The sequence below is a fragment of the Rhizobium anhuiense genome, assembly GCF_003985145.1.
In the GTDB taxonomy this organism is placed as follows: Bacteria; Pseudomonadota; Alphaproteobacteria; order Rhizobiales; family Rhizobiaceae; genus Rhizobium; species Rhizobium anhuiense.
In genome coordinates, this window is the sequence record NZ_ML133538.1 from 17,424 (window position 1) to 121,383 (window position 103,960).

Here is a 103,960-nt window from a genome sequence, read left to right on the forward strand (position 1 = left end):
TGGGGGTTGTGTGTGGTTTGCGGGGGCCCCCCGCGGGGGGTGGGCGCCGCGCGGGTGGGCGCACGGCCGGGACGTCCCGGCCGCCTGCTGCCGCGATATATTATTCCGCCGCAATCCGTTCGACGCCGTTGGCCTGGACGATCTTCTCCAGCAGCGCGAGCTCGTCCGGGGTGAGATCCGTCAGAGGCGGGCGCACAGGCCCCGGATTCTGACCGAGCACCCGGAGGCCGGCCTTGATGATCGAGACGGCATATCCCTTCTTGCGGTTGCGCAAGGCGACGAAGGGGAAGAAGAAGCTCTTCAGGATCTCGTCGACGGTCGCCTGATCGCCGGTGCGCAAGGCGCCGTAAAAGCGTTGGGCCAGTGCAGGCACGAAGTTGAAGACGGCGGACGAATAGGTCGTCACGCCGGCGGCAAAATAGGCTTGGGCATAGACCTCGTGGGTCGGCATGCCGCCGACATAGACGAGACGGTCGCCGAGCAGGGTGGTGATCTCGATGACCTTGTCGACATCGCCGACGCCGTCCTTGAAGCCGATCAGGTTCGGGCATTCCTCCGCCAGGCGCGAAATGCTTTCGGCCGAAAGAATGGCGTTGTCGCGGTTATAGACGATGACGCCGATGCCGACCGACTGGCAGACCGCCTTGACGTGGGCAATCAACCCGGCCTGTTCGGCAAACATCAGATAGGGCGGCAACAGCAGCAATCCGTCCGCGCCGGCCTTCTCGGCCGCCTTTGCGATCTCGATCGCCAGCGACGTGCCGTAGCCGGTTCCCGAGATGATTGGCGTCTTGCCCGCCGACGCCTTGGCGGCCCGGACGACCTGTGGAATCTCGGCGGGATTGAGGGAGAAGAACTCACCGGTGCCGCCGGCGGCAAACAGCGCGGCCGCGTCATATCCTGCAAGCCACTCGACATGACGGCGGTACTTGGCTTCGTCGAATTTGAGTTGATCGTCGAAATGCGTCACCGGAAACGAGAGGAGACCACTGCCGACGGCCTTCTTCAATTCAATCGGGTTCATCATGAATTCCTATTCTTGACCTGTTGAAAATTGTCAGGCGCTTTCGAGCGCTTGCAGAAGTGCCGCGATATAGCCGTAGCAGAAGGCAAAGGCGGTGGCGGAGGGGTCCTTGCCGCTGACGGTCGGCACATGGTCCGGCATCAGCATGTATTTGAAGCCGACTTCCTTGTAGATCCTGACCGAGCGGACCATGTCCATGTCGCCCTCGTCCGGGAAGGTCTCCATGAACGAAAGCTTGCCGCCGCGAATGTTGCGGAAGTGAACATTGAAGATCTTGCCGCGTTGGCCGAACCAGCGAATTATGTCGTCGATTTCTTCGCCCGGATTTTCGAGCATCTCGCCGACTGAGCCCTGGCAGAAATTGAGGCCGTGATACGGGTTTTCCCGCATCAGCACGAATTTCTTCAGGCCTTCCACCGTACCCAGCACCCGCGTGACGCCGCGGTAGCCCGGCGGCGTATAGGGATCGTGCGGATGGCAGGCGAGCCTGACGCGATTGCTTTCGGCCACCGGAACGACGCGTTCGAGGAAATAGTCGATCCGCTCCCAGTTTTCGTCTTCGGAGAGAACGCCGGCAAGGCCGGGCGCGGCCTGCTGGTCCGTCTTCTCCCAGCGGAAGCTGGCGTTCAGCGAGCCGCCGCGTCCCGGTTCGTCCGGCGTGCGCGGAATGCCGATCAGGTTGAGATTATATTTGACGGCGGGAATGCCGGCCGCCGCGACATTCTCGATCATCTTGCAGACGGCGTCGATCTGCCGGTCGCGGTCAGGTCCGGCGAGCAGGATATCGGGATAGGACGCCTTCTCGATCGGCTGCGAGGGCAGGGGCAACTGGATCATGTCGAGGATCAGGCCGAAGCTCTCGACCTTGTCGCGATGCCGCTCGATGTCGGAGAGTGTCCAGCTGCTCGGCTTTCCCGGCGGGTCGGCACTGATATGCTTCACGCCCAGTTGCGCGAAGATGCGATAATCGTCGTCATCCCGCGCGGCCACCTGTGTTCCCAGATACATTTGAGTCTCTCTCGAAATTGCACAATGTCATATGACATAATATGAATTTCGGAGAGTGTCGAGCCCTATTGCTGTTCGGCGAGCATGCGGTAGCGGCGTTGGCTGGCCATCAGATGCGCGCGCATCGCCTGGCGGGCGCGTTCCGGATCCTGATCGGCGATGGCCGACAGGATTTCGACATGTTCGGCATAAACCTTTTGGAGATAGTCGCGGTCATTGGCCTCGGGCAGCGTCGGAAACTGTCCGCGAGGGATGGCCCGGGCGCCGAAATGGCGCAGCACGTCGACATAGAATCGGTTGTTGGTGGCAGCCGCAATCGCCATGTGGAAGGCGTAATCCGCCTCAACGGTCTGCTGTCCGGTTTCGATGAGTTGCGCCATTTTGCGGTTGGCATCGCGGATCGCCGCCTCCTGCTCGGCTGTGCGGCGATAGGCGGCGATTGCGGCCGCTTCACCTTCGGCGGCCATGCGAAACTCCAGCAATTCCAGGGTTTCCGGGATGCTTTTGATTTCCACCGGCGTCAGTGACAGGACCGAATGCGTCTTCGGATCCGCGACAAAGACGCCCTTGCCCTGGATCGGCTTGACAAAGCCTGCTGCCCTCAGATCGGCAATCGCCTCGCGCACCACGGTGCGGCTGACTCCGAATGTCGATTCGAGCTGTGGCTCGGTCGGCAGCTGGTCGCCGACCCGCAGCTTCCCCGTCTCGATCTGTGTCCGCAGTTGATCGATGACCTGCTGCGCCAGTCTTTGCCGACCACGGCCGAGTGTTGTCATAGTCCGTTCCCCAATCCCTCTGCATCAAGTCTCCCGCTCGGGTCTTGCAAATCATATCAGACTTCGATAAATCATAATACGACATACGGGCGACATAATATGTCTCTTATAGTAGTCTATGGAGGACTGACAATGAAGCATTTTTCTAAGGGCTTGTTCGTCGGCGCCGTGATCGGCGCCCTGACGATATCAGCACCGCAGCTATACGCCGCCACGCCGAAGGACCAGCTGGTGATCGGGACATCGCTGGCGCAGGTTCTGTCCCTCGACCCGCATCAGGCGACCGAGGGAAAAGCGGTCGAGATCATGTCGAATCTCTACGACCGGCTGGTCAACAGCACGCCGGATGGCAAGATCGTGCCGCAGCTGGCCGAGAGCTGGAAGGTCGACGACAAGGGCATCACCTTCACGCTGCGCCAAGCCAATTTCGCCACCGGCAATGCGGTAACGTCAAAAGATGTCGTCTATTCGCTGGGACGGCTCTTGAAGCTCGACCAGGCCGCCGCCGCCAACCTCAAGCGCATCGGCTATGACAAGGACAATATCGACAAGCTCGTCACGGCAGTCGACGACAAGACGGTCCGCGTCGATTTTTCCGGCCAGGTGACGGCCGAGATGCTGCTCTACCGGCTGACGACCTCGACCACCAGCGTGGTCGATAGCGTCGAAGTGCAGAAGCATGTCGCCGACAATGACTGGGGAAATGCCTGGATGCGCACGCATTCGGCCGGCTCCGGTCCGTTCACGCTCAATCGCTGGTCTCCGAACGAACTTGTTATTCTCGACGCCAACAAGGATTATGTGGCCGGCGCGCCGAAGATGAAGCGCGTCATCGTTCGGCATGTTCCGGAAAGCCAGGTCGAACGGCTGATGCTCGAACGCGGCGATATCGATATCGCCAGCGCGCTGACCGCATCCGATCTCGCGACCTTCAAGGACAAGCAGGGCTTTACGATCCAGCGGATTCCGACAGGCGGATTCTACGTGCTGTCGATGAATGCCGGCAACCAATACCTTTCCAACCCCAAGGTTCGCGAGGCCATTGCCTACGGCATCGACTATAAGGGCATCGAGAAGACGATCATGGGTCCTTACGGGCGGGCGAGAAACGTTCCCGTTCCGGAGAATTTCGAATATGCGATCGCCAATCCCGATTGGCATCTCGACGTCGAAAAGTCCAAGCAACTGTTGGCCGAAGCGGGGTTCAAGGACGGATTGTCGCTGACGCTGAAGACGATCGCGCAGACGCCGCGCATCGATCTTGCCACGGCCATCCAGGCATCGCTTGCCCAGGTCGGCATCAAGATCGATATCCAGCAGGGCAACGGCTCGGAAATCATCGCCGCCCACCGCGCCCGGGATTTCGATCTGCTGATCCCGCAGACGAGCGCCTATATGCCGAACGTGCTCGGCTCGATGGAGCAGTTCTCGTCCAATCCCGACAACTCGAAGGAAGCCAACAATGCCGGCAACTTCGTCTGGCGTTCGGCCTGGGACATTCCAGAACTGACGGCCCTGACCGCCAAGGCATCGATGGAGCCGGACCCGAAGAAGCGCGGCGAACTCTACGTGCAGATGCAGAAGATGTTCGTCGAACAGAAGCCGGCCGTGCTGCCGATGTTCGAGCGCTTCGAGCCGATCGTCCTGTCGAGCAAGGTCCAGGGATATATCGGGCATCCGACCCAGCTGACGCGTCTCGAGAACGTCACGAAGTCTGAAACCCAGTAATACTCCCGAGGCAGCCGATCATGAAGGAACTCTCCGTAGCCGAATTTGGCCGACGCCTGGCGCATTTGCTGGTCAGCCTGTTCATCCTCTTATGTGTGACCTTCGTGATCGGCCGCATCCTGCCCACCGATCCGGTCGGCGCGATCGTCGGCGAGCTCGCCGATCCCGCCGCTTATGCGGCGATGCGGGCGCGTCTCGGTCTCGATCTTCCGATCTACCAGCAGTTTTTCCTCTATCTGAACGGGTTGGCGCATGGTGATTTCGGCACCGCCGTCCTCACCGGCAATCCCGTCTCTTCGGACCTGGCCCAGGCGTTTCCGGCGACATTCGAACTGGCGACGCTGGCGGTAATCATCTCCACTTTCGTCGGCGTCCCGCTCGGACTGGTCGCCGCACTGTTTCGCGACAGCTTCATCGACAAGACGGCCCGCGTGCTTGCGCTCGTCGGTCATTCGATCCCGGTCTTCTGGTTCGGCATCGTCGGGCTCGTCATCTTCTATGCGGGCCTCAATTGGGTCGGCGGGCCGGGCAGGATCGATGTCTTCTACGAAGGCCTCGTGACGCCACAAACCGGGCTGTTGCTGGTCGACAGCCTGCTGCAGGGCGAGACGGAAATCTTCTGGAATGCACTCGGCCATATCATTCTTCCCGCCATCATCCTTGCCTATGCGGCCATGGCCTACATCACCCGCATGACACGCAGCTTCACCCTGGAACAGTTGAGCCAGGATTATGTCATCGCCGCCCGTGCCAAGGGTGTGAGCCCCTTGGGCACGATCTGGCATCACGTCCTGCCGAACATTGCCGTGCAGCTGATCACCATCCTGGCCATTTCCTATGGTGGGCTGCTCGAAGGCGCTGTTGTCACCGAGATCGTCTTCTCCTGGCCGGGCATTGGGCAGTACATGACGAACGCGCTGATGATCGGCGACATGAACGCCGTCGTCGCCGGCACCATTATCGTTGGATTCATTTTCATGCTGTTGAACTTCTTCGCCGACGTCGCTTACGCCGTGTTTGATCCCCGTATGAGGGAGGCGGCCCGATGAGCGACGTTATCCGCAGCGAGATTCAGATCCGCCCTCCCAGTGTGTCGAGCCGCATGGCGGCGTCGCTGGCGCGCGCCGGCCGCAAACTGGCCCACGAGCCGCTTGGCCTTGCGGGGTTCGTCATCCTCGGTCTTCTCTGCTTCATCGCGATCTTCGCGCCGCTTCTGGCCCCTTACGATCCGGCCATACAGGCGCTGGGCGATGCCTTGCAACCGCCGAGCCTCGCGCATCTCGCAGGAACCGACGAATTCGGTCGCGATATTCTGAGCCGCCTCATCTTCGGCACGCGCATCACCATCCAGACCGTGCTTTCCATCTCCTTGATCGTCGGGCCGATCGGCCTGTTGATCGGCGTCGTCGCCGGTTTCTTCGGCGGACGCGTCGATGCACTGCTGATGCGCGCCACCGATATCGTTCTCTCTTTCCCGTCGCTGATCCTGGCTCTGGCTTTTGCCGCGGCGCTTGGCGCCGGCTTGACCACGGCCATCATCGCGATCTCGCTGACCGCATGGCCGCCGATAGCCAGGCTTGCGCGCGCCGAGGCCCTTGTCGTCAGAAACGCCGACTATGTGATTGCCGCCCGCCTTTATGGCGCTTCGCCGATCCGCATTCTTTTTCTCTATATCGCGCCGATGTGCGTGCCCTCCGTCATCGTTCGTCTGACGCTCAACATGGCGGGCATCATCCTGACGGCGGCGTCACTCGGCTTCCTGGGCCTTGGTGCCCAGCCGCCGGCCCCCGAATGGGGTGCGATGATCTCCAGCGGCCGCAAGTTCATGCTCGATTATTGGTGGGTCGCCGTCATGCCGGGTATCGCCATCCTGCTCACCAGCCTTGCCTTCAACATCGCCGGAGATGCTCTGCGCGACATTCTGGATCCCCGCCATGCAAGATCGTGAGTTGCAGCCTGTTCTTTCGGTCAAAGGATTGAACGTCCGCTTCGGGCGAGGCGCCGTGCCCGCCGTTTCCAATGTCAGCTTCGATGTCGGCCGCGAACGCGTCGGCATCGTCGGAGAATCCGGTTCCGGCAAATCGACGACCGGTCGCGCCATCATGCGTCTTCTGCCGCCGGCCGCGGTGGTCTCGGCCGAACGCCTGGATCTTGCCGGCAGTCCATTGCTGTCAAAGACCGAGCGTCAGATGGGCGCGCTTCGCGGCAAGGATATCGCTTTGATCATGCAGGATCCGCGCTATTCGCTGAACCCGGTGCTCTCGATCGGCAAGCAGATCGCCGAAGCCGCACGCCTTCACCTCGGCCTTCACAAGAAACAGGCGTTTGAGGCGGCCCGCGCCATGCTCGAACGCGTGCGCATCAGCGATCCCGATCGGGTGATGGCGCTTTATCCCCACCAGATATCGGGCGGCATGGGCCAGCGTGTGATGATCGCCATGATGCTGCTGGCGCGGCCGAAGCTCGTCATCGCCGACGAACCGACCTCGGCTCTCGATGTCAGCGTCCGCAAGGACGTGCTGCTGCTGCTCGACGAACTGGTGCGCGAGAACAATTCCGGACTGCTCCTCATCAGCCACGACATTCGCATGGTGGCCGCCTTTTGCGAGCGCATCATCGTCATGTATGCCGGCCGGATCGTCGAAACCCTGACCAGCCTTGAGGACGCCCGCCACCCCTATACCCGCGGGCTGATAGCAGCGCTGCCCGACCCGAAGAACCCGGTTCGCCGGCTTGCTGTTCTCGACAGGGCGAAACTCGATCTGGAGACGGCGCAATGATCAATGTGCGTGACCTCGATGTCGTCTTTACTTCCGGCAAATCAAGCAACCATGTCGTCAGGGGCATCAGTTTTCAGGTCGGCCAGGGGGAGACGCTCGGCATTGTCGGTGAATCCGGCTGCGGCAAATCGACGGTGCTGCGCTGCCTCGCCGGGATGGAGTCCGGTTGGACCGGTCACATCGAGCTTGGCGGAAAACCGATCGGAAGAAAGCGCTCCCGCGAGGAGCTGAAATTCGCCCAGATGGTCTTTCAGGACCCTTACGGATCCCTACATCCGCGCCATCGCATCGGCACCGCGCTCGCCGAGCCGCTACGCGCCATGGGGCATTCCGATATCTGGTCGAAGGTCGAAAAAGCACTGGTCCAGGTCGGCCTGCCGGCGAGCTTCGCCAATCGTTTTCCGCACGAACTTTCCGGCGGCCAGAGGCAACGCGTGGCGATCGCCCGGGCGCTGATCCTGTCGCCGCCCATCCTGCTGCTCGACGAGCCGACATCGGCGCTCGACGTCTCGATCCAGGCCGAAATCCTCAACCTGCTTGCCGATCAGCGCGAGGAAAAGGAGCTGACTTATCTGCTTGTCAGCCACGACCTCGCGGTCATCGCGCATATGTGCGATCGGGTGCTGATCATGAAGAACGGCTGTTTCGTCGACGAACTCACCAAAGCCGATCTGCAGGCCGGCGTCACCCATGATGCCTATGCACGGGAACTGTTCGAGGCGAGCTTCATCGAGGCTTGATATCCTTAAACGTGGTGTGAGTTCAGCGATCCTCCGTTGCGACATGGGCGCGGTTGACCGCCGCAACACTGCCCCTTTCCACGAGATGGCAGGCGAGCTCGACGCGGCGGCGTGGCGTCGCAAGGCCGAGCATCATGTCGCGCAGCAGATCGAGCGCGGTGGCGCCGAGTTCACGCATCGGAATATGCACCGTCGAGAGCGGTGGATTGAGAAAGGCTGACTGCGGCAGGTCGTCGATGCCCATGACGGAGATGTCCTTCGGCACGGCATAACCCATCGCCTGCAAGCCGCGCACGGCGCCGTTGGCGAGACTGTCGCCCGCCGTCAGGACGGCGGTGAAGGAGAGACCTTTCTCGCGGACAAGACGGGTAATCGCCTCGGCGCCGAGGTCCGGCAGCCAGTCGTCGACTTCGAGCACCAGATCCGCGTCGGCCTTCAGCCCATGAAGCTGCAGGGCATCGCGCCATCCCTCCAGGCGCCGCTCGATCGTCCGCCGTCCCGGCCGCAGCATGAAGAGAATACGTTCATGCCCGGCCTCGATCAGCCGTTCGGCGGCGATGAAGGCGGCCGAGCGGTTGCAGGGCGTCACACTCGAAAGCCGCATATAGGGATCGTCGCTGTTGACGAGCACGACGGGCTTTCCGAGATCGGCGGCTGCCGCCAGCATGTCCTCTTCGTCGACGGTCAGGATCAGCATGCCGCCGAAACTCGGATCATCGCGCATCTCGGCGACGACGCGCGCTTCATCCCCCTTGTCGGCGATCGGGCGCATCGAAAGCTCGATGCCGAGGGCGGCCGCACGCGCATTCAACCCTTCGAGCACGTAGAGCGTAAACTGGTTGCGGACATAGTCGATCATTGCCGCACCGGAGGCGACGAGCATGACCTTCTTGCCGGCCACGCTGGCCGGCAAGGCGTAGCTGACCGCACTTGCCGTTTCCAGCACCAGCTTGCGAATGTCAGGCCTGACGCCCTTCTCACCGGCCAGCGCCCGCGACACCGTGCTGATCGACACGCCGCATTTGGCGGCGATGTCGTCGAGGCGCGTACGCCTGGCTTTTTTCGGTTCCCCTGTCATCTCATCTCCTCGCTCCTTCGCCATCATGCAAAAATCTTTCAGATTGCGCAAATGGAATGCCTATGCACAATTACCTGCGAGGAGTCCGCGGCAAGCGGCAGAGCAGGGAGGCTTTGAAGATGCGGCTTGACGGCCAGTCCATGCGTCGGCGGTTTGCCCGGCGTGGCAATGCTCGAGCGGACTGAAACATGGCCGCCGAGCAGCAATCTTATCTCCGCCGATCAACTGAGAAGCACAGTCCGATCGTCTACTGGCAGCTCGCCCAGCTGTGGCAGGAGCGCTACGATGTCGCCGACCGTCCGATGGACGGCAGAATGGATCCGTTCTTCTTCGTCACCAAGACGAAGAACTTCATCCCGCATGAATATCCCTGCCGCACCGAATTCAAGACATCCTTCTCCGGCCGGCGGCCGCAGCCGGCTGGCGAATTCGAGGCCGTCCGCTGGTGGCTTCCCTTCGCCTCTCCGCGAGTCGATCTCTCCGGCTTCTGGTTTCGCCCGACGCACATCGGCTGCTGGGCGCGCACCTTCCTCGATGCCCGCTCAGTGGGGACTGCCACGCTTCGCCTGTCGACCTGCGGCGGCGCGATCCTCTTCGTCAACGGCCGCGAGCAGGGCTTCATGGCGCCTTACCAGCGCAATCTGGAAGCCCAGCAGCTCTTCGAGATAGAGCTCAAGGCCGGCCTCAACGAGATCCGCATCTATTTCGACGATCTCGCCGAGCGCGACGCCCGGTTCTATTTTCAGCTGGATTATCTCGAAGGGCCTGAGGTCGAAACATCGGTCCCTGTTCCCATCGCCGCCGGTGATGCGGATGCGCTGGAGGAGATCCTCGAAGGCATGCGTTTCGACCGCACCGCCTATCTCGGCGAAGATGTGACGATCCTCTTTCCCGTGCCGCTGCCGGTGGCGCTGACCTGCCATGTCGAGATCGAAGGCGACTTCATGTCGACCGAGCGCTTCGACTATGATTTCGAGCTGAAAGCAGGAGCGACCAAGCTGGAGCTCGGCGCCTCGGCTGATATGCCGGCCGATTTCCGCCATTTCCGCATCACCTTCACAACAGGCGAGCTTTCGCTCGGCCGCACGCTCGGCGTCGAAATCTGTCATCCCGAGCGGCAGGGCGAGGCACCCGCCGCCCTCAACGACCGCGTCGCCGAGGCGCTGGCCGAGGTCGCCGCCCGTTCCGAGCCCGACACGGTCTGTGCTTTTGCGCGTCTGGCGCTGGGGCAGGGCGGCGAGGAAACCGAGGCGATGATCGCGGCCATGCTGCCGGTCATCGAGGATTGCCACGACTGCGCCGATTTCGTGCTGGTGCCGCTGCTCTTTGCCTATACCCGCTGGAGCGATCTGCTCTCATCCGAGCTGCGCGACAGGATCAAGCAGGCGGTCCTCAATTACCGATACTGGATGGATGAGCCCGGCAACGACGTCCAGTGGTATTTCTCGGAAAACCACGCGCTTCTCTTCCATACCGCCGCCTATCTCGGCGGCAGGCTGTTCCCCGATGCCGTCTTCGCCCGTTCCGGCCGCACCGGCGCCGAGCAGATGCAGATCGGCGAAGAACGTGTCCGCGCCTGGCTCGATCATTTCGAGCGCTGGGAAATGGCCGAGTGGAACTCCGTTCCCTATTTCCCGATCGACCTCAAGGGCCTGACGGCGCTCGCCGCCTGCGCGCCGGATGAGACGATCCGCAGCCGGGCGAGCGCCAGCATCATCCGCCTGATGGAGATCGTCGCCCGTTCGGCCCATCACGGCATGCTGACCGGCAGCCAGGGCCGCTCCTACGAACATACGCTGCGCCCCGGCCGCTCGGTCGAGCTGTCCGCCATCGCCCGCCTGCTCTGGGGGCGTGGCTGGTACGGCCGCCGTGTCCACGCTTTGCCGCAGCTTGCCGTCTGCATCCGCGACCACGGCCTGGACTTTCCGGAACGGCTTGCGGCGATCGCTTTGCATCAGGCCGACGCCGCGCAGGAATGGACCTTTTCCCAGGGCGAGAATCGTTTTGCCGCCCTCTACCACTACAAGACGCGCGACACCGCACTCGGCACCATCGCCCATTATCGCCCCGGCGCCTGGGGTTATCAGGAGACGGTGCTGCACCTACGCTTGGGCCACCGGCCGGAAGCGCAGATCTGGATCAACCATCCCGGCGAAACCATTCAGTTCGGCTATGGCCGGCCGAGCTTCTGGGGTGGTTGTGGAACACTGCCGCGCGTGCACCAGTATCGCGATCTGGCGATCCTCGATTTCGACATCCACGAGGGTCAGCCGGATTTCACTCACGCCTGGTTCCCGCTCGAGGCCTTCGACGACGCGAGGGTCGACGGCAATCTGGCGGTTGCTCGCTCCGGCAACGGGATTGCGATGCTGATCGGCAACGCGGCGCTGGTGCCGGTGAAACAAGGGCCGACGACGGATATCGAGCTGCGTCTGCCCGGCCGCAAGGGTCGCTGGATCGTCCGTCTCTCCGATATCGAGCGCGAGGCTGGCCTTGACGGCATGCAGGCGCGTTTCGCCGCGCTCTCGGCTCGCCGCGACGACGAGGGCGCATTGATCGTTATCGATCCGGATTATGGCCGGGTCGTCTTCGAAGAGGACGGCACCGTGCGTGCCGAAGGCCGTATTCTTCGCCCTGCGGACTGGTCGGTACGAGGAGAAGCGGTACATCTCAAGATACCGGGCAGGCAGCCTCGGCGCGCGGCCTCGTAGACGACGTGTCCGGCAGGTGGAGGACCGGCCGGACGCAGCAATTCATCGGTCAGAGGAGGAGAAAATGACCAGAATGAAATCGATCGGCGCGGCCTTTGCTGCGGTTCTCTTGAGTTCCGTTGCCGCACACGCCGGAGACGTGCGCATCATGTGGTATTCCGACGGCGGCGAAGGCGAGGTGATCAAGGACCTGCTCTCCCGCTTCTCGAAAGCCAACCCCGACGTCAACGTCGTCCTCGACGAGGTCTCCTACGACGTTGTCAAGGAACAGCTGCCGGTGCAGCTCGAAGCCGGGCAGGGGCCCGATATTGCCCGGGTCACCAATCTGAAGGCGCCGGCGCAGCACTGGCTCGACCTCCGACCCTACCTCACCGACGCGAAATACTGGGAGGACAATTTCGGCGCCCAGGCCGACTGGATGCGTCCGGACGGTTCGAACGCCATCACCGGCTTCATGACGCAGCTGACACTGACCGGTGGCTTCGCCAACAAGACGCTGTTCGAGCAGGCCGGCGTCGAGATCCCCGGCCCGAAGGCCACCTGGGACGATTGGGCGGCGGCGGCCAAGAAGGTCGCAGACAGCCAGAAGGTCTTCGCCATGGCGATCGACCGCTCCGGCCACCGCGTCTCCGGTCCGAACATTTCCTACGGCGCCAACTATATCGCCGCCGACGGCAAGCCGGCGCCGATCGATCAGGGCGCCAAGGACTTCCTCAGCCGCTTCGTCAAGTGGAATGAGGATGGCACCGTCAACAAGGATGTCTGGGTGAGTGCTGCCGGCACCACCTACCGTTCCGCCGCCGAGGACTTCATCAATGGTGGCCTCGCCTATCTTTATTCCGGCAGCTGGCAGGTGCCGGGCTTCGCCCAGAAGATCGGCGACAGTTTCGACTGGGTGATGGCCGGCAGCCCCTGCGGCACGGTCGCCTGCACCGGCATGCAGGGCGGTGCGGGTCTCGTCGCCGTCAAATACACCAAGAACCCGAAGGACGTCGCCAAGGTGATGGATTACCTGGCAAGTGCCGACGTGCAGAAGGAATTCGCCGAGCGCAGCCTGTTCATCCCGGCGCATAAGGGTGTTGCCGCCGGCCAGATCGACTTCAAGACCGACAATCCGCATGTGCAGGCGGCGCTGAAAGCCTTCGTCGAAGCGGCCGGCCAGACTGCCGCACCCGCCATGAAACTGCCGGGCTGGAAGTGGTCGGACGCCTATTACAGCGCCATCGTCGCCCGCATCAGCCAGGTGATCGCCGGCGAATTGAAGCTCGACGACGCCTATGCCCGCATCGACGAGGACATCAAGGCCAAGGTCGCCGGCAACTGACGGAAGAACAGATGACGGCGAAGACAGTTTCTTCAGCACCACCTGTCAAAAAAACCAGTCTGCGGCAGGCGCTCCTTGCGCCCGTCCGGCTGGCGATGGGGCTCATCGATCTTCCCATGCGCGCCTGGCAGAAGCTGACGGGGCTGAATGGCATGGCGGGCGTCTTCCTGGCGCCCAATATGCTGATTTTCACCGTCTTCGTGCTTCTGCCGCTGGTCATCAATTTCATCTATTCGACGACGAGCGGCAGCGCCATCTTCCTGCAGAACAGGACCTATGTCGGCGCTGACCAATACCGCATCCTCTTCGATTGCGGCAGCTACCTCGACCCCTCGACATGCGCGGCCGACACCTTCTGGGCGGCCGTGCGCAATACCGCCGTCTTCGTCGTCTTCCAGGTGACGGCCATGTTAATCGCGGCGCTCGCAACGGCACTGATCCTCAACCGCGAACTTTCCAATCGCAGCTTCTGGCGTGCCGTCTTCTTCTTCCCGGTGCTGCTGTCGCCGGTCGTCGTCGGCTTGATCTGGAAATGGATCCTGCAGCGTGAAGGCCTGTTGAATTTTGCGCTGAGCCCCTTCGGCTTCGAACCCTTCTCCTGGCTCAGCGATCGTTTCTGGGCCTTCTTCTTCGCTGTCTTCGTCTCGGTCTGGGCGCATATGGGCTTTTATGCGCTGATCCTCCTCGCCGGCCTGCAGGCGATCCCGCGGGATCTATACGAGGCGGCGGCGATGGATAGCGCCGGCCCGACCCGCATCTTCCGGCGCATCACCCTGCCGCTGCTGATGCCGAACCTCATTGTCGTCCTGGTCTTGGCGCTGATCCGCGCCGTGCAGATCTTCGACGAGGTCTTCGTGCTGACCGGCGGCGGGCCGGGCACCAGCACCATGTACATCACCCAATATATTTACGAGACCGGCTTTGCGAGTTCGCTGCGCAACCCGGGGCTTGCCTCCGCCGCCTCGATCCTGATGGGTATCGTGCTCGTCATCCTGACGCTGATCCAACTCGGCGTCAGCAGCCGCAACGAGAAGAAGGGAGCACGCCAATGAGCGCTGTCGGCGCCTTTCTGCTCCGCCGCCGCGGCCGAGGCTGGCACTGGACGGATGTGGTGACCTGGATCTGGCTGATATCGGGCGTCTTCCTGATGTTCGGCCCGGCCGTCTGGCTCGTCTTCTCCTCCTTCAAGACGCCGGCGGCGCTTGCCGAATTCCCGCCATCGGTCCTGCCCTATGTCACTGAACAGGCAGTGGTGCCGGGCTACGACAAGCCGTTGCCGCTCTATCAGGCGGCGATGCCGGATGGCAGCACGCGTGTGCTCGCCGAGGTCCGCCGCATCGGCATCATCGGCCAGATGGTCGATCCGAAACAGCCGGGCGAAATCGTCAAGGTGAACATCAAGGACCGCACGCCGGTGCGCAAGGTCGAATTCGCCGGCGGCAATTATACCGAACCGTTCCAGCGCTTCGATTTCTTCCTGTTCCTGCGCAACTCCGTCTTCGTCACCGTGGTCGCGACGGCGATTACGCTGCTCGTCAATTCCATGGCTGCCTTCGCCCTGTCGAAATACCAGTTCCCCGGCCGCACCGCCGTCATGCTGATGATCCTGGCGACGCTGATGGTGCCGCTCTCGGTCATCGTCGTGCCGCTCTATTCCGTCATCGGCACGTTGAACCTCTTCGACAGCCTCTGGGGCGTCATCCTGCCGACGGTCGCCACCCCGACCGGCGTGTTCCTGCTCCGGCAATACATGCTGACCATCCCGGACGAATTGATCGATGCCGCGCGCATGGACAAGGCCAGCGAATGGCAAATCTACTGGCGCATCATCCTGCCGCTGTCGGCGCCCGCACTGGCGGTGCTGGCGATCTTCTCGGTCGTCTGGCGCTGGAACGACTTCCTCTGGCCGCTGATCGTGCTCTCGCGCAAGGAACTCTATACGCTGCAGGTCGGCCTCAACGTCTATGCCGGCGAGCTCAATGTGCAATGGCACTACATCCTCGCCATGACCGTGGTTTCGATGATCCCGGTTGTGCTGATCTTCGTCTTCCTGCAGCGGTTCATCACCACAGGCATCGCCGGCTCGGGGCTGAAATAAATGAAACAGGAGAGTGCATGAGCGGACTCGAGCTCAGGAACATCGTCAAGAATTTCGGCGCCGTCGAGGTCATTCGCGATGTCTCCCTTGCCGTCAACGACGGCGAGTTCGTCGCTTTCGTTGGCCCTTCCGGTTGCGGGAAGTCGACGCTGCTGCGCCTGATCGCCGGCCTCGATAAGCCCACAGGCGGCAGCATCGCCATCGACGGCAAGGATGTTACCGGCATCAGCGCCGCCGATCGCGGCCTTGCCATGGTCTTCCAGTCCTATGCGCTCTATCCGCATATGAGCGTCAGGGAAAACCTTGCCTTCGGTCTTGAGAATACCAAGGTGGCGAAGGCCGAGATCGAAGCGCGCATCGCTGAGGCCGCGCGCATGCTGGAGATCGACCCTTTCCTGCAGCGCCGTCCGGGCCAGCTCTCCGGCGGCCAGCGCCAGCGCGTCGCGATCGGCCGCGCCATCGTCCGCCGGCCGGATGCCTTCCTGCTCGACGAGCCGCTCTCCAATCTCGATGCCGAACTCAGAGTCACCATGCGTGCCGAACTCGCGGCCCTTCACGCGCGATTGAGGGCGACGATGATCTACGTCACCCATGACCAAGTCGAGGCGATGACGCTTGCCGACCGCATCGTCGTGTTGAGAGGCGGCAGGATCGAGCAGGTGGGAACACCGCTGGAACTGTACAACAAACCGGCCAACCGCTTCGTCGCCGGCTTCATCGGTGCGCCGCACATGAATTTTCTCGAAGGCGCCATCGTCGGTCACGAGGGCATTTTCGCCGAGGTCGAAACCGTCGGCGGCCATCGTCTTTCCGTGATTGCCAAGGAGGCGCGCCCGACGGGCGAAAGGGTCAGCATCGGCATCCGACCGCAGCATATCACCTTTGCCGACGCAACTGCTGAGAGGAGGCTGGACACCCGCATCATCCTTGTCGAGGAACTCGGCTCGGAGACCGTCGTCCACGCCGACGCGGGGGGTAAGAAGCTGATTGCAGTCTTTGCCGGCCAGCAGCGAATGAAATCCGGCGACAGCCTGCCGCTGCATCTTGATCCCGAAGTTCTGCACCTCTTCGGCGAGGATGGACGGCGTCTGTCGTAAAGCGTGTCGCGCAAAAGTGTGCCCGGTTTTGCGATAACGACATGCGCGGAACAACGAGCTAAAGGAAGGGCCGCGCCGAAGCGCGAGCCGAATTTCAGATCAACAGATTTAGTGGGGATGAGGAAACGGACCGGGCGGGTAGGGAACTCGTCTGCCATTTCGTTGGCCATCGGGAGAAAGCGGAAAAATCCCGATGTTCTCCGGCACCGCCGCGTCCGCTTGGCGCGGTCCGCAACCTCGGTCCGATAACCCACATATTGGCGAAAAGGTTCCAGGAAAACAACCGCATTCCCCCATGCCGGAAGCCTCGATGCGGCGCGCCGGCTCTTTCCAAATCGACGGGTCGCACTAGCTTAAAGGGGACGTGACGAAAAGGAGAAAACCATGACCGACGCACCGAATACGGCGACCCCGGCGCGGAGAGTGTTGCGTGGCCGCCCCTACAGCATCAGCGAATTTGCCAGGAAATACCGGTTGGACGACAAGGAGGCAAAGCGCCTCTACGAGAAGTTCGGCCCATCCGCCACCGAACTCGATCTGTTGATGGCGGCAAAGCGTCGCCCGCCGGGCCTTCCGTCCAGTCTCGACGCCTGACGCCGCGCCATGAAGATCCGAACCGGAGGCTGCCTTTGCGGAGCGGTCGCCTACAGGGTGGAAGGCGAGCCGCTTCGCGTCGGCCTCTGCCACTGCGCCGATTGCCGCAAATCGAGCGGCTCCGCCTTCGTCTTCTTCGCGGTCTGGCCACGTCAGGCTTTTTCCCACAACGGCGAGATCGCCACCTTCGCCGGCCGCAGCTTCTGCGCTGCTTGCGGCAGCCGCCTTTTCTGCCTTAGGGACGATGAGGCGGACTCCGCCTGGGCTCGCTCGACACTCCGCCGACCGACCTTGCACCCGGCTATGAAGTCTGGATCAAGCGGCGTGAACACTGGCTGCATCCTTTGCCCGGCGTCGGCCAATTTGCCGAGGATGCGAACTGACGGGCGCTAAAGCGCGTCGCGATCGACATCGCTTGCCGGGCTTTAGGTCTCGGGTTGGCCGCATGTCGTGATCGCAAAACCGCGGCACACATTGCGCGACATGCGCAGCGCACCCAAAACTTGACTTTCCTTACCAATATTTCATTTCACCCATCCGCAATTCCGTGCCACTTCCGCGGCAACGCTAATCGCCGGTTCATCTGCGTTGTGATTATTTCACCGCAGAGGCCGCAAGCGGCACTGATCGAGGACAGCATGAACAAAATCGTAAGCGGCAGCGAAACCGGAGCAAAGGCAGGTGAAGCGTCCGACCTCGCAGCGATCCTTGCCGCGTCGGGACGTCAGGGCAAGCGCAGCCGCTGGCGTGGGCGCCTGCTCATTCTTCTCCTCGTCATCGCCGCCGTCGCAGGCGCCGCTTATGTCTATATGGGCAGAGGGCAGAGCGAAGTGAGCTACGCCACCCAGCCGGCAAAACGCGGCGACCTGACCGTGCTCGTCACCGCCACCGGCTCGGTGCAGCCGACCGAGCAGGTGGATATATCGAGCGAGCTTTCCGGCACTGTCCGCGATGTCAATGTCGATTACAACAGCACGGTCAAATCAGGTGAGGTGCTCGCCCTTCTCGACACCAACAAGCTCGAGGCGGATGTGAAGAGTTCGCGCGCCAAGCTCAATTCGGCCAAGGCGAACGTCGTCAAGGCCAATGCCGACATGCAATCGGCGGGCACCTCGCTCGAGCGGTTGAAGAGCCTGGTCAGGAGCAATGTCTCCACCCAGCAGAGCCTGGACGACGCCACCTACAAATATGATTCCGCCGTTGCCGCCAAACAGATCAACGAAGCCGAAGTCCTCGCCGCGGAAGCCGACCTGCAGCTTGCCGAAGTCAATCTCGCCAAGGCGAAGATCATCTCGCCGATCGACGGCGTCATCCTCACCCGCTCGGTCAATCCGGGCGCGACGGTCGCAGCCTCGCTTTCGGCGCCGATCCTTTTCACCATTGCCGGCGACCTGAAGAAGATGGAGCTGCAGGTCGATGTCGACGAAGCCGATGTCGGCCAGATCGCCGTCGGCCAGAAGGCAAAGTTCACGGTCGACGCCTATCCCGACCGGACTTTTCCCGCCGAAATCGAGCAGATCCGCTTCGCCTCCGAAGTGGTCAACAATGTCGTCACCTACAAGGCGGTGCTGTCGGTCGACAATGCCGATCTGCTGCTGCGCCCCGGCATGACGGCGACGGCCGATGTCACCGTCGAGGCCGTCAAGGACACGCTGATGGTGCCGAACGCCGCGCTGCGCTACGCTCCGGCGCAGGCGGAACGGCGCGGCCGCGGCATTTTTGGTATCTTCGGCCCGCCACGCCAGCGCAACAACAATGCCGGTTCGGCGTTGACGGGCACGCAGCGCCGTGTCTGGGTGCTGCGCAACGGCCGCCCGGTACCCGTCATCATCCAGGTCGGCTCATCCGACGGCCAGTTCACCCAGGTCGTCTCCGGCGACATCAAGCAAGACGACGCACTGGTGACCGACGCCACGACGCGTGCGAACTAGGCGGAGAGACGGATGGCAAGCCCGCCGCTCATCGAATTCAGGCAGGTCTCGAAAATCTACGGCGAGGGCGAGGCGGCGATCCGCGCGCTCGACCGCGTCGACCTGGCGATCAATGCCCATGAATTCGTCGCGATCATGGGTCCGTCAGGCTCCGGCAAGTCGACGGCGATGAATATTCTCGGCTGCCTCGACGTGCCGACATCAGGCGACTACATCTTCCAAGGCATTCCGACCAGCGGCTTCGACCGCGGCCAGCTGACGCTGCTGCGCCGCCATATGCTCGGTTTCGTCTTCCAGGGCTTCAACCTCCTGTCGCGCACCTCGGCCGTCGAAAATGTCGAACTGCCGCTGATCTATCGCGGCATGGCGGTGCGTGAGCGGCGCGAACGGGCCCGCGAAGCCCTGGCGCTGGTCGGCCTCACCGGCCGCGAACATCACAAGACACAGGAACTGTCAGGCGGCCAGCAGCAGCGCGTCGCCATCGCCCGCGCCATCGTCACCGAGCCGGCACTGCTTCTGGCCGACGAGCCCACCGGCAATCTCGATACGAAGACCAGCGTCGAGATCATGGATTTGATGACGCGGCTGAACCGCGAGCAGGGCATCACCATCGTCATGGTCACCCACGAACCTGATATTGCCGCCTATGCGCAGCGGCTGCTGCGTTTCGTCGATGGAAAGCTGGAGACCGAAGTCGAGCACCGGAGGAGGGCGGATCATGTTCTTTGAGACGCTGAAGCTGGCGCTGCGGGCCATCAGCCGCAACATGCTGCGCTCCTTCCTGACCGTGCTCGGCGTCGTCATCGGCGTTGCCGCGGTCATCGCGCTGGTGACGATCGGCAACGGCACCACCGCGCAGGTCTCGACCGAACTGTCGCGGCTCGGCACCAACATGCTGTTCGTCCGTCCCGGCCAGTTCGGTCCCGGCCGGGCGAGCTCCGAGGCCAAGCGCTTCAGCGTCAAGGACGTCGCGGCGATCCGCGACCAGATTGGCGGCCTGAGGGCTGTCGCGCCGCTCAACCAGTCGACGGCGACGGTGATTTTCGGCGGCCAGAACCATTCGACCAGCGTGTCGGGCACCACCAACGATTATTTCGTCGCCCAGGACTGGAATCTGACGCTCGGCCGCACTTTCACTCCCGCCGAGGAACGCGGCCAGTCTCGCTGCATCATCGGCGAGACGGTGCGCTCGCAGCTCTTCGGCAGCGCCGACCCCACAGGCCAGCAGATCCGCGTCGGCAAGGTCTCATGCCCGGTGATCGGCGTGCTCGCCAAACGCGGCCAGTCCGGCATGGGCAACGATCAGGACGATGTCGTGATCATGCCGGTCAAGGTATTCCAGCGGCGCATCAGCGGCAGCAGCAACGTGCCGCAGATCATCATCTCGGCGCGCGACGGCGTCTCCACGGCCAAGGTGCAGTCCGATGTCGAAAATCTCCTGCGCGAGCGCCGCAAGATCGTGCCCGGCCGCCAGGACGATTTCAACGTCAACGACATGACGCAGATCGCCGAGGCGATGACCGGCACGACGACGCTGCTGACCGGCCTGCTCGGCGCCGTCGCCGCCATCAGCCTGCTCGTCGGCGGCATCGGCATCATGAACATCATGCTGGTCTCCGTCACCGAACGCACCCGCGAGATCGGCATTCGTCTCGCAATCGGCGCACTGGAAAACCAGGTGCTCACCCAGTTCCTGGTCGAAGCCGTGGCGCTGTCGCTGTTCGGCGGCATCACCGGCATCGTGCTGGGGCTCAGCCTCGGCTTCGGCGCCGTGACGTTGCTGAAAGTGCCCTTCGTCTTCAGCCCGATGATGATCGCCGTCGCCTTCCTGTTCTCCGCGGCAATCGGCATGATCTTCGGCTATTTCCCGGCGAGAAGGGCAGCGCAGCTCAACCCCATCGAGGCGTTGCGGCACGAATAAATGCGTTGTGGGATGACGTGTCTCCACGCTAACGGAGGGTGGGGAGGCGGCAGGAGCTATTTCACGGCTCGGGCGCTGGTATCGCAACACCATTCACCGAACTTCGCAGGCTCGCTATGTTATCTATCTGTCTCTATTCTGATATATCAGTCTGACTTGCCATCGGTTTTCGAGCGTGCGAGTATGTGATATATCAGTAGGGCAACGGATTCGGGCATGCAGACTTCACAAAGCCATCTTGCCTATCTCGCGCTGGAGCATCTGATCGTGACGCTGGCGTTGAAGCCCGGCGCGCTTGTTACCGAAAAGCAGCTGATCGATATGGCGGGCCACGGGCGCACGCCGGTGCGTGAGGCGATCCAGAAGCTCGCCTGGCAGGGGCTGATCCTGGTGAAGCCGCGCGTCGGGCTGCAGGTCGCCGAGATCGCGGCTGGGGATCATCGCAATGTCATGCAGGTGCGCCGCGAGCTGGAGCCGATCGCAGCAAGCTTGGCCGCCGAACATGCGAGCGACGAACAGCGCGCGCGTCTCGTCGACTGTGCCCGCGCCATGGACGAATGCACTGTGACGGGTGATCTCGCCGGCTTTTTTGCCGCTGACAAGGCCTTCGACGAAATTCTCGAGGATGCCTGCCCAAACGGCTTCATCATGGCGGCGCTCGGCCCGGTACAGACGCATTCGCGCCGCCTCTGGTATTCCACCGCAAGCCCGGAGCGCATGGATCGCGCCATCGCGCTGCATGTCGCCGTCATCCAGGCCATCCATCGGGGCAGGCCGGACGAGGCGCGCGCCACCATGGCGACGCTGATCAATTATCTCAGCCAGGAATAGAAACGGCCCCGTTTCCGGAGCCGTTGTCAGATCGGATTGTCGGGAAAATTTTCAGCCGACGAAAGCGCGCTCGATGACGAACTCGGCGGGCTTGCTGTTGGCGCCTTCATTGAGGCCGGCCTTTTCGAGCAGTTCCTTGGTATCCTTCAGCATCGCCGAGGAGCCACAGATCATGCCGCGGTCAATCGCCGGGTCGAGCGGCGGTACGCCGAGATCGGAAAACAGCTTGCCGGAGGAGATCAGGTCGGTGATGCGGCCGCGATATTCGAAATCCTCGCGCGTGACGGTCGCATAGTGGCGCAGCTTGTCGCCGACGACTTCCTTCAGCAATTCGTCATTCTGGATTTCGTGCACGAGGTCGAAGCCGTATTTCAGCTCGGCGACATCGCGGGTCGTATGGGTGAGGATGACTTCCTCGAACTTCTCATAGGTCTCAGGATCGCGGATCAGGCTGGCGAATGGCGCAACACCCGTTCCCGTCGAGAACATGTAGAGACGACGGCCGGGCGTCAGCGCGTCGAGCACCAGCGTGCCGGTCGGCTTCTTGCGCATCAGCACCTGGTCGCCCGGCTTGATCGCCTGCAGATGCGAGGTCAGCGGGCCGTCCGGCACCTTGATCGAGAAGAATTCAAGCTCTTCGGCCCAGGCGGGGCTGGCGATCGAATAGGCGCGGAAGACCGGCTTGCCCTCGACCATCAGGCCGATCATCGCGAACTCGCCGGAACGGAAACGGAAGCCCTGCGGCCGGGTCATCGTGAAGCGGAAGAGCCGGTCGGTGTAATGCGTCACAGCGAGCACCGTCTCGGCGTAAACGCCGGCGGGGATGGACGGGGCGAAGTCTTCGGTCTTTGCAGGCGCGTTCATTGCGGTAGAGGATCCCGTTTCGTCGGATGAACTGTCGGATGCGAGGCTGATATTACATATCGGGCCGGAATTAAAGGCATTCCATTCCATGCAGCGCCCATCAGAGGAAATATGCATGTCATTGTCAGGATTCAATGGCCACTAGGGGGCAAGCAGGGGCGGGCGGGGAAAGTCGTATTTCCTGCTGGCGAAGCCCGGCAAAGGATGCATATTAGAGCGGCGCGCCGAAATGGATGCCGGTTTTCGGCAAAAACGGTGCGACAACAAAGACCTACGGCGTCGGAACCCTCAGCAACAGGTCCGGCAATGGTGGCGAAATAAAAAAGATGCTTGCCGGGGCGAGCGCGATAGGGCGGTCGGGGGAATATGAAGATTTTCAACTACAAGCGTGTTCCTTACGCGGAGATGCGCGCCTTTTCCGTCCATATCCTGACGGCATCCGGCTCCTTCCTTGCCTTTCTCGGCGTCGTTGCCGCTGCCGAGCATCGCTTCATCGACATGTTCTGGTGGCTGGGTCTCGCCCTTCTCGTCGACGGCATAGACGGGCCGATAGCCCGCAAGGTGCGCGTCAAGGAAGTGCTGCCCAACTGGTCGGGCGATACGCTCGACAATATCATCGATTACGTCACCTATGTGCTTCTGCCGGCCTTCGCGCTCTATCAGAGCGGCATGATCGGCGAGCCCTGGTCCTTCGTCGCCGCCGGCATGATCGTCGTCTCCAGCGCCATCTACTATGCCGATATGGGCATGAAGACGGATGAGTATTTCTTCTCCGGCTTCCCGGTCGTCTGGAACATGATCGTTTTCACGCTGTTCGTCATCGATGCCAGCGCGACGACCGCGCTTGCCGTCGTCATTATCTCGGTGGTGCTGACCTTCCTGCCGATCAATTTCCTGCATCCGGTCCGCGTCAAAAGGCTGCGCCCGCTCAATCTCGGCGTCTTTTTCCTGTGGTCGGCACTCGGCATTTTTTCGCTGCTGATGCATTTCGACACGCCCGAATGGGCACTCATTCTCTTTATCGTGACCGGGCTCTATCTTTACGTCATCGGCGCGGTGCTGCAATTCTTCCCCGCCCTTGGACGCGAAGCTTAGGATAGGCAGATGACCAAAACGCAGGCTGTTTCATTCTCGAGGACGGGCGGGCCCGAGGTTTTCGACTATATCGAGATCGATCTCCCGCCGCCCTCGGCGGGCGAAGTGCAGATCAAGCAGGCGGCGGTCGGCCTCAATTTCATCGACGTCTATTTCCGCAACGGCAGCTACAAGGTGCCGCATCTGCCCTTCGTCACCGGCAAGGAGGGCGCCGGCACCGTGACATCGGTCGGTCCCGGCGTCGAGGATTTCAAGGTTGGCGACCGCGTCGCCTATGCCAGCGCCGATGGCGCCTACAGCGCTGAGCGCAATATCGAAACGCGCCATCTGGTGCATGTGCCTGACGGCATTGCGCTCGAAACGGCGGCGGCGATGATGCTGAAGGGCATGACCGCCGAATATCTGTTGAACCGCACCTTCAAGGTCGGGCCGGAGACCGTCCTGCTGTTCCACGCCGCTGCCGGCGGCGTCGGCCTGATCGCCGGCCAATGGGCAAAGGCGCTCGGCGCCACCGTCATCGGCACGGCGGGCTCCGAAGACAAGATCGAGCTGGCGCTTGCCCATGGCTACGACCATGTGATCAACTATAAGAGCGACAATTTCGTCGACCGTGTCCGCGAAATCACCAGCGGCAAGGGCGTCGATGTCGTCTACGATTCGATCGGCCGTGATACTTTTCCACAGTCGCTTGACTGCCTGAAGCCGCGCGGTCTCTTTGCCTCCTTCGGCCAATCCTCCGGTCCGATCGAGAGTTTCACCCTGGCGATGCTGGCGCAGAGGGGTTCGCTCTTTGCGACGCGGCCGACGCTCTTCACCTATATCGCCGCGCGCCGGGAACTGATCGACAGCGCCAAAGCGCTATTTGATATTGTGCAAAGCAACAAAGTGCGTATCAATATCAATCAAACTTATCCGCTGCGTGAGGTTGGGCGGGCTCACGCGGATCTGGAAACAAGAAAAACAACAGGAACGACGCTGCTGATTCCATGAGATCCGAACGGACCGGTTGGCAGAAGAAATGAGGGGAACGTGTCGCCATTGAATGTGCCGGATTCCGGTGCGTTATTATCGGTCCAGAAGCTGACGAAGTTCTTCGGAAGCTTTGCCGCCTGCAATGAAATCGATCTCGATATCGCGCCGGGCGAAATTCACGCGCTTCTCGGCGAAAATGGTGCAGGCAAATCCACTCTGGTGAAGATGCTGTTCGGCGTTCTCGAGCCGACGGGCGGGCATATCCTGTGGCAGGGCCAGCCGGTTGCGATCACCTCGCCGGGCGAAGCCCGCAAGCTCGGCATCGGCATGGTCTTCCAGCATTTTTCGCTGTTCGAGGCGCTGACGGTTGCCGAAAACATCGCGCTGTCGCTCGATGACGGCATCCCGATCGACCGGATCGCCGAGGAGGCGAGGGCGCTGTCGGTCGCCTACGGCCTGCCGCTCGATCCGCATGCCCATGTCGCCGATCTCTCGGTCGGCGAGCGCCAGCGCATCGAGATCGTCCGCGCGCTGCTGCAGAACCCGAAGCTGATCATCCTCGACGAGCCGACCTCGGTGCTGACGCCGCAGGAGGCCGACAAGCTGTTCGAGACGCTGTTCAAGCTGCGTGCCGAAGGGCGTTCTGTTCTTTATATCAGCCATCGCCTGGAAGAGGTGCAGCGCATCTGCGATCGCGCCACTGTGCTGCGCCATGGCCGCGTGACCGGCGCCTGCGATCCCAGGCAGGAAACGCCGGCATCGCTCGCCCGCATGATGGTCGGCAGCGAAGTGGCGACGGTGACCCACCCGGAACGCAGCGACAAAGGCGAGGTACAGCTTGCCGTCGCCAATCTTTCCGTCTCTGCCCGCACCCCCTTCGCCATGCCGCTGCGCGATGTGTCTATGGCGGTGCGCTCGGGTGAAATTCTCGCCATTGCCGGTGTCGCCGGCAACGGCCAGAGCGAACTCTTCGATGCATTGTCCGGTGAATATCCGGTCGCCTCGGCAGAGGCGATCGTCATCCGCAAAAAGCACGTGGGCAATCAGGGCATTACCGCCCGCCGTCTTCTCGGCGCCGGCTTCGTACCGGAGGAGCGTCACGGCCATGCCGCCGTCTCCGCCATGAAACTCTCGGATAATCTCGTCCTCGCCCGCAGCCAGTCTGACCGCAAGGCGTTTCTGGGCCTGCTCGGCATCATCCGCCACGCTGCGGTGAAATCTGCCGCACGGCGCATTTCCGAGGCCATGGATGTCCGCAAGAGCGGCGATGATCCTGCCGCCGGCTCCTTATCAGGCGGCAATCTGCAGAAATTCATCGTCGGCCGCGAGCTCGACCGCCAGCCGGCGGTTCTCGTCGTCAACCAGCCGACCTGGGGCGTCGATGCCGGGGCGGCAAGCCGCATCCGCCAGGCCCTGGTCGATCTGGCACGGAGCGGTTCGGCCGTCGTCGTCATCAGCCAGGATCTCGACGAGATTTTCGAAGTGGCGACCGATATCGCCGTCATCTCCGAGGGCCGTCTTTCCCGCCCGTTCCCGGCGGGCGAACTGACGCGGGAAAAGATCGGCCTGCTGATGGGCGGCCTGCACGAGAGCAGCTCTGTACCCGAGGCGCCCCATGCGCATTGAACTTGAAAAACGCCCCGACGTCTCGAAGCTCTACGCTTTCGTCTCGCCGCTCCTGGCCCTTGTCCTGACGCTGGCCTTTGGCGCCATCATGTTCGCCATGCTCGGCAAGGACCCGGTCGAGGCCCTCGACGCCTTTTTCATCGAGCCGCTGCTCGAGGTCTGGTCGCTGCACGAATTGGCGATCAAGGCCGGTCCGCTGATCCTGATCGCCGTCGGCCTTGCCGTCTGCTACCGCTCGAACAATTGGAATATCGGCGCCGAAGGCCAGTTCACCATCGGCGCCATCACCGGTTCCTATCTGCCGATCGTCTTCTACGACTGGCATTCACCGCTGGTGCTGCCGCTGATGCTGATCCTTGGTGCATTTGGCGGTGCGCTTTTTGCCGCCATTCCGGCGCTGCTGAAGGCGCATTTCAACACCAATGAGATCCTGACATCGCTGATGCTGGTCTATATCGCCCAGCTCTTCCTCGACTGGCTGATCCGCGGCGCCTGGCGCGATCCGAAGGGCTTCAATTTTCCGGTCTCGCGTGATTTCGCACCGGAAGCGGTGCTGCCGGCGATCTGGGAAGAATCTGGCCGCGCCCATTGGGCCTTCATCTTCGCCATCATTGCGGCGATCGGCGTCTGGTTCATGCTGCGCTATACGCTGAAAGGTTTCGAGATCGTCGTGCTCGGCCAATCCGAGCGGGCAGGGCGCTTTGCCGGCTTCTCGTCGAAGAAGATGATCTGGTTCAGCTTTCTCTTTTCGGGCGCGCTGGCTGGCCTTGCCGGCATCAGCGAGGTCTCCGGCTCGATCGGCCATCTGCAGCCGGCAATCTCGCCGGGCTACGGCTTCACCGCCATCATCGTCGCCTTCCTCGGCCGCCTCAATCCGCTCGGCATCATCGCATCCGGCCTGGTGCTGGCGCTGACCTATCTCGGCGGCGAGGCAGCACAGCTTTCGCTCGGCGTTTCCGACAAGGTCACCCGCGTCTTCCAGGGGCTGCTGCTGTTCTTCGTGCTCTCCTGCGATACGCTGATCTATTACAAAATCCGCATTGTCTGGTCGCGGTTAAGGGGTGGGGCGGCATGAGCATCTTCGAAGCCATTCTGCTGACCGTCATCACCGCCTCGACGCCGCTCGTCATCGCGGCACTCGGCGAACTCGTGACCGAGCGCTCCGGCGTTCTCAATCTCGGTGTCGAGGGCATGATGATCATGGGCGCGGTTGCTGCTTTTGCCGGTGCGCAGAACTCGGGCTCGCCCTATATCGGCATTGTCTGCGGCATTGCGGCGGGTGCGCTGTTTTCTCTCCTGTTCGCCTTCCTGACGCTGACGCTGGTGGCAAATCAGGTGGCGACCGGGCTGGCGCTCACCCTACTCGGCCTCGGCGCATCCGGCATGCTCGGCGAAGCCTATGTCAGCGTGCCCGGCATCCGGCTTGGAGAGATCGTCATTCCCGTCCTGTCGGATATTCCGGTCGTCGGCCACGTTCTCTTCAGCCAGGATCTGATCTTCTACCTGTCGATCGCGCTTGTGGTTGGCGTCAGCTGGTTCCTGTTTCGCAGCCGGACCGGGTTGAAGCTCAGGGCGATCGGCGACAATCACGGTTCGGCCCATGCGCTCGGCATTCACGTCATCCGCACGCGCTACCTGGCGGTGATGTTCGGGGGCGCCTGCGCCGGTCTTGCCGGCGCGCAGCTTTCGCTGGTTTACACACCGCAATGGGCCGAGAACATGTCGGCCGGCCGCGGCTGGATCACTCTGGCGCTGGTGGTCTTCGCCTCTTGGCGGCCATGGCGGGTCTTTGCCGGCGGCTATCTCTTCGGCGCGGTCACCATCCTGCAGCTTCACGCGCAGGCCTTCGGTCTCGGCATTCCCTCGCAGTTCCTCTCGATGCTGCCCTATGCCGCGACTATTGTGGTTCTCATCATCATTTCCCATAATCGGCGTACGACGTTGATCAACACGCCCGCGTCGCTCGGAAAAGCCTTCGTACCGGAGCGATAAAGCAACAACACAAGACGGGTTTCCGGAATAACTTCAAACCAACAGGGGTCACCATGAAGAAGTTCGCATTCGCCCTTGCCGCCTCGGCTGCCGCCGTGATTGGCATCTCTTCCGCCGCTCAGGCCGCTGACAAGACGAAGATCTGCTTCGTCTATGTCGGTTCGCATACCGACGGCGGTTATTCGCAGGCCCACGATCTCGGCCGTCAGCAGGTCCAGGCCGAGTTCGGCGACAAGATCGAAACGCCTTACCTCGAAAACGTGCCGGAAGGCCCGGATGCCGAGCGCGCCATCGAGCGCCTTGCCCGTTCCGGCTGCAAGCTGATCTTCACGACGTCCTTCGGCTTCATGGATGCGACGGTCAAGGTCGCCGCCAAGTTCCCTGACGTCAAGTTCGAGCACGGCACCGGCTATAAGGCCGGCCCGAATCTGGCGACCTACAACTCGCGCTTCTACGAGGGCCGCTACATCCTCGGCCAGATCGCCGCGAAGACCTCGAAGAATCACGGGGCGGCCTACATCGCCTCCTTCCCGATTCCTGAAGTCGTGATGGGCATCAACTCCTTCGAGCAGGGCGCCAAGTCGATCGATCCGAGCTTCAAGCTGAAGGTCATCTGGGTCAATACCTGGTTCGACCCCGGCAAGGAAGCCGATGCCGCCAAGGCGATGATCGACCAGGGCGTCGACGTTTTGACCCAGCACACTGATACGACTGCGCCGATGCAGGTTGCCGAAGAGCGCGGCATTCACGCCTTCGGTCAGGCGTCGGACATGATCGCAGCCGGCCCGAAGGCACAGCTGACGGCGATCGTCGATACCTGGGGTACCTATTACTCCAAGCGCGTTCACGCGCTTCTGGACGGCACCTGGAAGTCCGAGCAGAGCTGGGATGGCCTGAAGGACGGCATCCTGAAGATGGCGCCGTACACGAACATGCCTGACGACGTGAAGAAGATGGCCGAGGAGACCGAAGCCAAAATCAAGTCCGGCGAACTGCATCCCTTCACCGGCCCGATCAACAAGCAGGACGGCACACCTTGGCTGAAGGCCGGCGAAAAGGCCGACGACGGTACGCTGCTCGGCATGAACTTCTACGTCGAAGGCGTCGACGACAAGCTGCCCGCGCAATAAGCCGCATTCAATTCGCAGTTGCGAAGGGCGCCCCCTGTGGGCGCTCTTTTTTTGCTGCAGCGCATCCCAAGATTCCGATTTACAAAAGTAATACTATATGATTTTTTGACCCTGCGCCGCGAGATGCGGCATTGGGAGGAAATCATGAAATTGAAGACTGCACTTTTGAGTGCCACGATTCTGGCTGCCTGCATGTTCGGTTCGGCTTCGGCCGCCGGCCTCACTGTCGGCTTCTCGCAGATCGGCTCGGAATCGGGCTGGCGTGCGGCTGAAACGACCGTGACCAAGGAGCAGGCCAAGAAGCGCGGCATCGATCTGAAATTTGCCGATGCGCAGCAGAAGCAGGAAAACCAGATCAAGGCTCTGCGTTCCTTCATTGCTCAGGGCGTCGATGCCATTCTCATTGCTCCGGTCGTCGAAACCGGCTGGGACGACGTTCTCAAGGAAGCCAAGGAAGCCAAGATTCCGGTCATCCTTCTCGACCGTACCATCAAGGCTCCCGACGATCTGTACCTGACGGCGGTCACCTCCGACCTGGTCCATGAAGGCAAGGTTGCAGGCGACTTCCTGGTCAAGACCGTCGGCGACAAGAAGTGCAACGTCGTCGAGCTGCAGGGCACCACCGGTTCTTCGCCGGCCATCGCCCGCAAGAAGGGCTTCGAAGAGGCTCTTGCCGGCCACGACAACCTGAAGATCGTTCGTAGCCAGACCGGTGACTTCACCCGCACCAAGGGCAAGGAAGTCATGGAAAGCTTCCTGAAGGCCGAGAACGGCGGCAAGGATATCTGCGCTCTCTACGCCCATAACGACGATATGGCGGTCGGCGCCATCCAGGCGATCAAGGAAGCCGGCCTGAAGCCCGGCAAGGATATCCTCGTCGTCTCCATCGACGCCGTGCCTGACATTTTCAAGGCCATGTCGGAAGGTGAGGCCAATGCCACGGTCGAGCTGACGCCGAATATGGCAGGTCCGGCCTTCGATGCGCTCGATGCCTACCTGAAGGACAAGAAGGCTCCGGCGAAATGGATCCAGACCGAGTCCAAGCTCTACACGCCTGCCGACGACCCGATGAAGGTCTATGAAGAGAAGAAGGGTCAGGGCTACTGATTGAACCTGGAACCGCACCGGCCCATCATGGACCGGTGCGGAACTGCCGGTGCCGGCCGGGCATCATGCCCGGTTTTGGCACAGGCGTAAGGCGCAATATCAGGAAACAGCAGCCCTCATGGTTCACAATTTCGAGAATATTCTCGCAGCCTCCGGCATATCGAAATTCTTCCCCGGCGCCGTCGCCCTGGATAAGGTGGATTTCACGCTGCGCCGTGGCGAGGTTCATGCATTGCTCGGCGAAAACGGCGCCGGCAAATCGACGCTGATCAAGTGCATCACCGGCGCCTACCATCGTGACGAAGGCAGCCTGATGCTGGACGGCCAGGAAATCAATCCGGCCAATACGCTCGCCGCCCAGAAGCTCGGCATCGGCACGGTCTACCAGGAGGTCAATCTCCTTTCCAATCTGAGCGTCGCCGAAAATCTCTTTCTCGGACGCCAGCCGAGGCGTTTCGGCATGACCGACGTCAGGGCGATGAACCGCAAGGCGCGCGATCTGCTTGCCGGCTATGGCATCGATATCGACGTCACCGCCGAACTCAGCCGTTTCTCCGTCGCCGTCCAGCAAGTGGTTGCCATCGCCCGTGCCGTTGATCTCTCAGGCAAGGTACTGATCCTCGATGAGCCGACGGCAAGCCTCGACAATCAGGAGGTGGCGCTGCTCTTCCGCATCATCGAGGACCTGAAGCAGCGTGGGCTGGGCATCGTCTTTATCACCCATTTTCTCGAGCAGGTCTATGCGATCAGCGACCGGATCACCGTGCTGCGCAACGGCAAGCTCGTCGGCACCCGTGACGCTGCCGATCTGCCGCGCCAGGGCCTGATCGCCATGATGCTCGGCCGCGAACTGGCGCATGTCGAGGAGGCGGTGAAGGAACGCAGCCACGCGGCAGGCGAAGTCCGATACCGTTTTTCAGGCTACGGCAAACGCGGCAAAGTCAAACCCTTCGACCTTGAGGTGCGGGCCGGAGAGGTGGTCGGCATTGCCGGACTGCTCGGCTCCGGCCGGACCGAAACCGCCGAACTCCTGTTCGGCATCGAACACGCCGACAGCGGCAGCGCCACGATCGACGGCCAGCCTGTGACGCTTTCGAGCCCGCGCGCCGCAATCGAAAAGGACTTTGGCTTCTGCCCCGAGGACCGCAAGACCGATGGCATCATCGGCGACCTGTCGATCAGGGAAAACATCGCGCTTGCGCTGCAGGCCCGCCGCGGCTGGACCCGGCCGCTCTCGCGCGCCGAACAGAACGCGCTCGCCGACCGCTACATCAAGGCGCTCGATATCCGCACCACCGATCGCGAAAAGCCGATTCGCCTGCTTTCCGGCGGCAATCAGCAGAAGGCGATCCTCGCCCGCTGGTTGGCGACCAATCCGAAGTTTCTGATCCTCGACGAGCCGACCCGCGGCATCGATGTCGGCGCCCATGCCGAGATCATCAAGCTGATCGAAGAGCTCTGTGCCGGCGGCATGTCGCTGATCGTGATTTCCTCGGAACTTGAAGAGCTTGTCGCCTATAGTTCACGTGTCATCGTCCTTCGCGACCGGCAGCATATCGCCGAATTGACAGGCGAACGTATCACGGCCGCCGGCATCGTCGAAGCCATTGCCGCCGCCGAACATAAGATGGAGGAGGCATGAGGTCCTCGCTGAAGGCGCTGGCCTATCGCCTGGCGCCGCAATTGATTGCGCTTGTTGTCATTCTTTTGTTGAATTTCATCACGTCGCCGCAGTTTTTTAATGTCGTGGTTCAAAATGACCGGCTGTATGGCAGCCTGATCGATGTGCTCAACCGCGGCGCGCCGGTGGCGCTGCTGGCGATCGGCATGACGCTGGTGATTGCCACCAAGGGCATCGACCTTTCCGTCGGTGCGGTCATCGCGATCTGCGGCGCTGTCGCCGCATCGTCGATTGTGTCTGGAAATTCAGTTGCTTATACCGTTATCCTAACGCTTTTTATTGGGCTTGCCTGCGGCGTCTGGAACGGTTTTCTGGTGGCTGTCCTCAACATCCAGCCGATCATTGCGACGCTGGTGCTGATGGTGGCCGGCCGCGGCATCGCCCAGCTCATCACCGAAGGCGCCATCCTGACCTTCAACGATGACGGGCTGACCTTCTTCGGCAGCGGTTCGCTGCTGCTTCTGCCGATGCCTGTCGTCACCTGGATTCTCGTCGGCCTGCTCGTCATTTTGCTTGTCCGCCGCACGGCGCTCGGCATGCTGATCGAGGCCGTCGGAATCAATCGCCGCGCCAGCACGCTCTCCGGCATTCAGACGCCGGTACTGCTGATGGCTGTCTATATGCTGAGCGGCCTCTGCGCCTCGATTGCAGGCGTCATCGTCGCCGCCGACATCAAGGGCGCCGATGCCAATAATGCCGGCCTCTGGCTGGAACTCGACGCCATCCTCGCCGTCGTCGTCGGCGGCAATTCTCTGCTCGGCGGCCGTTTCAGCATTCTCGGATCGCTGATCGGCGCGATGATCATCCAGGCGGTGAATACAGGCATCCTGTCTTCCGGCTTCCCGCCCGAATTCAACCTGATCATCAAGGCCGTCATCATTATCGTCATCCTCGTCATCCAGTCGCCGGCGGTGCAATCGCTCGCTATCTTTGCCAGCCGCCGGCAGGGCGGAAGGGAGCAGTCGAAATGAACTCCAAATACCTGCCGCTGCTTGCGACCATCGTCATCTTCGTGCTCGCCTATGCCGGCTGCACGCTGCAATATCCGAACATGCTGTCGACGCGCGTCATCGGCAATCTCCTGACCGACAATGCCTTTCTCGGCATCGCCGCCGTCGGCATGACCTTTGTCATCATCTCCGGCGGCATCGATCTGTCGATCGGTTCGGTCATCGCCTTCACCGGCGTCTTCCTTGCGGTGATCCTGCAGAACACCTCGATCCATCCGCTGCTCGCCTTCGCCCTCGTGCTCGTCATCACCACTGCCTTTGGCGGTATCATGGGCGCGATCATCCACTATCTCGACATGCCGGCCTTCATCGTTACGCTCGCCGGCATGTTCCTGGCGCGCGGCATGGCTTTCGTGCTGTCGATCGACAGCATCCCGATCGATAACGAATATTATTCGACGCTGACGAGCCTCTATTACCGTCTGCCCGGCGGCGGCCGGCTGACGCTGATCGGCGGCATCATGCTTCTGGTCTTTGCCGTCGGCATCTTCATCGCCCAGCGCACCCGCTTCGGCACCAATGTCTATGCCCTCGGCGGCGGTCCGCAGACGGCGCGGCTGATGGGCGTGCCGGTCGGCCGTACGACGATCCAGATCTACGCGCTGTCGGGTTTTCTTGCGGGTCTATCCGGAATCGTTTTTTCGCTATACACCTCTGCTGGATATTCCCTTGCAGCAGTCGGCGTCGAGCTCGATGCGATCGCGGCAGTCGTCATTGGAGGGACGCTGCTGACCGGGGGAGCGGGATTCGTGGCGGGAACCTTGATCGGTATCCTGATCCAGGGGCTCATTCAGACCTACATCACCTTCGACGGCACGCTGTCGAGCTGGTGGACCAAGATCCTGATCGGCCTCCTGCTGTTTGCATTCATTCTGATGCAGAAGGCTATCCTGTTCCTTTCCAGTCTGAACAAGAGGTATGCCTGAGGGGGAGACGGATCGCTTGCGCAACAAATTGGACGAGACACGGAAGACCGGACGCAGAACCCGGACGAGCCATGCGCAGGTGGTCGATGAGCTCGGCAAGGCGATCGTTGCCGGCACCTATCCTGTCGGCTCGATCCTGCCGGGCGATACGGAACTGGCGCAACGCTTCAAAGTGTCCCGCACCGTGTTGCGCGAGACGATGAAGACGCTCGCCGCCAAGGGCATGGTCGTCGCCAAGGCGCGGGTCGGCACACGTGTGACCGAAAAGAACCTCTGGAACATGTTCGACAGCGAGATCATCGCCTGGCACTTCGACAACGGCGTGACGGAAGAATTCCTGCTGCAGCTTTATGATATCCGCCTCGCTGTCGAACCCTTCGCCGCCAGTCTCGTCGCCGAACGGGCGAATGCCGAGGATATCGAGACGCTGCGGGGGCTGGCGCTCGATATGGCGGCAAGCGGCCATACGGCCGACAGCCTGGCGCTCGCCGACCTTCGTTTCCACCTGGCGATCGCCGAAGCCTCGCACAATCCCTTCATGCGCACCTTGGGCAGCCTCATCGAAGCGGCCCTCGTCGGCATGTTCCGGATGAGCACACCGCCAACCGAAAACGGCTTCGCCAATATCGCCGACACCCATATGCGCATCGTCGATGCCATCGTTTCCGGCGATAGCGCTGCCGCGCGCCGCGCAATGGAGGACGTCATCCTGGACGGCCGCCATCATGTGCACGAGGCCTTCGCGGCTCGCGGTTCGGAGGCTGTGACAGGGCCGATTTCGGCGGCAATTTCACCTTTGTGAAGGTTCTGCCTATCGACAGCGCCAGGCGTTTCTTCAGGCGCGCAAGGCACGCTGCGGCACTCTGAACTGCTGTGCAATTTTATCCTCAAATCGATTCCGATTTCAGGAATTATGCAGTAAGAGGCAACAAAGCCGCCTCATGGCGCGGATTCGCGGAGCACATCATGGAACGCACTTGTCTTGCCGTCATCCTTGCCGCCGGTGACAGCACGCGGATGAAATCCTCGAAATCGAAGGTGCTGCATCCCGTCGCCGGACGGCCGATGATCGCCCATGTGGTCGATGCGGTCGCCTCCGCCGGCATCTCATCCGTGGCGCTTGTCGTCGGCCGCGATGCCGAGGAGGTGGCAAAGGCTGGAAGCGTTGCCGGCGTCGGCATCCAATCCTATCTGCAGAAGGAACGCCTCGGCACGGGCCACGCGGTGCTGGCGGCGCGCGAAGCGATCGCCAAGGGTTATGACGATATCCTCGTCACCTATGGCGACGTGCCGCTCCAGACCGACGGGCCGCTAAAGGCCGCCCGCCAGGGCCTGGCCGACGGCAGCGACGTCGTCGTCATCGGCTTCCACACCGACCGCCCGACCGGCTATGGCCGCCTGCTCGTCAAGGATGGCGAACTCATCGCCATCCGCGAGGAAAAGGATGCGACCGATGCCGAGCGCACCGTCACCTGGTGCAACAGCGGGCTGATGGCGATCAACGGCCGCAAGGCGCTCGACCTTCTCTCGCGCATCGGCAATGCCAATGCCAAGGGCGAATTCTACCTGACCGATCTCGTCGAGATCGCCAGATCACTCGGCGGACGCGTCACCGCGGTCGATGCCCCCGAGATCGAGATGACCGGCTGCAACACCCGTGCCGAACTCGCCGTTATCGAGCGCTTCTGGCAGGAGCGCCGCCGCCACGAGATGATGCTTTCAGGCGTCACCATGATCGCCCCGGAAACCGTCTTTCTCGCCTACGATACCGTCATCGGCCAGGATGCGCTGATCGAGCCGAATGTTGTCTTCGGTCCCGGCGCGGTGATCGACAGCGGCGCCGTCATTCATGCCTTCTCGCATATCGAAGGCGCCCATGTCAGCCAAGGCGCGACGGTCGGCCCCTTCGCCCGGCTGCGGCCGGGTGCCGACCTCGCCCGCGGCGCCAAGGTCGGCAATTTCTGCGAGGTCAAGAACGGCCGGCTCGGTGAGGGCGCCAAGGTCAATCATCTCACCTATATCGGCGATGCCGTCATCGGCGCCGGCAGCAATATCGGCGCCGGCACGATCACCTGCAACTATGACGGCGTCAACAAGAGCGAGACGGTGATCGGCGAAAACGCTTTCATCGGGTCCAACTCGTCGCTGGTCGCGCCGGTGACGATCGGCGACGGCGCCTATGTCGGCTCCGGCAGCGTCATCACCGTCGATGTGCCGGCCGATGCGCTGGCGCTAGGACGTGCCCGGCAGGAGATCAAACCCGGCCGCGCGACCCTGTTGCGCGAACGGGCGCTCGCCATCAAGGCGGCGAAGAAAGCGAAGGGCTGACCGGCCTTGCGTAACCGGCGGAAATTGAAAGTGACCGCCGAGGTGATTGAGAAATAAGCAGGAATCGCTAGGACTGGCCTCATTGTCGAAGCCTGAAGCAATTCCAGCAAAAGTGCGCTAGCGGTTTTGCGTCCGGAATTGCGCAGACGAATGAGGATACTATATGTGCGGCATTGTGGGGATCGTCGGAAATCAGCCTGTTGCCGGGCGCCTGGTCGATGCGCTGAAGCGTCTCGAATATCGCGGCTATGATTCCGCCGGCGTCGCCACCATTCATGACGGCGTGATGGATCGCCGCCGCGCCGAGGGTAAGCTGTTCAATCTGGAAAAGCGCCTCGACACCGAACCACTGCCCGGCACCGTCGGAATCGCCCATACACGCTGGGCGACCCACGGCGTTCCCAATGAGACCAATGCCCATCCGCATTTCGTCGAGGGAGTGGCCGTTGTCCATAACGGCATCATCGAGAATTTTTCCGAGCTTCGCGACGAGTTGACGGAAGAGGGTTCGGTCTTCGAAACCCAGACCGACACGGAGGTTGTCGCTCATCTGATGGCGAAATATCTGCGCGAAGGCCTGGAGCCGCGCGCCGCCATGCTGAAGATGCTGAACCGGGTGACCGGCGCCTATGCGCTGGCCGTCATGCTGAAGGCCGATCCCGGCACGATCATGGCCGCCCGTTCCGGCCCGCCGCTTGCCGTCGGCTACGGCCGCGGCGAGATGTTCCTCGGCTCGGATGCGATCGCGCTGTCGCCCTTCACCAACGAGATCAGCTATCTCGTCGACGGCGATTGCGCCGTCCTCACCCGCGACGGCGTGTCGGTGCTCGATTTCGCCGGCAAGCCGGTCAAGCGCGCCCGCCAGATCTCGCAGGCGACCGCCTATGTCGTCGACAAGGGCAACCATCGCCATTTCATGGAAAAGGAAATCTACGAGCAGCCGGAGGTGATTTCCCACGCGCTCAGCCACTATGTCGATTTCGCCGCAAACACCATCGGCGCCAATGCCGCGGCGATCGACTTCAAGGCGACGACCGGCCTGGCGATCTCGGCTTGCGGCACTGCCTATCTCGCCGGTCTCGTCGGCAAATACTGGTTCGAGCGTTATGCCCGCCTGCCTGTTGAAATCGACGTCGCCTCCGAATTCCGCTACCGCGAAATGCCGCTGTCGCCGTCGCAGGCGGCACTCTTCATCTCGCAATCAGGCGAGACCGCCGACACACTGGCATCGCTGCGCTATTGCCGGGACAACGGGCTGAAGATCGGCGCCGTCGTCAATGTCCGCGAATCGACGATCGCGCGCGAATCCGACGCCGTCTTCCCGATCATGGCCGGCCCCGAAATCGGTGTCGCCTCCACCAAGGCCTTCACTTGCCAGCTTGCCGTGCTGGCGTCGCTGGCGATCGGCGCCGGCAAGGCGCGCGGCACGGTGACTGCGGAGGAGGAGAGGGCGCTGGTGCGCCATCTCGCCGAAATGCCGCGCATCATGAGCCGGGTGCTGAACCTGATCCAGCCGCAGATGGAAAGCCTGTCGCGCGAGCTGTCGAAGTGCAAGGACGTACTTTATCTCGGCCGCGGGACCAGCTTCCCGCTCGCCATGGAAGGCGCGCTGAAGCTCAAGGAAATCTCCTATATCCATGCCGAAGGTTATGCCGCCGGTGAGTTGAAGCATGGACCGATCGCGTTGATCGATGAGAACATGCCTGTCATCGTCATCGCCCCCTATGACCGTTTCTTCGAAAAGACCGTCTCGAACATGCAGGAGGTCGCAGCCCGCGGCGGCCGCATTATCTTCATCACGGACGAGGCCGGTGCTAGCGCCTCGAAACTGCCGACCATGGCAACGATCACCCTGCCTGTGGTCGATGAAATCATCGCGCCGATGATCTTCTCGTTGCCGATCCAGCTGCTCGCCTATCACACCGCCGTCTTCATGGGCACCGATGTCGACCAGCCGCGCAACCTGGCGAAATCCGTGACCGTGGAATAAGCCTGCAACGCCGGGATCGTCGCGCCGAAACATATTGTGCGACGTCCCGAATTCTGGCAATTTTGGTGTGCGGACAAGGGGGAAGGGCCGGCGTTCCGGCCTGTCCACGACTGAGATGGAGTTCATCAGGAAACGATGACCGACAACACCCCCAGAATGCCGGTCGCGACCCGGCTGAGGAATAATTTTCTCGCAGGGCTGATCATCTGCGCCCCGATCGCGATCACTATCTGGCTGACCTGGACATTCATCCACTGGTCGGACAGCTGGGTCAGGCCCTATATTCCTGCGCGCTGGAATCCGGAAAGTTATCTCAATTTCGCCATTCCCGGTTTCGGCCTGCTGATCGCCGTCGTGCTGATCACCGTCGTCGGCTTTCTCGGCAAGAACCTGATTGGCCAGAGTATCGTCCGCTTCGGCGAATCGATCGTCCAGCGCATGCCGCTGGTGCGCACAATCTACAGAAGCGTGAAGCAGATTTTCGAAACCGTGCTGAAGGAGCAGGCGAACTCTTTCAAGAAGGTCGGCCTCATCGAATATCCGGGTCCAGGCCTCTGGGCGCTGATCTTCATCGCCACAGACGCCAAGGGCGAAATCGCTTCGAAGTTCGATGCCATGGGCCAGGATATGGTCGCCGTCTTCCTGCCGCCGACGCCGGTGCCGACGGCGGGCTTCCTCATCTTCGTGCCGCGCGAGAAGATCGTCATGCTCGATATGTCGCCGGAAGACGCCGCCAAGTTCCTGATTTCAGGCGGGCTTGTGGCGCCCGAACACAAGCCGGCCGATCCGAAGCAGAAGCATTTGCCGCGGCCAAAGCCGGTGGCGGTTTCCAAGGCGGATTGATGCCTGTCGCCCAACGCTGCGGCGTCGCGTTTCAACCCGCTCTCAAAAACCGGATCGCCTCGTCACGGCGGAAAAGATAGAGCAGGGTGCGGATCGCCTGTCCTCTTTCACCGGTCAGCTCCGGATCGCGCTCGATCAGATAGGCGGCATCCTTGCGGGCGATCTCCAGCAGGTCGGCATGCGCCTCGAGGCTGGCGATGCGGAAACCCGGCGTGCCGGATTGTCTTGTGCCGAGCAATTCGCCTTCGCCGCGCAGCTTCAGGTCCTCCTCGGCGATGCGGAAACCGTCTTCCGTCTCGCGCATGATCGAGAGCCTGGCATGACCGGTCTCGCCGAGCGGCCCCTTATAGAGCAGAATGCAGGTCGAGGCCTCGTCGCCGCGCCCGACCCGGCCGCGCAGCTGGTGCAATTGCGCCAAGCCGAAGCGTTCGGCATGTTCGATCACCATGATCGTTGCATCCGGCACGTCGACCCCGACCTCAACGACTGTCGTGGCGACGAGCAGCCGGGTCTCGCCGTTCTTGAACGCCAACATCGCCGCATCCTTCTCCGGTCCGCTCATCCGGCCATGGATGAGGCCGATATCGGGGCCGAGCGCGGCGGTGAGCGTCGCATGCCGCTCCTCGGCCGACATCAGGTCGAGCTCTTCGGACTCCTCGACCAGCGGGCAGATCCAATAGGCCTTCTTGCCTTCGGCGATCGCGCTTTGCAGCCGCCCGACGATTTCGCCGGTTCGTTCCATCGGCACGGTGATCGTCTGGATCGGCTTGCGGCCGGCCGGTTTCTCGGTGAGCTTGGAGACGTCCATATCGCCGAAGGCGGCAAGCACCAGGGTGCGCGGGATCGGCGTCGCCGTCATGACAAGCATATGCGGTGAGATGCCCTTGGCCGTCAGCCGCAGCCGCTGATGCACGCCGAAACGGTGTTGTTCGTCGACGACGGCAAGCATCAGATTGGCGTAGGTGACGCTGTCCTGGAACAGCGCATGTGTGCCGATGACGATCTGTGCAGCACCCGAGGCGATGCGCTCCTGGATCTCCTCCCGTTCGCGTCCCTTGGTGCGCCCGGTCAGCACCTCGATGCCAAGCCCGGCGGCGGCGGCGAATTTCGAGATCGTCGCGTGGTGCTGCCGCGCCAGGATTTCGGTCGGCGCCATCAGCACGGCCTGGCCGCCGCTCTCGATCACCGCCGCCATCGCCATCAGCGCCACCAGCGTCTTGCCGGAGCCGACATCGCCCTGCAGCAGTCGCAGCATGCGCTCGTTGCCGGCCATGTCCTTCAAAACTTCGGCGATCGCCTCGTTCTGGCTTGTCGTGAGCGAGAAGGGCAAGGTTTTCAGGATCTTGCCGCTAACGGCACCTGTGGCATGCACCGGCTGGCCCGCCACCTTGCGCAGCCTCTGCCGCACCAGGCTCAGCGACAGCTGGCCGGCGAGGAACTCGTCATAGGCAAGCCGCCGCCGGGCAGGGGCCTGCGGGTCGATATCGGTGGGGTCGCGCGGCTCGTGCAGCATGTGGAAGCTGTCGCGGATCGACGGCAGGCCCTGCTTCTGTGTCAGCGAGAGATCGATCCATTCCGGCAGCTCGGGAAAGCGCGGCAGGCCGGCGTCGATGATCTTGCGCAGCGTCTTCGGCGAGAGCCCCGCCGTCAGGGGATAGATCGGCTCGACCAGCGGCAGGCTCTCCGCCTCGTCGGCCCTGACGATATAATCGGGATGCACCATCGAGGCGCGGCCGTTGAACCAGTCGATCTTGCCGCTGACCGTCACCTCGGCATCGATCGGCAGCTGCTTTTCCAGCCATGCCGCCTGTCCGCGGAAGAAGACCAGCGTCAGCTCGCCGGTTTCGTCATGCAGGAAGACGCGGTAAGGGATATTGCTTTTGCCGCGCGGCGGTACCTGGTGCCGGTCGACGCGCGCCGTGATCGTCACGATCGCCCCCTGCGGCGCGCGCGCGATTCCCGGCTGGTTGCGCCGGTCGATCAGCGAAAAGGGTGCGTGGAAGAGGAGGTCGATGACCCGGCAATCCTCCAGAGTCTCGCGCCCGAGCAGCTTCACCAGCAGCTCGGCGATCTTCGGACCGACGCCCGGAAGGCCCGAAATGGGGGAAAACAGAGGATCGAGAATGGCGGGGCGCATGCGGCCAAAATGCGATGAACAATGCGGCCTTGGCAAGGCTGACAAGCCGCTTTCCAGGGTCTATAGAGGCGCATCAACAGGAAGGTAATGCCATGACAGGTGTCACGCTCACGAGTGCCGGTCTCGACCCGCGCCGCCGCAGGATCCTTTTCCGCTGCTGGCATCGCGGCATCCGCGAGATGGATCTGGTCTTCGGCCAGTTCGCCGAAGCCGAGGTCGCCACGCTGTCGGAAGCCGAACTCGACGAGTTCGAGACGATCATGGCCGAAGAGGACAATGATCTCGTTCGCTGGATCATGGGAACATGGCCGGTGCCCGAGCGTTTCCAGACACCGATGTTTGCCCGCATCGCCGCCTATAAGCCCGATTTCGACAAGCCCCTCAGGACGCTGGAATGATCCCTGGTTTCGATGCGAAGAAGCTTGCGGCCATTGCCGAGCCGCTGACGATCGGCAATGTGCCGGCAGGTCTGGAGACGCTGCTGCTCGCCGAGCTCGCTCGAACGGGAGAGCCGGTCGCCTATGTCATGTCGGATGGCCACCGCATGGCCGATCTCGAACAGATGCTCGGTTTCGTCGCCCCCGACATTCCGGTTCTCACCCTGCCGGCCTGGGACTGTCTGCCCTATGACCGCGTCTCGCCGAGCGCCGACACGTCGGCCCGCCGGCTAGCCGCACTTGGCGGCCTGATTGCCCATCGCAAGAAGCCGCATGCCGCAATCGTGCTCGTCACCGCCAATGCCATGCTGCAGAAGGTGGCGCCGCAGGATGTCATCGAGAGCCTCAGCTTTTCGGCCCGTCCCGGCAACCAGCTGCGCATGGACGATCTCGCCGGCCGCCTGGAGCGCAACGGCTTTGAACGCGTCGCGACCGTTCGCGAGGTCGGCGAATATGCCGTGCGGGGCGGCATTCTCGATGTCTTCGTGCCGGGTTCGGAAGAGCCGGTCCGCCTGGATTTCTTCGGCGACACGCTGGAATCGATCCGCAGCTTCGATCCGGCCAGCCAGCGCACGATCGGGCAGGTGCGCTCCCTCGATCTCAATCCGATGAGCGAGGTGACGCTGACGCCGGATACGATCAGTCGCTTCCGCAAGAATTACCTTTCGGCTTTCGGCGCCACCACCCGCGACGACGCGCTCTATCTCGCCGTGTCCGAAGGCCGCCGTTACCCCGGCATGGAGCATTGGCTGCCGCTCTTCTACGAGAAGCTCGATACCGTCTTCGATTATCTCAGCGGCTTCCGTATCGTCATCGACCACACGGTGCGCGAGGCGGCGGAGGAGCGCTCCAAGCTCGTTTTCGACTATTACGATGCCCGCCTGAATTCCGGCCAGCCGGCCAAGGGCCAGGTGAACCAGGGCACGCCCTACAAGCCGGTGACGCCGGGCCAGCTCTATCTCGACAGCAAGCTTTTCGTCAAAACCCTCGACGCGCTCGGCGCAATCCGCATCAGCCCCTTCAACGAGCATGAGGGCGAGGCGAGGCGGGTCGTCAATGTCGATGCCCGCCAGGGCCAGCGTTGGGCCCGTTCGAACGCCGAGGGCGGCGGCGATGCCGAACGCATCAACATCTTCGACGTCGTCGTCAAGCATATTGCCGATCGGCGTGCCGCCGGCGCGAAAGTGCTGGTCACCGCCTGGACCGAAGGTTCGCTGGAACGCCTGCTGCAGGTGCTGAACGAACATGGCCTGGAAAAGGTCAAGCCGGTCGAGGCGCTGAAGGATGTCGGTTCGCTGGCGAGAGGCGAGGCGGCCGCGGCCGTGCTCAGCCTCGAATCCGGCTTCGAGGCCGGCGACCTCGTCGTCATCGGCGAGCAGGATATATTGGGCGACCGCATGGTGCGCCGCTCCAAACGCCGCAAACGCGCCGCCGATTTCATCTCCGAGGTTGCGGGCCTCGATGAGGGCTCGATCGTCGTCCATGCCGAACACGGCATCGGCCGCTTCGTCGGGCTGCGGACCATCGAGGCGGCCGGTGCGCCGCATGCCTGCCTCGAGTTGCAATATGCCGACGAGGCCAAGCTCTTCCTGCCGGTCGAAAACATCGACCTGCTGTCGCGCTACGGCGGCGAGGGCACCGACGCCCAGCTCGACAAGCTCGGCGGCGGCGCTTGGCAGATGCGCAAGGCCAAGCTGAAGAAGCGCCTGCTCGACATGGCCGATGCACTGATCCGCATCGCCGCCGAGCGCCTGACGCGCCACGCGCCGATGCTGACGACGCCGGACGGCCTCTACGACGAATTCGCCGCGCGCTTCCCCTATGACGAGACCGAGGACCAGGATAACGCCATCGAGGCGGTGCGCTCCGATCTCGGTGCCGGCCGGCCGATGGACCGCCTCGTCTGCGGCGACGTCGGCTTCGGCAAGACCGAAGTGGCGCTGCGCGCCGCCTTCGTCGCAGCGATGAATGGCGTCCAGGTCGCCGTCGTCGTGCCGACGACATTGCTCGCCCGCCAGCACTTCAAGACCTTTTCCGAACGTTTCCGTGGCCTGCCGGTGCGTGTCCAGCAGGCCTCGCGCCTCGTCGGGGCCAAGGAGCTGGCGCTGACCAAGAAGGAAGTCGCGGACGGCAAGACCGATATCGTCGTCGGCACCCATGCGCTGCTTGGCGCCGGCATCAAATTCGCCAATCTCGGCCTGCTCGTCATCGACGAAGAGCAGCATTTCGGCGTCAAGCACAAGGAGCGGCTGAAGGAGCTGAAGAGCGACGTGCACGTGCTGACGCTGTCTGCAACCCCGATCCCGCGCACGCTGCAGCTTGCCATGACCGGCGTGCGCGAATTGTCGCTGATCACCACGCCCCCGGTCGACCGCATGGCGGTGCGCACCTTCATCTCGCCGTTCGACAGTCTTGTCATCCGAGAGACGCTGATGCGCGAGCATTATCGCGGCGGCCAGAGCTTCTATGTCTGCCCCAGGCTTGCCGACCTCGAGGATATCAGTGCCTTCCTGCAGTCGGATGTGCCGGAGCTGAAGGTGGCGATCGCCCATGGCCAGATGCCGGCCGGCGAACTCGAAGATATCATGAACGCCTTCTATGAAGGCCGCTACGACGTGCTGTTGTCGACCACCATCGTCGAATCCGGCCTCGACGTGCCGACAGCCAACACGCTGATCGTTCACCGCGCCGATATGTTCGGCTTAGCCCAGCTCTATCAGCTGCGGGGCCGCGTCGGCCGCTCGAAGGTGCGCGCCTTTGCGCTCTTCACCCTGCCGGTCAATAAGGTGCTGACGGCAACCGCCGAGCGCCGCCTCAAGGTGCTGCAATCGCTGGATACGCTCGGCGCCGGCTTCCAGCTGGCGAGCCACGACCTAGACATCCGCGGCGCCGGCAACCTGCTTGGCGAGGAGCAGTCCGGTCATATCAAGGAGGTCGGTTTCGAGCTCTATCAGCAGATGCTGGAAGAGGCGGTCGCCGAGGTCAAGGGCGTCGACGAGATCCACGACACCGGTTGGTCGCCGCAGATCTCCGTCGGCACGACGGTGATGATCCCGGAAAATTACGTGCCGGACCTGCATCTGCGTATGGCGCTCTACCGGCGTCTCGGCGAAGTCACCGAGCTCAAGGAGATCGATGGCTTCGGCGCCGAGATGATCGACCGCTTCGGCCCGATGCCGATCGAAGTCCAGCATCTCTTGAAGATCGTCTATATCAAGTCGCTCTGCCGTACCGCCAATGTCGAAAAGCTCGATGCCGGCCCGAAAGGCGTCGTCGTGCAGTTCCGCAACAAGGAATTCCCCAATCCGGCAAACCTCGTCGGTTATATCGGCAAGCAGGGCACGATGGCGAAGATCCGCCCCGATCACAGCCTGTTCCTGACCCGCGACCTGCCGACCCCGGAAAAACGCCTGCAAGGCGCCGCGGTGATCATGACGCAACTGGCCGAGATGGCGAAGTAGGCAGAGGGAGACGAAGATGGCGACATATGGCGCGACGATCGTGTGGCAGCGGAACGGCGAGACTTTCACCGACAACCGCTACAGCCGCGCCCACTGCTGGACCTTCGACGGCGGCATTGAGGTGAGGGCGTCTTCTTCCTCGCATGTCGTCCCATTGCCCTATTCGGCCGAGGACGCGGTGGATCCGGAGGAGGCTTTCGTCGCTTCGCTCTCCAGCTGCCACATGCTCTGGTTCCTGTCGATCGCCGCCAAACAGCGCTTTTGCGTCGACAGCTACACCGATGCCGCCGAGGGCATCATGGAGAAGAATGCCGAAGGCCGTCTTGCCATGACCGTGGTGACGTTGAAACCGCATGTCGTCTTTAGCGGCGAAAAGCAGCCTTCCCTAAGTGAACTCGAAGCCCTGCATCATCGCGCCCACGACGAATGTTTCATCGCCAATTCGGTGAAAACAGAGGTGCGCTGCGTTCCGATTCTGGGCTGAGCAAAGCCAAGTCTGTTGTCGGGCTTTGCCGCCTGTTAGTTCAGCCCCGATCGCGCCTCGGCCTTCGCCTTGGCGATGTCGCGCAACGCATTGGCCAGCACGTCGGGCGTCTGCGCGCCGCTGACGGCATATTGCTGGTCGAAAATGAAGAACGGCACGCCGTTGACGCCCATTTCCTGCGCCGCTTTGATCTCGGCGACGATCAGGTCGCGATCGGCGTCGGAGGCGAGCAACGAGGCGATGACCGAGCGGTCGAGGCCGGCCTTTTCGGCGATATCGAGCAACACGGCGTGGTCGCCGACATTGCGGCCTTCCTCGAAATTCGCCTTGAACAGCGCGCCAACGACCTTGTCCTGTTTCTCGCGGCCTTCGATCATCGCCCAATGGATCAGCCGATGCGCATCGAGCGTGTTGGGGCCGATCTTGATCGCCTCGAAATCGAAGGCGATGCCGACGTCGCGGCCGTAATCGGTGAGCATTTTGTGCGCTTGCGCCACGCGCTCCTCGCCGCCGAGCTTCTCAGCCAGCGCCTTCTTCTGGTCGACACCTTCCTTGGGATAGTCGGGGTTGAGCCGGTACGGCCGCCAGTTGATATCGACGCCGATCTCGTCCTGACCTCGGCGATGGCGAGCTCCAGCCGCGCCTTGCCGAGATAGCACCAAGGGCAGACGACATCCGAGACGACGTCGATGGTGATACGCTCCATGATGATTTTCCTTATTCTCATGCGTCTCCCAAGGGAGACATTTGGCTGGCGGTTCGGCTGATTCTTACTGCACGCTCGTATCCCACCATACCGGCAGCTGATAGCCGTAGAGCGGCACGCTGTCGGGACGGCCGATGCGCTTGCTGCGCGCCACCCATTGCTGGTCGATGTGGTAGAGCGGCAGCACATAGTGGCCGGAAAGCAGCAGCCGGTCGTAGGAGCGCACCGCCGCGGTGAAATCCTCGGCCGAGCGCGCCCGAAGCAGATGGTCGATCAGCGTGTCGATATCGGGGTCGGCGACACCGGCGAAACTGTCGGTGCCTTCGCGGGTTTTGGCGGCTGAAGACCAGCGGCCGAGCTGCTCATTTCCGGGTGACAACGAAGACGTATAGGACTTGAGGATCATATCGTAGTCGAAGCTGTTCGTCCGGCTCTGATACTGCGAATCGTCGACGGTGCGGATTGAAGCGGCGATGCCGATCGTCTGCAGCGAACGCTGATAGGCGACGGCAAGCTTCTCCTGGTCGGCATTCTGCGTCATGATCTCGAAAGCGAGCTGGCGGCCGGAGGCATCGAGCATCTTGCCGCCCTGGATCGTATATCCGCCCTGTTTCAGCAGTTCGACGGCCTGCTTCAGCACATTGCGGTCGCGACCGGAGCCGTCGGTCACCGGCAGCTTGTAGGCGCCGTCGAGAATCTCCGGCGCGATTTTGTCCTTGATCGGCCCGAGCAGGGCAAGCTCGGCTGCATTGGCGGGAACCCCGAAACTCGACAGTTCGGAATTCTGCCAGAAGCTCTGCGTGCGCTTGTAGGCGCCGGAATAGAGGTTTTTGTTCGCCCATTCGAAATCGAACACCAGCGACAGGCCTTCGCGCACCTTGAGATCGGCAAAGATCGGCCGGCGCGTGTTGAACACGAAGCCGAGCATGCCGCTCGGCAGTTTCGGCGTGAATGTGTCCTTGACCACGGCCCCCGAGGTGACGGCGGGGAAATTATAGGCATTGGCCCAATGGCCGGGATTGCCGTCGGGATAGATGTCGACATCGCCCTTCTTGAAGGCCTCGAACAGCGTCGTGTCCTGCAGGAAATACTGGACGGTGATCTGGTCGTAATTGTCGGTGCCGACCTTGGCGGGAATGTCCTTGCCCCAATAATTCGGATCGCGCTCATAGGTGATGCTCTCGCCGGGCTTCACCGTCTTTACCTTGTAGGGACCGGAGCCGACCGGCGGCGTCAAGGACGAACGGTCGAAGGTTTCAGGATCGATCGCATGTTTCGGCAGCACCGGGAAAAGACCGAAGATCAGCGGCGTTTCGCGATCGGCCTTGTCGTTGAAGGTGAAGCGCACGCTGTGTTCGCCGACCTTCTCCATCTTGGCGACGACGTTGAGGCGGTTGGCGAAGGGCACGCGGCCCTTGTCGCGCATCAGTTCGAAGGTGAACATCACGTCTTCGGGCGTTACCGGCTGGCCATCGGCCCATTTCGCCTTCGGATTGAGGTTGAACTGAATGAAGCTTCTGTCGTCGTCCCATTCGACTGTCTCGGCAAGCAGCCCATAGAGCGTGAACGGCTCGTCCCTGGAGCGCTGCATCAGCGATTCGTAGACGAGATTGCCATATTCCGGATCCCACATGCCGCGCGCCGTCGTGCGCATGCTCTTCAGGATGAAGGGGTTGAGGCTGTCGAAGGTGCCGACGACGCCATAGGTGATCTTGCCGCCTTTTTTTACGTCGGGATTGACGTAAGGGAAGTGTTTGTAGTCCGCCGGCAAAGCCGGCTCACCGTGCATCGCGATGCCGTGCAGCGGCTCGGCGGCGACAGCGCCGCACAGCAGCGAGAGGACGAGGGGGACGATAATCCGGAGCATTCGGCAATCCTTGATCCGTGAAAAACGGGGCATGATTCACGCGGGAGATTATCATGGGGTCGAGTGATTCCAACACGCAGCGGCGTTTTCTTTGACGTGGCTGCGAAATTGCCTCTCAAATTGCCAAAGAAATGCTGGATATCTTGAACGCTGCGATGTAACAGGTGAACCCGAAGTTTCGGGGTCATGCATTTGCCTTATTTTTTTAAGAGGTGGAGTGCCGAACGACCCGATGGTTGGGGCGGCAAAGACGCTGCCCCGAACGGATATCAGGAGACGGAATTCGTTATGATGTTCAAGTCTGAAAAGAAAATGCGGGCAGCACTGTCCGTTCTGGCAGTGATGTTCGGCGCCGCTTCGGCTCCGGTCTCCTCCTTTGCCCAGGATGCGGCCGCACCGGCGCCTGCCGATGCGCAGGCCTCCGGTGCGCCGAAGCTCGGCTGGTACAAGACCTGCAGCAAGCAGGAAGACAACGACATCTGTGTTGTCCAGAACCTGATCCTCGCCAATGGCGGCCAGCTCGTCACGGCCGTCGGCCTGATCTCGGTTTCCGGCAAGATCAACCGCAAGCTCCTGCAGGTTTCGGTTCCCACCGCACGCCTGATTCCTCCGGGCATCATCATGCAGATCGACGGCGGCAAGGGCCAGAAGCTCGACTACGCTGTCTGCCTGCCGGATAAGTGCACCGCCGAAATCCCGCTGACCGACGCGATGATCGCCAGCCTCAAGAAGGGCAGCGACGTGATCTTCACCTCGATCAACTTCCGCCGCGCCCCGAACCCGATCAAGATTTCGCTTGAAGGCTTCACCGGCGCTTATGACGGCGAACCCGTTTCGGAATCCAAGCTCGCTGAAAGTCAGCGCAGCCTGCAGGACAGCATGCAGAAGAAGGCCGAGGAAGCTCGCAAGAAGCTGGAAGACGCCCAGAAGGCAGCCAAGGCGCAGTAATCCTGCCATCATCTTTGAACAGAAACCCGGCTTCGCGCCGGGTTTTTTGTTGCGCCACGAAAAAGGCCTCGCCGGGAGTGTGCGAGGCCTTGTTTCCTGCGGTCGGTCAGCCTGATTTAGTGGGCGAAGCTCATCTTGGGTTTGAACTGCCCTGACGGGGCCTGATCGAAAATCTGGTAGATCTGTGGGTTGCGAAGCGGCGCGCCGCTTTCGTCATTCATCAGGTTCTGCTCGGAGACATAAGCGACATATTCGCTTTCATCATTTTCGGCGAGCAGGTGATAAAAGGGTTGGTCCCTGCTCGGGCGCACCTCGGCCGGAATGGAATTCCACCATTCCTCCGTATTCGCGAACTCCGGATCAACGTCGAAGATGACGCCGCGAAACGGAAAAACCTTGTGCCGAACCACTTCGCCAATGCTGAACTTTGCTACTCTTTCTTTCATGGTACGACTTCCTTTCATCACCGAATTTGGTGATTGGTGTCGCGCAAATCAAGATTTGTGCGCGAGTTCGTCACATGAACGTCATATCCTCCTACTGCATAATTCCTTAAATCGGAAAGGATTTAGGGACAAAATTATGCAGCACTCCAAGTGCTACAGCGTCTTTTGCGCGTCTCATAGCCGCGCGGCGCTGTGGTGGCGTCCATGACCTGGGAGGTGAAAGCCCCGGCGAACCGGGACTTTCGGTCTTCGCAGCCGATCAGGCTGAATAGTACATGTCGTATTCGACCGGATGCGGCGTCATTTCGAAACGCATCACCTCGGCCATCTTCAGCTCGATGAAGGCATCGATCTGGTCGTCGTCGAAAACGCCGCCGGCTGTCAGGAACTTGCGGTCCTTGTCGAGGCTTTCGAGCGCTTCGCGCAGTGAGCCGCAGACAGTCGGAATCTTCTTCAATTCCTTCGGCGGCAGGTCGTAGAGATCCTTGTCCATGGCCTTGCCGGGATGGATCTTGTTCTTGATGCCGTCGAGGCCGGCCATCAGCATAGCGGCGAAGGCGAGATAGGGGTTGGCGGTCGGATCGGGGAAACGGACTTCGACGCGCTTGGCCTTCGGGTTGGAGCCGAACGGAATGCGGCAGGAGGCCGAGCGGTTGCGGGCCGAATAGGCGAGCAGCACCGGTGCTTCGTAACCCGGGACGAGACGCTTGTAGGAGTTCGTCGACGGGTTGGTGAAAGCGTTGATCGCCTTGGCATGCTTGATGATGCCACCGATGTAGAACAGGCAGCTCTCGGAGAGGCCTGCATATTCGTCGCCGGCAAAGGTCGGCTTGCCACCCTTCCAGATCGACTGGTGCACGTGCATGCCCGAGCCGTTGTCGCCGAAGATCGGCTTCGGCATGAAGGTCGCCGTCTTGCCGTAGGCATTGGCCACCTGATGCACGACATATTTGTAGATCTGCATCTTGTCGGCGTTGCGCACCAGCGTATCGAACTTGATGCCGAGTTCGTGCTGGGCGGCAGCGACTTCATGGTGATGCTTTTCGACGACGACGCCCATCTCGGAGAGCACCGTCAGCATTTCCGAACGCATGTCCTGGGCGCTGTCGACCGGAGGAACCGGGAAATAGCCGCCCTTGACGCGCGGGCGATGGCCGAGGTTGCCGGTTTCGTAATCGGTGTCGTCGTTCGACGGCAGTTCGGTCGAATCGAGCTTGAAGCCGGTATTGTAGGGATCGGCCTTGTACTTGACGTCGTCGAAGACGAAGAACTCGGCTTCCGGGCCGACGAAGATCGTGTCGCCGATGCCGGATGCCTTGAGGTAGGCTTCGGCCTTCTTGGCGGTGCCGCGCGGATCGCGGTTATAGGCCTCGCCGGAAACCGGATCGAGGATATCGCACATGATGACCATGGTCGACTGAGCGAAGAACGGGTCCATATGCACCGTCTCGGTATCGGGCATCAGCACCATGTCGGACTCGTTGATGGCCTTCCAGCCGCCGATCGAGGAGCCGTCGAACATCACGCCGTCGGCGAACATGTCCTCATCGACGCAGACGACGTCCATCGTCACATGCTGCAGCTTGCCCTTCGGGTCGGTGAAACGCAGATCGACGAACTTGACGTCGTTTTCCTTGATCTGCTTCAGAATTTCGCTTGCGGTCGCCATTAATTAGTTTCCTCCGATTTGCGATGACGGTGTAGGTCGGCGGTGACGGTAACGGACTTTGCGCAATTGGCAAAGTGGTCAGATGGCATCGATGCCGGTCTCGCCGGTACGGATGCGGATAACCTCTTCGACGTTGGAGACGAAGATCTTTCCGTCGCCGATGCGGCCGGTCTGCGCCGCCTTGCGGATCGCGTCGATGACGGCCTCCGCGTTCTCGTCGGCCAGCACGACCTCGACTTTTACCTTCGGCAGGAAATCGACGACGTATTCGGCTCCGCGGTAGAGTTCCGTGTGGCCCTTCTGACGGCCGAAACCCTTGGCTTCCGTGACTGTGATACCCTGCAGGCCGACTTCCTGAAGGGCTTCCTTCACTTCGTCCAGCTTGAAAGGCTTAATGATCGCTTCGATCTTTTTCATGAGAAAATGTCTCTCCGCTTCTCCCGTTATGGCAGGAATTTTCCCGCTCGCCGGATATGATGCAGATATCGTGCCAGTTTGAAATCCATCTTATCGAAAAAAGGCGTCGATTTTGTCGAAACAGCCGCGTTTGCGGGGAATTTCATGTCGTTTTGGTGACGGAACAGGTGGAAAAACATTGTCTCTGATCAAAAACACATCCGAAACCGAAAAAGTCAGGTATTTTCGCAACTGCGAATACACGGATCTGAAAGATTAAAATATATGCAAATGCCTAAAATGAGTCCTTCACTTTGATGTTTCAGGCGGTTGTTTTTTAGGCGTTTTTCGATTGAATAGGATGATGAGTAAAGATCTGTCCCAGCTCCTCCTGACGCCTGCCGAAATGGCTGCCGTCGATGCCGCTGCTGCCGCATCCGGCATCGATTCCTTCGGCCTGATGGAGAAGGCGGGTGCCGCGGTTGCAGCTGCCGCGCTGCGACGTCATCCCGACGCTTTTCGTTTCGTCGTGCTTTGCGGTCCCGGCAACAATGGCGGCGACGCCTATGTCGCGGCACGACATCTGCAGCAAAGCGGAGCGGCGGTGGCGCTGTTCCATCTGGGTGATCCCGCGAAGCTGAAGGGCGATGCCGCCCGTGCCCGAGCCGGCTGCGCGCTTAAGGGACTGGAACTCGGCATCTACCAACCCGAAACCGGCGATGTCGTTATCGACGGTCTGTTTGGGGCGGGGCTCGGCCGCGAGGTCCCGGTCGAAGTGCGCGCGCTGATCGGACGCGTCACCGCGGCCGGTCGTCCGGTGCTCGCCATCGATCTGCCCTCCGGCCTCGATGGCCGCACCGGCAAGGTGCTGGGGGCTGCCTTCCAGGCCTGCAGCACCGTCACCTTCATGACGCGTAAGCCCGGCCATCTGCTGATGCCGGGCCGGGAGCTTTGTAATGAATTGGAGGTTTTCGATATCGGCATTCCCGCCCGCATCATCCGCGCTGAGGCTGCCGGTCTTATCGCCGAGAACACGCCCGATGCCTGGAAGGGTCTGCTGCCGGCCGAGCAGCTGGAAACCCACAAATACAAGCGCGGTCATCTGGTCGTGTTCTCGGGCGAGGCGGACAAGACGGGTGCTGCGCGCATGTCGGCGACCGCGGGCCTGAAGGCCGGCGCCGGCCTGGTCACGATCGCCGCTCCCCGCGCGGCGATCTCCGCCAATGCGGCGCATCTCACCGCCGTCATGCTGCATGCCATCGACGACGAGGTCGACCTCGGCGGCTGGCTCACCGACAAGCGGCTGCAGACTTTCGTTCTCGGCCCCGGGTTTGGCATCGGCGCCAGGGCGCGCGGCTTCGTCTCCGCTCTTGCCGATCGCCATCTGGTGCTCGATGCCGACGGCATCTCCTCGTTCAAGGACGATCCGCAACAATTGTTTGATCTTTTCCGCGGTGAGCCGCGTCTGGTGCTGACGCCGCACGAGGGTGAATTCGCGCGGCTCTTTCCCGATATCGGCAGCGATGATGCGCTCGGCAAGGTGGACAAGGCTGTCGCTGCTGCCCGCCGCGCCAATGCAGCGATCGTTTACAAGGGGGCCGATACTGTCATCGCCGCGCCGGATGGACGTGCGCTCATCAATACCAATGCCCCGGTCTGGCTTGCCACCGCCGGTTCCGGCGATGTGCTCGCCGGCATCATCGGCGGATTGCTCGCCCAGGGCTTGCCGACCTTCGAGGCCGCGGCGGCCGGCGTCTGGCTGCATGGCGAGGCCGGCCAACGCGCCGGCAAGGGGTTGACGGCGGAGGAGCTTGCCACCCACGTCTTGCCGCTTTAGCCCGCCCGATGCTTCAGCTTCGGGCCGCCGGTGCTTTGAGCCCCGGGCCAAGTCTCACCAAGCTTATTTCGCCAGCGCTTGCTGCAGGGCGATCGCTCCGTGTGGCGCATTGACCTTACCCTCATGGATCATGAAGGCGAAGACGTCGCGCGGCTCGGTCTTCACTTTGCGATCGGCATCGATCAGCGGCAGGTCATCGGGGATCTTGCCTTCGGCCCAGGTCTCCAGTCGCTTTGCCCAGGCCTTCAGCTCCTTGTCCGGATAGCAGGTGGCAATATCGTCCGATCCCTTCTGCAGCCTGGCATAGACGAAATCCGCCGTGACGTCGGCGATCATCGGATATTCGAAATGTTCGGCACAAACAGGCGCCACCCCATATTTCGCCAGCAGGCCCACGAATTCCGGCACCTTGAAGGAATCGTGCCGCACCTCGACCACGTGGCGCAGCGCCAGCCCGTCCTGTTTTGCCGGCAGCAGCTTCAGGAAGGCCTCGAAATCTTCCGGATCGAACTTCTTCGTCGGCGCAAATTGCCAGAGCAGCGGCCCAAGATGATCGCCGAGTTCGCTGATACCCGATGTCAGGAACCGCTCCATCGATTCACCGGCTTCGGCAAGCACCCGCCGATTGGTGACGAAACGCGTCGCCTTCAGCGAAAAGATGAAGCCATCGGGCACGTCTGCCGCCCATTTGGCGAAGACTGCAGGCTTCTGGGTGCTGTAATAGGTGCCGTTGACCTCGATGACCTTCAGCTGGCGGCTGGCATAATTCAACTCGTCTTTCTGTTTCAGGTCATCAGGAAAGAAATGCCCGCGCCAGGGCTCGAAGGTCCAGCCGCCGATGCCGGTGCGGATAGTGCCGGATTTCGTCATGTCGTCCTCCCCGTTGGCAGCCGCTCAGGCCGCATCGATTTCTTTCGTCATGTCGACGAGCGTCCATCCTGGCCGATAAGGGCTCGGCCGACGACCCGTTTCCTGAAAACCGAAGGCGCGATAGAGCGCGATGTTCCGCTCCATCCGCGCATTCGTGTAGAGCCGGATTTCCGGCACTGCCCATTCCCGCGCCTTGCCCTCCAGCCAGCGCAGCATCGCCAACCCGTGCCCGCCGCCCTGAAAGGCCGGCGAGACCGCGATGCTGAACAGCATGAGGTGATCGGAATGCTGCTCGACCACCACCAGGCCGGCCGTTTCGTCGCCGACCTCGCGCAGCCAGACCTCGCCGCGTTCGATGCGCGGCGCGTAATCCTCCGTCACCGGGATCGGCGCAGCGCCGAAGAGTTCGGTATAGGGCCGATAGGCGGCAGCTGTCAGCGTCGCGATCATTTCCAGATCATCGGGCGACGCTGGCCTCATCGTCATTCCGCCGCAACCGCCTTCTTCGCCGGCCGCCGTTCCAGCAATTCCTTCAGGAAGTGTCCGGTATAGGAGCGCTTTTCCTTGACGATCGCTTCCGGCGTGCCGGTCGCGACGATCTCGCCGCCGCCATCGCCGCCTTCGGGGCCGAAATCGAGCACCCAGTCGGCGGTCTTGATGACTTCGAGATTGTGCTCGATCACCACCACCGAATTGCCCTGGTTGACCAGTTCGTGCAGCATTTCGAGCAGCTTGGCCACGTCGTGGAAATGCAGGCCGGTCGTCGGCTCGTCGAGAATGTAGAGCGTGCGTCCCGTCGAGCGTTTCGACAGTTCCTTGGCAAGCTTGACGCGCTGCGCTTCGCCGCCCGAGAGCGTATTGGCCTGCTGGCCGACCTTGATGTAACCGAGGCCGACATCCTTCAGCGATTGCAGCTTGTCGCGCACGGCGGGCACCGCCGCGAAGAAATCGACGCCTTCCTCCACCGTCATGTCGAGCACGTCGGCGATCGACTTGTGCTTGAAGGTGACGTCGAGCGTCTCTCTGTTGTAACGCTTGCCATGGCAGACATCGCAGGTGACGTAGACATCGGGCAGGAAGTGCATCTCGATCTTGATGACGCCGTCGCCCTGGCAGGCCTCGCAGCGTCCGCCCTTGACGTTGAAGGAGAAGCGGCCCGGCTGGTAGCCGCGGGCCTTTGCCTCCGGCAGGCCGGCGAACCAGTCGCGGATCGGCGTGAAGGCGCCGGTATAGGTCGCCGGGTTCGAGCGCGGCGTGCGGCCGATCGGCGACTGGTCGATGTCGATCACCTTGTCGATATGCTCGAAACCGTCGATGCGGTCGTGATCGGCCGGGTTTTCACGTGCGCCCATGACGCGGCGCGCTGCCGACTTATAGAGCGTTTCGATCAGGAAGGTGGACTTGCCGCCGCCGGAAACACCGGTCACCGCCGTGAACACCCCGAGCGGGATCGATGCCGTGACGTTCTTCAGATTGTTGCCGCGCGCGCCGACCACCTTGATCTCGCGGCCCTTTTTCGGCTTGCGGCGTTCATCGGGAACGGGAACGCCGAGTTCGCCCGAGAGATATTTGCCGGTCAGCGAGTTCGGACTGTCCATGATGTCCTGCGGTGTGCCATGGGCGATGACCTGGCCGCCGTGAATGCCGGCAGCCGGGCCGATGTCGACCACGTCGTCGGCCGTCAGGATCGCATCCTCGTCATGTTCGACGACGATGACGGTGTTGCCGATGTCGCGCAGGTGCTTCAGCGTGTCGAGCAGCCGGGCATTGTCTCGCTGATGCAGGCCGATCGACGGCTCGTCGAGCACGTAGAGCACGCCTGTCAGCCCTGAGCCGATCTGCGAGGCAAGCCGGATGCGTTGGCTCTCGCCGCCCGACAGCGTGCCGGAATTGCGCGACAGGCTCAGATATTCCAGGCCGACATCGTTGAGGAAGCGCAGCCGGTCGCGGATTTCCTTGAGGATGCGCACGGCGATCTCGTTCTGCTTGGCATTGAAGCTTGCCGGCAGCGCCTCGAACCAGTCGCGGGCGACGCGGATCGACATCCCGGTCACTTCGCCGATATGCAGCGTGTCGATCTTCACCGCCAAGGCCTCAGGCTTCAGGCGGAATCCGTTGCAGGAAGGGCATGGGGCGGCCGACATGAAGCGCTCGATATCCTCGCGCGCCCAGGCGGAATCGGTCTCCTTCCAGCGGCGCTCGAGATTGGTGATGATGCCCTCGAAATTCTTCTGCGTCGTGTAGGAACGGGCGCCATCGGCATAATGGAATTCGATCTTGTCGTTGGTGCCGTTGAGGATAACGTCCTTGGCCTCGTCGGAAAGCTCGTTCCAGCGGGTGCCGAGCTTGAAGCCGTAATGTTTGCCGAGCGCTTCCAGCGTCTGATTGTAATAGGGCGAGGTCGACTTCGCCCAGGGCGCGATCGCCCCGTCGCGCAGCGTCCGTTCGGGTTCGGGCACGATCAGGTCCGGATCGATTTTCTGCTGGGCGCCGAGGCCGTCGCAGGTCGGGCAGGCGCCGAAGGGATTGTTGAAGGAAAACAGCCGCGGCTCGATCTCGGGAATGGTGAAGCCCGAGACAGGGCAGGCGAACTTCTCCGAAAACAGCACGCGTTCATGCGTCTCGTTCAGCGACTTGTTGGCCGAGCCGCCGGCCGACGTCTCTTCCGGCGGCAGCGGCTTGTCGGCGAATTCGGCGACCGCCAGCCCGTCGGCAAGCTTCAGGCAGGTCTCCAGGCTGTCCGCCAGACGCGCCGAGACATCCGAGCGCACGACGATGCGGTCGACCACCACGTCGATGTCATGCTTGTATTTCTTGTCGAGCACCGGCGCCTCGGCGATCTCGTAGAACTGGCCGTCGACCTTGACGCGCTGGAAGCCCTTCTTCATCAGCTCGGCCAGTTCCTTCTTGTATTCGCCCTTGCGTCCGCGCACGAGCGGCGCAAGAATATAAAGACGGGTGCCCTCGCCGAAATCGAGGATGCGGTCGACCATCTGGCTGACGGTCTGGCTCTCGATCGGCAGACCGGTCGCCGGCGAATAGGGAACGCCGACGCGGGCAAAGAGCAGGCGCATATAGTCGTAGATCTCGGTGACGGTGCCGACCGTCGAGCGCGGATTGCGCGAGGTGGTCTTCTGCTCGATCGAGATCGCCGGCGACAGCCCGTCGATCTGGTCGACGTCGGGCTTCTGCATCATTTCGAGGAACTGCCGGGCATAGGCCGACAGGCTCTCGACATAACGCCGCTGGCCTTCGGCGTAGATCGTGTCGAAGGCGAGCGAGGATTTGCCGGACCCTGAAAGCCCGGTCATGACGATTAGCTTGTTACGCGGCAGATCGAGATCGATGCTCTTGAGATTATGCTCGCGCGCGCCGCGGATGGAGATCGTCTTCAGTTCGCTCATCGTCTCTGCTTTGGTTTTCTGGATAACAGCCCTTATTTAGTGATGCCGACGGGCGAGTCGAGGCTGAATATCCGGGAAGGCTCAAGGTTTTCGATTCTGTTGACAGGATCATACGGATAAACTAGAACAAATAAAGAACAAAATTCCTGATGAATGCATGCGGCTTTCTGATGGATAAACATGTGGATTAAATGCCGCCCATGCGCATCGGCGGTCCGTGATGGTTTAAGGTGCGCCGATCGATTAAACGCCGCCGGGCAGGGCGGCAGGCAGGGTGAGAAGTATGGCTGGTAGCGTGAATAAGGTAATTCTGGTTGGAAACGTGGGTGCAGACCCCGAAATCCGCCGCACTCAGGATGGCCGGCCGATCGCCAATCTTCGTATCGCGACCTCGGAGACCTGGCGCGACCGCAATTCCGGCGAGCGCCGTGAAAAGACCGAATGGCACACTGTCGTCGTCTTCAACGAAGGCCTCTGCAAGGTTGTCGAACAATATGTGAAGAAGGGCGCCAAGCTCTATATCGAAGGCCAGCTGCAGACCCGCAAGTGGCAGGACCAGCAGGGCCAGGACCGCTACAGCACCGAAGTGGTGCTACAGGGCTTCAGTTCGACGCTGACGATGCTCGACGGCCGCGGCGATGGCGGCGGTGCCAGCTCCGGCTTCGGCGGCGGCCGCGGCGGCAGCGGCGGCAACGATTATGGCGACGACTACGGCGCGCCGGCTCCCTCTTCATCCCCGAGCCGCGGCGGCGCTGGCGGCGGCAATTTCTCGCGGGATCTCGACGACGACATCCCGTTCTGATCGCGAGCCTTCCTGGGCTAGTGAAAGACCTGAGAGCATGATGCCTTTGACGGCGTCATGCTCTTTTTCTTTGATTTCTAGCCCTTCTCAGTGCGGCGTCGCGCTGATCAGATTGAGCGCCGATTTCGCGCCATCGACGACGAATTGGGCGGCGAGGGCGGCGAGGATGACGCCGAGAAGCCGTGTCAGGATCGCCCGGCCGGTGACGCCGAGGAAACGGTCCAGCCGTTCGGCGACGAGCAGCATGAGGAAGGTCAGCAGCAGATTGGCAGCAAGAACGCCGATCAGTTGCGCTTTTCCGACGGAGGTGGCGAGCGTTCCAGCAAGCAGGATCGTCGCCGAGATCGCGCCCGGGCCGGCAATCAGCGGCAAGGCGAGGGGAAAGACGGCGATATTTTCGATGTGATCCTTGGTGATTGCCACCTCGGTGGCCTTCTCCTTGCGGTCCTGGCGCTTCTCGAACACCATCTCGAAGGCGATCCAGAACAAGAGCAGCCCGCCGGCGATGCGGAAGGCGCCGATCGAAATCCCCAGCACGCTGAGCACGCCGGCGCCAAACAGCGCGAAGACGGCGAGAATGATGAAGGCGATGGTCGAGCCACGCAGCGCTACCTGTGTGCGCTCACTGCGGCTCATGCCTGTCGTCAGGCCCAGAAAGATCGGTGCGAGACCGGGCGGATCGATGGTGACGAGCAGCGTCGTGAAGGCGTTGATCAATTGGTCGGCGCTTGCCATCGTCTCTCCGGAACCCCATATAGTCACTTGGTTTTTATGATTGTGAAGCGGGGATTCCGATTTGGCAAATTTCCCGCGGCGGCCGGGGGCGGATTTGTCCGGTCCGGCCGCGCAACTTATATGTTTTACCCTCTTTAAGCCGCAAAAGCCTGTTCAAAACGCGCTGTGAAAATTGGCGTGGGAACAGGCTTTCCGCTATAAATCTTCAAGTGATTCTAGAAGAGATCGTGATCTGTTTTGACTGAGCAAACACCCCCCGGCGGCGGGAAGCTCCCGCCAGGCATCGAGCCCATCTCCATCATGGAGGAAATGCAGCGGTCGTATCTCGATTACGCCATGAGCGTCATCGTCAGCCGCGCGCTGCCCGACGTGCGCGACGGCCTGAAGCCCGTGCACCGGCGCATCCTCTACGGCATGTCCGAGCTCGGCATCGACTGGAACAAGAAATACGTCAAATGCGCCCGCGTCACCGGTGACGTGATGGGTAAATACCATCCGCACGGCAATACTGCGATCTATGATGCGCTCGCCCGCATGGCGCAGCCCTGGTCGCTGCGTCTGCCGCTGATCGACGGCCAGGGCAATTTCGGCTCGGTCGATGGCGATCCGCCGGCGGCTGAACGTTACACCGAATGCCGCCTCGAAAAGGCTGCCCATTCGCTGCTCGACGATCTCGACAAGGAAACCGTCGACTTCCGCGACAACTACGACGGCACGCTCTCCGAGCCGGTCGTGGTGCCCGCCAAGTTTCCGAACCTGCTCGTTAACGGCGCCGGTGGCATCGCTGTCGGCATGGCGACGAACATCCCGCCGCACAATCTCTCTGAAGTCATCGACGGCTGCATTGCGTTGATCGACGACCCGGCAATCGAGCTGCCGGAACTGATGCAGATCATCCCTGGCCCCGACTTCCCGACGGGTGCGAAGATCCTCGGCCGTGCCGGCATCCGCTCGGCTTACGAGACCGGCCGCGGCTCCGTCATCATGCGCGGCGTCGCCGCCATCGAGCCGATGCGCGGCGACCGCGAGCAGATCATCATCACCGAGATTCCCTATCAGGTGAACAAGGCGACGATGATCGAGAAGATGGCCGAATTGGTGCGCGACAAGCGCATCGAAGGCATCTCCGATCTGCGCGACGAATCCGACCGCCAGGGTTATCGCGTCGTCGTCGAGCTGAAGCGCGACGCCAATGCCGAGGTCATCCTCAACCAGCTCTATCGTTACACGCCGCTGCAGACGTCCTTCGGCTGCAACATGGTGGCGCTGAACGGCGGCAAGCCCGAGCAGCTGACGCTGCTCGATATGCTGCGCGCTTTCGTCTCCTTCCGCGAAGAAGTCGTTAGCCGGAGAACGAAATTTCTGCTGCGCAAGGCGCGCGACCGCGCCCATGTGTTGGTCGGTCTCGCCATTGCCGTCGCCAATATCGACGAGGTCATCCGCGTCATCCGCCAGGCGCCCGATCCGCAGTCGGCCCGCGAAGAGCTGATGACCCGCCGCTGGCCGGCGGCAGATGTCGAAAGCCTGATCCGTCTGATCGACGATCCACGCCATCGCATCAACGACGACCTGACCTACAATCTCTCCGAGGAACAGGCCCGCGCCATCCTCGAACTGCGCCTTGCCCGCCTGACGGCCCTCGGCCGCGACGAAATCGGCGACGAACTCAACAAGATCGGCGACGAAATCAAGGATTACCTCGATATTCTTTCTTCGCGCGTCCGCATTCAGACCATCGTCAAGGATGAACTCACCGCCGTCCGCGACGAGTTCGGCACGCCGCGCCGCACCGAGATCGTAGATGGCGGCCTCGAAATGGACGACGAGGATCTGATCGCCCGCGAAGACATGGTCGTCACCGTCTCGCATCTCGGTTACATCAAGCGCGTGCCCCTGACCACCTACCGCGCCCAGCGCCGCGGCGGCAAGGGCCGCTCCGGCATGACCACCCGCGACGAGGATTTCGTTAGCCGGCTATTCGTAGTCAATACCCATACGCCGGTCCTGTTCTTCTCTTCGCGGGGCATCGTCTACAAGGAAAAGGTCTGGCGCCTGCCGATCGGCACGCCGACCTCGCGCGGCAAGGCGCTGATCAACATGCTGCCGCTCGCACCCGGCGAGCGCATCACCACCATCCTGCCCTTGCCCGAGGACGAGACGAGCTGGGACAATCTCGACGTCATGTTCTCGACGACGCGCGGCACGGTTCGCCGCAACAAGCTGTCGGACTTCGTCCAGGTCAACCGCAACGGCAAGATCGCCATGAAGCTCGAGGAGGAGGGCGACGAAATCCTCTCCGTCGAGACCTGCACGGATCAGGATGACGTGCTGCTGACGACGGCGCTCGGTCAGTGCATCCGCTTCTCCGTCGACGACGTCCGCGTCTTTGCCGGCCGCAACTCGATCGGTGTGCGCGGCATCAATCTCGGCGATGGCGACCGCATCATCTCGATGACCATCGTCGGTCATGTCGATGCCGAGCCGTGGGAGCGTGCTGCCTATCTCAAGCGTTCCGCCACCGAGCGTCGGGCGACGGGCGTGGATGAAGAGGATATTGCGCTGGTTGGCGAAGAAGTCACCGAAGAGGGGCAGCTTTCCGACGAGCGTTATGAAGAGCTGAAGGCACGCGAGCAGTTCGTGTTGACGGTCTCGGAAAAAGGCTTCGGCAAGCGTTCGTCCTCCTACGATTTCCGCATCTCCGGCCGCGGCGGCAAGGGCATCCGCGCCACCGACACGTCGAAAACCGGCGAGATCGGCGAACAGGTCGCGGCCTTCCCTGTTGATGACGGCGACCAGATCATGCTGGTCTCCGATCGTGGCCAACTGATCCGCGTGCCGGTCGGCGGCATCCGCATCGCCAGCCGCGCCACCAAGGGCGTCACCATCTTCTCCACCGCCAAGGACGAGAAGGTTGTTTCGGTCGAGCGCATCAGCGAGCCGGAGGAAGACGAGACGGAAGAGGCTGTCGAGGTCGCCGAAGGCGCCCCTGCGACCGATGAAGGCGCCACCGATCAAGGCCCGGTTGCCGATGGCGATCCGGCCGCGCCTGCCGGGGAATGATCACATGAAGGGGGCGGCTTCGAGCCGCCCTTTTCTTTTCAAGCCGCCCATTTTTTCTCAAGCCCGGGGATGGCTCAGATCACACCCAAAGAAAAAGCCGGATGCTGGGTGCATCCGGCTTTGAATGGCCCCGGCGACGGAAGGGTGCCGCTCGAGGGTGGGAAGTGGGTGGTCAGAGAGGAAGGTCAGAATGCTCTATGTTTTTCGTTCAGAGCTTTCACCTCTTCGCCTTCACGCCGAAGCGCTGAGATCGTCGAGGCCACGGACACGATGAACATCACGCTGATGAGGGCGGTGAGCACTGTCAAGATCGTGAACATAGGCATTCCTTTCCTGGGGAGTTGCGTTCTCGCCCCTCAGTACTGGCCCAGCACGGCCGTCCGGGCCGAAGCATAGGGACCATAAACCTTGGACGTATCGACCTTCTGATCATAGAGAGCGACAGTTGCGGTCAGCATGCCCGTGACCATTACCATCCAGAGCAGGTTAATCATCGTAATCTTACCGGGCATCTTTAGTCCTTCCTGCCGCGCTGATCGCATCTATGGGGTCGGTTGAATGAACGCATCCGTTTGAAAATGGTTCCGCGGATGTTGAGGGGTGTTTACCAATGGCGATCTGAAGCCTCCTTGAATGTCTCGTTCATCTGGCGTTCAGATTCGAAGCCCGTTTTCGCGCAGCCGGCCTTGGGCGCGCACGATCGCCGCATGTTCGGCAAGCTCCGGCCGTACCCAGCTCACCTCATATCGATCGGCGAAATAGCCATAGGCCATCTCGGCGGCGAGGGAGGAAACGACGGCAAGTGCAACAAGCACGATCAGCATGGACTTGGTCTTTCAGGAAGCGCCGGATGCCGGAATGGCATCGGCTGAATTTGATGATCCGAGTAAAGCAGATCCTGTCTGAAACGGCCTTGAACGGACCATTCATCCGCCGTTCAACCGCCTGCCAATTCAAAATGATAGAACGTCCTTGGCGTGTCCGGATGGACGCGCGGCACTCTCGCCGGACCTGCCCAAATCACTTGCGGCAGAGCGGCATCCGTGACAAAAGGCGTCAAATCAACGGTCTGGTCACATGACGACAGCTTTCTATCCGGGGTCTTTCGACCCGATCACCAATGGGCATGTGGATGTTCTGGTCCAGGCGCTGAACGTCGCCGAAAAGGTGATCGTCGCGATCGGCATCCATCCCGGCAAGGCGCCGCTCTTCTCCTTCGAAGAGAGAGCCGAGCTGATCCGCCGTTCGCTGGCTGAAGCGCTGCCCGGCAAGACCGGTGACATCACCGTCGTCGCCTTCGACAATCTGGTCGTCGATGCCGCCCGCACCCATGGCGCAACACTGTTGATCCGCGGTCTTCGCGACGGCACCGACCTTGATTACGAAATGCAGATGGCCGGAATGAACCGGACGATGGCGCCCGATATCCAGACCATCTTTTTGCCGGCGGGCACGGCCTCGCGGCCCATAACCGCCACATTGGTCCGCCAGATCGCCGCCATGGGCGGCGATGTCAGCGCTTTCGTGCCGGCCGCCGTCTTGCAAGCCCTCACATCCAAGCGCCCAAACTAGTAAGAACAAAGACTAGCAAGCGCAAAGACCAGGCGGAACCCGCCGCAATGGAGCTCATATGAAACTCTTTTATCTCGCATTTGCCGGCGTGCTTTATCTCGCCTCCTTCGCCGGCGATGCCTTCGCCCAGTCGGCCGATCACTATCTCACCATCCAGCTGACGAACGGCCCCGTCGTCATTCAGTTGATGCCTGAGGTGGCGCCGAAGCATGTCGCCCAGATCGAAGCACTGACAAAGAAGGGCGAATACGACAACGTCGCTTTCCACCGCGTCATCGACGGTTTCATGGCTCAGACCGGCGACGTCAAATACGGCAATATGGAAAAGGGCTTCGATGCGAGCCTCGCCGGCACCGGCTCTTCCGATCTGCCTGACATTCCGGCCGAATTCTCCAAGACCCCGTTCGTGCGCGGCACGGTCGGCATGGCCCGTTCGCAGGATCCGAATTCCGCCAATTCGCAGTTCTTCATTATGTTCGCCGACGGCTCCTTCCTGAACGGCCAGTACACCGTCGTCGGCAAGGTCGTTTCCGGCATGGAGAACGTCGATAAGATCAAGCGCGGTGAAGGCCAGAACGGCGAAGTCAAAAGTCCCGACCGGATGATCAAGGTCACCCTGGGCAAGAAGTAAGTTACGAGAGAAACAAGAGGAGAAGGCAATGGCCGAGATCAAGGATCCCGAAAACACCATCATTCTGGAAACCACCAAGGGCAAGGTTGTCATTCAGCTTTTGCCGCAGGTCGCCCCGGAACATGTCGCCCGCATTAAGGAACTCGCCCGCGAGAAGGCCTATGACGGCGTCGTCTTTCACCGCGTCATCCAGGATTTCATGGCCCAGACGGGCGATGTCGAATTCGGCAAGAAGGGCTCGGAAACCTTCAATCCCAGCCGCGCCGGCATGGGCGGCTCCTCCAAGCCGGATCTGAAGGCAGAATTCTCGGCAACCACCCATACGCGCGGCACCTGCTCGATGGCCCGTTCGCAGAACCCGAACTCGGCCAACTCTCAGTTCTTCATCTGCTTTACCGACGCGCCGTGGCTGAACAAGCAGTATTCCGTCTGGGGCCAGGTCATCGAGGGCATGGACAACGTCGACAAGATCAAGCGCGGCGAGCCGGTTTCCGATCCGGACTCGATCGTCTCCATGCGGGTTGCCGCCGACGTCTGATTGTGATTTCTGCTGAAACCCGCCCTTGCGCGAAAGCGTGGGGCGGGTTTCGCTTTGCCTGAAAGTGCCCTGATGCGCGTAGACCTTTTCGACTTCGACCTGCCCGATGAACGCATCGCGTTGCGGCCCGCCGAGCCGCGCGACAGCGCGCGGCTGCTCGTCGTCGATCCGAATGCGGAAAATATCCGGGATTATCGCGTCGGCGATCTGCCGTCCTTCCTGCAGGCAGGCGATGCGCTCGTCTTTAACGACACCAAGGTCATTCCGGCCCAGCTTGAAGGCATTCGCCATCGCGAGGGTGCGGGCGGCCAGCAGGTATCGGCGACGCTGCACATGCGTATCGGCGCCAACAAATGGAAGGCCTTCGCCAAGCCCGGCAAGCGCATCAAGGAGGGCGACCGCATCGCCTTCGGCCATAGCGGCGAAAGCTGCATGATCGGCTCGCTCGACGCCACCGTCGAGGAAAAGGGCGAGGCAGGCGAAGTGACACTGGCCTTCGATCTCTCCGGCCCCGCACTGGACGAAGCGATTGCCAGCGTCGGTCACATTCCTCTGCCGCCCTATATCGCCGCCAAGCGGCCGGAGGATGAACGCGACCGCGCCGACTATCAGACCATCTATGCGCGGGAGGAGGGCGCTGTCGCAGCCCCCACGGCCGGCCTGCATTTTACACCCGCTTTGTTCGAGGCGCTCGACAAGGCCGGTATCGAACGCCATTTCGTGACGCTGCATGTCGGCGCCGGCACTTTTCTGCCCGTCAAGGCCGATGATACCGCCGATCACAAAATGCATCTCGAAAGCGGCTATGTCGGCGCCGAAACCGCCGCCCGGCTGAACGCCGTCAAGCAAAGAGGGGGACGCATCATTTGCGTCGGCACCACCTCACTGCGGCTGATCGAGAGCGCGACGCAAGATAGTGGCGAAATCCGCGCCTGGAGCGGCGCCACCGGCATTTTCATCACGCCGGGTTACCGCTTCAAGGCCGTCGATATGCTGATGACCAATTTCCACCTGCCGCGCTCGACACTCTTCATGCTGGTCTCGGCCTTTTCAGGCCTCGACACCATGCGCGCCGCCTATGACCACGCCATCCAGACGGGCTACCGCTTCTATTCCTATGGCGATGCCAGCCTTCTCTTCCGGAAAGATTAGATGACCGACCACTTCCAATTCACGCTTGACAAAACCGATGCCGGCGCCCGCCTCGGCAAGATCTCCATGCCGCGCGGCGAAATCCGCACGCCGGCCTTCATGCCGGTCGGCACCGTCGGCACGGTTAAAGCCATGTATCTCGATCAGGTGCGCGAGACCGGCGCCGACATCATCCTCGGCAATACCTATCACCTGATGCTGCGCCCGACGGCCGAGCGTGTCGCCCGCCTTGGCGGCCTGCATAAGCTCATTCGCTGGGAACATCCGATCCTGACGGACTCCGGCGGTTTCCAGGTCATGTCGCTGTCCGGCCTGCGCAAGCTCGACGAACAGGGCGTCACCTTCAAGTCGCATGTAGACGGCAGCCTGCACCATATGTCGCCGGAGCGCTCCATCGAAATCCAGGGGCTGCTCGGCTCCGACATCCAGATGCAGCTTGACGAATGTGTGGCGCTGCCGGCCGAGCCGAAGGAGATCGAGCGCGCCATGGAGATGTCGCTGCGCTGGGCCGAACGCTGCAGGGTGGCCTTCGGCGAGCAACCTGGCAAGGCGATGTTCGGCATCGTTCAAGGCGGCGACATCCCGGCGCTGCGTATCCGTTCGGCCGAGGCATTGAGCCAACTCGACCTCAAGGGCTATGCCATCGGCGGCCTCGCTGTCGGCGAGCCGCAGGATGTCATGCTGCAGATGCTGGAAACGACGCTGCCGGTCCTTCCTCTGGAAAAGCCGCGTTACCTCATGGGTGTCGGCACGCCGGATGATATTCTGAAATCGGTTGCGCGCGGCATCGACATGTTCGACTGCGTCATGCCCACTCGCTCCGGCCGCCATGGCCTGGCCTTTACCCGCCGCGGCAAGGTCAACATCCGCAATGCCCGCCATGCCGAGGATATGCGCCCGCTCGACGAACAGTCGAATTGTCCGGCCTCACGCGATTATTCGCGTGCCTATCTGCACCATCTCGTCCGCTCCAACGAGGCGCTCGGCGGCATGCTGCTCTCCTGGAACAATCTCGCCTATTACCAGGAACTGATGCAGGGCATCCGCAAGGCGATCGCCGAAGGCCGCTTCGCCGATTTCATGGCGGAAACGCAGGAGGAATGGGCAAGAGGCGATCTCCAGCCCGTGTGATCCCGATCAAACCTGTTTGATCCCGATCGAACCTGTTTGATCCAATCCAACGAGGTTGGATCGATCGGGATCAAATACCCTTGCTGTCCGCATCTGGGATGATCTGCACGCCGTTGATCCGGTAGCTGCCATCCGGCTGGCGGGTGATCTGGTAGATCGCCGTCCAGTCTTTGCCATCGCGGCCTGAAATCAGCACTTCGTGATAGATCAGCGCGCCGTTGTCGATCGAGCGGCTGCGGCCGAAGGCGTAGTTGCCGGGATGATAGACCGGCTCGTAGCTCTTCTTCACCATGGCGAAGAACAGATTCTTGTCGGGATACATCGCCCGGATGCCGGGAGCGGCGAAGGAATAGGCGGTCTCGGCATCGTCCTTGAGGAAGGCCTTGATCTGTTCCTCGATCATCGTCCGCGTCGTGTCGATCGGGTCTTCGGCGCGGGCCGAGACGATGGAGAGGAGGGACGCGGCACACAGAATAAGAACTGCGAAGAAGGCGCGCATGGGTTATCTCCAGCTCTATCGGAGAATAATCCCCGATAGAGCAGAAGTGTAGGCGATTTCCAAAGCAATGCCAGCAAAAGTGCGCAGCGGTTTGCGTCCGGAATTGCGTAAAACAAAAAATGAGAGCGGTTCTGTGCTTCCATGAAAACTGAACCGGCCTACCGCAAGCAAAACAGACTTTACGACCAGCGCCGGAAGAGGGCGCTGGCGTTCACTCCACCGAAGCCGAAACCATTGGTGATCGCATAGTCCATGGTGAGCGGCCGCGCCGTCTTGCCGACGATATCGATGCCGTCGGCGGCCGGATCAGCCTCATCCAGGTTGCGGGTCGGCGGCGCGATCTGGTCGCGCAGCGCCAGGATGGTGAAGATCGCCTCCAGCCCGCCGGCAGCCCCGAGCAGGTGGCCGGTCGCCGATTTCGTCGCGCTGACGGCAATGCCGCCATTGCGGCCGAAGACCGTGCCGATCGCGGCGATCTCGCCCCTGTCACCGACGGGTGTCGAGGTCGCATGCGCGTTCAGGTGTTTGACGTCGGAAGCGGAAATCTTCGCTTGGCAGAGCGCCGCCTCCATCGCCCGCCGCGCACCGTCGCCGTCTTCAGGGCCTGAGGTCATATGGTAGGCGTCCGCCGCCGTGCCGTAGCCGACGAGTTCGGCGAGCGGTGTGGCGCCGCGGGCAAGTGCGTGCTCCAACGTTTCGATGACCAGAATGCCGGCGCCTTCGCCCATGATGAAACCGTCGCGCGCCGTGTCGAAGGGCCGCGACGCCAGCTCCGGCGTTTCGTTGAAGCCGGTGGAAAGGGCGCGTGCGGCGGCAAAGCCGCCGAGGCTCACCTTGTCGATACAGGCCTCGGCGCCACCGCAAATCGCCACATCCGCCTCGCCGGAGCGGATCAGCCGCGCCGCATCGCCGATTGCCTGGACGCTGGCGGCGCACGCCGTCACCGGAGCGCCGAGCGGCCCCTTGAAGCCGTAGCGGATGCTGACCTGGCCGGCGGCGAGGTTGACGAGGAAGGAGGGCACGGTGAAGGGCGACAGGCGTCGGACGCCGCGCGTCTCGCCGATCCGTACTGCTTCGGCGATCGCCGGAAAGCCGCCGACGCCCGACGCGATGATGGTCGCGGTGCGTTCACGCTCGCCTTCGTCGGTCGGCATCCAGCCGGCCTGCTTGACCGCTTCCTCCGTCGCCGCCATGGCGAAATGGATGAAGCGGTCCATCTTCTTCTGGTCCTTGGGCGGGATGTATCGGTCGGGATCGAAGCCGGCTTGCGCATCCTCGGTTATGCCGGGAACGATACCGCCGACCTTGGCCGCGAGCTCGCCGACGATGTCTTCCGCCAATACCCGCAGCCCCGAACTGCCGTCGAGAAGGCGTTTCCAGGCGGGCTCGACGCCGGTGCCGAGTGGCGAGACAAGCCCCATGCCGGTGACAACGATGCGGTCCATTCTGTTCTCCTTCTATGCGTCGATGCCGAGATACCAGGCGCGCATGCGGGCGATCCGCGCGTGCACCTCGTCATCGGCGGCGGGGCCTGCAAGCAGGCTGGTATTTTCGGGTGTCACCTGTTCGCCGGTGCGCGCATCGACCAGCACGGTCTCGCGCTCTTTGCCGGAAGCGGCATCGCCCAAGAGAAAGGCGAGGTCCTCCTCCGGAATGTGCCGGCTTCCCCAGGAAAACAGCGTCATCAGGACGGGAAAGAAATCACGGCCCTTTTCCGTCAGCCGATATTCGTAGCGGGCAGGGCGCTGCTGGTAGAGCCGCCGTTCAAACAGGTCCTGATCCGTCAGGTGTTTCAGCCGCCGTGCCAGGATGTTCGGCGCCACGCCGAGGCTCTTCTGGAATTCGTCGAAGCGCGACAGTCCTTGGAAGGCGTCGCGCAGGATCAAGATGCTCCACCAGTCACCGACGCTGTCGAGCGCGCGTGCCGCCGGGCATTTGAAATCGCTGAAGCTTGTTCGCTGCATGGCGATGTCACTACATTAGTGACTATCATAATGCAAGTTACTATCGGGACTCGCGCTCGAAAATCCGGGCGAGCACGATGCCGGTGACGAGCATGCCGACTGCCACGAAGATCGTGTCGCCTAGCGAGCCGATATAAAGCGGCCCGATATTGGCAAAGAGCAGGAAGGCGATGAGGAAATTGACCCAGCCCCAGACGACATTGGCTGTCGGCGAACCGAGCTTTGCGAATGGAGTGCGGAAGGGCCGGCCGCTGACGCCGTTGACGAAATGCGGGATGCCATTGGTCAGAAAGGCCGCGGCGATGAAATGGGCGATATAGGCGATCCAGGGCAAAGGCTTCTCCGGTGCTGCGAGTGGCATTGACGGAGGAATGTGGCCGGGAATGTTATGCCGGCAAGAGGAGGCTAAGCATGTCGCACAAAAGCGTGCAGCGGTTTTTGCGGCAACGACATGCGTAAAAACCAAGAGCTAAAGCGCGAGGCGCGACGTTGAAAGATCGCGACGCGCTTTAGAAACATAAGTGGTGCCGCAGCCCGCCGCCGAATAGCGACGGACCTGGCCGGGTCAGATCAGCATGAAATCCTTGAATTGAAGCGCCGGGGAATTGTCGAGATCGGCCACATGGATTGCCGCACCCGCGGCACTTCCATCCGCATCAAAGGATAGAATGCCGCTGGTCTGGTCGTAGATCAGTCTATCGTCAGCTTCGAGTGCTTTGGTGCCGACGACGAAATTCTCATCCGAAAATCTCGATAGGCTGAGTGCGGCGAAAATCGAATGGTCGAGTAGCAGCTTGTCGCCGGCCGCCGAGGAGAAATCCCGGATCTTGTCGATGCTCACATTGTCGGGCTTAACGTCGAAAACGAAGGAATCGGCCCCTCCGCCGCCGGTCAGAATGTCTGCGCCGGCTTTGCCGATCAGCTTGTCGTTGCCGAGTCCGCCGCTCATCTGGTCGGCCCCCTTGCCGCCGTTGAGACTGTTGCTGCCGTCGTTGCCGGTCAGCACGTTGGACGTGTTGTTGCCCGTCGCGCTGAGATTGGCCGTTCCGGTCAAGGCAAGGTTTTCGATCGTTCCCGATGTATGCGCCTGATCGACCAGGCTGAAGGAGATTGCCGACCGGACGCTGTCCTTGCCGGATCCACTGGCTTCATCGGCAAAGTCGCCTTTATTGTCGATCACATAGGTGTCGTTGCCGCCGTGCCCCGACATGCGGTCGGCACCAGTGCTTCCGTCAAGAATATTGTTGCCGGAATTGCCGGTGAGAACATTCGCCAGGCCATTCCCGGTGCCGTTCAGATTGGCGGTGCCGGTCAGTGTCAGATTCTCGATGTTTCCGATCGTATGCGCCGTATCCTTGAGGCTGAAGCTGATCGACGACATGACGGTATCCGTCCCGCCGCCCCGGCTTTCGTCGACGATTTGAGCAGAGTTGCTGACGGTGAATATGTCGTTGCCGGTGCCGCCATAGATATGGTTGGGTGCCGGCGGCGTGCTGGTGGTGCCGCCTTCGATGTCGATGATTACGGGATGATCGACGACATTAACCGTCAGGGACGAGACGTTGCTGAGGCTTTTGATCGCCGTCGTCCCGGTCAGCGGGTCGAAGACCTTCACGGAGCCGAAGGCGGCGCCGAGATTGACTTTGACGGCTGTATTTGCAGCCTGAATGGCCGTATCGGTGGACTGGTTCCAGATATCGGGCTCGTTCCAGAGGATGATCTGATAGCTTCCGTCCGATTTTTCCGTGAGCAGGCTGCGGGCCGAGGGCGGCAGGCCGTCGATCGAATAGTTGAGCGCTCCGGCGCTGAAGCTCGCCTTCTGAGCGCCGTCATCCGCAAGGATTTCGGTCAGATTGTGGATCGCCGTCGCAGCCGGCTTGGCCGAATAGTCGAGATGAAAGAGGCCGAAATGCTTTTCCTGATTGGTGCCCTGCGGATCGGTATAGGCGTCCAGCAATTCGTAGATGAACGTGTTTTTCGATCCGAGTGCCGCGCCGTCCATCAGCGTATTGAGCAGGAGCTTTGCCTGCGTCGCTTCGTTGACGCCTTCCCAGCCGCCATTGGTGTCGGCGGTCAGCGACGTATGGTAACCGGTCTCGGTGATCGCAAGCGGCTTGCCCGGATCGGCAGCGCGCTGAACGCCGGATTCTCGGGAAAGCCATGAATATGGCTGGTCGCCATCCTTCGCATAGGTGTGGATCGTCGTGTAGTCGGACGCGGAAGCGACCGTATATCCGGTAAAGCTGAGGACCGGGATGTCCTTCAGCAACGGATCGGCGTTGACGGCGGCAGACAGGTCCCTCTGATAGGCGACCGCTGCGGCCTGGCCGCTCAGGCCGTGATAGCTGACCGGCCAGTTATTGACTTCGTTCGGGCCTTCGATGCCGACGACCGATCCGGGATGGGCCTGCACGAAATCATGCAGCCGCTGGACCACGGTGGCGGGGTCGACTTCCCGCTGCGCGCTGAAGACGAATTGCACGCCGGCCTTGGCCGCGTCGCCGAGATGCGTTTGGCCGTTGGGATCGGAAGCGGAGTTGGGGGCGTGATCGCGGACTGTATCAAGGCCAAGATAGTCGAGTGCTTTAACAACTTCTCCGACATTGGAATATTTTCCGTCGGTGTAGTCGATATGCGTATCAATTCCAAAGGAGCGAATAATATCGTTTATTCTAACGGCTTGAGCCATAAGTTATTCTCCCGGTTTACGAGGGAATTGGCGATGGGAATGAATCCCCATTTGTTGAAACCAATTCGATTTAATACACGAGGAGGGTCGTGCGGCGATGACTCGTTATCCATGATATATTGTCCCGAATGTGGCTCGCTTCGGATTGTATTTATTATGAAATCTGCGCTTGCATTTTTTCGTCCGGCCGGTTGATCATGCCCGAGTGGGACGGCCCATAGGCAGAGTCCGGTGAAATCCGACATGGTTTTGGAGGATCCGATGACCGTCGATGTTCAATTCCGGTTTCGCAGCGGCTTGCCATCGATGGCGTTCGGCGATGTCCGTCTCTGCGGCAGTTGGGACGAGCAAGGCCGCGTCTCGCATGAGTGGACATCTGTTTCGATGCGGCCTTCCCGTGATGAGGATGGCTATGATGTCTTCGTCGCCGATGTATCGTTTCCCGACGCCGGGATCGGCACGCATTTCCGCTGGGGGGTCGAGCTGGATCGGCCTGATGCTTCCGGCCTATGGGCGATCGCCGCCGAATTGGACGACGAGGTCTCGACGCGTCGCGAACGCTCCTTCGACCTCCACCCGGACCTGGCGCCGCAGACCTATTATCTGACGTGGATCGGCCGTCTGGGGGCGAATCGAACTGAGCGGCGCAACAGTGCCGACGGCATTCGCTTCGCGGTCTGGGCGCCGAACGCCAGGGCGGTTTCGCTTGTCCTGGCCGATCCGGCCATCGGCTACATCGCCGACGACGGCACCGGTGCAGTCGCAACCATCGCGATGCGCAAGACCGTCGACGGCTTCTGGACCGTCGAAACCGGCGATGATGACGGCCTTGCCGATTTCGACGGCATGGTCGCCACCCCCTATATGTACCGCATCACGAAGGATGACGGATCGCTCGTCTACCGCACGGATATCTGGTCGCTCATGCAGATCGGCGCGGGGGACTTCGATCCGGATGGGGCGGTCTATCACGGATCGCCGGCGTCATTGGACGGACCGCAGAGCTGTTCGGTCGTCTGCGACCCGAAGCGGGTGGTACTGCCATCGGGAGAGGAGCTTACCGCCGAGGCCTTCTGGGCCGACGAATTCGCCGGCGGCCAAAAGATTCCCGATCGGCTCGAGGATCTGGTGATCTATGAACTGCATGTCGGCGCCCTCGGTTTCGGCAAGCCCGCGCCCGGTACGCTCGATGATGCCGTCGCCTTCGTCGAACATCTCGCAGCGCTCGGCGTCAACGCGGTGGAACTGCTGCCGATTGCGGAATTCGAGACCCGGGCCAACTGGGGCTACGGCACCTCGCATTTCTTTGCCGCCGATCAAGGGGCCGGCGGCACCGACCGGCTGAAGATGTTCATCAAGACCTGCCACCAGCGCGGCATCGCCGTCATCCTCGATGTCTGTTACAACCACTTCGATCCGGATGGCGAGCGGGCGCAATGGGCCTATGATTCCAACGATCACACCCGCAATATCTACTATTGGTACGAGGGACGGCCCGGCGATTACGCCGATCCCACGGGCGGCTACATCGACAACATCTCGACGGGATGGGCGCCGCGCTTCCATGAGGAAGCCGTGCGCCAGCTTTTCATCTCCAGCGCCGCCTTTTTCGTCTCCGTCTGCCATATCGATGGTTTCCGGCTCGATCAGACGAGTTCGATCCATCAATATCCGGTTCTGCATGCCGATGGCCGGCGCGCCGATCGGGCCGCCGCCTTCGGCGCCAAATTCCTGAAGCAATGGACCCGCACGATGCGGCTCATCAAGCCGCAGCTTTTCCTGACGGCCGAGGATTATTCGGACTGGTCGGCGATGACCGAGCCAAGCCTGACCGGCGACGGGCTCGGCTTCGATGCGACCTGGTATGGTGACTTTCATCACAATCTCGTCGAATATCACGGCGGTGCGCAGGCGCAGCTGTTGAAGAATGCCGGCTTCGGGGACCAGCGGGCGCTGACCATGTCGTCTCTTGCCGGCGCTTTGCAGACAAGCGCGCACTCCAAGGTAGTCTATAACCAGTCGCACGACGATTGCGGCAATCGTGAAGGATCGGCGCGAACCGCTGTGATCGCGGTCAATTTCGCGCCTGTTGTCGGTGAGACCAGGACGTGGGCGGAGGCGAGATCGAGGTTCGCGGCGGCGATGACGCTGCTATCGCCGGGGACGCCGATGTTTTTCATGGGCGAGGAAATCGGTGCCCTGAAGCCCTATCGCTACAATGATTTCCTCGCCAACCGGGAGAATATTCTCGGCGCAGCCGATGGCCACGGGGCAGGGATGATCAGCTGCTATCGCGATCTGATAGCGCTCAGTGTCGGAGAGGCAGCCATTCGCTCGCGCAACATCGCCATTCCCCTGGTTCACGACGAAAATCGGGTGATCGCCTTTCATCGCTGGAACGACGGCGAGGATTTCCTCGTCGTGGGCTCGCTGAACGATGCTCCCTTCGAACACGGCTACCGGTTGCACAGCGACCGCTTGGGAGATGACCTCTGGGAGGAGGTCTTCAACAGCGATTCTCGCAGATATGGCGGCTGGAACGTCGGCAACGGCGGCGGAAGGCTCCGAGCCACGGCGGGAGTGCTCGATCCCGTGCTGCCGGCGTCAGGCGTTCTGGTCTTTCGCAGGCTGTGACAAGTGCACGCCGGCAACGGTCAAGCAAAGCCGAGCGGCAGATTTTCCAGTTTCCTGTCATTGCCGTAGTCGCGCTCATGCGGCGAGCGACGACGGCCGTCGCGGCGAACGGAAAGATCGATCCGGTTTTCGGCGAAGATCCCATCGGGCCAGGTGCCGGTGTCATGGCAATCGGCGTCGATTTTGGGGGCAAGGATTTTCAGGATCATTGGGGTTCCTCCACGGCGCGGCATCAACACTCGGAAAGGCCGCTTCGTTCCATTTATAAAACCCGAATTATTAATAAATTAACCATAATCGCCAGGCGAGAACCAGTCATCGCCTGACGTTGACCTGACGTTGAAATGATTGGCCCATGGAACTCCGGATGTTGATCGCCGTTGATGTCAATGAACACAGGAGGTTCCGATGCAGTTGATCGATACGCGAGTGACACAGGCCGGCGACATCTTCACCGTCGAATTCTTGGGCGAAGGCGGAGAATCGATTTCCGTCAAAATCGACAACTCCCATGGCGAGCTTGATGATGCGACGGCGGTCGACCACGCCAAGGTCATGATGGTTCAGCTGACCAGCTTTGCCGGCAGCGAGCCGGACGGCAGCATCAACCGTTACGATGCCTTGAGCAACGGCAATTTTGACGAAGGCAGCAAGGGTCTGATCGGCCAGCCGAGCGCGCGTTCGGCTGGGGACAGCGAGACGCTGGAGGAGGAGTTGAACGAGGGCCTTGAAGACAGCTTCCCTGCAAGCGACCCTGTCTCGGCAACGGTATCGTCCATCCCAGCCAACGCACCACGGCATTGATTTCACCGCAATCTCAATCCCAAATGCTGGCCAAGGCTGCCCCGGTTCCTGCGGGCAGCTTTTTCTTGCATGACAAATTGATGTCAAAACTGAAAAACAGCTGAAAACAGCAGATGTCTGATTGACATGGGAGCCTTCTAGAGAGGGCCCGAGAAGGAAGCGCGGGTGACGCGCTTCCGACGTCTCGGAGATGCGCCCATGAAGATGATTCAGACATGAAAATCATTCAGATCACCGACACCCATTTCAGTCCCGACAAGCCGCATTTCAACGGCAACTGGGCGCCGCTTCTGAGCTGGATCGAAGAGACCGGCGCCGACCTGATCGTCCATACCGGCGATCTCACCGTCGACGGCGCCGACAAGGACGCCGACATCACCTTCTCGATGGACCTGATGCGCCAGGTGTCGATCCCGATGCTGATCGTCCCCGGTAATCACGATGTCGGCCATCTCCAAGGATCGGACCAGCCGGTCAATGCCGAGCGGCTCGCCCGCTGGCGCAGCCTTGCTGGCCCCGACCGCTGGCTGGAGGATGCGGCCGGCTGGCGTTTCATCGGCTTGAACGCGCTGCTTCTCGGCCATGAGGATGACGAGGAGGAGGCCCAGTTCGAATGGCTCGATCAGGCGCTTTCCGACAGGGCAGGGCGGCGCGTGGCGCTGTTTGCGCACAAGCCGCTGTTCGTCGATGCGCCCGACGAGGGCGATACCGGCTATTGGAGCGTTCGCCCGGTCCAGCGTCGGCGGCTCTATGATCTCATCGCTTCCCATGACGTGGCACTGTTTGCGAGCGGCCATCTCCACTGGGCTTGGCAGGGGCGCTTTAACAACACCCAGCTGACATGGGGTCCGTCGGCCGCCTTCATCATCGACAAGATGGAGCGGGAGATGCCGGGTGAACGTCTGATCGGCGCCGTCATCCATGAGTTCGATACTTCAGTCGAAAGCACGATTGTCGCCGTTCCCGGCATGACCGCCCATGTGCTCGACGACGTCGTGCATGAGGTGTATCCCCAGGCGGTCAAGCAGCGGGAACCGGTCGAATGAGCGCGCTCTCGCTTCGCGGCATCACCAAGGCTTTCGCCGGCAACCAGATCCTCGATGGCGTCAGCCTGGATATTGCGGCCGGCGAATTCATCGCGCTAGTCGGCCCCTCCGGCTGCGGCAAGAGCACGCTGCTGCGCGTTCTGGCCGGCCTCGACCATGCCGACCGCGGCGAGATCCTGATCGGCGGGCGCGACATGTCCGGCGTCGCAGCCGCCGACCGCAACATCGCCATGGTCTTTCAGTCCTACGCGCTCTATCCACATCTGACGGCGTCTGAGAATATCGCCGTGCCTCTGGCGATGCGCCGGCTGTCGAGGATGCAGCGGCTGCCCTTCATCGGCTCGCTGATGCCCGGCCAGCGCGCCACCCGCGTGAAGATCGCCCGCGACGTCAGGGAGATGGCGACGTCGCTGAAGATCGACCACCTTCTCGACCGCAAGCCCGGCCAGATGTCCGGCGGCCAGCGTCAGCGCGTGGCGCTTGCCCGCGCCATGGTGCGCCAGCCGAACATCTTCCTGATGGACGAGCCGCTGTCCAACCTCGACGCCAATCTGCGCGTCCACGCCCGCGGCGAGATCGTCGACCTGCATCGCCGAGCCGGCGTGCCGACGCTCTATGTCACCCACGATCAGGCGGAAGCGCTGTCGATGGCCGACCGTGTCGCTGTGATGATGGGCGGAAAATTGCTGCAGATAGCAAGCCCCGAAGTCATCTACGACGATCCCGCCCATATCGAAGTCGCCCGCTTCATCGGCCAGCCGCGCATCAATCTGCTGCCGGCCTTTGCCGAAGGCGGCGTCATTCTCTGCGGCGGCCTGCGGCTTATGCTCGACAATGCGCCGGACAGGAAGATGCCGGTCACGATCGCCATTCGCCCCGAATTCGTCTTTCTGTCCAGGAGCCGGCATGATGGACTTGCCGCCCGGATCGAACGCGTCGAATTCCTGGGCTCCGAAGTCATCCTCCATTGCCGGCTCGAAGCGATCAGCGAGACCATCATCGCCAAGGTTCAACCGTCCGAAGCCGCAGGCCTTGCCGCCGGTGATGCCGTCGGGCTGCGGCTCTCGCCCGGCCGGACGCTGATCTTTGCCGAGGATGGCAGCCGGCTGGCCGGCAGCGTTGCCACGGGTGATGCCGGGCTCACCGCAGGTGATGCCGGGCTCGGCTCTGCCGATGCCGGGCTCGGCTCCGCCGATGCCGGGCTGATGGCGGGCCACTCTCAATGGGAGAGGGCGCATGGCTAGCGTCGTCTCGATGGCTGCGCCGCATGATTCCGCCGCTGCGCATCGGCGCAGCGAGGCCCAGATCGCCTGGATGCTGGTGCTGCCGGCGATGATCCTGCTGTTCCTCTTCGTGCTCTTGCCGGTTGCATCTGTGATCGTGCTCGGCTTCACCGATTTCGAACTCGGCTTCGGCAAGTTCCGTTTCGTCGGCTTCGAGAATTATGCGCACCTGATCACCGACCGCACCTTTCGCAAGTCGCTGTGGAATACGACGGTCTATACGGCGATCGTCGCCCCCGTCTCGATCCTTCTCGGCCTCGGCATTGCCATGCTGATCGAGAGCGAAACCGCGGCGCGCAGCTTCTTCCGCACCGCCTATTTCCTGCCGGTCGCCTCGCTGATCGTCGCCATGGCGACCGTCTGGCAATATATGTTCCACCCCACAATCGGCCCGATCAATGCGCTGCTGGCCCTTGTCGGGCTTCCCGGTCCGAACTGGTTGGGCAGCTCCGGCACCGTGCTTTACAGCCTCTCGATCATCGGCGTCTGGCAATCGGCCGGCTTCAACATGGTGCTGTTCCTGGCCGGACTGACGGCGATCCCGCGTGAGCTTTACGCCGCCGCCGAAGTGGATGGCGCCAGATCCTCCTTCGACCGCTTCCTGCTGGTGACCTGGCCGATGCTCGGGCCGACGACGCTCTTCGTCATCACCATCAGCATCACCAATGCGGTCAAGGTCTTTGAGACGGTCAAGACCCTGACCGACGGCGGCCCCAATAAGGCGTCGGAAGTGCTGCTCTTTACCATCTACCAGGAAGGCTTCGTCTATCTGCGCGTTGGGTATGCCTCGGCGATGACGGTGGTCTTCCTGCTGATCCTGGTGGTGCTGATGTTCCTGCAGTATCGCGTCCTCGATCGCCGGGTGCATTACACATGATGACCAGCGCTTTTTCCCTCGGCAGGATCATCCGCCTGACCCTGCTCTCACTGGGCGCGATCGTCTTTCTGTCGCCCTACGCCTTCATGATCTCGACGGCTGGCAAGGCACAGAGCGATATCTTCACCTCGTCGCTATCGCTCATCCCGGCGCATCTCACCTATGTCGAGAATTTTGCCAAGGCTTTGAGCCGGGTGCCGATGGCGCGGCTCTTGTGGAACGGCGTCGTCGTCTGCGGGCTGATCTTCTTCTTCCAGGTGCTGGTGGCGATCCCCTGCGCCTACGCCATGGCGAAGCTGCGCTTTGGTGCCGCCCGCGCCATGATGGTGCTGGTCATGCTCGGCCTGCTGGTGCCGATCCATGCGACCGCGCTGCCGCTCTATGTCGCCTTCGACCGCGCTTCGCTGCTCAACAGCTATGCCGCCCTGGTCGCGCCCTTCACCATTTCGGTCTTCGCGATCTTCATGTTCCTGCAGTTCTTCCGCGCCATGCCGGATGATCTCATCCATGCCGCCCGTCTCGACGGCATGTCGGAAATCGGGATCGTTGCCCGCGTCATCGTGCCGAATGCCTGGCCGGCGGTCACCGCCTTTGCCATCTTCTCGGTCGTTGCCCATTGGAACGATCTCTACTGGCCGCTGATCGTCATCAGCAAGCAGGACTACGCCACGCCGCCGCTGGGCCTGATGTATTTCCGCGCCGCAGAGGCCGGCGACGACTACGGCGCACTGATGGCGGCGACCCTCATGATTACCCTTCCCCTCGTCGCCGCCTTCCTGCTTGCGCAGAAGCGTTTCGTCGAGGGCATCACCATGACCGGACTCAAAGGCTGACCGGTTTCAACCCAGGAGAACGAGCGATGAAACATATCACCCAGATTCTCGCCGCAGCGGCCGTATCCTTGGCAATCGCGCTTCCCGCGCATGCCGAGACGACGCTGACGGTTCACTACCCGATGCCGGGCTTCTTCAAGGACGTGATGGACACGATCTCGAAGAAATTCATGGTAGAAAACCCCGATATCAAGATCCAGTTCGCCAGCCCCTCGGCCACCTATGAAGAAGGCATCCAGACGATCCTTCGTCAGGTCGGCACCAGCGAAATGCCCGATATCACCTTCATCGGCCTCAACCGCCTGCGCATGCTTGACGAACGCGACGTCGCCGTCGACCTCGGTCCGCTCGTCAAGAAGGACGGCAACATGGCCGAGCAAGGCTTCTCCGACACGATCCTCAAGCTCGCCCAAGTCAAGGGCAAGCAGGTGGGGCTGGCTTTCGCGACCTCCAACCCGATCATGTATTACAACGCCGATCTCGTGAAGGCGGCTGGCGGTAACCCCGACAATCCGCCGAAGACCTGGGATGAGGTCATCGCGCTCGGCGGCAAGATCAAGGCGCTCGGCAACGGTGTCGACGGCATCGATTTCCGCTGGCAGGGCGACGACTGGATGTTTTCGGCTCTCCTCTTCGGCGCCGGCGGCAAGATGCTGAGCGATGACGAAAGCAAGGTTGCCTTCAACGGTCCGGAAGGTCAGAAGGCCGTCGAAGTCCTGCATCGCTTGGTCACCGAGGGCGGCATGCCTGTCTTCACCAAGCCCGCAGGCGAACAGGCTTTCGCAGCCGGCAAGGTCGGTTTCGAATTCCAGACGACGGGCGCGCTGCGCAACACGATCAAGAATGTCGGCAACAAGTTCGATCTGCGCACTGCCAGGATCCCGCTGATCGATTCGGTGAACGGCCGCCTGCCGACGGGCGGCAACGCCGTCGTCATCCTGACGCATGACGCCGCCAAGCAGGATGCTGCCTGGAAGTTCGCTAAATTCGCCGCCGGCCCCTACGGTGCTTCCGTCGTCGTGCCTGGCACCGGTTATGTTCCGAACAATGAGCTTGCCGCGAAGTCACCCGAATATCTCGGCGATTTCTACAAGCAGAACCCGCTGTTCCAGGCCGGCCTCAGCCAGATGCCGGTGATGATCCCCTGGTATGCCTTCCCCGGCTCGAACGGCGTCAAGGTCACGCAGACGATCGTCGACAACCTGTCGCGCATCGTCGACCAGTCGGCCGAGCCGAAGGAAGCGCTCGACGACGCGGCCGCTGACGTCGAGGACATGCTGCCGCGCAGCTGATCTCCTATCTCACCAGGCATAGGGCAGGGGTCGCCATGCCGAGCGCGTGGCGGCCTCTTCTTTTCCCTAGCTTCTCAGATGGCGCGCACCGTGCCGCCGCGGCGTAGCGTATAGGCGACGTCGAGATGACGGGCAGGGGCGGCATTCTCCGCCATGTCGAGGAGCAGCGAGGCGGCCGTCGCCCCCATGCTGGCATCCGGCATTTCGATCGTCGTCAGCGGCGGATCGATCAGCCGGCCGATGGCGATGCCGTCGAAGCCGGCGACCGAAACATCGCCCGGCACCGAGAGCCCTTCGCGCTTCAGCGCGCCGATGACGCCGAGCGCCAGAAGATCGTTCGAGGCGATGATCGCCGTCGGCGCAAGCGAGTTCATCGACATGCCGAGATCGAGCTGGTCAAAACCGTTGACGAAGGGGATCTGCATCACATCGAGCGCTGTCAGCCCGCTCTCGGCCATGGCGTCGAGATAACCCCGGTAGCGAAGATGTGCGCGGTCGGAGGCAGCGAAATTGCCGGAAAGAAACAGAATGCGGCGATGACCCATGCCGATCAGGAACGCCGTGATCTCGCGGCCGGCGCCGCGATTGTCGGCGGTGACAGCCGCCGGAAATTGCGCCGTCGGCAGGTTGTTGAGCAGCACGGTCGGCGGCAGCCTGGCAAGCAGCGCCTGGCTGGTCGAGGGATCGCAGACGGTGAGGATCAGCCCGGTCGGCCGGTCGTTCAGGAGGGCTGCCACGGCATCGGCCTCGCGCGCCGGATCGTAATTCGACTGGGCGATCAAGACGCCGTGGCCGGCCACCAGCATGCGGTTCTGGATGCTCGACAACGACGAGGCAAAGACCGGATTGGTGATGCTCGGGATCAGCACGCCGACCACGGGCCTGCGGCCAAGCCTGCCGGCGGAGTGATAACCGAGTTCGGCGGCCGCACGGCGCACTTTGCGCACCATCAGGTCGCTCGCCGGTCCGTTGCGGTTGAGAACACGGCTTGCGGTCGCCAGCGAGCAGCCTGCCCGGAATGCGACCTGCTCCAACGTCGCCATGAAAGCGCCTCCTGGTAACCTCATCAAGGCGCAATCCTTTAAGTGGGTTCAATGACATTGGTCTGACGCTCGGCCGGAATTGTCTCCTTCTTATCCATTCGCGCACATGGACGTTGATGCGAAATGCAACCTGTGGAATAGTCGAATCGACGCCATCTACGCTTTTCCTGCTCATCACCTGGACAAGAATGTCTCACAAACAAATGGAATGCTCCACGGCGCGGTGGTTTCTCGCGGCGGTCTGCCTTGCTGCAAACTTCGCGTTGCCAGCCTATGCGGACACCCCATCCGAGCCTTGGCCGCAAACGCAAAGCGACCTGCAAGCCGAGACTGGCGTGCATTTCGGCACGCTCGCCAACGGCATGCGGTTTGCGATCATGCGCAACGTCACGCCGCCCGGACAGGCCGCGATCCGCTTTCGCATCGGCGCCGGCTCGCTCGAGGAAAACGACAACCAGCAGGGTCTGGCGCATTTTCTCGAGCACATGGCCTTCAAGGGTTCGACGCATGTCGCCGAAGGGGAGATGATCCGTATCTTGCAGCGCAAGGGCCTGGCCTTTGGACCGGACACCAACGCCCATACCTCTTATGACGAGACTGTCTATGCGCTCGATCTGCCCGAGGTCGATGCGGACACAGTTTCGACGGGCCTGATGCTGATGCGGGAAACGGCGAGCGAGCTGACCCTCGATGCCGGAGCTTTCGATCGCGAACGCGGCGTCATCCTGTCGGAAGAGCGGCTGCGCGATACACCGCAGTCTCGCGCAGCGCTCGGAATCATGAATTCGTTGCTCGCCGGCCAGCGCGCGACCATGCGCGTGCCGATCGGCAAAGCCGACATCATCAGCAATGCGCCGGTAGACCTCGTCCGTGATTATTACCGGGCCAACTACCGACCCGATCGGGCAACGTTGATCGTAGTGGGCGATATCGACCCGGCCGCCATGGAAACCGAAATCCGGCAGCGCTTCGGCGACTGGAAGGCCGTGGGGCCGGCGCCGGCAAAACCGGATCTTGGCACACTGGCGGCGAAAGGCGAAAGTGCCGAGGTGATCACTGTTCCCGGCGGCATGACGAGCATACAGGTCGCCTGGACGCGTCCCTATGACGCCGCGCCTGATACCTCTGCCAGGCGCCGCGCCGAGCTTATTGAGGATCTCGGGCTGCTGGTGCTCAAACGGCGGGTGAGCGCTATCGCCAGCAAGGCGGATGCCCCTTTCATCAGCGCGGGCGTCGGCTCGCAGGATCTCCTCGATTCCGCGCATGTCGTCCTGGTCTCGGCAAATTCCGAGGCGGACAAATGGCAGGCGGCGCTCACGGCCATCGACCAGGAACAGCGTCGTATCCAAAAATTCGGCGTTGAAAAGGCGGAGATCGATCGCGAAATCCGCGAATATCGCTTGGCTCTGCAAGCTGCCGCAGACGGAGCCGCGACGCGCGCGACCATCGACATCGCCTCGGCGCTGGCTGGCAGCGTCGACGACGATCAAGTCTTCACCTCGCCTGCCGAAGACCTCTCGCTGTTCGAGACGATAACGAAGGGCGTCACGATGGCCGAGGTCAATCAAGCCCTTCAGCGTGCTTTCTCCGGCAACGGTCCGCAGGTCGTGCTGCAGACGCCCCAATCACCGCAGGGCGGAGCCGACACGGTTCGGCAAGTCTATGACGCTTCGAATGCCATTGACGTCTCGGCGCCATCCGGTGCTGCTGACGTCGCCTGGCCCTACACCCATTTCGGCGAGCCGGGCGCAGTGGTCGAACGCCGCGCCGTCGAAGATCTTGGCTTGACCATGGTGCGCTTTTCCAATGGCGTGCGGCTGACCGTCAAGCCAACCAAGCTGCGTGCCAACGAAGTGCTGGTGCGCGAAGATATCGGCCGCGGTCGGCTGGATTTGCCGCGCGACCGTTCCCTCGCGACCTGGGCATCTCCGGCCGTCGTGCTGTCCGGCGTGAAGGCCATGGATTACGAGGATATACAGAAAGCGCTGACCGCCAACATCGTCGGCGTCGACTTCTCGGTCGGCGACAGCTCCTTCAGGTTCGACGGTCGGACACGGACGGAAGATCTTGCGACGCAGCTGCAGCTGATGACCGCCTACACCTCCGATCCAGCCTACCGTCCCGAGGCGTTCAAGCGTGTGCAGCAGGCCTATTTGAGTGGCCTCGATCAGTATGACGCGTCGCCCGGCGGCGTTGTCAGCCGCGCTTTCGCAGGTCTCGTGCATTCCGGCGATCCGCGCTGGACCTTCCCCGACCGCGCGCAATTGTCCGCCGCCAAGCCGGACGATTTCGAGGCGCTGTTCCGGCCGATGGTTTCCAATGGCCCGATCGACATCACCATCGTCGGCGACGTAACGGTGGACGACGCAATCGGGCTGACGGCTGAAACCTTTGGCGCTTTGCCGCCGCGCCCGGAGACGGCGTCGAGCACCGATCGGGACGAGGTGCGTTTTCCGGCGACGACCGTAAAGCCCGTTTTGCAGGCCCATAGCGGCAGGGCAGACAATGCCGCCGCCGTCGTTGGAGCTCCCATCGGCGATCTGCTCTCCGATCTGCCGCGCTCCTTCACCGCCAATGTCGCCGTGCAGATTTTCCAGAACAGGCTGATCGACCAGTTTCGCATTGCAGAAGGCGCAAGCTATGCCGTGCAGGGCGACGTCGACCTGTCAAGGGAAGTCCCTGGCTATGGCTACGCCTATTTCTACGTCGAGACAGGCCCGGAAAAGGTCGCGCGCTTTTACGCCCTTGTCGACGAGATCGCCAATGATCTCAGATCGCAGGAGGTCTCCCCGGACGAGCTTGCGCGCGCCCGGGAACCCATCATTGAGACATTGAAGCATCAGCAGCAGAGCAATGAATATTGGCTCTCATATCTGCACCATGCTCAGACGGATTCGCGTCGTTTAGACCGGATACGCGATAGTCTCGGCGGCTACGACAAGGTCACCGCCGGCGATATCCGCGCGTTTTCCACGGCCTATTTCGGCCCGGAAAAGTTCTGGAAATTCGAAGTGCTGCCGGCGGCGGTACGATAGGAAGGGAACACCGCTCAGGAACGGCGTTTGACCACGCGCATGTTCATCTCCGAGCGAAGAGTAAAACCCTGCGTTTTGTAGAGGGAAATGGCCGAGATATTCGCCGCATAGGCATGCAGATAGGCCGTGTCGCCGCTGGATGCGATTTCGCCGGCAACGAAACGGAAAAGCAGGGTGCCGAAACCGCGCCCCTGGAAATCGGGATGGGTGCAAAGCCCGCTGAGCTCGATGAAGCCGGTCTGCCGCATTCGCTGACCGGCCATCGCCACCAGGCGGCCTTCGCTTCTGATCCCCCAGAAGCTGCCGAGGCTCTGGGCCCGCAGCGTGAACGGCCCGGGTTTGGTCAATGTCGCCAAGGCCAGCATGTCGGCGGCGTCCGCCTCCGTCAGCGGCTCGATGCGAGAATCCGAAATTCGCCCTTGAGGCCGCTCGGCAACCATCTGCACCACCGATGCCTCGGCGACGACGGCTAGCCCCGCTGGGATGACGATCGGTCCGGCTTCAACGAGGATCATGCTCTCCTCCGACGCCGGCAGCGCCTCCAGCGCGTCGAGGCTCTCCGGCCTGTCGTCGGCAGACGCCGCGAAGGGGACGATCGACGGCGGGTATCGCCGCGCATTTTCATTGCCTTCCGCAAGATGGGAGTGCGCGCTCTCCAGCGCGCTCCAGATTGGACGGTCGAGAACATGTTTCATCGTGTTTTCTCCTTGGCGGGGCTCCGCTGTGCCAGCGGCGCCTCTGCAAGCCCGTCCTCGATGGCGGCGAGCTGTTCGAGAATCGGCCCGTCGAGATCGCCGCAGAGATCGGCGACGGCTGCCGCGACACGCGGCCAGACCGATATCTTCGAATAGTCGATGAGTTCCTGGCCCTTGTCGGTCAGCGAGACCAATCGGCGGCGCTGATCATCCGGCGCCGGCTGCATGTCGACGAAACCGAGTTCGAGAAGCTGGCCGGTGGTCCTCGTGGCGCCCGGCTGGGTAATGCCCACTGCCTGCGCCAGCTCGCCGACCGTCAGCGGGCCGGCCCGGTCGATCGCCGCCAGGAATGGGTATTGGCCCGCCTGGATGCCAAGGCCGATCTCGTCGATGATCTGCTGCGTATCTGCCTGCAACCTCTCGCCGATGCGCCTCAGACGGCTGCCCATGCACAGAAACCCGAGCGTTCGGACCACATCCTCGACCATGCCATTCCCCCATTTGTATCGATGGTTATATAACGTGTTATATATTTGCTCAACCTGCTAAATTGAGTGCAGGTGAGCCATCGCAAAACCGGGCTGCTTGTGAGACGCCAAGCCCGCATTTGTGTCAAACCCAGTGGCTCGCTCAGCCCCGTCGCCTTTCCGCGATCAGAAGCACCGCCAATATGCAGCTGAGCAGGGCGAGCGACGATGGCAGCCCCTGATGGCCAATCCGTTGCATCGCCAGTCCTGTCGCGGGCGAGCCCACGATGCCGCCGATGCCCCATACCAAGGCGAAGGCGGCGTTACCGGCGATCAAGGCCTGGCCGGTGAAACGCTCGCCGAGCTGGATCAGCGACAGGGTATAGATCCCGAACGAGACGCCGCCCCAGGTGAAAACCAGCGGCCAGATGAGCCACGCATCGAAGACGAGCGGCAGCAAGAGGCAACTGGCCAGGCAAGTCAGGACGCAAAGCAACATGGTCCGTGTCGACCCGAACCGCTCGGCCACGCGCCCGAGCAGGATCTGCAGCGCGGCATTGCCTGCGATGAAGCAGGTGATCAGCGAAGCGATACGCTCCTCGCCGCTGCCCAGGGCGGCGCCATAGACCGCAAACAGCGAAAGCAGGATCTGCTCAAAGGCGGCCGCCGCGAAAACCGCAAACAACAGCAGCGGCGCCAGTGCGAAGAAGCCGCCGACGGATGTTGCCTTGCCTTCCTCAGGCGTGGCGGGCAGGCGCGGGGCGACCGCAAGCACGATCAGGCCGCAGAGGAGGAAGGCGGCGATGCCGATCATGAAGGGCGGCCAACCCTCAGTGCCGGCGAGGCCGAGCGACAGCGGGCCAATGGCGAAGCCACCCGAAACGATCGATGAATAGAGGCCCATGATGCGGCCTCGGCGTGGTGCTGGCGTGATGGAGATCAGCCAGGTTTCGCTGATCACGTAGAGCGGATTGGCGAAGAAGCCGAGCAGGAAGCGCAGCGGTATCCAGGCCCAGACGTCCTGTTTCCAGGCGATCGCGATCAGCGTGAGGGCGGCGAGGATCGAACACAGGATCGCCAGCCGCGCTCCGCCCACGCGCCGCGAAAGCGCCGGAATGAAGGGGGCCGACACAATGAAACCCAGCGGCGTCATCGCCGCCGACAGGCCAATCAGCCCGGATGTCGTTCCCTGTCGCTCCAGGATAAAACTGAGCAGCGGATAGGTCAGTCCCTGGGCCACGGCGAACACCGTGACGGTGGCGATAATGCCCGTCATCGCCGCCCATGGAATGCGGTCCGCGTGCGGTGATGTGATGCTTTCGGCAGTCATGCAGATTATCCTCGTCAGACCATAGGCTTTGAGGCTCCGGGAGCCTCGACGTCAAAGAGGATGAATTCTGCAGGACAGAGGGGAGCGTCGTACTTAAGTTTTTCCAAAAAGTTCTCAAAAACGTCCAAAGGGATTAAACAGGTCAGCCCCCAATTTCATCCCAACCGTAAACCCTCGGCACGACAGTTTCAGCCAGACATCATCAGGACCATCAGGAAATGACAGCTCCGCTTTCCTTTCTCGGCCTTCCCGATCGCCTCCCCAATGGACGTTTGCCCCGTGCGGTGATCTTTGCAGCCGCCCATGGCAGCACCTATCCCGGCAAGAACAGCAGCGGCTACGCCCTGGCCGCTGGTGCCATCCGCGCGGCGAGCCAGGACGATGCACCACTCCTTGAGCACTGGGATTTCGATCTCGGCGGCCCGCTGTTCGACGGCGGGCCGGTCTCATGCATCGATGCCGGCGACATCCAGACCATCCTGCATGACAATCCCGGCAACCGGGGCCGTATCGAGGCGAAGACGCGCGAGGTGCTGGCTTTGCAGGCGGTACCGATCCTGCTCGGTGGCGACTGTTCCGTGACCATTCCCTTCCTTGCCGGCTTTGCCGATCAAGGGCCTGTCTGGGTCCTGCAGATCGATGCCCATATCGACTGGCGCGACGAAGTGCATGGTGAACGCTACGGCTATTCAAGTCCGATGCGTCGGGCAAGCGAGATGCCGCATGTCGCCGGTATGGTGCAGGTCGGCCTGCGCAGCGTCGGCAGTGCGCGCCTCGCCGACATCGAGGCGGCGCAGCGCTATGGCAGCCGCTTCGTGACCGCCCGCGAGATCCAAGCTCGAGGCGTCGAGGCCGCTCTTCAGTATATTCCGGAAGGAGCCCGGGTCGTCGTCACCCTCGATTGTGACAGCATCGATCCCAGTATCATGCCGGGCGTGGCGGCGCGTACCGCTGGCGGCCTCACTTATACGGAGGTGATCGATCTGATTGCCGGCCTCGGCAAGCGGGCTGAGATTGCGGGATTCGACCTTGTCGAACTCTATCCTCCCGCAGACGTTGATGGTCTGTCAGCCCTGACCGCCGCGCGCCTTCTGGTCAATGTCATCGGCGCCATCGTCCGGCAGGATTGAAATCCTGCTTCCTCTAGCAGCAGGCCGTGCATTCGTTGCGTTTTGGATTCTAGGCAACCTTGCCCAGACGCGGTTCCGTCCCCGCCAGCAGTCGCCGAATGTTGGCGCGATGGCGCACAATCACGTAAATGCCGCCTGTGATCACCAGTAGCCGATAAGGCAGCGGCTGCTCCAAGCCGCAGACGAGAGCGATGGCCGTTAATGCCGCCAGCATCGAACTCAGGGAAACAATCCGGAACGCCGTCAACGCAACTCCAAAAACCATCGCAGCACCTAAACCTATGGGCCATGACATCGCCAGCAACACGCCGAGTCCCGTTGCAGCCGACTTGCCCCCTGTTAAATTCAGCCAAACCGAACGGCCATGCCCTAACAACACGGCAAGTCCCGCCAGGCAAACAGCCCAAGGCATCGAGTTTTGCAGATCAAGCGCCGTCGGTGGCGTGTCCGAAGAGACTGTCGAGAACCAAGGATAAAACCAGCGGGCAAAGATAACTGCTCCGACACCTTTCAGCACATCGATCAGGAGCACCGCCAATGCAGGCCATTTGCCGAGCGTTCGCAATACGTTCGTTGCTCCTGTGGATTTGGAGCCATGCTCTCGAATGTCGATGCCCTTGAGCATTTTGCCCGCCAGATAGCCCGTGGGTGTGGAACCAAGGAGATAAGCGATCGCCAATCCAACCGCAGCCGCTATCCAAAAAACCATGGAAGTCACCTCGACGCTCTATTTTTCAGCGAGTTATTGATGGTCGTTATCGTCGTCAGCCCCGGAATACACCGCTCGCGTCCTTGATGCCATGGTGGCTTAAGCGGACGAATAGTTCCATCCAAGCTTTAAAGTCTCTAGGATGCGCCCCATGGGATCGCGCTTTGCCTTTGGTCCGTTCGTGCTTGATCCGGGGGCGGGAACGCTCCTTCGGAGCGACGATCCCGTTGCCGTTGGCCATCGCGGGGTAAAGCTGCTTGCAGCACTTGTCAGGCGGTCCGGCGAAATCTTGGGGAAGGCCGAGTTGATGGACGCGGCTTGGCCGGGCAGGGCGGTCGAGGAAGGCAATCTCACCGTCCAGATCGCGCAGTTGCGCAAGCTGCTCGGCCCGGCCGCCGATGGCGGTGAATGGATCGCCACGGTGCCGCGCGTCGGCTACCGCTTTACAGGCGCCATCAATCATCTCGGCGGCGTGAACCGAACACCTCTGCCGCTGCCCGACAAGCCATCGATCGCCGTGCTGCCCTTCGCCAATATCAGCAACGATCCCGAGCAGGAATCCTTTGCGGATGGGCTGACCGAGGACCTGATCACTGATCTCTCCAGGATGCCAGGCCTGTTCGTCATCGCCCGCAACTCGGCCTTTTCCTATAAGGGAAGGGCGATGGACGTGCGCGCCATCGCCGAGGAACTCGGGGTGCGCTACCTGCTGGAGGGGAGCGCAAGACGCGCCGCAGGGCAGGTGCGGATCAACGCCCAGTTGGTCGACGCGGTCAGTGGCGATCATCTATGGGCGGAACGCTTCGACCGCAGCCTGGACGATATCTTTGCCGTTCAGGACGAGGTCACCGGCAAGATCGTCGAGGCGCTGCTCGGCCGTCTGCGCGCGCCGCCGCGCAACCGACCGAAGAACCTCGAGGCTTACGATCTCTGTGTGCGGGCGCGCAGGCTGATGGATGATTCACCGCAGACGGCGCGGGAAGCGCATCTGATGCTGACGCGTGCGATCTCGCTCGATCCGGACTATGCCGAGGCCTATCGCTGGCTCGCCATCAACCACTGGATGGGAGAGGTCCACAGCGGCGGACCAACGCAACCGACCCGCAGCCTTGCCTTGGAACTGGCACGCAAGGCTGTCGCAATCGACCCCAACGATGCCGGCTGTCGTTGGATCCTGGCCTATCTGTTGGCCTATGAGCGCAGCTTCGACGAGGCGGATGCGGAGTTCGCCAAGGCGATCGAGCTCGATCCCAACGAGGCCGACACCTTTGCGGCGCTGTCCGATATCGCGGTTCTCGCCGGGCGGATCGGGGAGGGGCGTGAGCACATCGCCAAGGCCTTTCGGCTGAACCCGTTTCCGGCAAGCTGGTATTATCTGACGCTCGGCCAGGCGCAATATGCCGCCGGTGAGTACGAATCTGCCGTCGAGACGCTGCGCCGGGACGAGACCTATCGGACGAGCTCACGCCGTTTCCTGGCGGCAAGCCTTGCCCAGCTCGGCCGGCTCGACGAGGCGCGCGCCGAGGTCGAACTGTTCCTCGTCGCCAACCCGCATTTTTCAACCCGCCACTGGGCGGCGACCGAGCCCTTCCGCGACGCCCGGACGCTTGCACATTTCATCGACGGCTACCGCAAGGCCGGTCTTCCGGAGTGACGCCGCGTGACGCAAACACGGCCGGCCAGCCATGCGAATATTCGCGTGGTCTCCTCGGATATGATAGGATCGAGATGCATTGACCACGGGAGGGGTAAATGCACCGGATGCTTCTGCTTTTGATCCTTTGCACGCAGTCCGCATCGATATCGGCGGCGTCCGAACTTGCGATCTTCCATACTGCTTCGTTCGGCAGCAGCCGGTCGATCAGCCTCAGTCTGGCAGAGGGCAGGCCCGCCCGCGATCCCACCTTCGATTTCGACGTCGTCATTGCGCTTTTGGAGTTCGACGGCGGCGGGACGGTGCTCTATCGGGACGGAGGAAGACACCAGGCGAGCGTGCGCTGCGTTTCGCCCGCCATGGTCCGGATCAATTCCGCCGACTATGCGGTCGACGTGTCGGCGCGGCCGGGGGCCGACTGGAAGCACGATCTCTGGGCGGCGCTCTGCAACAGTCCGGTTTCCTGAGCGGTCGTACGACATGGCTTGGCCGATCGAGTGCGTCAGCCCTTCCGGGGGCGGACCTCCATGAACACGTATGGCGTGGCGGTCCCCGAGGGGATCGCATAGACGTCGAAGGACGCCTGCTGGTCGTCGCCCATTCCCAACGAACCAGGAGGCATGCCGGGCACGGCCAGCCCACGGACCGGCGGCCGTTCCCGCAGCAGACGCTGGACGGCTTCGAGCGGAACGTGTCCTTCGAGGTAGTATTCCTCGACGACGGCAGTGTGGCATCCCTCCAGGTCGACAGGTACGCCCAGCCGCGCCTTGACCGCGGCAAGATCGTCGGTGTCGCGGGCGTCGACCGAAAATCCTGCGGCCGCCATCGCCTTCGACCATTCATGACAGCAGCCGCAGTTCGGATCCTTGTAGACGGTCATCTTCGCCGGCGCGACGGCGAAGGCCCTTCCGCCAGGGAACGCCAGGGCTGATGCCGCCCATGCGATGAAGCTTCTCCTGTGCATCGTTTCCACTCCTCGATGTCCTGCCGCCCGGATCGAGGCCGGGCGGCAGGAGTCCCCTACTTTACTTCGGTGACGGTCAGCTTGCCATTCACGCGTTCGGCAACGAACTCGATGTTCGAACCTTCCTTCAGCTTTTCGAGCAGCGCCGGGTCCTCGACCCGGAAGACCATCGTCATCGCCGGCATGTCGAGGCCCTTCAGGTCCTCATGCTTGATGGTGACTTTCTTCGCCTTGGTGTCGACCTTGTTGACGACGCCCTTGGTGAATTCCTGGGCGAACGCACCGAAGGCTGCGCTGGCCGAAAGCAGGGCGGCAACGCCGATTTTGATCATAACAGTTTTCATGTTTATGGCTCCTTTTGCAGATTACTTGCCAGCGACGGTGACGTCGCCGTGCATCCCGGCTTCGTAGTGGCCGGGGATCAGGCAGGCGAACTTGAACTCGCCGTCGGTGGTGAACTTCCAGACGATCTCGCCGGACTGGCCGGCTGGAAGACGAATCGAGTTCGGATCGTCATGCTCCATCTCCGGGAACTTCTCCATGACGGCCTTGTGCTCGAGAATCTTGTCTTCCTGATCGAGCACAAACTCGTGGTCGACGGTTCCGGCATTCTTGATCGCGATCTTGACCGTCTGTCCCTTGCGGACATTGAAGACGGCCGGAGTAAACAGCATCTTGCCGTCCTCGGTTTCCTTCATCGTGACGCGGATCGTCTGCGTCGCCTTCGCCTTGTCGCCAGGCTCGCCGATGGCCATCTTGTCGCCATGGCCGCCGGCGTGATTGCCGGACGCGAGCGCCGGGGTTGCGAGGGCGACGAGCGCCAGTGCCAATACGCAGTTCTTCATGCATAGATCCTTTCTTGACGTGGGAGATTGGGCCTCAGCCTTTTGTCGGCTTCGGCGTGATTTGCGTCTTTGCGTCTTTGGCCTTGGTCGCGTCCGGCAGCTCGCCGGTCCACTCCCAGGCCTGCGTTCCCGGCGGGTTTTCGTACCAGCCCGGATCGGAGTAGTCGTCCGCCGAGATGCCCTCGCGAACCTTCACGACCGAGAACATGCCGCCCATCTCGATGGGGCCGTGTGGCCCCCAGCCGGTCATCATCGGAACGGTGTTCTCGGGAATTGGCATTTCCATTTCGCCCATATCGGCCATGCCCTTGGTACCCATGGGCATGTAGTCCGGCTGCAGCTTCCTGATCTTCTCGGCGACCTTCGACTTGTCTGCACCGATGAAAGTCGGGATGTCATGACCCATGGCGTTCATCGTGTGATGGGACTTGTGGCAGTGGATCGCCCAGTCGCCGAGGTACTTGGCATCGAACTCGTAGGCGCGCATCGCGCCGACCGGAATGTCGATGCTGACCTCCGGCCACCGCGCCTCCGGCCGGACCCAGCCGCCGTCGGTGCATGTCACCTCGAAATCGTAGCCATGCATATGGATTGGATGGTTCGTCATCGTCAGGTTGCCGACACGCACCCGCACCCTGTCGTTCTTGGAAACGACGAGGGGGCTGATGTCCGGAAACACGCGGCTGTTCCAGCACCACATGTTGAAGTCGGTCATCTCCATGATCCGCGGCACGTAGGAGCCGGGATCGATGTCGTAGGCGTTGAGCAGGAAGACGAAGTCGCGATCGACGCGCATGAACTTCGGATCCTTCGGATGGATGACGAAGAAGCCCATCATGCCCATGGCCATCTGGACCATCTCGTCGGAATGCGGGTGGTACATGAAGGTGCCGGACTTCACGAGATCGAACTCGTAGACGTAGGTTTTGCCGACCGGGATGTGCGGTTGCGTCAGGCCGCCGACGCCGTCCATGCCCGACGGCAGGATCATGCCGTGCCAGTGGATCGTCGTGTGCTCCGGCAGCTTGTTGGTGACGAAGATACGGACGCGGTCGCCTTCCACCGCCTCGATCGTCGGCCCCGGAGACTGGCCGTTATAGCCCCAGAGATAGGCTGTCATGCCGTCGGCCATCTCGCGCTCGACCGGCTCGGCGACGAGGTGGAACTCCTTGACGCCGTTATTCATCCGGTGGGGCAGGGTCCAGCCGTTGAGGGTGACGACCGGCTGGTAGTCTGGACCCGAGGTCGGGTGGAGCGGCGGCTGCATGTCCGCCGATTCCATTGTCGGAGCGTCGGGCAGACCCATCGCCGATGTCTTCGTCCAGGCTCCCGCCGCCAGTATGGCCGCGCTTGCACCGAACAGTTGTCGTCTGTTGAACATGGTAATTTCCTTTCTCAATGGCCGCCGCCACCGCCGCTCCCGGAAGCAGCGGCGACCTCGGTCTCTGCCGAGGCGTTCGTCGCGCCGCCGCCGTAGATGGCAGGCGCGAGATTGGCTTCGGCCAGCCAGAAGTCTCGCTTCGCGTTGACGGAGAGCAGGATGGAGTTGATCTTGTCGCGGGTGTCGGTCAGCAGCTCGAACGTGTTGGTGATCATGCCGTTGTAGGTCAGCAGGGATTCCTCCTCGACCTTGGCGCGCAGCGGAACGACGTTGTTGCGGTAGTGCCGGGCGATGTCGTAGTTCGAGCGGTAGGCCTCGTAGGCGGAGCGCGCTTCCGAGCGCACGTTGACGGCTTTCTCCGCCAGTAAGTTCGCCGCCCGCATGTATGCCACCTCGGCCTTGCGCATCCGGGCCTTGCCGGTGTCGAAGATCGGGATTGCGAACTCCAGTTCGACCTGGGGAGTCGTCCTTGTCTTCTTCTCGTCGTCCTCGATTTCCCGTTCCGTTTCGAAGCCGGTCAGGATCTCGAGGTCGGTGACGTAGCGCGTCGCTTCGGTCAGGCCATAGGACCTGGCTGTGGCTTCGAGTTCGAGCTTCGCGACCTGGAGGTCTATCCGGTTTCGGAGTGCTTCGGCTTCGATGGTGTCGCGTTTTGCGACGGACTTGGGCAGCGGCGGCAGGCTGTTCGGAACCTGATAGTCCAGCTCGGAGCCCCAGAGGCCCATCAGTCGCGTCAGCTCCTCTTTGGCGAGGCGGGCCGCCAGGCGGGCCTTCGCCGTTTCTCCGGCGATTTCGGCGACGAACACATGTTCACGTGCCTGGGCGCCCTTGGTCATCGCACCGGTCTCGCCCAGCTTCGCCGCGAGCTCCGAAGCGGCATCGGCCGTCGCCTGGGCGCGCTGGAGCTGCCCGACGTTCTCCCAGGCCGCGACTGCGCCGATCCAGGCACGCCGCGTGTCGGCGGCAACCTGGAGCGTTCTCACGGCCGCGGTCAACTGCGCCTGCCGGAAGCGTGTGTCGGCGATCGCCACGTCCCTGCTCTTCGTCGCGAGCGCCAGGATGTTCGTTGTGATCATCCCCTCGATCGTCTTGAACGCTTGAAGTTCCGGAGTTCCGATCCCTGTGGTGCCGAAGGAGACTGTCGGGTTGATGAACATCGTCGACTGCCAGGCGTCAGCCGCACGGTAGCCAAGATCGGCATAGGCGGCCTGGAGGCCTTTGTTGTTGAGCAGGGCGATCTGGACGGCCGTCTCGACGTCGAGAGGTTTCGTTCGAGCAAGCAGGCTTTTGACCTGCGCCCCCGCAGAACGGGCCTGGTTCTGGTTCTGGATCCAGACGGTCTCTTTCGCCTCGACACTGGCGGTCTTGTTGGCGACGGAAATGAAGCCCGCCTCATTGCGGGAATAGTCGTCGCCCGTGACGCAACCGCTTAGCGCCAGCGGGAATGCCAGCGCCATGATTATTCTTCTAGGCCCGATCATGAGGCATCTCCATTTGCTGGAGACTGCAGATCGTTCTGTCTGCGCCAAGGCTTGGGGTCGACGGGCTGCCTGGCTTCATAGCCCGAGATCGGCGACCGGTATGTGATGGGGCGCGCGGACGGCTGTTCGACGGCGGCGGAGGATGCCACCACGTCGGGAGGAAGCGTGGATGCGCAGCCGCCGACAAGAAGCGGCAGCCCCACCACGAAAAGCGAGGGTTTCATTATGAAGTTTCCGAACAAGAGATAACCGGTGGGCGCTCGCCTAAAAGGCACGCGACCGACGGGACCCGATCAAGCGGGTGTGTCTCTATTCAGATATTTGGGGGACGGTGGAGGGGCGGCAGTTCGCCAATGGTCGTCCGGTCGTCGACGAACTGCCGGATCGAGGTCACGACGGGTCCGCCGACGTCGGGGCCATCACAAATGATGCCAAGCCCGCCACAGAAGTCCTTGCAGCATTCCTGCTTGACGAGCTTCGACGGGCCATCGCCATCATGAGATACGTCGCCATGCGCGTGGCCATGATGGGCGGCCTCCGTCATGTCGTGGCCTTCATGGGGCGACGTCACGTCGGACACAACGGCTTTGAGATCGGGGAAGGAGGAGCCGTGCATCGCTGCGTTAGCGTTCGACAACGAGTACCCCGCCAGTGATACGACGATCACCAGCCGTATCATCACGAGCAGCTTGCTCATTGCGATTCGGTACATCTTGCCCATTCCCAACGGCCTACATGCAATGCAGCCGGATTTCAATTAAGACCTCTGTATCACGGATGTTCGAGTCCTTTATGTGGCGCGAACATCACGTTGTGCACAAGCTAGAGCTTCCTTTGGCGCTATAATGCTACACGATCCCGGTTTTCGTCGCCAAGGCGGGCCGCTATGTCCTGCTGACGCTCGCCACGTTACAGATTTTTGGCTGACCGCTTCCGGCGCGGCAGCAGTATCCGGTCGACCGTATCGTCACGGACGACGAGCGTATGCCAGATCGCCGCGGCGAGATGCAGCGCGACCATCGCCAGGATGATCCTCGACCCGATAACGTGGTACGGCGCGATCCCGAACCAGACGTAGCTCGCGACCAATCCCATGCAGGCCTGTCCAATGATTGCGGCGTAGAAGGCGTGATGAAGCGCCGTGGCGGCTCGTCCGCTCCATGTGCCGGGCGCGCCGATCTCTGGCGGCTGAAGGATACGAAGAACCAGCCGTGCGCCCATCAGCAGTCCGATCGCCATTCCTGCATAGTTATGGAGCTGGTGCTGAACGACGTCCCAATAAGCCGGCGCCATCCCCATGTGGACGGCATGGTGGGTTCTCTCGATGCTGCCACCCGTCAGATACTGCACCGGCACCATGAGGGCGACCAGCCAGTGAAGCCCTATCTGGGCCAGTGAATAGCCACCTTTCATCGATCCTCTCCTGCCGAGGGGCGCAGACTAATCGGCGGCGGTTAACGCTTCCTGATCGGCTTGGAGCATCGCGAGATGCGGCGTATCGGGGAGGGCGCCCGCCCTTTTATTGCCCCGATGAGAACGGATATCGGTAGTCGCAAGCGGCACGATCTCGAATTCGGAAAGCAGCCTTATGAGACGGACCATATTTGCGAACATCTTCGGATTGCTCTTCGTCGCGGGAGTGATGCCGATCACGGCAGTCTCGTCGCCGGCGACCGAGGATGTCGTAGCGCTTCGGCAGGCCGACATGAAGGCCATGGCCGCGGCGGTTAAGACCATCTCCGGCATGTTCAAGGATCCGGCGAGCTACAAGGCTACCGAGTTCAGCTGGGCTGCCGACACAATCCGCGAAAGGTCGGGTGTCGTTCTCTCCGGACACTTCATGTCCGAGGCCGTGAGTCCACAGTCGAAGGCCAGGCCGAACATCCCCGCGGAGCGCGAGCGGTTCGACCGGATCGCGAACGACCTGCGCGACTACGCGGTCGCGCTGGACGCCGCCGCCCGGAGTAACCCGGGATCGATGTCCGCCAGCATGCGCATGAAGCCCGGCGAGGCCATGGGCGGCGGACCGCTCGGCACTCACGTCCGCAACGAGCAGGATCTCCTGGCAATGCCGGCGGAACACGCGTTCCACCTCATGCTCCAGACCTGCACGACCTGCCACGCCAAATTCAGGGCGGAATGACGGCGAGCACGCGGGTTTGGAATGGCCCGCCTTGCTCCGGCGTTCAACCGGTCAAGAACGGCCTCTTTTGCTTCAAACAGCCATGTTCGACGCTGCCGACATCACTTCGCGAGGGGCAGGGCCGCCGAACATATGACGACCATCCTCCTCGACTTCGGTGAAGCACCAGCGCACGACGCCATCCCGATCGAGCAGGAATTCACCGACAAGCTGGCCGTGGCCGGTGGCGATCATCTGCTTGTCATCTTCGGTGAATTCGTAACCATCGGCCCTGTCGAGAAATTCCACGGCTGCCATCAGGTCCATGGGCGCTGGAAGCTCGTCCGGCATGTCGATGCGCATCGACGTCACCGCATTCATGCTGATTTTATGCGGCCAGTCATTCTCGTCTTCGGTAAATTGAAGGTTCGGCAGGCCGAAGGCCTTGTGCGATACCCGCTCCGGGTCCGAGGCCGCCAGCAGATTGGGAAGCGGATGGTAGCGAAAATAGAGGCGGGCGCGGTCGATCGGTGTGTTGACGACGGTCAGGCTGTCGATGCCCTTCTCCTGCAAGGCATCGGTGAGTTCGGCCATGGCGGCGATCTGGCGGCGGCAGAAGGGGCAATGCAATCCGCGGAACAACCCGACGAGCACCGGCTTCTGGCCGCGAAAATCGTCGATGGCAACTTTCCCCTGGCGGGTGATGGCATCCAGCACCACGTTCGGCGCGCGATCTCCCGGCTGCAATGGCCTTGCGGCGTGGTTCTCCTGCATGTTTCGTTCCTCCCTTTATGTTTTTGAATCGACTTGCCAAATCGATCTCCGGCGATCACTGCAACGAGGACGGGTCAGTCGAGAAACGGCAAGACGACGAGCGTGCCTGGATCGAGGTTGTGGCGGATGCACACATCCTGTGCCAGCGTGAAATACCGTTCTGCCGCGTCCATGTCGTCATGCTCGAGGCTGAGTGTCGCCAAGCCATCATAGCACGGAAAGAGCAGTTGCGGTTCATCAATTTCCTTCGCAACCTCAAGGGCTTCCTCGTAATACTTACGAGCTAGCTTCGGCTGCCCGTGGCATTGATGAATCTGGCCGAGCACGATCAGCGGCACGGAGAGATGGTCGCGCTGATCGAGCGCCCGGTCGATTTCGACTGATTTCTCCGCCGCCGGTACGCCCTCGGCGGCGCACCGATCGGTAAAGGTGCAGCAGGCAACGGCGAGATTGGCGAGAAGACGCGCCTGGAAGCCGAGATCGCCAATACGGGTCGCGACCTCCAGTCCTCGCCGGCAGATCTTGATGGCGCTGGCCGGATCGACGATCGTGTAGAGAACGCCAAGATTGGAATAGGCGCGGCAGGCGGCACTTTGCAGATCGGCCTTTTCGGCGACGGAGAGACTGCGCTCCACTTCCTGCACGGCCTCGCGGCTACGTCCGAGTCGCGCAAGGGCTGCACCCTTGGTATTCAGCGCCTCTGCCATCGCCCGCGCCGTCTCCCGTCCGGCCTCGGTCGTGCCGTCGATCGGCAGCGTTTGCAGGCATTGCAGCGCCTGCGTCGCCCACTCGGCAGCGGCAGCCTGATCGCCCATGCGGAAGGCGAGATGGCCGCGCTCTTGCAGGACATGCGCACGTTCGACCGGCGCATCCACGGTTGCGATCGTCGCTTCAGCTTCGGCGCAATGGATCTCCGCCTGATCGCGGCGGCCGGCATCGAGATGCAAACGGCCGATCTTGCGCAATATCCTCGCCGCGGCAATCGGATTGTCTTTGGCGCGGTGGATCGCAAGCGCTCGCTGATAATGGGCCAAGGCGGCGTCGCGCAGGCCGGCAGGACCGCAGAGATCGGCAAGACGCTCCAGCAGTGCCAGTTGCTCCGGTGTCACTTCCGCCTCGTTGGCAAAGGCCGCAAGCGCCTGCCGATAGAGACGCATGGCGTCATCATTGGCGTAGGTCTTGCGCGCCAGATCGCCTGCCGCCATCAGATAGCTGGCGCCCTTGGACTTTTCGGTGGTCAGGCTGAAATGATGGCCAAGTTGCGCCAGATGCTCGGGCCGGTCGGGCGCTGCGCCATACTGACGTTCCAGAGCCCGGCCGATCCGTTGATGAAGCTCCACCCGCCGCTGCAGCAGGAGATTATGGTAGATGACATCGTGCATCAGCGTCTGGCTGAAGCGATAGCCCGGCGATACCACGGCATCGGACCCGCGCAATTCCTCGATGATATTGGCATCGCAGAGGTAATCCAAGGCAGCGTCGATGCCGCTCGGGTCGGTGGCGACGGTGCGGAGCAGGGCGGTATCGAACTTCGGGCCGACCACCGCCGCCTCCTGCGCCAGCCGCCTGATCTCCTGCGGCAGCCGATCGACGCGGGCAAGCAGCAGGGCCTGCAGATTGACCGGGATATCGACATCGGTGTCTTCGGCGGCGACATGCCAGTGCTGGCCGTCGCCATGCTGACCATCATCGTGCAACGTGCCCATGTCGATCAGTCCGCGCAGGATTTCTTCGATGAAAAGCGGATTGCCGCCGGCGCGATCGAGGATGCGCTTGCGCACCGTCACCGGCAACTTGCTATGGCCCTCGCCAAAAAAGGCAGCAAGCAGCTTCTGCCCGTCGGCTGCAAAGAGTGGCTCAAGACGTTGCACGGTGACGCTGACACGATTGGAGTTCAGCGGGTCGGTCTGCGATGTCGGCCGGTAGATCACAAGCAGCATCAGCCGGCTGCGCTCCAGCCGATCCATCATGAAGCGCAGCACCTCAAGCGAGGCGGCGTCCGCCCAATGCAGATCCTCGATGACGAGCAGCAGGGGGCCTTGTCCCAACCGCCGCTCGAAGACGGTGCGGACGGCATAGAAAATCTGCCGCCGCAACTGCTCCGGCTCAATGTGGCGCAACGCGCCATCGGGATCTCCGAGACCAAGGACATGCAAAAAGAGCGGCAAAAGTGCCTCCACGTCCTCCGGCGTCAGATCGAGCGCGGCGAACCCCGTTGCCAGCAATTGCCGCGTCCTGGCAAGATCATCCCGCTCGCCGATGCCGTAGGCGCTGCGCACCACGGCGGCGAGCGTCCCATAGGATTGTTCGCCGAGGGGAGAGCAGGTCGCTTTGCGGATGGCAAGGCCCTGAAAACGGGCAGTATTGCTAGCGATTGCGACGAACTCGTTGACCAGCCGCGACTTGCCGATACCCGCTTCGCCAATCAGGCGGACAAGCTGTGCCGCGCCGCCGCAGGCGAGGTCGAGGCATGTCAGCAAGCCCGACAACTCCCTGTCCCGTCCGATCATTGGCGCCCGCAGGCCGAAACTTTCAAGTCCACGCGCCGTATGCGGCGCTTCCGACAGCCCGGTCAGCCGATGGACCTGCACGTTTCCGCTTTTGCCTCGCAAGGTCTGAGCCCCGAGACTGTCGAAGGCGAAGGCATGGCGGGTGAGGCGGTAGGTCAGCGGCCCAACGAGGATCTCGTTTTCGCCGGCCATGGATTGCAGGCGTTGCGCGGTATTCACCGTATCGCCGGTCACCGAATAGGATTTCGTACTGACTGCACCGAAGCCGCCGGTGACAACAGGGCCGCTATTGATGCCGATATGCAGACGCAACGGCACGCCGGCGCGTGCGTGCCAGCGCTCGCCGACCTCCGTGGCGCGCTTGATCATATTGAGTGCGGCGTTAAGCGCCCGAACCGGATCGTCTTCATGGGCGACCGGCGCGCCGAACAGCGCCAGGAGCGCATCACCGACGAACTTGTCGACAAAGCCGCCATAAGCCTCGACCGCCTGTGCCATCTCTTCGAACAATTCGTTCTGCAGCACCCGCATGACTTCGGGATCGATCTGCTCGCTCAGCGTCGTGAAGCCGCAGAGATCGGCAAAGAGCACGGTCACCGGCCGCCGGTCGGCATCGCTGTCCGGCTTAGGCGCTGTCGCTTCGATGTTGGGCTTCGATGCAGGTTGGACTTTGCCTGATATCGATGCGCCGCATTGCGGGCAGAAGGCAAAATCGGGTTGACAGGGATAGCCGCAGGCGGCGCAGGTGACAGGCTGCCTTGCGCCGCATCGCGGACAGAAAGCAAAACCGCTCTGAATATCGAAACCGCAGCCCGCGCACTCCATCGGACGCATCTCGCGAAAACCCGATGCGTTGCAGCTCATTCAGCCGCAACCAGCGGACGGGACAAGCATGAACCTGCTTCCCCAGGCCTGCAAGTGAAGACTTTGGCAGGCGTTCGTTGACCGAGCACCTGCCCAGTGGTGATAGGCGAGGGCGACGTCCCGATATCAGATGGTGCCGGGCCGCCCGGAGGTGGTTGATTGACTCGCGGATGACAAAAACGCCTCTTCGGCACTGGGCACTTTCCCCTCTGGTGTCAGATCGTCGACAGCCTTGGGAAGGTCGCGGCTCAGCCGGCCCAGAATCTCCTCATGAGAAAGGCCGGTATTGGCGGCGATCTCGTTGAGAACGTCAGGCCCGAGTGCTTCCGCCAGCTGCCCATCATTGATGTCGGCATTCTGACCGGGCTGTACCCAAGACTCGATCTTGTCGCCGTGACCGTTCTGCTGAAATGTCTTCAGTAGATCGCCCAGCCCGCCGCTGACGATGCCGCCGGATGTTAGCCCGCCGAGGAGGCCGCCGAGACCGCCGGAACCGCCCAGTCCGCCGAGGATGCCCCCGAGACCGCCCGGCTGCTGGTTCCCCGCGCCAGCCTGCTGAGGGTTCTGGATGCCCCGCAGGAGTTCCCCGATCTTGTCTCTGTTCTGGTAGCCGGCAACGGCAAGAACGGCGAGAAGCGCCTTCAATTGACCGCTCATCATGATGAATCCTCCTATGGTGCTCCAACGTGCAGACGGCCCAATGCAGGTCGCCGCATGGGCAGCAATGTCCGGAGCGCCCAAAGGTTCCGCGCCGGTGCGCAAACAAGGCTGCACCGGGCGGATTCGTTCCGCAATCGCAAAGGCCGACCGACTTTACAGCTCACGCCGCTACTCAGATTTCCGGGCAGCCTCGCTGGTTTGCAAAGACCATTCGCTCCGGTCCGCGGCGCGTCATGCCCTGGACGACGATGCTGCGGGCAGATATGCGGACGATCTGCGCCCTGCGAAGTCCTTCGCTACGGGCGATGTCGAGAGCATCGTCCGGATCACAACCGCGCCGTCCGCGGTCGCGGCGGTCATAACGGTCATAATCACGATCACGGTCATAAACGCCGACGCCACCAGGGCCGAGCCGCAACTCCAAGTCCTGCGCGGCAACGATCGTCGGCGAGATAGTCAGCCCAGTTATGGCGGCCAAGCCAACCAGGACGAATTGAAGAGATTTCCGCATGAGTTCCTCCCATGGTCTTGTGCTTATCGCAATGACAACCTCGCCATACGAATTTTGTTCCTCATGACAAGCGGAGACGGCGCGGCGCCTGTCTGCCGGAGCCGCATTCGATGGACGTTTTGCGGAGCGCAACATCCAAGAGAACCTCATCCTGGTGCCCCGAAGGGCCTCGAAGGAGGGGGCGGGTGCTCAGGCCAATCGATTATTGTCTTCGTTGCATTTGAAAATGGAATCTGCCCGGCTACAACAATTGTGGCGGCAGGGTTGGAATGTCCGTTTGTGTGCAAAGTAGAAGTGTCATTTTGGGCGCGTCTTCAGCTATTTAGAAATGCGACACTCGGCATGTCCACTTGCGCTGAGGCAAGCCCCCGACCGG

At 62.0% G+C, this 103,960-nt stretch carries 94 protein-coding genes and 2 pseudogenes; 54 read left to right on the forward strand and 42 right to left on the reverse strand.

All coding sequences use genetic code 11. From position 1 onward, the window contains the following. Positions 1–100: 100 nt before the first annotated feature. The 3 genes from kdgD to EEQ99_RS29800 all read right to left on the reverse strand — a co-directional run bounded on the left by kdgD (position 101) and on the right by EEQ99_RS29800 (position 2,808). Positions 101–1,027, reverse strand: coding sequence for a 5-dehydro-4-deoxyglucarate dehydratase (gene kdgD / locus EEQ99_RS29790; RefSeq protein WP_028758110.1), 927 nt, complete (start codon positions 1,025–1,027; stop codon positions 101–103). Positions 1,028–1,057: 30 nt separating this feature from the next. Continuing rightward, a complete protein-coding gene (locus EEQ99_RS29795; protein WP_028758111.1) occupies positions 1,058–2,032 on the reverse strand; it encodes a mannonate dehydratase in 975 nt (324 codons plus the stop codon). Between the two features lie 65 nt (positions 2,033–2,097). Beyond that, a complete protein-coding gene (locus EEQ99_RS29800) occupies positions 2,098–2,808 on the reverse strand; it encodes a FadR/GntR family transcriptional regulator (protein WP_028758112.1) in 711 nt (236 codons plus the stop codon). A 132-nt stretch (positions 2,809–2,940) separates the two neighbouring features. On the opposite strand from EEQ99_RS29800, the gene EEQ99_RS29805 reads away from it, so the two are divergent. Genes EEQ99_RS29805 through EEQ99_RS29825 form a run of 5 tightly spaced genes read left to right on the forward strand, consistent with a single transcriptional unit; the run spans position 2,941 to position 8,056 of the window. Continuing rightward, positions 2,941–4,536, forward strand: coding sequence for an ABC transporter substrate-binding protein (locus tag EEQ99_RS29805; RefSeq protein ID WP_127431577.1), 1,596 nt, complete (start codon positions 2,941–2,943; stop codon positions 4,534–4,536). Positions 4,537–4,556: 20 nt separating this feature from the next. Next, a complete protein-coding gene (locus EEQ99_RS29810; RefSeq protein ID WP_028758114.1) occupies positions 4,557–5,585 on the forward strand; it encodes an ABC transporter permease in 1,029 nt (342 codons plus the stop codon). Beyond that, positions 5,582–6,484 (forward strand): ABC transporter permease, encoded by a 903-nt coding sequence (locus EEQ99_RS29815; RefSeq protein ID WP_127431578.1) that lies wholly within the window; start codon positions 5,582–5,584, stop codon positions 6,482–6,484. The genes EEQ99_RS29810 and EEQ99_RS29815 overlap by 4 nt, the downstream gene beginning before the upstream one ends. Next, on the forward strand, positions 6,471–7,316 hold the full coding sequence (locus EEQ99_RS29820; protein WP_127431579.1) for an ABC transporter ATP-binding protein: 846 nt from the start codon (positions 6,471–6,473) through the stop codon (positions 7,314–7,316). The genes EEQ99_RS29815 and EEQ99_RS29820 overlap by 14 nt, the downstream gene beginning before the upstream one ends. After that, the gene (locus EEQ99_RS29825) at positions 7,313–8,056 is read left to right on the forward strand and encodes an ABC transporter ATP-binding protein (RefSeq protein ID WP_047615069.1); all 744 of its coding nucleotides are present in this window, start codon (positions 7,313–7,315) and stop codon (positions 8,054–8,056) included. The genes EEQ99_RS29820 and EEQ99_RS29825 overlap by 4 nt, the downstream gene beginning before the upstream one ends. A gap of 22 nt (positions 8,057–8,078) precedes the next feature. Here EEQ99_RS29825 and EEQ99_RS29830 read toward each other — a convergent pair whose 3' ends face one another. Beyond that, on the reverse strand, positions 8,079–9,134 hold the full coding sequence (locus EEQ99_RS29830; RefSeq protein ID WP_047615415.1) for a LacI family DNA-binding transcriptional regulator: 1,056 nt from the start codon (positions 9,132–9,134) through the stop codon (positions 8,079–8,081). Between the two features lie 188 nt (positions 9,135–9,322). Between EEQ99_RS29830 and EEQ99_RS29835 the strand changes: the two genes are divergently transcribed. The 11 genes and pseudogenes from EEQ99_RS29835 (at position 9,323) to EEQ99_RS29885 (ending at position 21,641) form a co-directional block, all read left to right on the forward strand. Further along, positions 9,323–11,845 carry a hypothetical protein gene (locus EEQ99_RS29835; protein WP_127431580.1) on the forward strand — a complete coding sequence of 841 codons (2,523 nt, stop codon included), beginning with the start codon at positions 9,323–9,325 and terminating at the stop codon, positions 11,843–11,845. 64 nt (positions 11,846–11,909) lie between these two features. Beyond that, a complete protein-coding gene (locus EEQ99_RS29840) occupies positions 11,910–13,169 on the forward strand; it encodes an ABC transporter substrate-binding protein (RefSeq protein WP_063475553.1) in 1,260 nt (419 codons plus the stop codon). Between the two features lie 11 nt (positions 13,170–13,180). Beyond that, positions 13,181–14,221: a carbohydrate ABC transporter permease gene (locus EEQ99_RS29845; protein WP_127431581.1), complete on the forward strand. Its 1,041-nt coding sequence runs from the start codon at positions 13,181–13,183 to the stop codon at positions 14,219–14,221. Further along, positions 14,218–15,267, forward strand: a complete 1,050-nt coding sequence (locus EEQ99_RS29850; protein WP_097544432.1) for a carbohydrate ABC transporter permease — start codon at positions 14,218–14,220, stop codon at positions 15,265–15,267. Before EEQ99_RS29845 ends, EEQ99_RS29850 begins: the two co-directional genes overlap by 4 nt. A 17-nt stretch (positions 15,268–15,284) precedes the next feature. After that, positions 15,285–16,364 carry an ABC transporter ATP-binding protein gene (locus tag EEQ99_RS29855; protein WP_127431582.1) on the forward strand — a complete coding sequence of 360 codons (1,080 nt, stop codon included), beginning with the start codon at positions 15,285–15,287 and terminating at the stop codon, positions 16,362–16,364. Positions 16,365–16,748: 384 nt separating this feature from the next. Beyond that, positions 16,749–16,958 (forward strand): hypothetical protein, encoded by a 210-nt coding sequence (locus EEQ99_RS29860; protein WP_063475563.1) that lies wholly within the window; start codon positions 16,749–16,751, stop codon positions 16,956–16,958. A 9-nt stretch (positions 16,959–16,967) separates the two neighbouring features. Continuing rightward, positions 16,968–17,341: pseudogene (locus tag EEQ99_RS29865) on the forward strand (GFA family protein). Positions 17,342–17,596: 255 nt separating this feature from the next. Beyond that, entirely contained in the window at positions 17,597–18,889 is a 1,293-nt protein-coding gene (locus EEQ99_RS29870) for an efflux RND transporter periplasmic adaptor subunit (RefSeq protein WP_097630830.1), read from the forward strand. Positions 18,890–18,901: 12 nt separating this feature from the next. Beyond that, on the forward strand, positions 18,902–19,618 hold the full coding sequence (locus tag EEQ99_RS29875; RefSeq protein WP_097544435.1) for an ABC transporter ATP-binding protein: 717 nt from the start codon (positions 18,902–18,904) through the stop codon (positions 19,616–19,618). Beyond that, on the forward strand, positions 19,608–20,810 hold the full coding sequence (locus EEQ99_RS29880) for an ABC transporter permease (RefSeq protein ID WP_097630829.1): 1,203 nt from the start codon (positions 19,608–19,610) through the stop codon (positions 20,808–20,810). Before EEQ99_RS29875 ends, EEQ99_RS29880 begins: the two co-directional genes overlap by 11 nt. 216 nt (positions 20,811–21,026) lie before the next feature. Further along, entirely contained in the window at positions 21,027–21,641 is a 615-nt protein-coding gene (locus EEQ99_RS29885; RefSeq protein ID WP_047615089.1) for a GntR family transcriptional regulator, read from the forward strand. A 51-nt stretch (positions 21,642–21,692) separates the two neighbouring features. Here the strand turns inward: EEQ99_RS29885 and EEQ99_RS29890 are convergent, their stop codons facing one another. Next, the gene (locus EEQ99_RS29890; protein ID WP_047615092.1) at positions 21,693–22,505 is read right to left on the reverse strand and encodes a ferredoxin--NADP reductase; all 813 of its coding nucleotides are present in this window, start codon (positions 22,503–22,505) and stop codon (positions 21,693–21,695) included. A 366-nt stretch (positions 22,506–22,871) separates the two neighbouring features. Here EEQ99_RS29890 and pcsA point away from each other — a divergent pair, with 366 nt between their 5' ends. The 14 genes from pcsA (at position 22,872) to EEQ99_RS29960 (ending at position 39,205) form a co-directional block, all read left to right on the forward strand. Continuing rightward, a complete protein-coding gene (gene pcsA / locus EEQ99_RS29895) occupies positions 22,872–23,600 on the forward strand; it encodes a phosphatidylcholine synthase (protein ID WP_047615095.1) in 729 nt (242 codons plus the stop codon). A 9-nt stretch (positions 23,601–23,609) separates the two neighbouring features. Further along, positions 23,610–24,590, forward strand: coding sequence for a quinone oxidoreductase family protein (locus EEQ99_RS29900; RefSeq protein WP_127431583.1), 981 nt, complete (start codon positions 23,610–23,612; stop codon positions 24,588–24,590). Between the two features lie 39 nt (positions 24,591–24,629). After that, positions 24,630–26,198 carry an ABC transporter ATP-binding protein gene (locus tag EEQ99_RS29905; protein ID WP_097630826.1) on the forward strand — a complete coding sequence of 523 codons (1,569 nt, stop codon included), beginning with the start codon at positions 24,630–24,632 and terminating at the stop codon, positions 26,196–26,198. Further along, positions 26,188–27,273 carry an ABC transporter permease gene (locus EEQ99_RS29910; protein WP_127431584.1) on the forward strand — a complete coding sequence of 362 codons (1,086 nt, stop codon included), beginning with the start codon at positions 26,188–26,190 and terminating at the stop codon, positions 27,271–27,273. The genes EEQ99_RS29905 and EEQ99_RS29910 overlap by 11 nt, the downstream gene beginning before the upstream one ends. Continuing rightward, positions 27,270–28,190 carry an ABC transporter permease gene (locus EEQ99_RS29915; RefSeq protein WP_063475568.1) on the forward strand — a complete coding sequence of 307 codons (921 nt, stop codon included), beginning with the start codon at positions 27,270–27,272 and terminating at the stop codon, positions 28,188–28,190. Before EEQ99_RS29910 ends, EEQ99_RS29915 begins: the two co-directional genes overlap by 4 nt. 53 nt (positions 28,191–28,243) lie before the next feature. Beyond that, positions 28,244–29,320 (forward strand): BMP family ABC transporter substrate-binding protein, encoded by a 1,077-nt coding sequence (locus tag EEQ99_RS29920; RefSeq protein ID WP_127431585.1) that lies wholly within the window; start codon positions 28,244–28,246, stop codon positions 29,318–29,320. Between the two features lie 144 nt (positions 29,321–29,464). Continuing rightward, entirely contained in the window at positions 29,465–30,427 is a 963-nt protein-coding gene (ytfQ, locus tag EEQ99_RS29925; RefSeq protein WP_063475569.1) for a galactofuranose ABC transporter, galactofuranose-binding protein YtfQ, read from the forward strand. A 118-nt stretch (positions 30,428–30,545) separates the two neighbouring features. Next, entirely contained in the window at positions 30,546–32,069 is a 1,524-nt protein-coding gene (gene ytfR, locus EEQ99_RS29930) for a galactofuranose ABC transporter, ATP-binding protein YtfR (protein ID WP_097544443.1), read from the forward strand. Then, entirely contained in the window at positions 32,066–33,079 is a 1,014-nt protein-coding gene (locus EEQ99_RS29935) for an ABC transporter permease (protein ID WP_097544444.1), read from the forward strand. The genes ytfR and EEQ99_RS29935 overlap by 4 nt, the downstream gene beginning before the upstream one ends. Beyond that, the gene (gene yjfF, locus EEQ99_RS29940; protein ID WP_047615110.1) at positions 33,076–34,044 is read left to right on the forward strand and encodes a galactofuranose ABC transporter, permease protein YjfF; all 969 of its coding nucleotides are present in this window, start codon (positions 33,076–33,078) and stop codon (positions 34,042–34,044) included. The genes EEQ99_RS29935 and yjfF overlap by 4 nt, the downstream gene beginning before the upstream one ends. 16 nt (positions 34,045–34,060) lie before the next feature. Beyond that, entirely contained in the window at positions 34,061–34,846 is a 786-nt protein-coding gene (locus EEQ99_RS29945) for a FadR/GntR family transcriptional regulator (protein ID WP_047615420.1), read from the forward strand. A 164-nt stretch (positions 34,847–35,010) separates the two neighbouring features. Further along, positions 35,011–36,372 carry a bifunctional UDP-N-acetylglucosamine diphosphorylase/glucosamine-1-phosphate N-acetyltransferase GlmU gene (glmU, locus tag EEQ99_RS29950; protein WP_097623152.1) on the forward strand — a complete coding sequence of 454 codons (1,362 nt, stop codon included), beginning with the start codon at positions 35,011–35,013 and terminating at the stop codon, positions 36,370–36,372. A 163-nt stretch (positions 36,373–36,535) separates the two neighbouring features. Next, positions 36,536–38,362, forward strand: a complete 1,827-nt coding sequence (gene glmS / locus EEQ99_RS29955; RefSeq protein ID WP_047615111.1) for a glutamine--fructose-6-phosphate transaminase (isomerizing) — start codon at positions 36,536–36,538, stop codon at positions 38,360–38,362. A 135-nt stretch (positions 38,363–38,497) separates the two neighbouring features. Continuing rightward, positions 38,498–39,205 (forward strand): DUF502 domain-containing protein, encoded by a 708-nt coding sequence (locus EEQ99_RS29960; protein ID WP_047615113.1) that lies wholly within the window; start codon positions 38,498–38,500, stop codon positions 39,203–39,205. 31 nt (positions 39,206–39,236) lie between these two features. Here EEQ99_RS29960 and recG read toward each other — a convergent pair whose 3' ends face one another. Further along, positions 39,237–41,342 carry an ATP-dependent DNA helicase RecG gene (gene recG, locus EEQ99_RS29965; RefSeq protein ID WP_097630822.1) on the reverse strand — a complete coding sequence of 702 codons (2,106 nt, stop codon included), beginning with the start codon at positions 41,340–41,342 and terminating at the stop codon, positions 39,237–39,239. Positions 41,343–41,434: 92 nt separating this feature from the next. On the opposite strand from recG, the gene EEQ99_RS29970 reads away from it, so the two are divergent. The 3 genes from EEQ99_RS29970 to EEQ99_RS29980 are packed head-to-tail and all read left to right on the forward strand — an operon-like array spanning position 41,435 to position 45,724. Continuing rightward, entirely contained in the window at positions 41,435–41,740 is a 306-nt protein-coding gene (locus EEQ99_RS29970) for an FAD assembly factor SdhE (RefSeq protein ID WP_127431586.1), read from the forward strand. Further along, positions 41,737–45,240 (forward strand): transcription-repair coupling factor, encoded by a 3,504-nt coding sequence (mfd, locus tag EEQ99_RS29975; protein ID WP_047615823.1) that lies wholly within the window; start codon positions 41,737–41,739, stop codon positions 45,238–45,240. Before EEQ99_RS29970 ends, mfd begins: the two co-directional genes overlap by 4 nt. Positions 45,241–45,256: 16 nt before the next feature. Beyond that, positions 45,257–45,724: an OsmC family protein gene (locus tag EEQ99_RS29980; RefSeq protein WP_047615425.1), complete on the forward strand. Its 468-nt coding sequence runs from the start codon at positions 45,257–45,259 to the stop codon at positions 45,722–45,724. Positions 45,725–45,759: 35 nt separating this feature from the next. Here the strand turns inward: EEQ99_RS29980 and EEQ99_RS29985 are convergent. Further along, a pseudogene (locus EEQ99_RS29985) lies at positions 45,760–46,430 on the reverse strand (DsbA family oxidoreductase). A gap of 64 nt (positions 46,431–46,494) precedes the next feature. After that, positions 46,495–48,297: an extracellular solute-binding protein gene (locus EEQ99_RS29990; protein WP_097623156.1), complete on the reverse strand. Its 1,803-nt coding sequence runs from the start codon at positions 48,295–48,297 to the stop codon at positions 46,495–46,497. A 288-nt stretch (positions 48,298–48,585) separates the two neighbouring features. Here EEQ99_RS29990 and EEQ99_RS29995 point away from each other — a divergent pair, with 288 nt between their 5' ends. Further along, the gene (locus EEQ99_RS29995; protein WP_047615121.1) at positions 48,586–49,245 is read left to right on the forward strand and encodes an invasion associated locus B family protein; all 660 of its coding nucleotides are present in this window, start codon (positions 48,586–48,588) and stop codon (positions 49,243–49,245) included. A gap of 116 nt (positions 49,246–49,361) precedes the next feature. On the opposite strand, the gene hspQ is transcribed toward EEQ99_RS29995, so the two are convergent. The 3 genes from hspQ to EEQ99_RS30010 all read right to left on the reverse strand — a co-directional run bounded on the left by hspQ (position 49,362) and on the right by EEQ99_RS30010 (position 51,777). After that, the gene (gene hspQ, locus EEQ99_RS30000; RefSeq protein ID WP_063475575.1) at positions 49,362–49,691 is read right to left on the reverse strand and encodes a heat shock protein HspQ; all 330 of its coding nucleotides are present in this window, start codon (positions 49,689–49,691) and stop codon (positions 49,362–49,364) included. Positions 49,692–49,950: 259 nt separating this feature from the next. Beyond that, on the reverse strand, positions 49,951–51,360 hold the full coding sequence (gene glnA, locus EEQ99_RS30005; protein ID WP_028756888.1) for a type I glutamate--ammonia ligase: 1,410 nt from the start codon (positions 51,358–51,360) through the stop codon (positions 49,951–49,953). Between the two features lie 78 nt (positions 51,361–51,438). Then, the gene (locus EEQ99_RS30010; RefSeq protein ID WP_003539626.1) at positions 51,439–51,777 is read right to left on the reverse strand and encodes a P-II family nitrogen regulator; all 339 of its coding nucleotides are present in this window, start codon (positions 51,775–51,777) and stop codon (positions 51,439–51,441) included. Between the two features lie 343 nt (positions 51,778–52,120). Here EEQ99_RS30010 and EEQ99_RS30015 point away from each other — a divergent pair, with 343 nt between their 5' ends. After that, a complete protein-coding gene (locus tag EEQ99_RS30015; RefSeq protein WP_063475576.1) occupies positions 52,121–53,593 on the forward strand; it encodes a bifunctional ADP-dependent NAD(P)H-hydrate dehydratase/NAD(P)H-hydrate epimerase in 1,473 nt (490 codons plus the stop codon). Positions 53,594–53,656: 63 nt separating this feature from the next. On the opposite strand, the gene EEQ99_RS30020 is transcribed toward EEQ99_RS30015, so the two are convergent. From EEQ99_RS30020 to uvrA, 3 genes are read right to left on the reverse strand one after another with little or no spacing between them, the layout of a single operon-like run. Beyond that, positions 53,657–54,463: a DUF72 domain-containing protein gene (locus EEQ99_RS30020; RefSeq protein WP_028756886.1), complete on the reverse strand. Its 807-nt coding sequence runs from the start codon at positions 54,461–54,463 to the stop codon at positions 53,657–53,659. Between the two features lie 24 nt (positions 54,464–54,487). After that, positions 54,488–54,949 carry a GNAT family N-acetyltransferase gene (locus EEQ99_RS30025; RefSeq protein ID WP_028756885.1) on the reverse strand — a complete coding sequence of 154 codons (462 nt, stop codon included), beginning with the start codon at positions 54,947–54,949 and terminating at the stop codon, positions 54,488–54,490. Next, positions 54,946–57,867, reverse strand: a complete 2,922-nt coding sequence (uvrA, locus tag EEQ99_RS30030) for an excinuclease ABC subunit UvrA (protein WP_063475577.1) — start codon at positions 57,865–57,867, stop codon at positions 54,946–54,948. Before uvrA ends, EEQ99_RS30025 begins: the two co-directional genes overlap by 4 nt. Before the next feature lie 283 nt (positions 57,868–58,150). Between uvrA and EEQ99_RS30035 the strand changes: the two genes are divergently transcribed. Further along, positions 58,151–58,669 (forward strand): single-stranded DNA-binding protein, encoded by a 519-nt coding sequence (locus EEQ99_RS30035; RefSeq protein ID WP_047615135.1) that lies wholly within the window; start codon positions 58,151–58,153, stop codon positions 58,667–58,669. A gap of 87 nt (positions 58,670–58,756) precedes the next feature. On the opposite strand, the gene EEQ99_RS30040 is transcribed toward EEQ99_RS30035, so the two are convergent. Next, the gene (locus tag EEQ99_RS30040) at positions 58,757–59,404 is read right to left on the reverse strand and encodes a MarC family protein (RefSeq protein ID WP_018242015.1); all 648 of its coding nucleotides are present in this window, start codon (positions 59,402–59,404) and stop codon (positions 58,757–58,759) included. Positions 59,405–59,641: 237 nt separating this feature from the next. Here EEQ99_RS30040 and gyrA point away from each other — a divergent pair, with 237 nt between their 5' ends. Further along, the gene (gene gyrA, locus EEQ99_RS30045) at positions 59,642–62,464 is read left to right on the forward strand and encodes a DNA gyrase subunit A (RefSeq protein WP_028756877.1); all 2,823 of its coding nucleotides are present in this window, start codon (positions 59,642–59,644) and stop codon (positions 62,462–62,464) included. A gap of 185 nt (positions 62,465–62,649) precedes the next feature. On the opposite strand, the gene EEQ99_RS35410 is transcribed toward gyrA, so the two are convergent. From EEQ99_RS35410 to EEQ99_RS35260, 3 genes are all read right to left on the reverse strand, one after another. Next, on the reverse strand, positions 62,650–62,784 hold the full coding sequence (locus tag EEQ99_RS35410) for a hypothetical protein (protein WP_018445350.1): 135 nt from the start codon (positions 62,782–62,784) through the stop codon (positions 62,650–62,652). Positions 62,785–62,820: 36 nt separating this feature from the next. After that, on the reverse strand, positions 62,821–62,976 hold the full coding sequence (locus EEQ99_RS34800) for a hypothetical protein (protein ID WP_164735989.1): 156 nt from the start codon (positions 62,974–62,976) through the stop codon (positions 62,821–62,823). 141 nt (positions 62,977–63,117) lie between these two features. Further along, positions 63,118–63,288 (reverse strand): hypothetical protein, encoded by a 171-nt coding sequence (locus EEQ99_RS35260; RefSeq protein WP_244604870.1) that lies wholly within the window; start codon positions 63,286–63,288, stop codon positions 63,118–63,120. Positions 63,289–63,541: 253 nt separating this feature from the next. Here EEQ99_RS35260 and coaD point away from each other — a divergent pair, with 253 nt between their 5' ends. The 5 genes from coaD (at position 63,542) to tgt (ending at position 67,488) form a co-directional block, all read left to right on the forward strand. Further along, positions 63,542–64,036 carry a pantetheine-phosphate adenylyltransferase gene (coaD, locus tag EEQ99_RS30055; protein WP_003539657.1) on the forward strand — a complete coding sequence of 165 codons (495 nt, stop codon included), beginning with the start codon at positions 63,542–63,544 and terminating at the stop codon, positions 64,034–64,036. 58 nt (positions 64,037–64,094) lie between these two features. Next, on the forward strand, positions 64,095–64,667 hold the full coding sequence (locus EEQ99_RS30060; protein ID WP_097544255.1) for a peptidylprolyl isomerase: 573 nt from the start codon (positions 64,095–64,097) through the stop codon (positions 64,665–64,667). Between the two features lie 28 nt (positions 64,668–64,695). Then, on the forward strand, positions 64,696–65,205 hold the full coding sequence (locus EEQ99_RS30065; RefSeq protein ID WP_028756879.1) for a peptidylprolyl isomerase: 510 nt from the start codon (positions 64,696–64,698) through the stop codon (positions 65,203–65,205). Between the two features lie 72 nt (positions 65,206–65,277). Further along, a complete protein-coding gene (gene queA / locus EEQ99_RS30070; protein ID WP_097544256.1) occupies positions 65,278–66,357 on the forward strand; it encodes a tRNA preQ1(34) S-adenosylmethionine ribosyltransferase-isomerase QueA in 1,080 nt (359 codons plus the stop codon). Then, positions 66,358–67,488, forward strand: coding sequence for a tRNA guanosine(34) transglycosylase Tgt (gene tgt, locus EEQ99_RS30075; protein ID WP_097544257.1), 1,131 nt, complete (start codon positions 66,358–66,360; stop codon positions 67,486–67,488). 70 nt (positions 67,489–67,558) lie between these two features. On the opposite strand, the gene EEQ99_RS30080 is transcribed toward tgt, so the two are convergent. From EEQ99_RS30080 to EEQ99_RS30105, 5 genes are all read right to left on the reverse strand, one after another. Beyond that, a complete protein-coding gene (locus tag EEQ99_RS30080) occupies positions 67,559–67,987 on the reverse strand; it encodes a DUF4864 domain-containing protein (protein WP_047615141.1) in 429 nt (142 codons plus the stop codon). A gap of 179 nt (positions 67,988–68,166) precedes the next feature. Then, positions 68,167–69,432 carry a beta-ketoacyl-ACP synthase II gene (gene fabF / locus EEQ99_RS30090; RefSeq protein ID WP_047615144.1) on the reverse strand — a complete coding sequence of 422 codons (1,266 nt, stop codon included), beginning with the start codon at positions 69,430–69,432 and terminating at the stop codon, positions 68,167–68,169. Between the two features lie 12 nt (positions 69,433–69,444). Beyond that, positions 69,445–69,951, reverse strand: coding sequence for a winged helix-turn-helix transcriptional regulator (locus EEQ99_RS30095; RefSeq protein ID WP_047615147.1), 507 nt, complete (start codon positions 69,949–69,951; stop codon positions 69,445–69,447). A gap of 40 nt (positions 69,952–69,991) precedes the next feature. Beyond that, on the reverse strand, positions 69,992–70,285 hold the full coding sequence (locus EEQ99_RS30100; protein WP_097544259.1) for a hypothetical protein: 294 nt from the start codon (positions 70,283–70,285) through the stop codon (positions 69,992–69,994). A 231-nt stretch (positions 70,286–70,516) separates the two neighbouring features. After that, complete coding sequence (locus EEQ99_RS30105) at positions 70,517–72,640, reverse strand: calcium-binding protein (RefSeq protein WP_127431588.1); 2,124 nt, start codon at positions 72,638–72,640, stop codon at positions 70,517–70,519. A gap of 261 nt (positions 72,641–72,901) precedes the next feature. Here EEQ99_RS30105 and EEQ99_RS30110 point away from each other — a divergent pair, with 261 nt between their 5' ends. Beyond that, positions 72,902–75,274, forward strand: coding sequence for an alpha-amylase family glycosyl hydrolase (locus tag EEQ99_RS30110; RefSeq protein ID WP_097544318.1), 2,373 nt, complete (start codon positions 72,902–72,904; stop codon positions 75,272–75,274). A 20-nt stretch (positions 75,275–75,294) separates the two neighbouring features. Here EEQ99_RS30110 and EEQ99_RS30115 read toward each other — a convergent pair whose 3' ends face one another. Next, positions 75,295–75,483 carry a hypothetical protein gene (locus EEQ99_RS30115; protein ID WP_047615152.1) on the reverse strand — a complete coding sequence of 63 codons (189 nt, stop codon included), beginning with the start codon at positions 75,481–75,483 and terminating at the stop codon, positions 75,295–75,297. 199 nt (positions 75,484–75,682) lie between these two features. Here EEQ99_RS30115 and EEQ99_RS30120 point away from each other — a divergent pair, with 199 nt between their 5' ends. From EEQ99_RS30120 to EEQ99_RS30145, 6 genes are all read left to right on the forward strand, one after another. Continuing rightward, positions 75,683–76,078: a hypothetical protein gene (locus EEQ99_RS30120; RefSeq protein ID WP_097544261.1), complete on the forward strand. Its 396-nt coding sequence runs from the start codon at positions 75,683–75,685 to the stop codon at positions 76,076–76,078. A gap of 215 nt (positions 76,079–76,293) precedes the next feature. After that, the gene (locus tag EEQ99_RS30125) at positions 76,294–77,124 is read left to right on the forward strand and encodes a metallophosphoesterase family protein (protein WP_097544262.1); all 831 of its coding nucleotides are present in this window, start codon (positions 76,294–76,296) and stop codon (positions 77,122–77,124) included. Next, a complete protein-coding gene (locus tag EEQ99_RS30130; protein ID WP_097544263.1) occupies positions 77,121–78,368 on the forward strand; it encodes an ABC transporter ATP-binding protein in 1,248 nt (415 codons plus the stop codon). Before EEQ99_RS30125 ends, EEQ99_RS30130 begins: the two co-directional genes overlap by 4 nt. Positions 78,369–78,378: 10 nt before the next feature. Continuing rightward, positions 78,379–79,284 carry a carbohydrate ABC transporter permease gene (locus EEQ99_RS30135; RefSeq protein WP_373289175.1) on the forward strand — a complete coding sequence of 302 codons (906 nt, stop codon included), beginning with the start codon at positions 78,379–78,381 and terminating at the stop codon, positions 79,282–79,284. Then, positions 79,281–80,117 (forward strand): carbohydrate ABC transporter permease, encoded by an 837-nt coding sequence (locus tag EEQ99_RS30140; RefSeq protein WP_063475586.1) that lies wholly within the window; start codon positions 79,281–79,283, stop codon positions 80,115–80,117. The genes EEQ99_RS30135 and EEQ99_RS30140 overlap by 4 nt, the downstream gene beginning before the upstream one ends. A gap of 26 nt (positions 80,118–80,143) precedes the next feature. Next, positions 80,144–81,409, forward strand: a complete 1,266-nt coding sequence (locus EEQ99_RS30145) for an ABC transporter substrate-binding protein (RefSeq protein ID WP_063475587.1) — start codon at positions 80,144–80,146, stop codon at positions 81,407–81,409. Positions 81,410–81,483: 74 nt separating this feature from the next. Here the strand turns inward: EEQ99_RS30145 and EEQ99_RS30150 are convergent, their stop codons facing one another. Beyond that, positions 81,484–82,452: a substrate-binding domain-containing protein gene (locus tag EEQ99_RS30150; protein ID WP_127431589.1), complete on the reverse strand. Its 969-nt coding sequence runs from the start codon at positions 82,450–82,452 to the stop codon at positions 81,484–81,486. A 116-nt stretch (positions 82,453–82,568) separates the two neighbouring features. On the opposite strand from EEQ99_RS30150, the gene EEQ99_RS30155 reads away from it, so the two are divergent. Then, on the forward strand, positions 82,569–85,487 hold the full coding sequence (locus EEQ99_RS30155) for a M16 family metallopeptidase (protein WP_127431590.1): 2,919 nt from the start codon (positions 82,569–82,571) through the stop codon (positions 85,485–85,487). A gap of 14 nt (positions 85,488–85,501) precedes the next feature. Here EEQ99_RS30155 and EEQ99_RS30160 read toward each other — a convergent pair whose 3' ends face one another. From EEQ99_RS30160 to EEQ99_RS30170, 3 genes are all read right to left on the reverse strand, one after another. After that, positions 85,502–86,182, reverse strand: coding sequence for a GNAT family N-acetyltransferase (locus EEQ99_RS30160; RefSeq protein WP_063475589.1), 681 nt, complete (start codon positions 86,180–86,182; stop codon positions 85,502–85,504). Then, positions 86,179–86,670: a MarR family winged helix-turn-helix transcriptional regulator gene (locus EEQ99_RS30165; protein WP_063475590.1), complete on the reverse strand. Its 492-nt coding sequence runs from the start codon at positions 86,668–86,670 to the stop codon at positions 86,179–86,181. Before EEQ99_RS30165 ends, EEQ99_RS30160 begins: the two co-directional genes overlap by 4 nt. A 142-nt stretch (positions 86,671–86,812) precedes the next feature. Then, positions 86,813–87,979, reverse strand: a complete 1,167-nt coding sequence (locus EEQ99_RS30170) for an MFS transporter (RefSeq protein ID WP_063475591.1) — start codon at positions 87,977–87,979, stop codon at positions 86,813–86,815. 218 nt (positions 87,980–88,197) lie between these two features. Between EEQ99_RS30170 and EEQ99_RS30175 the strand changes: the two genes are divergently transcribed. Then, a complete protein-coding gene (locus EEQ99_RS30175) occupies positions 88,198–89,109 on the forward strand; it encodes an agmatinase (protein WP_097544268.1) in 912 nt (303 codons plus the stop codon). A gap of 49 nt (positions 89,110–89,158) precedes the next feature. Here EEQ99_RS30175 and plsY read toward each other — a convergent pair whose 3' ends face one another. Next, the gene (gene plsY, locus EEQ99_RS30180; protein WP_097544269.1) at positions 89,159–89,818 is read right to left on the reverse strand and encodes a glycerol-3-phosphate 1-O-acyltransferase PlsY; all 660 of its coding nucleotides are present in this window, start codon (positions 89,816–89,818) and stop codon (positions 89,159–89,161) included. Between the two features lie 142 nt (positions 89,819–89,960). Between plsY and EEQ99_RS30185 the strand changes: the two genes are divergently transcribed. Both EEQ99_RS30185 and EEQ99_RS30190 read left to right on the forward strand, forming a co-directional pair. Beyond that, positions 89,961–91,472 carry a winged helix-turn-helix domain-containing tetratricopeptide repeat protein gene (locus EEQ99_RS30185; protein WP_097544270.1) on the forward strand — a complete coding sequence of 504 codons (1,512 nt, stop codon included), beginning with the start codon at positions 89,961–89,963 and terminating at the stop codon, positions 91,470–91,472. A 98-nt stretch (positions 91,473–91,570) separates the two neighbouring features. After that, the gene (locus EEQ99_RS30190) at positions 91,571–91,939 is read left to right on the forward strand and encodes a hypothetical protein (RefSeq protein WP_097544271.1); all 369 of its coding nucleotides are present in this window, start codon (positions 91,571–91,573) and stop codon (positions 91,937–91,939) included. A 35-nt stretch (positions 91,940–91,974) separates the two neighbouring features. Here EEQ99_RS30190 and EEQ99_RS30195 read toward each other — a convergent pair whose 3' ends face one another. From EEQ99_RS30195 to EEQ99_RS34805, 9 genes are all read right to left on the reverse strand, one after another. Beyond that, positions 91,975–92,436 carry a DUF411 domain-containing protein gene (locus EEQ99_RS30195; RefSeq protein WP_097544272.1) on the reverse strand — a complete coding sequence of 154 codons (462 nt, stop codon included), beginning with the start codon at positions 92,434–92,436 and terminating at the stop codon, positions 91,975–91,977. A gap of 56 nt (positions 92,437–92,492) precedes the next feature. Then, complete coding sequence (locus EEQ99_RS30200) at positions 92,493–92,780, reverse strand: copper-binding protein (protein WP_062940207.1); 288 nt, start codon at positions 92,778–92,780, stop codon at positions 92,493–92,495. A 21-nt stretch (positions 92,781–92,801) separates the two neighbouring features. Then, positions 92,802–93,281: a cupredoxin domain-containing protein gene (locus tag EEQ99_RS30205; RefSeq protein ID WP_097544273.1), complete on the reverse strand. Its 480-nt coding sequence runs from the start codon at positions 93,279–93,281 to the stop codon at positions 92,802–92,804. A 34-nt stretch (positions 93,282–93,315) separates the two neighbouring features. After that, complete coding sequence (locus tag EEQ99_RS30210; protein ID WP_097544274.1) at positions 93,316–94,662, reverse strand: multicopper oxidase family protein; 1,347 nt, start codon at positions 94,660–94,662, stop codon at positions 93,316–93,318. Positions 94,663–94,676: 14 nt separating this feature from the next. Further along, the gene (locus tag EEQ99_RS30215; RefSeq protein ID WP_127431591.1) at positions 94,677–96,143 is read right to left on the reverse strand and encodes a TolC family protein; all 1,467 of its coding nucleotides are present in this window, start codon (positions 96,141–96,143) and stop codon (positions 94,677–94,679) included. After that, positions 96,140–96,367, reverse strand: coding sequence for a hypothetical protein (locus EEQ99_RS30220; RefSeq protein WP_047615196.1), 228 nt, complete (start codon positions 96,365–96,367; stop codon positions 96,140–96,142). The genes EEQ99_RS30215 and EEQ99_RS30220 overlap by 4 nt, the downstream gene beginning before the upstream one ends. An 89-nt stretch (positions 96,368–96,456) precedes the next feature. Beyond that, positions 96,457–96,855 carry a hypothetical protein gene (locus EEQ99_RS30225; RefSeq protein ID WP_097544319.1) on the reverse strand — a complete coding sequence of 133 codons (399 nt, stop codon included), beginning with the start codon at positions 96,853–96,855 and terminating at the stop codon, positions 96,457–96,459. 197 nt (positions 96,856–97,052) lie between these two features. Further along, positions 97,053–97,556, reverse strand: coding sequence for a cytochrome b (locus tag EEQ99_RS30230; protein ID WP_097544277.1), 504 nt, complete (start codon positions 97,554–97,556; stop codon positions 97,053–97,055). A 27-nt stretch (positions 97,557–97,583) separates the two neighbouring features. Then, the gene (locus tag EEQ99_RS34805; RefSeq protein WP_164735987.1) at positions 97,584–97,796 is read right to left on the reverse strand and encodes a hypothetical protein; all 213 of its coding nucleotides are present in this window, start codon (positions 97,794–97,796) and stop codon (positions 97,584–97,586) included. Between EEQ99_RS34805 and EEQ99_RS30235 the strand changes: the two genes are divergently transcribed. Then, positions 97,786–98,286, forward strand: a complete 501-nt coding sequence (locus tag EEQ99_RS30235) for a c-type cytochrome (RefSeq protein WP_373289173.1) — start codon at positions 97,786–97,788, stop codon at positions 98,284–98,286. The two genes, EEQ99_RS34805 and EEQ99_RS30235, sit on opposite strands and share 11 nt — an antisense overlap. A 72-nt stretch (positions 98,287–98,358) precedes the next feature. On the opposite strand, the gene EEQ99_RS30240 is transcribed toward EEQ99_RS30235, so the two are convergent. From EEQ99_RS30240 to EEQ99_RS30255, 4 genes are all read right to left on the reverse strand, one after another. Further along, positions 98,359–99,039, reverse strand: a complete 681-nt coding sequence (locus tag EEQ99_RS30240) for a peroxiredoxin-like family protein (protein WP_097544279.1) — start codon at positions 99,037–99,039, stop codon at positions 98,359–98,361. Between the two features lie 74 nt (positions 99,040–99,113). Beyond that, the gene (locus EEQ99_RS30245; protein ID WP_097544280.1) at positions 99,114–102,374 is read right to left on the reverse strand and encodes an adenylate/guanylate cyclase domain-containing protein; all 3,261 of its coding nucleotides are present in this window, start codon (positions 102,372–102,374) and stop codon (positions 99,114–99,116) included. A gap of 165 nt (positions 102,375–102,539) precedes the next feature. After that, positions 102,540–103,073 (reverse strand): YidB family protein, encoded by a 534-nt coding sequence (locus EEQ99_RS30250; protein ID WP_047615838.1) that lies wholly within the window; start codon positions 103,071–103,073, stop codon positions 102,540–102,542. 172 nt (positions 103,074–103,245) lie between these two features. Beyond that, positions 103,246–103,584: a hypothetical protein gene (locus tag EEQ99_RS30255; RefSeq protein ID WP_097544281.1), complete on the reverse strand. Its 339-nt coding sequence runs from the start codon at positions 103,582–103,584 to the stop codon at positions 103,246–103,248. Between the last annotated feature and the right edge of the window lie 376 nt (positions 103,585–103,960).

What these genes read in the sequence shown, in the direction of transcription:
- kdgD (WP_028758110.1), bottom strand. Translation starts at nt 1,027, where the DNA reads ATGATGAACCCGATTGAATTGAAGAAGGCCGTCGGCAGTGGTCTCCTC.
- EEQ99_RS29795 (WP_028758111.1), bottom strand. Translation starts at nt 2,032, where the DNA reads ATGTATCTGGGAACACAGGTGGCCGCGCGGGATGACGACGATTATCGC.
- EEQ99_RS29800 (WP_028758112.1), bottom strand. Translation starts at nt 2,808, where the DNA reads ATGACAACACTCGGCCGTGGTCGGCAAAGACTGGCGCAGCAGGTCATC.
- EEQ99_RS29805 (WP_127431577.1), top strand. Translation starts at nt 2,941, where the DNA reads ATGAAGCATTTTTCTAAGGGCTTGTTCGTCGGCGCCGTGATCGGCGCC.
- EEQ99_RS29810 (WP_028758114.1), top strand. Translation starts at nt 4,557, where the DNA reads ATGAAGGAACTCTCCGTAGCCGAATTTGGCCGACGCCTGGCGCATTTG.
- EEQ99_RS29815 (WP_127431578.1), top strand. Translation starts at nt 5,582, where the DNA reads ATGAGCGACGTTATCCGCAGCGAGATTCAGATCCGCCCTCCCAGTGTG.
- EEQ99_RS29820 (WP_127431579.1), top strand. Translation starts at nt 6,471, where the DNA reads ATGCAAGATCGTGAGTTGCAGCCTGTTCTTTCGGTCAAAGGATTGAAC.
- EEQ99_RS29825 (WP_047615069.1), top strand. Translation starts at nt 7,313, where the DNA reads ATGATCAATGTGCGTGACCTCGATGTCGTCTTTACTTCCGGCAAATCA.
- EEQ99_RS29830 (WP_047615415.1), bottom strand. Translation starts at nt 9,134, where the DNA reads ATGACAGGGGAACCGAAAAAAGCCAGGCGTACGCGCCTCGACGACATC.
- EEQ99_RS29835 (WP_127431580.1), top strand. Translation starts at nt 9,323, where the DNA reads ATGGCCGCCGAGCAGCAATCTTATCTCCGCCGATCAACTGAGAAGCAC.
- EEQ99_RS29840 (WP_063475553.1), top strand. Translation starts at nt 11,910, where the DNA reads ATGACCAGAATGAAATCGATCGGCGCGGCCTTTGCTGCGGTTCTCTTG.
- EEQ99_RS29845 (WP_127431581.1), top strand. Translation starts at nt 13,181, where the DNA reads ATGACGGCGAAGACAGTTTCTTCAGCACCACCTGTCAAAAAAACCAGT.
- EEQ99_RS29850 (WP_097544432.1), top strand. Translation starts at nt 14,218, where the DNA reads ATGAGCGCTGTCGGCGCCTTTCTGCTCCGCCGCCGCGGCCGAGGCTGG.
- EEQ99_RS29855 (WP_127431582.1), top strand. Translation starts at nt 15,285, where the DNA reads ATGAGCGGACTCGAGCTCAGGAACATCGTCAAGAATTTCGGCGCCGTC.
- EEQ99_RS29860 (WP_063475563.1), top strand. Translation starts at nt 16,749, where the DNA reads ATGACCGACGCACCGAATACGGCGACCCCGGCGCGGAGAGTGTTGCGT.
- EEQ99_RS29870 (WP_097630830.1), top strand. Translation starts at nt 17,597, where the DNA reads ATGAACAAAATCGTAAGCGGCAGCGAAACCGGAGCAAAGGCAGGTGAA.
- EEQ99_RS29875 (WP_097544435.1), top strand. Translation starts at nt 18,902, where the DNA reads ATGGCAAGCCCGCCGCTCATCGAATTCAGGCAGGTCTCGAAAATCTAC.
- EEQ99_RS29880 (WP_097630829.1), top strand. Translation starts at nt 19,608, where the DNA reads ATGTTCTTTGAGACGCTGAAGCTGGCGCTGCGGGCCATCAGCCGCAAC.
- EEQ99_RS29885 (WP_047615089.1), top strand. Translation starts at nt 21,027, where the DNA reads ATGCAGACTTCACAAAGCCATCTTGCCTATCTCGCGCTGGAGCATCTG.
- EEQ99_RS29890 (WP_047615092.1), bottom strand. Translation starts at nt 22,505, where the DNA reads ATGAACGCGCCTGCAAAGACCGAAGACTTCGCCCCGTCCATCCCCGCC.
- pcsA (WP_047615095.1), top strand. Translation starts at nt 22,872, where the DNA reads ATGAAGATTTTCAACTACAAGCGTGTTCCTTACGCGGAGATGCGCGCC.
- EEQ99_RS29900 (WP_127431583.1), top strand. Translation starts at nt 23,610, where the DNA reads ATGACCAAAACGCAGGCTGTTTCATTCTCGAGGACGGGCGGGCCCGAG.
- EEQ99_RS29910 (WP_127431584.1), top strand. Translation starts at nt 26,188, where the DNA reads ATGCGCATTGAACTTGAAAAACGCCCCGACGTCTCGAAGCTCTACGCT.
- EEQ99_RS29915 (WP_063475568.1), top strand. Translation starts at nt 27,270, where the DNA reads ATGAGCATCTTCGAAGCCATTCTGCTGACCGTCATCACCGCCTCGACG.
- EEQ99_RS29920 (WP_127431585.1), top strand. Translation starts at nt 28,244, where the DNA reads ATGAAGAAGTTCGCATTCGCCCTTGCCGCCTCGGCTGCCGCCGTGATT.
- ytfQ (WP_063475569.1), top strand. Translation starts at nt 29,465, where the DNA reads ATGAAATTGAAGACTGCACTTTTGAGTGCCACGATTCTGGCTGCCTGC.
- ytfR (WP_097544443.1), top strand. Translation starts at nt 30,546, where the DNA reads ATGGTTCACAATTTCGAGAATATTCTCGCAGCCTCCGGCATATCGAAA.
- EEQ99_RS29935 (WP_097544444.1), top strand. Translation starts at nt 32,066, where the DNA reads ATGAGGTCCTCGCTGAAGGCGCTGGCCTATCGCCTGGCGCCGCAATTG.
- yjfF (WP_047615110.1), top strand. Translation starts at nt 33,076, where the DNA reads ATGAACTCCAAATACCTGCCGCTGCTTGCGACCATCGTCATCTTCGTG.
- glmU (WP_097623152.1), top strand. Translation starts at nt 35,011, where the DNA reads ATGGAACGCACTTGTCTTGCCGTCATCCTTGCCGCCGGTGACAGCACG.
- glmS (WP_047615111.1), top strand. Translation starts at nt 36,536, where the DNA reads ATGTGCGGCATTGTGGGGATCGTCGGAAATCAGCCTGTTGCCGGGCGC.
- EEQ99_RS29960 (WP_047615113.1), top strand. Translation starts at nt 38,498, where the DNA reads ATGACCGACAACACCCCCAGAATGCCGGTCGCGACCCGGCTGAGGAAT.
- recG (WP_097630822.1), bottom strand. Translation starts at nt 41,342, where the DNA reads ATGCGCCCCGCCATTCTCGATCCTCTGTTTTCCCCCATTTCGGGCCTT.
- EEQ99_RS29970 (WP_127431586.1), top strand. Translation starts at nt 41,435, where the DNA reads ATGACAGGTGTCACGCTCACGAGTGCCGGTCTCGACCCGCGCCGCCGC.
- mfd (WP_047615823.1), top strand. Translation starts at nt 41,737, where the DNA reads ATGATCCCTGGTTTCGATGCGAAGAAGCTTGCGGCCATTGCCGAGCCG.
- EEQ99_RS29980 (WP_047615425.1), top strand. Translation starts at nt 45,257, where the DNA reads ATGGCGACATATGGCGCGACGATCGTGTGGCAGCGGAACGGCGAGACT.
- EEQ99_RS29990 (WP_097623156.1), bottom strand. Translation starts at nt 48,297, where the DNA reads ATGCTCCGGATTATCGTCCCCCTCGTCCTCTCGCTGCTGTGCGGCGCT.
- EEQ99_RS29995 (WP_047615121.1), top strand. Translation starts at nt 48,586, where the DNA reads ATGATGTTCAAGTCTGAAAAGAAAATGCGGGCAGCACTGTCCGTTCTG.
- hspQ (WP_063475575.1), bottom strand. Translation starts at nt 49,691, where the DNA reads ATGAAAGAAAGAGTAGCAAAGTTCAGCATTGGCGAAGTGGTTCGGCAC.
- glnA (WP_028756888.1), bottom strand. Translation starts at nt 51,360, where the DNA reads ATGGCGACCGCAAGCGAAATTCTGAAGCAGATCAAGGAAAACGACGTC.
- EEQ99_RS30010 (WP_003539626.1), bottom strand. Translation starts at nt 51,777, where the DNA reads ATGAAAAAGATCGAAGCGATCATTAAGCCTTTCAAGCTGGACGAAGTG.
- EEQ99_RS30015 (WP_063475576.1), top strand. Translation starts at nt 52,121, where the DNA reads ATGAGTAAAGATCTGTCCCAGCTCCTCCTGACGCCTGCCGAAATGGCT.
- EEQ99_RS30020 (WP_028756886.1), bottom strand. Translation starts at nt 54,463, where the DNA reads ATGACGAAATCCGGCACTATCCGCACCGGCATCGGCGGCTGGACCTTC.
- EEQ99_RS30025 (WP_028756885.1), bottom strand. Translation starts at nt 54,949, where the DNA reads ATGACGATGAGGCCAGCGTCGCCCGATGATCTGGAAATGATCGCGACG.
- uvrA (WP_063475577.1), bottom strand. Translation starts at nt 57,867, where the DNA reads ATGAGCGAACTGAAGACGATCTCCATCCGCGGCGCGCGCGAGCATAAT.
- EEQ99_RS30035 (WP_047615135.1), top strand. Translation starts at nt 58,151, where the DNA reads ATGGCTGGTAGCGTGAATAAGGTAATTCTGGTTGGAAACGTGGGTGCA.
- EEQ99_RS30040 (WP_018242015.1), bottom strand. Translation starts at nt 59,404, where the DNA reads ATGGCAAGCGCCGACCAATTGATCAACGCCTTCACGACGCTGCTCGTC.
- EEQ99_RS35410 (WP_018445350.1), bottom strand. Translation starts at nt 62,784, where the DNA reads ATGTTCACGATCTTGACAGTGCTCACCGCCCTCATCAGCGTGATGTTC.
- EEQ99_RS34800 (WP_164735989.1), bottom strand. Translation starts at nt 62,976, where the DNA reads ATGCCCGGTAAGATTACGATGATTAACCTGCTCTGGATGGTAATGGTC.
- EEQ99_RS35260 (WP_244604870.1), bottom strand. Translation starts at nt 63,288, where the DNA reads ATGCTGATCGTGCTTGTTGCACTTGCCGTCGTTTCCTCCCTCGCCGCC.
- coaD (WP_003539657.1), top strand. Translation starts at nt 63,542, where the DNA reads ATGACGACAGCTTTCTATCCGGGGTCTTTCGACCCGATCACCAATGGG.
- EEQ99_RS30060 (WP_097544255.1), top strand. Translation starts at nt 64,095, where the DNA reads ATGAAACTCTTTTATCTCGCATTTGCCGGCGTGCTTTATCTCGCCTCC.
- EEQ99_RS30065 (WP_028756879.1), top strand. Translation starts at nt 64,696, where the DNA reads ATGGCCGAGATCAAGGATCCCGAAAACACCATCATTCTGGAAACCACC.
- queA (WP_097544256.1), top strand. Translation starts at nt 65,278, where the DNA reads ATGCGCGTAGACCTTTTCGACTTCGACCTGCCCGATGAACGCATCGCG.
- tgt (WP_097544257.1), top strand. Translation starts at nt 66,358, where the DNA reads ATGACCGACCACTTCCAATTCACGCTTGACAAAACCGATGCCGGCGCC.
- EEQ99_RS30080 (WP_047615141.1), bottom strand. Translation starts at nt 67,987, where the DNA reads ATGCGCGCCTTCTTCGCAGTTCTTATTCTGTGTGCCGCGTCCCTCCTC.
- fabF (WP_047615144.1), bottom strand. Translation starts at nt 69,432, where the DNA reads ATGGACCGCATCGTTGTCACCGGCATGGGGCTTGTCTCGCCACTCGGC.
- EEQ99_RS30095 (WP_047615147.1), bottom strand. Translation starts at nt 69,951, where the DNA reads ATGCAGCGAACAAGCTTCAGCGATTTCAAATGCCCGGCGGCACGCGCG.
- EEQ99_RS30105 (WP_127431588.1), bottom strand. Translation starts at nt 72,640, where the DNA reads ATGGCTCAAGCCGTTAGAATAAACGATATTATTCGCTCCTTTGGAATT.
- EEQ99_RS30110 (WP_097544318.1), top strand. Translation starts at nt 72,902, where the DNA reads ATGACCGTCGATGTTCAATTCCGGTTTCGCAGCGGCTTGCCATCGATG.
- EEQ99_RS30115 (WP_047615152.1), bottom strand. Translation starts at nt 75,483, where the DNA reads ATGATCCTGAAAATCCTTGCCCCCAAAATCGACGCCGATTGCCATGAC.
- EEQ99_RS30120 (WP_097544261.1), top strand. Translation starts at nt 75,683, where the DNA reads ATGCAGTTGATCGATACGCGAGTGACACAGGCCGGCGACATCTTCACC.
- EEQ99_RS30125 (WP_097544262.1), top strand. Translation starts at nt 76,294, where the DNA reads ATGAAAATCATTCAGATCACCGACACCCATTTCAGTCCCGACAAGCCG.
- EEQ99_RS30130 (WP_097544263.1), top strand. Translation starts at nt 77,121, where the DNA reads ATGAGCGCGCTCTCGCTTCGCGGCATCACCAAGGCTTTCGCCGGCAAC.
- EEQ99_RS30135 (WP_373289175.1), top strand. Translation starts at nt 78,379, where the DNA reads ATGGCTGCGCCGCATGATTCCGCCGCTGCGCATCGGCGCAGCGAGGCC.
- EEQ99_RS30140 (WP_063475586.1), top strand. Translation starts at nt 79,281, where the DNA reads ATGATGACCAGCGCTTTTTCCCTCGGCAGGATCATCCGCCTGACCCTG.
- EEQ99_RS30145 (WP_063475587.1), top strand. Translation starts at nt 80,144, where the DNA reads ATGAAACATATCACCCAGATTCTCGCCGCAGCGGCCGTATCCTTGGCA.
- EEQ99_RS30150 (WP_127431589.1), bottom strand. Translation starts at nt 82,452, where the DNA reads ATGGCGACGTTGGAGCAGGTCGCATTCCGGGCAGGCTGCTCGCTGGCG.
- EEQ99_RS30155 (WP_127431590.1), top strand. Translation starts at nt 82,569, where the DNA reads ATGCGAAATGCAACCTGTGGAATAGTCGAATCGACGCCATCTACGCTT.
- EEQ99_RS30160 (WP_063475589.1), bottom strand. Translation starts at nt 86,182, where the DNA reads ATGAAACATGTTCTCGACCGTCCAATCTGGAGCGCGCTGGAGAGCGCG.
- EEQ99_RS30165 (WP_063475590.1), bottom strand. Translation starts at nt 86,670, where the DNA reads ATGGTCGAGGATGTGGTCCGAACGCTCGGGTTTCTGTGCATGGGCAGC.
- EEQ99_RS30170 (WP_063475591.1), bottom strand. Translation starts at nt 87,979, where the DNA reads ATGACTGCCGAAAGCATCACATCACCGCACGCGGACCGCATTCCATGG.
- EEQ99_RS30175 (WP_097544268.1), top strand. Translation starts at nt 88,198, where the DNA reads ATGACAGCTCCGCTTTCCTTTCTCGGCCTTCCCGATCGCCTCCCCAAT.
- plsY (WP_097544269.1), bottom strand. Translation starts at nt 89,818, where the DNA reads ATGGTTTTTTGGATAGCGGCTGCGGTTGGATTGGCGATCGCTTATCTC.
- EEQ99_RS30185 (WP_097544270.1), top strand. Translation starts at nt 89,961, where the DNA reads ATGCGCCCCATGGGATCGCGCTTTGCCTTTGGTCCGTTCGTGCTTGAT.
- EEQ99_RS30190 (WP_097544271.1), top strand. Translation starts at nt 91,571, where the DNA reads ATGCACCGGATGCTTCTGCTTTTGATCCTTTGCACGCAGTCCGCATCG.
- EEQ99_RS30195 (WP_097544272.1), bottom strand. Translation starts at nt 92,436, where the DNA reads ATGCACAGGAGAAGCTTCATCGCATGGGCGGCATCAGCCCTGGCGTTC.
- EEQ99_RS30200 (WP_062940207.1), bottom strand. Translation starts at nt 92,780, where the DNA reads ATGAAAACTGTTATGATCAAAATCGGCGTTGCCGCCCTGCTTTCGGCC.
- EEQ99_RS30205 (WP_097544273.1), bottom strand. Translation starts at nt 93,281, where the DNA reads ATGAAGAACTGCGTATTGGCACTGGCGCTCGTCGCCCTCGCAACCCCG.
- EEQ99_RS30210 (WP_097544274.1), bottom strand. Translation starts at nt 94,662, where the DNA reads ATGTTCAACAGACGACAACTGTTCGGTGCAAGCGCGGCCATACTGGCG.
- EEQ99_RS30215 (WP_127431591.1), bottom strand. Translation starts at nt 96,143, where the DNA reads ATGATCGGGCCTAGAAGAATAATCATGGCGCTGGCATTCCCGCTGGCG.
- EEQ99_RS30220 (WP_047615196.1), bottom strand. Translation starts at nt 96,367, where the DNA reads ATGAAACCCTCGCTTTTCGTGGTGGGGCTGCCGCTTCTTGTCGGCGGC.
- EEQ99_RS30225 (WP_097544319.1), bottom strand. Translation starts at nt 96,855, where the DNA reads ATGTACCGAATCGCAATGAGCAAGCTGCTCGTGATGATACGGCTGGTG.
- EEQ99_RS30230 (WP_097544277.1), bottom strand. Translation starts at nt 97,556, where the DNA reads ATGAAAGGTGGCTATTCACTGGCCCAGATAGGGCTTCACTGGCTGGTC.
- EEQ99_RS30235 (WP_373289173.1), top strand. Translation starts at nt 97,786, where the DNA reads ATGCCGATCACGGCAGTCTCGTCGCCGGCGACCGAGGATGTCGTAGCG.
- EEQ99_RS30240 (WP_097544279.1), bottom strand. Translation starts at nt 99,039, where the DNA reads ATGCAGGAGAACCACGCCGCAAGGCCATTGCAGCCGGGAGATCGCGCG.
- EEQ99_RS30245 (WP_097544280.1), bottom strand. Translation starts at nt 102,374, where the DNA reads ATGGAGTGCGCGGGCTGCGGTTTCGATATTCAGAGCGGTTTTGCTTTC.
- EEQ99_RS30250 (WP_047615838.1), bottom strand. Translation starts at nt 103,073, where the DNA reads ATGATGAGCGGTCAATTGAAGGCGCTTCTCGCCGTTCTTGCCGTTGCC.
- EEQ99_RS30255 (WP_097544281.1), bottom strand. Translation starts at nt 103,584, where the DNA reads ATGCGGAAATCTCTTCAATTCGTCCTGGTTGGCTTGGCCGCCATAACT.